General features: G+C 58.1%; 87 protein-coding genes and 2 tRNA genes (2 of these 89 cut by a window edge). 37 read left to right on the top strand and 52 right to left on the bottom strand.

Translation table 11 applies throughout. The features are described 5' to 3' along the window. The 4 genes from RQ593_RS04355 to RQ593_RS04340 all read left to right on the top strand — a co-directional run. Nucleotides 1-265: the 3' portion of an acyl-CoA carboxylase subunit epsilon gene (locus RQ593_RS04355; protein WP_239663445.1), read on the top strand. Its footprint begins 131 nt before the window's first position; 265 of the gene's 396 nt are visible here — the last part of the coding sequence; its start codon lies off the left edge, out of view; its stop codon occupies nt 263-265. 297 nt (nt 266-562) lie between these two features. Next, nucleotides 563-1,654, top strand: coding sequence for a restriction endonuclease (locus RQ593_RS04350; RefSeq protein WP_311449897.1), 1,092 nt, complete (start codon nt 563-565; stop codon nt 1,652-1,654). 464 nt (nt 1,655-2,118) lie between these two features. Continuing rightward, entirely contained in the window at nt 2,119-4,563 is a 2,445-nt protein-coding gene (locus tag RQ593_RS04345) for a restriction endonuclease (protein ID WP_049355055.1), read from the top strand. A 232-nt stretch (nt 4,564-4,795) separates the two neighbouring features. Continuing rightward, nucleotides 4,796-6,553, top strand: a complete 1,758-nt coding sequence (locus RQ593_RS04340) for a DUF885 domain-containing protein (RefSeq protein WP_304191407.1) — start codon at nt 4,796-4,798, stop codon at nt 6,551-6,553. 115 nt (nt 6,554-6,668) lie between these two features. Here the strand turns inward: RQ593_RS04340 and RQ593_RS04335 are convergent, their stop codons facing one another. Beyond that, entirely contained in the window at nt 6,669-7,961 is a 1,293-nt protein-coding gene (locus RQ593_RS04335; RefSeq protein ID WP_311449896.1) for a glutathionylspermidine synthase family protein, read from the bottom strand. Nucleotides 7,962-8,061: 100 nt separating this feature from the next. Then, nucleotides 8,062-9,012 (bottom strand): hypothetical protein, encoded by a 951-nt coding sequence (locus tag RQ593_RS04330; protein WP_311449895.1) that lies wholly within the window; start codon nt 9,010-9,012, stop codon nt 8,062-8,064. Between the two features lie 456 nt (nt 9,013-9,468). Between RQ593_RS04330 and RQ593_RS04325 the strand changes: the two genes are divergently transcribed. The 4 genes from RQ593_RS04325 (at nt 9,469) to RQ593_RS04310 (ending at nt 15,770) form a co-directional block, all read left to right on the top strand. After that, nucleotides 9,469-10,878, top strand: coding sequence for a dicarboxylate/amino acid:cation symporter (locus RQ593_RS04325; RefSeq protein WP_311449894.1), 1,410 nt, complete (start codon nt 9,469-9,471; stop codon nt 10,876-10,878). A gap of 431 nt (nt 10,879-11,309) precedes the next feature. Next, on the top strand, nt 11,310-12,023 hold the full coding sequence (locus RQ593_RS04320) for a nucleoside triphosphate pyrophosphatase (protein WP_303983552.1): 714 nt from the start codon (nt 11,310-11,312) through the stop codon (nt 12,021-12,023). 151 nt (nt 12,024-12,174) lie between these two features. Continuing rightward, entirely contained in the window at nt 12,175-13,995 is a 1,821-nt protein-coding gene (locus RQ593_RS04315; protein ID WP_297605924.1) for a biotin carboxylase N-terminal domain-containing protein, read from the top strand. A gap of 374 nt (nt 13,996-14,369) precedes the next feature. Next, nucleotides 14,370-15,770, top strand: a complete 1,401-nt coding sequence (locus tag RQ593_RS04310; RefSeq protein ID WP_297605922.1) for an MFS transporter — start codon at nt 14,370-14,372, stop codon at nt 15,768-15,770. Nucleotides 15,771-15,913: 143 nt separating this feature from the next. On the opposite strand, the gene RQ593_RS04305 is transcribed toward RQ593_RS04310, so the two are convergent. Next, nucleotides 15,914-17,332 (bottom strand): NAD(P)H-quinone dehydrogenase, encoded by a 1,419-nt coding sequence (locus RQ593_RS04305; RefSeq protein ID WP_049355047.1) that lies wholly within the window; start codon nt 17,330-17,332, stop codon nt 15,914-15,916. A 140-nt stretch (nt 17,333-17,472) separates the two neighbouring features. Continuing rightward, nucleotides 17,473-21,222, bottom strand: a complete 3,750-nt coding sequence (gene mfd, locus RQ593_RS04300; RefSeq protein WP_311449893.1) for a transcription-repair coupling factor — start codon at nt 21,220-21,222, stop codon at nt 17,473-17,475. Nucleotides 21,223-21,789: 567 nt separating this feature from the next. Between mfd and RQ593_RS04295 the strand changes: the two genes are divergently transcribed. The 12 genes from RQ593_RS04295 (at nt 21,790) to RQ593_RS04240 (ending at nt 41,266) form a co-directional block, all read left to right on the top strand. Further along, a complete protein-coding gene (locus RQ593_RS04295) occupies nt 21,790-24,156 on the top strand; it encodes a fibrinogen-like YCDxxxxGGGW domain-containing protein (RefSeq protein ID WP_311449892.1) in 2,367 nt (788 codons plus the stop codon). 530 nt (nt 24,157-24,686) lie between these two features. Then, nucleotides 24,687-27,152, top strand: a complete 2,466-nt coding sequence (locus RQ593_RS04290) for a fibrinogen-like YCDxxxxGGGW domain-containing protein (RefSeq protein WP_294642749.1) — start codon at nt 24,687-24,689, stop codon at nt 27,150-27,152. Nucleotides 27,153-27,498: 346 nt separating this feature from the next. Beyond that, nucleotides 27,499-28,359: a hypothetical protein gene (locus tag RQ593_RS04285; protein ID WP_049355043.1), complete on the top strand. Its 861-nt coding sequence runs from the start codon at nt 27,499-27,501 to the stop codon at nt 28,357-28,359. Between the two features lie 213 nt (nt 28,360-28,572). After that, nucleotides 28,573-32,007, top strand: a complete 3,435-nt coding sequence (locus RQ593_RS04280; RefSeq protein WP_311449890.1) for a fibrinogen-like YCDxxxxGGGW domain-containing protein — start codon at nt 28,573-28,575, stop codon at nt 32,005-32,007. Nucleotides 32,008-32,484: 477 nt separating this feature from the next. After that, on the top strand, nt 32,485-33,273 hold the full coding sequence (locus tag RQ593_RS04275) for a CDP-alcohol phosphatidyltransferase family protein (protein ID WP_049355041.1): 789 nt from the start codon (nt 32,485-32,487) through the stop codon (nt 33,271-33,273). Between the two features lie 11 nt (nt 33,274-33,284). Then, nucleotides 33,285-34,235, top strand: coding sequence for a glycosyltransferase (locus RQ593_RS04270; protein ID WP_049355040.1), 951 nt, complete (start codon nt 33,285-33,287; stop codon nt 34,233-34,235). 17 nt (nt 34,236-34,252) lie between these two features. Then, nucleotides 34,253-35,608 carry an O-antigen ligase gene (locus tag RQ593_RS04265; RefSeq protein ID WP_297605906.1) on the top strand — a complete coding sequence of 452 codons (1,356 nt, stop codon included), beginning with the start codon at nt 34,253-34,255 and terminating at the stop codon, nt 35,606-35,608. Next, a complete protein-coding gene (locus RQ593_RS04260) occupies nt 35,605-37,548 on the top strand; it encodes an oligosaccharide flippase family protein (RefSeq protein WP_311449888.1) in 1,944 nt (647 codons plus the stop codon). Before RQ593_RS04265 ends, RQ593_RS04260 begins: the two co-directional genes overlap by 4 nt. A gap of 66 nt (nt 37,549-37,614) precedes the next feature. Further along, a complete protein-coding gene (locus RQ593_RS04255) occupies nt 37,615-38,847 on the top strand; it encodes a Wzz/FepE/Etk N-terminal domain-containing protein (RefSeq protein WP_049355037.1) in 1,233 nt (410 codons plus the stop codon). Nucleotides 38,848-39,048: 201 nt separating this feature from the next. Beyond that, entirely contained in the window at nt 39,049-39,531 is a 483-nt protein-coding gene (gene pssD / locus RQ593_RS04250; protein ID WP_049327955.1) for a PssD/Cps14F family polysaccharide biosynthesis glycosyltransferase, read from the top strand. Nucleotides 39,532-39,807: 276 nt separating this feature from the next. Next, the gene (locus tag RQ593_RS04245; RefSeq protein ID WP_294645427.1) at nt 39,808-40,518 is read left to right on the top strand and encodes a glycosyltransferase; all 711 of its coding nucleotides are present in this window, start codon (nt 39,808-39,810) and stop codon (nt 40,516-40,518) included. Nucleotides 40,519-40,768: 250 nt separating this feature from the next. After that, nucleotides 40,769-41,266, top strand: coding sequence for a DUF2505 domain-containing protein (locus tag RQ593_RS04240; protein WP_070819056.1), 498 nt, complete (start codon nt 40,769-40,771; stop codon nt 41,264-41,266). Nucleotides 41,267-41,418: 152 nt separating this feature from the next. On the opposite strand, the gene RQ593_RS04235 is transcribed toward RQ593_RS04240, so the two are convergent. The 7 genes from RQ593_RS04235 to rfbB form a co-directional block, all read right to left on the bottom strand. Next, complete coding sequence (locus tag RQ593_RS04235; protein WP_005508886.1) at nt 41,419-41,916, bottom strand: adenylyltransferase/cytidyltransferase family protein; 498 nt, start codon at nt 41,914-41,916, stop codon at nt 41,419-41,421. 529 nt (nt 41,917-42,445) lie between these two features. Further along, complete coding sequence (sufU, locus tag RQ593_RS04230) at nt 42,446-42,916, bottom strand: Fe-S cluster assembly sulfur transfer protein SufU (RefSeq protein ID WP_049355035.1); 471 nt, start codon at nt 42,914-42,916, stop codon at nt 42,446-42,448. 67 nt (nt 42,917-42,983) lie between these two features. Then, complete coding sequence (locus RQ593_RS04225; RefSeq protein ID WP_049355034.1) at nt 42,984-44,282, bottom strand: aminotransferase class V-fold PLP-dependent enzyme; 1,299 nt, start codon at nt 44,280-44,282, stop codon at nt 42,984-42,986. A gap of 186 nt (nt 44,283-44,468) precedes the next feature. Then, nucleotides 44,469-45,056: an aminoacyl-tRNA hydrolase gene (gene pth / locus RQ593_RS04220; protein ID WP_049355033.1), complete on the bottom strand. Its 588-nt coding sequence runs from the start codon at nt 45,054-45,056 to the stop codon at nt 44,469-44,471. Between the two features lie 187 nt (nt 45,057-45,243). After that, nucleotides 45,244-45,864, bottom strand: a complete 621-nt coding sequence (locus tag RQ593_RS04215) for a 50S ribosomal protein L25/general stress protein Ctc (RefSeq protein ID WP_005506952.1) — start codon at nt 45,862-45,864, stop codon at nt 45,244-45,246. 243 nt (nt 45,865-46,107) lie between these two features. Next, a complete protein-coding gene (gene rfbD / locus RQ593_RS04210; RefSeq protein ID WP_049355032.1) occupies nt 46,108-47,535 on the bottom strand; it encodes a dTDP-4-dehydrorhamnose reductase in 1,428 nt (475 codons plus the stop codon). After that, the gene (rfbB, locus tag RQ593_RS04205) at nt 47,535-48,533 is read right to left on the bottom strand and encodes a dTDP-glucose 4,6-dehydratase (protein WP_044142793.1); all 999 of its coding nucleotides are present in this window, start codon (nt 48,531-48,533) and stop codon (nt 47,535-47,537) included. Before rfbB ends, rfbD begins: the two co-directional genes overlap by 1 nt. A gap of 74 nt (nt 48,534-48,607) precedes the next feature. Between rfbB and rfbA the strand changes: the two genes are divergently transcribed. From rfbA to RQ593_RS04185, 4 genes are all read left to right on the top strand, one after another. Beyond that, complete coding sequence (gene rfbA / locus RQ593_RS04200) at nt 48,608-49,468, top strand: glucose-1-phosphate thymidylyltransferase RfbA (protein WP_049346725.1); 861 nt, start codon at nt 48,608-48,610, stop codon at nt 49,466-49,468. Between the two features lie 96 nt (nt 49,469-49,564). Continuing rightward, on the top strand, nt 49,565-51,037 hold the full coding sequence (locus RQ593_RS04195; RefSeq protein WP_049346727.1) for a polysaccharide biosynthesis tyrosine autokinase: 1,473 nt from the start codon (nt 49,565-49,567) through the stop codon (nt 51,035-51,037). Between the two features lie 111 nt (nt 51,038-51,148). Continuing rightward, on the top strand, nt 51,149-52,006 hold the full coding sequence (locus tag RQ593_RS04190) for a nucleotidyltransferase family protein (protein WP_049355186.1): 858 nt from the start codon (nt 51,149-51,151) through the stop codon (nt 52,004-52,006). Then, nucleotides 52,003-52,311: a PqqD family protein gene (locus tag RQ593_RS04185; protein WP_049346731.1), complete on the top strand. Its 309-nt coding sequence runs from the start codon at nt 52,003-52,005 to the stop codon at nt 52,309-52,311. Before RQ593_RS04190 ends, RQ593_RS04185 begins: the two co-directional genes overlap by 4 nt. Nucleotides 52,312-52,399: 88 nt before the next feature. Here the strand turns inward: RQ593_RS04185 and RQ593_RS04180 are convergent, their stop codons facing one another. The 11 genes from RQ593_RS04180 to RQ593_RS04130 form a co-directional block, all read right to left on the bottom strand. After that, nucleotides 52,400-53,647, bottom strand: coding sequence for a glycosyltransferase (locus RQ593_RS04180; RefSeq protein WP_049355031.1), 1,248 nt, complete (start codon nt 53,645-53,647; stop codon nt 52,400-52,402). A 12-nt stretch (nt 53,648-53,659) separates the two neighbouring features. Beyond that, complete coding sequence (locus tag RQ593_RS04175) at nt 53,660-54,607, bottom strand: glycosyltransferase family 2 protein (protein WP_049352040.1); 948 nt, start codon at nt 54,605-54,607, stop codon at nt 53,660-53,662. Nucleotides 54,608-54,672: 65 nt separating this feature from the next. Continuing rightward, the gene (locus tag RQ593_RS04170; protein WP_049346739.1) at nt 54,673-55,713 is read right to left on the bottom strand and encodes a glycosyltransferase family 4 protein; all 1,041 of its coding nucleotides are present in this window, start codon (nt 55,711-55,713) and stop codon (nt 54,673-54,675) included. A gap of 2 nt (nt 55,714-55,715) precedes the next feature. Further along, the gene (locus RQ593_RS04165) at nt 55,716-57,110 is read right to left on the bottom strand and encodes an O-antigen ligase (protein WP_070634157.1); all 1,395 of its coding nucleotides are present in this window, start codon (nt 57,108-57,110) and stop codon (nt 55,716-55,718) included. Further along, nucleotides 57,107-58,222: a glycosyltransferase gene (locus RQ593_RS04160; RefSeq protein ID WP_311449887.1), complete on the bottom strand. Its 1,116-nt coding sequence runs from the start codon at nt 58,220-58,222 to the stop codon at nt 57,107-57,109. Before RQ593_RS04160 ends, RQ593_RS04165 begins: the two co-directional genes overlap by 4 nt. After that, complete coding sequence (locus tag RQ593_RS04155; RefSeq protein ID WP_049355028.1) at nt 58,219-59,304, bottom strand: acyltransferase; 1,086 nt, start codon at nt 59,302-59,304, stop codon at nt 58,219-58,221. The genes RQ593_RS04160 and RQ593_RS04155 overlap by 4 nt, the downstream gene beginning before the upstream one ends. A gap of 11 nt (nt 59,305-59,315) precedes the next feature. Beyond that, nucleotides 59,316-61,559 carry an N-acetylneuraminate synthase family protein gene (locus tag RQ593_RS04150; protein ID WP_005506934.1) on the bottom strand — a complete coding sequence of 748 codons (2,244 nt, stop codon included), beginning with the start codon at nt 61,557-61,559 and terminating at the stop codon, nt 59,316-59,318. A gap of 90 nt (nt 61,560-61,649) precedes the next feature. Continuing rightward, a complete protein-coding gene (locus tag RQ593_RS04145) occupies nt 61,650-62,378 on the bottom strand; it encodes an acylneuraminate cytidylyltransferase family protein (protein ID WP_311449886.1) in 729 nt (242 codons plus the stop codon). Then, complete coding sequence (locus RQ593_RS04140) at nt 62,378-63,478, bottom strand: RNA-binding protein (RefSeq protein WP_311449885.1); 1,101 nt, start codon at nt 63,476-63,478, stop codon at nt 62,378-62,380. Before RQ593_RS04140 ends, RQ593_RS04145 begins: the two co-directional genes overlap by 1 nt. Next, nucleotides 63,469-64,467 carry a glycosyltransferase gene (locus tag RQ593_RS04135; protein WP_049355024.1) on the bottom strand — a complete coding sequence of 333 codons (999 nt, stop codon included), beginning with the start codon at nt 64,465-64,467 and terminating at the stop codon, nt 63,469-63,471. Before RQ593_RS04135 ends, RQ593_RS04140 begins: the two co-directional genes overlap by 10 nt. A 258-nt stretch (nt 64,468-64,725) precedes the next feature. Further along, nucleotides 64,726-65,646 carry a glycosyltransferase family 2 protein gene (locus tag RQ593_RS04130; RefSeq protein ID WP_311449884.1) on the bottom strand — a complete coding sequence of 307 codons (921 nt, stop codon included), beginning with the start codon at nt 65,644-65,646 and terminating at the stop codon, nt 64,726-64,728. Between the two features lie 181 nt (nt 65,647-65,827). Here RQ593_RS04130 and RQ593_RS04125 point away from each other — a divergent pair, with 181 nt between their 5' ends. Further along, nucleotides 65,828-66,790: an alpha-1,2-fucosyltransferase gene (locus tag RQ593_RS04125; protein ID WP_049355022.1), complete on the top strand. Its 963-nt coding sequence runs from the start codon at nt 65,828-65,830 to the stop codon at nt 66,788-66,790. After that, nucleotides 66,787-67,755 (top strand): glycosyltransferase family 2 protein, encoded by a 969-nt coding sequence (locus tag RQ593_RS04120; protein ID WP_053089017.1) that lies wholly within the window; start codon nt 66,787-66,789, stop codon nt 67,753-67,755. The genes RQ593_RS04125 and RQ593_RS04120 overlap by 4 nt, the downstream gene beginning before the upstream one ends. Before the next feature lie 100 nt (nt 67,756-67,855). Here the strand turns inward: RQ593_RS04120 and RQ593_RS04115 are convergent, their stop codons facing one another. Genes RQ593_RS04115 through RQ593_RS04105 form a run of 3 tightly spaced genes read right to left on the bottom strand, consistent with a single transcriptional unit; the run spans nt 67,856 to nt 71,765 of the window. Continuing rightward, a complete protein-coding gene (locus RQ593_RS04115) occupies nt 67,856-69,673 on the bottom strand; it encodes an ABC transporter ATP-binding protein (protein WP_049355021.1) in 1,818 nt (605 codons plus the stop codon). A gap of 8 nt (nt 69,674-69,681) precedes the next feature. After that, on the bottom strand, nt 69,682-70,758 hold the full coding sequence (locus RQ593_RS04110; RefSeq protein ID WP_049346759.1) for an acyltransferase: 1,077 nt from the start codon (nt 70,756-70,758) through the stop codon (nt 69,682-69,684). A 32-nt stretch (nt 70,759-70,790) separates the two neighbouring features. Next, nucleotides 70,791-71,765, bottom strand: a complete 975-nt coding sequence (locus tag RQ593_RS04105) for a glycosyltransferase family 2 protein (RefSeq protein WP_070832861.1) — start codon at nt 71,763-71,765, stop codon at nt 70,791-70,793. A gap of 317 nt (nt 71,766-72,082) precedes the next feature. Here RQ593_RS04105 and RQ593_RS04100 point away from each other — a divergent pair, with 317 nt between their 5' ends. Continuing rightward, the gene (locus tag RQ593_RS04100; protein WP_070847267.1) at nt 72,083-73,204 is read left to right on the top strand and encodes a phosphotyrosine protein phosphatase; all 1,122 of its coding nucleotides are present in this window, start codon (nt 72,083-72,085) and stop codon (nt 73,202-73,204) included. Nucleotides 73,205-73,351: 147 nt separating this feature from the next. Here the strand turns inward: RQ593_RS04100 and RQ593_RS04095 are convergent, their stop codons facing one another. The 3 genes from RQ593_RS04095 to RQ593_RS04085 form a co-directional block, all read right to left on the bottom strand. Then, the gene (locus RQ593_RS04095; protein WP_070847269.1) at nt 73,352-74,332 is read right to left on the bottom strand and encodes a ribose-phosphate diphosphokinase; all 981 of its coding nucleotides are present in this window, start codon (nt 74,330-74,332) and stop codon (nt 73,352-73,354) included. A gap of 20 nt (nt 74,333-74,352) precedes the next feature. Next, nucleotides 74,353-75,807: a bifunctional UDP-N-acetylglucosamine diphosphorylase/glucosamine-1-phosphate N-acetyltransferase GlmU gene (gene glmU / locus RQ593_RS04090; protein ID WP_294645286.1), complete on the bottom strand. Its 1,455-nt coding sequence runs from the start codon at nt 75,805-75,807 to the stop codon at nt 74,353-74,355. Nucleotides 75,808-75,894: 87 nt separating this feature from the next. Then, nucleotides 75,895-75,965, bottom strand: a tRNA-Gln gene (locus tag RQ593_RS04085). Nucleotides 75,966-76,197: 232 nt separating this feature from the next. Between RQ593_RS04085 and RQ593_RS04080 the strand changes: the two genes are divergently transcribed. Continuing rightward, entirely contained in the window at nt 76,198-78,027 is a 1,830-nt protein-coding gene (locus RQ593_RS04080) for an ABC-F family ATP-binding cassette domain-containing protein (RefSeq protein WP_311449883.1), read from the top strand. 159 nt (nt 78,028-78,186) lie between these two features. Here RQ593_RS04080 and RQ593_RS04075 read toward each other — a convergent pair whose 3' ends face one another. From RQ593_RS04075 to rsmI, 6 genes are all read right to left on the bottom strand, one after another. Then, nucleotides 78,187-79,188, bottom strand: coding sequence for a 4-diphosphocytidyl-2C-methyl-D-erythritol kinase (locus RQ593_RS04075; RefSeq protein ID WP_070644120.1), 1,002 nt, complete (start codon nt 79,186-79,188; stop codon nt 78,187-78,189). A 67-nt stretch (nt 79,189-79,255) separates the two neighbouring features. Next, nucleotides 79,256-80,128 (bottom strand): 16S rRNA (adenine(1518)-N(6)/adenine(1519)-N(6))-dimethyltransferase RsmA, encoded by an 873-nt coding sequence (gene rsmA / locus RQ593_RS04070; protein ID WP_049341563.1) that lies wholly within the window; start codon nt 80,126-80,128, stop codon nt 79,256-79,258. 45 nt (nt 80,129-80,173) lie between these two features. Beyond that, nucleotides 80,174-80,995, bottom strand: coding sequence for a glycosyltransferase family 25 protein (locus RQ593_RS04065; protein ID WP_049355013.1), 822 nt, complete (start codon nt 80,993-80,995; stop codon nt 80,174-80,176). 385 nt (nt 80,996-81,380) lie between these two features. Further along, on the bottom strand, nt 81,381-82,202 hold the full coding sequence (locus RQ593_RS04060) for a glycosyltransferase family 25 protein (protein ID WP_049355916.1): 822 nt from the start codon (nt 82,200-82,202) through the stop codon (nt 81,381-81,383). Nucleotides 82,203-82,710: 508 nt separating this feature from the next. After that, nucleotides 82,711-83,784 carry a TatD family hydrolase gene (locus RQ593_RS04055; RefSeq protein ID WP_070634165.1) on the bottom strand — a complete coding sequence of 358 codons (1,074 nt, stop codon included), beginning with the start codon at nt 83,782-83,784 and terminating at the stop codon, nt 82,711-82,713. Between the two features lie 66 nt (nt 83,785-83,850). Next, on the bottom strand, nt 83,851-84,789 hold the full coding sequence (gene rsmI, locus RQ593_RS04050; protein ID WP_049355911.1) for a 16S rRNA (cytidine(1402)-2'-O)-methyltransferase: 939 nt from the start codon (nt 84,787-84,789) through the stop codon (nt 83,851-83,853). Nucleotides 84,790-84,959: 170 nt separating this feature from the next. Here rsmI and RQ593_RS04045 point away from each other — a divergent pair, with 170 nt between their 5' ends. Further along, nucleotides 84,960-86,606, top strand: a complete 1,647-nt coding sequence (locus tag RQ593_RS04045; RefSeq protein WP_296548010.1) for a dolichyl-phosphate-mannose--protein mannosyltransferase — start codon at nt 84,960-84,962, stop codon at nt 86,604-86,606. A gap of 186 nt (nt 86,607-86,792) precedes the next feature. Here RQ593_RS04045 and RQ593_RS04040 read toward each other — a convergent pair whose 3' ends face one another. The 3 genes from RQ593_RS04040 to RQ593_RS04030 all read right to left on the bottom strand — a co-directional run bounded on the left by RQ593_RS04040 (nt 86,793) and on the right by RQ593_RS04030 (nt 88,938). Then, nucleotides 86,793-88,127, bottom strand: a complete 1,335-nt coding sequence (locus RQ593_RS04040) for a TIGR01906 family membrane protein (RefSeq protein ID WP_311449882.1) — start codon at nt 88,125-88,127, stop codon at nt 86,793-86,795. Nucleotides 88,128-88,273: 146 nt separating this feature from the next. After that, nucleotides 88,274-88,501, bottom strand: coding sequence for a DUF3499 family protein (locus RQ593_RS04035; protein WP_070634168.1), 228 nt, complete (start codon nt 88,499-88,501; stop codon nt 88,274-88,276). 20 nt (nt 88,502-88,521) lie between these two features. Beyond that, nucleotides 88,522-88,938, bottom strand: coding sequence for a WhiB family transcriptional regulator (locus tag RQ593_RS04030; RefSeq protein WP_005506882.1), 417 nt, complete (start codon nt 88,936-88,938; stop codon nt 88,522-88,524). 651 nt (nt 88,939-89,589) lie between these two features. Here RQ593_RS04030 and RQ593_RS04025 point away from each other — a divergent pair. Continuing rightward, the gene (locus RQ593_RS04025) at nt 89,590-90,390 is read left to right on the top strand and encodes a TIGR03089 family protein (RefSeq protein WP_070604210.1); all 801 of its coding nucleotides are present in this window, start codon (nt 89,590-89,592) and stop codon (nt 90,388-90,390) included. A gap of 124 nt (nt 90,391-90,514) precedes the next feature. Here RQ593_RS04025 and RQ593_RS04020 read toward each other — a convergent pair whose 3' ends face one another. Continuing rightward, nucleotides 90,515-91,132, bottom strand: coding sequence for a GtrA family protein (locus tag RQ593_RS04020; RefSeq protein WP_296548014.1), 618 nt, complete (start codon nt 91,130-91,132; stop codon nt 90,515-90,517). 429 nt (nt 91,133-91,561) lie between these two features. Here RQ593_RS04020 and RQ593_RS04015 point away from each other — a divergent pair, with 429 nt between their 5' ends. From RQ593_RS04015 to RQ593_RS04005, 3 genes are all read left to right on the top strand, one after another. Continuing rightward, nucleotides 91,562-92,692 carry a 5-(carboxyamino)imidazole ribonucleotide synthase gene (locus RQ593_RS04015; RefSeq protein WP_397545896.1) on the top strand — a complete coding sequence of 377 codons (1,131 nt, stop codon included), beginning with the start codon at nt 91,562-91,564 and terminating at the stop codon, nt 92,690-92,692. 99 nt (nt 92,693-92,791) lie between these two features. Further along, nucleotides 92,792-93,436 (top strand): 5-(carboxyamino)imidazole ribonucleotide mutase, encoded by a 645-nt coding sequence (gene purE / locus RQ593_RS04010; protein ID WP_311449881.1) that lies wholly within the window; start codon nt 92,792-92,794, stop codon nt 93,434-93,436. A gap of 19 nt (nt 93,437-93,455) precedes the next feature. Next, nucleotides 93,456-94,457: a peptidoglycan bridge formation glycyltransferase FemA/FemB family protein gene (locus RQ593_RS04005; RefSeq protein ID WP_311449880.1), complete on the top strand. Its 1,002-nt coding sequence runs from the start codon at nt 93,456-93,458 to the stop codon at nt 94,455-94,457. 150 nt (nt 94,458-94,607) lie between these two features. Here the strand turns inward: RQ593_RS04005 and glpX are convergent, their stop codons facing one another. Then, the gene (gene glpX / locus RQ593_RS04000) at nt 94,608-95,615 is read right to left on the bottom strand and encodes a class II fructose-bisphosphatase (RefSeq protein ID WP_049355000.1); all 1,008 of its coding nucleotides are present in this window, start codon (nt 95,613-95,615) and stop codon (nt 94,608-94,610) included. 412 nt (nt 95,616-96,027) lie between these two features. Here glpX and RQ593_RS03995 point away from each other — a divergent pair, with 412 nt between their 5' ends. Further along, nucleotides 96,028-96,747, top strand: a complete 720-nt coding sequence (locus RQ593_RS03995) for a carbonic anhydrase (protein WP_311448600.1) — start codon at nt 96,028-96,030, stop codon at nt 96,745-96,747. Between the two features lie 224 nt (nt 96,748-96,971). Next, nucleotides 96,972-98,378, top strand: coding sequence for a class II fumarate hydratase (locus RQ593_RS03990; protein ID WP_060823847.1), 1,407 nt, complete (start codon nt 96,972-96,974; stop codon nt 98,376-98,378). A 132-nt stretch (nt 98,379-98,510) separates the two neighbouring features. Here RQ593_RS03990 and RQ593_RS03985 read toward each other — a convergent pair whose 3' ends face one another. The 5 genes from RQ593_RS03985 to mca all read right to left on the bottom strand — a co-directional run bounded on the left by RQ593_RS03985 (nt 98,511) and on the right by mca (nt 103,543). After that, nucleotides 98,511-99,782: an MFS transporter gene (locus RQ593_RS03985; protein ID WP_246824612.1), complete on the bottom strand. Its 1,272-nt coding sequence runs from the start codon at nt 99,780-99,782 to the stop codon at nt 98,511-98,513. 417 nt (nt 99,783-100,199) lie between these two features. Next, the gene (locus tag RQ593_RS03980; protein WP_070691471.1) at nt 100,200-100,706 is read right to left on the bottom strand and encodes an NUDIX domain-containing protein; all 507 of its coding nucleotides are present in this window, start codon (nt 100,704-100,706) and stop codon (nt 100,200-100,202) included. Nucleotides 100,707-100,832: 126 nt separating this feature from the next. After that, a complete protein-coding gene (locus tag RQ593_RS03975; protein ID WP_049346792.1) occupies nt 100,833-101,360 on the bottom strand; it encodes a prepilin peptidase in 528 nt (175 codons plus the stop codon). Between the two features lie 122 nt (nt 101,361-101,482). Beyond that, nucleotides 101,483-102,292 carry a polyprenyl diphosphate synthase gene (gene uppS, locus RQ593_RS03970; protein WP_005508943.1) on the bottom strand — a complete coding sequence of 270 codons (810 nt, stop codon included), beginning with the start codon at nt 102,290-102,292 and terminating at the stop codon, nt 101,483-101,485. Between the two features lie 279 nt (nt 102,293-102,571). Next, nucleotides 102,572-103,543, bottom strand: coding sequence for a mycothiol conjugate amidase Mca (mca, locus tag RQ593_RS03965; RefSeq protein WP_311449879.1), 972 nt, complete (start codon nt 103,541-103,543; stop codon nt 102,572-102,574). A gap of 454 nt (nt 103,544-103,997) precedes the next feature. Between mca and greA the strand changes: the two genes are divergently transcribed. Beyond that, entirely contained in the window at nt 103,998-104,495 is a 498-nt protein-coding gene (gene greA, locus RQ593_RS03960; RefSeq protein ID WP_049327910.1) for a transcription elongation factor GreA, read from the top strand. Between the two features lie 146 nt (nt 104,496-104,641). After that, complete coding sequence (locus tag RQ593_RS03955; protein WP_070687432.1) at nt 104,642-104,977, top strand: hypothetical protein; 336 nt, start codon at nt 104,642-104,644, stop codon at nt 104,975-104,977. Between the two features lie 104 nt (nt 104,978-105,081). Here RQ593_RS03955 and ilvA read toward each other — a convergent pair whose 3' ends face one another. The 8 genes from ilvA to RQ593_RS03915 form a co-directional block, all read right to left on the bottom strand. After that, nucleotides 105,082-106,335 carry a threonine ammonia-lyase gene (gene ilvA / locus RQ593_RS03950; RefSeq protein WP_311449878.1) on the bottom strand — a complete coding sequence of 418 codons (1,254 nt, stop codon included), beginning with the start codon at nt 106,333-106,335 and terminating at the stop codon, nt 105,082-105,084. A gap of 233 nt (nt 106,336-106,568) precedes the next feature. Then, the gene (locus RQ593_RS03945) at nt 106,569-107,846 is read right to left on the bottom strand and encodes an AI-2E family transporter (RefSeq protein ID WP_304192032.1); all 1,278 of its coding nucleotides are present in this window, start codon (nt 107,844-107,846) and stop codon (nt 106,569-106,571) included. Nucleotides 107,847-108,016: 170 nt separating this feature from the next. Continuing rightward, the gene (locus tag RQ593_RS03940) at nt 108,017-109,054 is read right to left on the bottom strand and encodes a Bax inhibitor-1/YccA family protein (RefSeq protein WP_311449911.1); all 1,038 of its coding nucleotides are present in this window, start codon (nt 109,052-109,054) and stop codon (nt 108,017-108,019) included. A 199-nt stretch (nt 109,055-109,253) separates the two neighbouring features. Beyond that, entirely contained in the window at nt 109,254-110,138 is an 885-nt protein-coding gene (locus RQ593_RS03935) for a Cof-type HAD-IIB family hydrolase (RefSeq protein WP_070688359.1), read from the bottom strand. Nucleotides 110,139-110,761: 623 nt separating this feature from the next. Beyond that, nucleotides 110,762-110,835: transfer RNA gene (locus RQ593_RS03930), tRNA-Leu, on the bottom strand. A gap of 261 nt (nt 110,836-111,096) precedes the next feature. Further along, the gene (locus RQ593_RS03925; protein ID WP_049350042.1) at nt 111,097-112,482 is read right to left on the bottom strand and encodes an NAD(P)/FAD-dependent oxidoreductase; all 1,386 of its coding nucleotides are present in this window, start codon (nt 112,480-112,482) and stop codon (nt 111,097-111,099) included. Nucleotides 112,483-112,952: 470 nt separating this feature from the next. Further along, nucleotides 112,953-114,605 (bottom strand): S8 family serine peptidase, encoded by a 1,653-nt coding sequence (locus RQ593_RS03920; protein WP_311449877.1) that lies wholly within the window; start codon nt 114,603-114,605, stop codon nt 112,953-112,955. 63 nt (nt 114,606-114,668) lie between these two features. Continuing rightward, nucleotides 114,669-115,343, bottom strand: partial view of an exopolyphosphatase gene (locus tag RQ593_RS03915; protein ID WP_311449876.1) — the 3' portion only. 279 nt of this gene lie beyond the right edge of the window; 675 of the gene's 954 nt are visible here — the last part of the coding sequence; the start codon falls outside the window, past its right edge; it ends in the stop codon at nt 114,669-114,671.

The raw sequence follows: 115,343 nt of genomic DNA, 5'->3' as shown, positions 1-115,343 counted from the left end.
GTCCAGCGCAACGAAGGAACCCGTTCAGTCTTCGGTAGATACTGACGCTGAACAAGAGCCGTTGCTGAAGGTGGTCAAGGGCTCCCCCACCCCGGAGGAGATTGCCGCGCTGACCGCCGTGGTGGCGATGATGCAGGCAAGCTCCGCGAAGCAGGAGCCGAAGTCGCTGGTGGGTGCGGCATCGCGTCTGCTGAACCGTCGCCAGCGTCTGGGTGCGTCCTTGCGTCCGGGCCCCGGTTCGTGGAGGCGCGCTCGCCCCATGTAGTGTGGGCGGCTCATCTGAATAGTAGATTCCCGTTGCACCGGCTGGTGCGGCGGGAATTTATTATTTTGCCTCAAATTCAAGATTTATATTGCGCTATTGAACATCTAATGCGCTGATTCTTTCGGTTTTGTCATATTAGAAACGATAAAGTCATGATGATACGTACTGATGCTACGATGTATATACCATCACATTAGTGTTAATAAATTGGCAGGGACCATGGCAAAGATGCTGAATAAAAACCATAGGCCCCCACCGGATGTCTATATCGCGCTTCTGTTGCCGACGCTACGGCGCTTGTCGAAGACTGTACCTCGCACCGCAGCCTATGTTAGTGAGCAGTTGCGGCAGCAGACTAAGGCGTTGGGGTCGAATAAGAACCTTCCTGATCTTGAGTCCACCGATTTTGCGGTGGCTGTACGTACCACCTTGAAAATCTTGGTGGCGCTTCGTTATGCCCAGTTGATGCCTCGTCTGACCCCGTGGGAGAAGAGGAAGTATCTGCTCACTCCCCTGGGCGCCGAGCTGACCTGCACCCCGCACCTGCACGGTTCGGTGCCGCCGCGCGTGGTGAAGCAGGTGCAGGCTCTGTGTGCTCAGAGTCTGACGGCGAGGACCACGAAGAAGCTGAAGAAGCAGGCGAATGCCCTGCTGGAGACTGCGGAGGCGGAGCATCGCCTCATTTTTGGTGCGTCTGATAGTGACGCGGGCACAGGCATGGAACCGTTCCTCCCCGATACCGGGGATTCTGCCCCCGCCCATAAAGCACCCGGTGCAGAGCACCTTGTAAACGCGTTGAATTCTGCGGGCACTGCGGAGGCTGCGGGGTCCTGGCCCGCCGGTCAGTCTCCCCTGGATATTATTTTGCGCGCCAGCGATTCGCCGGTCATTCACGCTCAGGCTGAGTTTGCGGAGCATTTTACGCAGGATTTGATTCAACATATTCACGCGGTGACGCCGGAGTACTTTGAGCAGATTGTTGCCGATATTTTTACGGCTCTCGGTTTTACGACCGAGGTAACCGGCGGCGCCGACGATAAGGGCGTGGATGTTATTGCCCGCTATTCTGACGGTCTGGATTTTGCGCCGATTTATATTCAGGTGAAGCATTATTGCGGAACCATGAAGGTCACCCCGAACGAGATTCAGAAGCTTGCCGGTGCAGTGCTTTTGCACGGCGGCCTGCAGGGTGTTTTGGTGACCTGCGGTGCTTTTGCGCAGCCGGTTCCCGAGTATTTGCAAGGTTTGCCGGGCGCTCGCAATATTGCGCTGGTTGATCGGCACCAGCTGGTGGAGCTGATGATTCGTCACCGTGTGGGTGTTCTTGATGGTGAGGGCGAGTGCGGTTACCGCATTGACGAGGAGTATTTTGCCCGTGGCATGGAGTAGCCGGGGGTGTTTCTGGGGCGAGTATTTCTCTCCGAATATCTCTGATCTTCGCGCATTTCCCGCGTCATTTCACTTAATGTATTTTCACTTTTCCTTGAGGATATTTTTCACATATCGGCTGGTTTTAGAAATCTAGGTTATTTCTCGAACCAGCCGATACAATGAGAAGGTAGTGCGTTATATATTCTTCGCATTATTTCACGAAGTGTATATACCCGTGACGGTCTAGACACTTCACCCCAATTTATAGCGTTCTTTCTGAGTGCGCGTCATAGAAGACGGTGCGTAAGCGGGACGGGTTGAGAAAAAACTACCTACCTTGCTTCTCTTCACAGCGGGATTTCAAAGTGCCGGCCCAAAAATAAAGATGGTGCCGCTCACTTTCGTGATTATTTTCCCGCTCAAATGACTGCACTTCATGAAGAACGCCTGCACGATAAATAACACTAGATAAGGAGCCCGGCGTGGCTTTTGTGAATAAAACAATGCTCCATATCGATCATTCCGAATTGCACTCTTTGCAGCAGGAAACCTCGTGGGAGGCTCTACCCGAGGAAGCACGCACTCTCAGCGTTGCGGCGGCTTTCTCTCTGCTCCGCCATTTTGAGCGCGCGCAGGATCGTGGCGAGAAGGTTTTCTTCCCCGATATGTACACCCCGGTTGGCGTAGACCTGGGTTTCAATATGACTCAGCGTTTCATCGCTGTGGGTGACAATGTCCTCTTCCGTGAGGCGCTTAATAAGCTGATTGCGGCGCTGGTCAACGCTGATTATCTTGAGGTGTCCCTCAGCCAGCTGCATCCGGGCAATCTGCACTACACTCTGAGCGAGGCTGGCCGCGAGCTGTTGGGTACCCCGAAGGAGCAACAGGCTCAGGCTCTCTTGCCGGTTCTGCCCCTCCTCAGCGGCGTGTACCTCTACTACTTGAAGCAGTTCTACCCGGTTCTGCTCTCGCACATTACGGTGCGTGAGCTTCTGCCCATCGTCCTGAGCGTTACCCCGTCCTACCCCGCGGCGGCTCCCGTGAAGATTCGTGAGCTGGTGCTGCGCGAGTGCGGTTTCGTGCAGGGTTGGTACGGTCTGTCGTACCTGGAGCAGCGCATTGTTGAGCCGGTGATTGCTCAGGCATTGAGCCTGCTGACCCGTGAGGGCTACCTGCGCACCAAGACCATTCACGAGCACACGGATTCGCCGCTGACTCTGTACTCGCTGTCCCCGTCTGCGAAGGAGCTGGTGGCTCGTCATGAGGAGACCGGCGTGCCGGCGAGCGAGCTGAGCTCCGTGCTGGCGTTGGTGAAGGATGAGGGCACCTCGATTACCGCTGAGGATATTGCCGCAACCGACGCTCTGCTGACCCACATGGGCGTGCTTCTGCTCGATACTCTCAACGACCACGGCGCCGATGTGGAGCTGAGCCTTCCGAGCCTGGAGCAGGTCTTTGACCGCGACGAGCGTATTCAGCAGGCGTCCTCGAACCCCTATTTTGTGCAGATTGACGCGCAGGATTACATCTACGATGTGCTGACCGCGCACCACTACCTGTCCGAGCGTGAGACCGTCTACTCGCTGGGTTCCGCGTTTGCGCCCACCCTGGCGCAGATGGCTGAGCCGAGCGTTCAGAAGCTGGTGGCTTCGGCTCTGCTGGATCCTGCCGCTGTGGATGCTCTGCCGTACCCGCATCAGCTGCTGTACCCGATTCTGAAGCTCGTGGAGGAGAACCCGCGCATCTCCTACTACGACATTTACGATGAGCTGAAGATCGCCCTGGACATCCCGTACCTGCAGGGTGAGGTCGCGCCGCACCGCTACAAGCTGACCCCGCGTCTACGTAACCGCTATTCGGTGGCGATGCACGTGCTGAAGGGCGAGCGCTACCTGAACGCTCTGCGTGAGGGTACCGGTCGTACTTCCCGCAAGAACCCGGAGCGTTACGAGCTGAGCGAGGCGGGTAAGGAACTGCTCAAGCGTTTCCCGGAGGGCGCTCCGGAGGCGGTGACCGCCCGCATGGCGCCGCTGCCGCCCCAATCGCTCAAGCACAAGCTGCCTCAGGATATTGCCGCTGAACTGCAGGCTCGTGAGGAGGCTCTTCAGGCTGCCAAGGAGGCGCGTGCCGCGGAGCGTCAGGCTCGTCTGGCGGCCCGTGAGGGTCGTGAGCCGTTGGCTCCGGTACCGGGTGCTTCTCCGGCGCTGTTGGCGCGTCCGGCTGGTTCGCCGGTGGCGGCTGCTACGCAGGCTCCCGCTGAGGTTCCGGCGGCTGCGCCGGTTGTTTCCGCGGCTCCGGTTGTTGAGCCGGCTGCGCCCGCTGTTTCTGCACCCGTTGTGGCTCCCGTTCAGCCGGTTGTTTCCGCTCCTGCTGTTTCTGCTGCTGAGCCCTCGACCGCGCTGCAGGTTGCTGCCGCTCAGGTGCGTGAGGCTCTGAAGCGTTACCGTCAGGTCTTCCGCCGCGAGGCTCTGGCACCCGCCCTGGCGCAGGTGTCTGAAGAGCGTTTCCGCAGCATTGGTTTCGACCTGTTCCTGATGCGCGGCTACACCGTGGAGGCTCTGGAGGCTCGGGGTGTGGACGGCGTGGCTACCCCCGCCACCGGCGAAAAAGAGCGAGCGTTCTACGTTCGTACTCTGCGTCCGGCATCTAACGGCGTACTGTCCGCCGGCGTTCAGCCGCAGGACATTACCGCGTTCTTCCTGGCGATTCACGCCCGCGGCGGCCAGCTCGGCACCTTCATTACGAACGCCCCGTTCAGCGATGAGGCGTACGACGAGTTCATCCGCTGCTCGACCAAGTACCCGAACATTCTGGTGGACTTGGTGTCAGGTGATGAGCTGCAGGACCGCCTCATTGCGCACCGCCTCGGCGTGGTCGAGGGTGCGAACGGTCTGCTGGAGCTGAACGGCGAATACTTCGCCGGCTAGCCTCCCCTGCTAGTAGCTTGTAGCCCATCTTGGGCACGCCCCGGTTTTCTCTTTCCTGCACGTTCGGAGGGAGAAAGCCGGGGCGTTTTCGCGCATCCGCCCCTGGGAGTTGTCCACAGGTGTGCCCTTTTTGTCGCGTTCGGTGCCTCTCAGCCCGTAATATTGCCGGTTTATGCGACCCAAATCACCGAAAATCGGGGTTGAAGGCACACCCCTGCGTTAGGATATGAACATGAGCACTTACCAGGAACTTCCCAGCATCTACCGATTGAAGCGCTCGCTGACCGACGTCGATCAGATTGCTAACGAATACTTTGAAAAGGTCCTCGACCTGAACCCCGTCCATGCAACCGAGCTTGGTCGCAAAGGCGTAGAGACCCTGTACCCCGACTACTCGCCCGCAGGCGAGAAGGCTTATGCGCGCCTTGCGAAGAAGACTTTGAAGAAGGTCGATAACGTCCTGCCTATTGATGACGTTGACCTGGTCACCCTGGATGCTCTGCAGGAGCGCCTGAGCCTGTACCGCAAGCAGTACAAGGCTGGCTTTGGTGGCTGGCAGCTGAACAATATTGCCTCCGTCCCGCAGGAGGTGCGCTCGGTCTTTGACCTGATGAAGCGCAACACCCAGCAGGACTGGGAGCACATTATTGGTCGTATGCACCGCGTGACCGAGGCGCTGGAAGGCTACATCCAGACCCTTGAGGCAGCTCGTGAAGAGGGCAAGGTTGCCCCGCGCCGCCAGGTGGATATTGTCATTGAGCAGACCGCCGCATACTACGCTCCCGGTGGTTTCTTTGACGAGCTTGCCGCCGAGGTTGCTGAGGCTGTCCCGTCTCTGAAGGATGAGGCTGCCGCCGGTGCTGAGGCCGCCAAGGAAGGCTACCGCCGCCTCAATAGCTACCTGGTGGAAAAGCTGCAGCCGGTCGCTCCCTCCCGCGACGCTGTGGGCCGTAAGGCGTACAGCCTGCACTCCCGTTCGTTCCTGGGTACCACCATTGACCTGGACGAAACCTACGCCTGGGGCGTGAAGGAGCTGGAGAGCATTATTGCTCGTCAGCGTGAGGTTGCCGAGGAGATTGAGCCGGGCGCAAGCATTGAGCGTGCGAAGCAGCTGCTCGATGAGGATCCGGCACGTCAGCTGCACGGCACCGATGAGCTGAAGGCGTGGATGCAGAAGCTCGCCGACGCCGCGGTGGAGAACCTGGCGGGTAGCCACTTCGAGATTGGCGGCCCCATGCGCCGCATTGAGTGTTGCATTGCGCCCACGAACGAGGGCGGTATTTACTACACCGGCCCCTCCCCCGATTTCTCGCGTCCGGGCCGCATGTGGTGGTCGGTTCCCGAAGGTGAGGACACGTTCACTACCTGGCGTGAAACCTCCACCGTGTACCACGAGGGCGTTCCGGGCCACCACCTGCAGATCGCTATCGCTACGGCTCTGCAGGGCACCATGAACTCCTGGCGCACGAACATGCTGTGGGTTTCCGGTCACGGTGAGGGCTGGGCACTGTATGCCGAGCGCCTCATGGAGGAACTGGGCTACCTGAAGGATCCGGGTGACCGCATGGGCATGCTGAACGCTCAGCGTATGCGCGCCGCCCGCGTGGTCTTCGATATTGGTGTTCACTGCGAGATGCCGATTCCCGATGAATGGGCTGAGCAGCTGGGCGTTGAGCCGGGCACCATCTGGACCTCTGAGCTGGGTTACGAGTTCTTGAAGCTGAACCTGGACGAGTCCGAGGGTCACCTGCGTTTCGAGTTCCTGCGTTACCTGGGTTGGCCGGGTCAGGCGCCGAGCTACAAGATTGGCGAGCGCCTCTGGCTGGAGCTGCGCGATCAGGCTCTGCGCCGCGGCGATGACATGCGTGCATTCCACACGCGTGCGCTTCTGCTCGGTTCGGTGGGTCTGGACACTCTGCGCCGCGCCCTGACCGATGAGATGATGCTTCCTCTGGATACTGAGGATGACGATGATGAGGACGACGAGTAGCCTCTGAACTGGGTCCTCTGAGCTAGGGCCTCTGCATAGGAACTCTATAGACGAAGCCCCCGCTTCAGCTTTGGCTGAGGCGGGGGCTTCGTCGTCTTTTCGTGTCTTCTGAGCACTATCCGAAGTTTGCGGTGCCGGGGTCGGTGGTGCCGAATCCCATGCCGGTGGAGTCGTTCAGATCCACCAGGTGCGGGGCGAAGCGGCACCAGTAGTCGGTGAGCGCGCCGTTCGATTCGCGGATGCCCACGCCTACGGTGCGTCCGTCGACCACCCACACGCCGAGGATGGGGTGGCTGACCGGGTTGATAATGCCTTCGTAGCGCGGTGCCGGGATGTACTCCTGGTAGACGAATTCGCTTTCGGGGGCGTTGGCGAAGAAGTCGTCGTCTTCGGGTTTGATGAAGACGTCGTAGTCGGGGGCGTAGATTTCTACGCCGTCGCCTTCACGCCCGAAGATGGGCTTGCGAACCCAGTTGCGCATGCCGCCGCGGTGGCCCGCGTAGGTGGGCACGAGGTTCGGGTGGCCGGGGTACTTATCCCAGAGCGCGGCGAGCAGCAGCTTATTGGAGAGGAACATCTTCCACGCCGGCTCGATCCAGCGGTCCATGGCGCCGTGGTAGGCGAAGAGGAGCTTGTCGTAGCCTGCTTCGCTGTCGGTGACCAGGTCTTCCCAGGGGTAGAGCTTGAAGAGGTTGGCGATGGCGCGTCCGTGGGCGTCTTCCCAGCTCTTGGTTTCCTCATTGAAGATGACTTCGTCAATGGGAATCATGTGGGTTTTGATGCCCGCCTGCTGTGCCGCGTAGGCGATGAGCCAGAGGTTGTTGTAATCCTCGTTGTTCTCGTCAATCTCGGGGCTCACGTGCGCCAGGTGCAGTACGGGCTGCACGCCGGCGGTGATTTCGGGGGCAAAGATGTGGCGCCAACGGTTGGTGAAGGCTTCACCGATTTCGCCCCAGTGGGCGTAGCCGCGGGTGTCGAGGCGCTGGTCTTTCGCCCAGGTTTTCTGGCTGACTGCCGCCTCCACAATGCCGGTAGGGGTGTCTGCATTGTATTCGAGCAGCTTCATGGGGTCACCGGGCACACCCGAATAGGTGAAATCGAAGCGTCCGTAGAAGTCGGCGTCGCGGCGGTTCCAGGATTCCACGGCGAGGTTGAACGCCGCCTGGGGCAGACCGAGGGTGCCGAACGCGCCGGAGGCAATGTACTCGACGGTTTCTAAGCACATGCGGTGCATTTCTTCCGCTTGGGCGCGCACAGAGTCCATTTCTTGCGGGCTGAAAATGTAGGCGGCGTATTCGTTCCAGTAGTGGTCGGTGTCGTGGGGGCCGTCCACACTGTAGGTGAGGCCTTCCTCAACGATGACGTTCTCCCAGTCGGGTCGGCCGACGGGAAATTCTTCACGGCGCATGAGGGGCTAGGCTCCTTCGAAGTAGTAAATGGAAAATGGTGAGGAAAATGCGGGCGGGACCGTTCAGTCCCTGCCCGCATTCAGCGTGATGGCTGATGGCTTAGCCGCCGGAGCGGCCGCCACCGGACTTCGAGCCGCCACCGAAACCGCCCTTGCTGCCGGACTTCGAGGAAGAACCAGACTTGGACGAGGAACCCGACTTGGACGAAGAACCGGATTTCGAGGACGAACCGGACTTGGAGGTGTTCGACTTACTGTAGGAGCCGGTGCTACCGCTATTGCTGGTGCCCTGCTTACCGCTGGAGACCGAGCCGGTGGTCTTATTACGCACCGAGGAGGTCTTACCGGAGTTGTTGGTGCTGGTCACCTTGCCGGAGGAAACGGTGGAGGACTTCTTCGCGGTGCGGTAGGAATCCTCGAAGCCGCCACCCTTGGAGGACACGCCACTGTAGACGGTGCCGTTGCTGGGGCGGGTGGTGCTACCTCCGGAAAGCTTGGACCCTACAGGAGGAATGTAGTGGGATCCGGAAGAATTAGCGGCACTTTGGCGACCCAGGTAGTACCAGAGGAACGCATTCGAATTATTGTGGGTGGTGGTCGAACCAGAAGTGCCCGAAGACCCAGAAGAGCCCGAGGAGCTGGAGGAACCGGAAGAACCATAAGAGCTTGAGGACTCCGTGGAAGAGGCCGAGGGCGAGTCGGTCGGTTCCTGAACGCCTGCCTTCTCACATTCGCTATCTTCCACGCGCAGGCCAGTCTTCGCGTCCTGGCAGACGCGGGCGTACTCTTCGCCCTGCGACAAGAACGCGTTCTCTTCCTGGTGCATGGAGTTGTAGGCGAAGATGCCACCGCCAACCAGCAGCACGCCAGCGCCAGCTACGGCAATCATCTTAGCGATGCCGGGGCGAGTCGCGCCCAGGTTCAGGGTCTGCTGGGCAGAGGTCTGTGCGGCGCGGGCAGCGAAGTTGGCGACTGCTTCCATGCGGTTGCCGGGCTTCTTCGGGCCGTTGGGGGTGGTGGTTCCGCCGGGGTATTGGGGAGCAGAACTCATGCATCTCTCCTTGAAAGGTGGTGCGTGGCGTAACGCTCAACGCGTACATGAAGCTGAGTGGGTACAGCATCATCCGGCGACTTTCGCCGGATTATCGGTGTGGTTCCAGCATATCAAGCCCTGGCTTTCGGATTATTAGCTGACGGCAAAATCTCAGCAAGCTTCGCCGCATGTTGCGCCGTTGTTTCCCTTCTGTTTGCTTTTGCGGTGACTGCCGGTTAACTATCAGCCGGTCTAACCGCTATTGGGAAGCAGCTACGGCGCTGGTGGATGCGCTGACAGATGCACTGTTGGCTGCGCTGTTGGTTGTACTGCCGAAAGGTACCGCCGGAAGGTGCTACTAAAGGTACCGCCAGAAGGTCACGATTCGTCACACATCCCCTACACTGCACCGGGTTGAAACACTTCTTCACACAAACTCGCGCCGGAGTGCGCAAAAGTTTTAGAGTATGCCACATGTCTACACCGCATGCATCATCTCGTTCACGTCTGCCCAAGTGGGCTACTTCTTTCGGCAACCAAATCATTGCCTCCCTCATTCTGGGTATTGTTCTCGGCGCGCTCGCCCTCTCACTGGGCGGGGACGCGAAGAGCAACCCCAACTGGCTCATGGTGACCTTAGATACCATCGGCTCCTCCTACGTCACCCTGCTGAAGGCGGCTGTTGTTCCGCTGATTTTCACCGCCGTGGTCGCCTCCATCTCTAACCTGTCGCAGGTGACGAACGCGGCACGCCTGGCGGTTAACACGCTCATCTGGTTTGCGATTACCGCGTTCTTCGCGGTGCTCATTGGTATTGCGATGGGCCTGATCGTTCAGCCGGGCGTGGGCGCGCAGGTGCAGGGTAAGGCATACACCGGCTCGACCGGTTCGTGGACCGCGTTCCTGACCGGTCTGATTCCGGTGAACTTCCTGGGTCTGGGCGTCAGCGCTAAGTCCGGTGATTCCGGCATCACCGCCTCGGCGTCCTTTAACGTACTGCAGATTCTGGTCATTTCCGGTGCGGTCGGCATTGCCGCGCTGAAGGTCGGCGAGGCTGCTAAGCCGTTCATTGACGTGGTCAAGAGTGCTCTGGCAATTATTCAGAAGATTCTGTGGTGGATTATCCGTCTGGCACCGCTGGGCACCGTGGGTCTGATCGCTAAGGCGGTGTTCGCGTACGGTTGGGCGTCGATGGGTTCGCTGGTCGCGTTCGTTATCGCCCTCTACATTGGCCTGTTGCTGGTCTTCCTCGTGGTCTACCCGATTATTGTTCGCGCGAACGGTCTGTCGGTCCGCCAGTACTTCTCGGGCGTGTGGCCGGCGCTCCAGCTGGGCTTCGTGTCCCGCTCCTCGATGGGTTCGATGCCGATGACCCAGACCGTTGCCGAACGCAACCTGGGTGTTCCCCGCGCCTACGCATCCTTCGCCGTTCCGCTGGGTGCGACCACCAAGATGGACGGTTGCGCTTCGGTTTACCCGGCTCTTGCCGCGATTTTCGTGGCTCAGTTCTACGGTATTCAGCTGGACTTCACCCAGTACCTGCTGATTGTGATGGTGTCCGTGCTCGGTTCGGCTGCGACTGCCGGTACGACCGGCGCTATCGTGATGCTGACCCTGACCCTTTCCACTCTGGGTCTGCCGCTGGACGGTGTGGGTCTGCTCCTGGCGATTGACCCGATCGTTGACATGGGCCGCACCGCCCTGAACGTTGCCGGTCAGGCGCTGGTTCCCGCGATTGTGGCTCGCCGCGAGGGCATTCTGGACGAGGCGCTCTACAACGCTCCCCGTTCGGAGGGCGGCTTCGTGGCTCAGGAATTCTACGATGAGCGCATCGCCGGTGAGGCGCAGCGACTTCACGAGGTGGAGGAGACGGCACTCCGCTAATCTGGCGAGCTAATCAAGCAAAGGCTCACGCGCACGGCGCTAGGCGGTACCGCTTAGCGCCGTGTAGCTTCTCCGCCGCCCACGCCTCCCCAGCATGGGCGCACAGCACGGACAAAATACATTTATCAAACGTCATAAAAATGTCATTATTGATTCTTCTTTTCTTTAACGTTTGAGAAGAGTTATGATTTTGAACGGCGTGTTCCATCTCCTACGTGGTTGAGGGGGATGGGACACGCTCTTTTTATGCCCGCCGGTTTTATGCCCCTCATTGTTTCCCTCGGCTCGGCACTCCAACCCTCCCGCAGATCCCCCCAGATTATGCGAATGCCCCGTGTTCAACGCTGACGCACCGGCAGAGGGTTCCACCCAGTGACCCTCAACCTGCACCCGAGAGTAAAGCTCCCCAACAACGCTCTAAAATAGAACCCATGACTACCAGCGCTTCATCAACCCGACTGATTCTTGCCTCTGCCTCCCCGGCGCGCCGCAAGCTCCTGGAAGACTCCCGCATCGCGTTCACGGTGCGCGTCTCTTCCGTAGATGAGGACGCCGCACTCGCTACCGCCAACGAACAGGCGCGAGCACAGGGACGTGCGGGACTCACCCCGGCTGAAACCGCATCCCTGCTGGCGCAGCTGAAGGCACAGGCAGTTGCCGCTGAACTCGCCGCCGAGGGTGTGCGCGATGCGCTGGTTCTGGGTTGCGATTCGGTCTTCGAGTTTGAGGGTGTTGCCTACGGCAAGCCGCACACGGCGGAGGCGGCACGCGAGCGCATCAGCGCAATGAGCGGCAACCACGGCGTGCTGCACACCGGTCACGCTCTAGTGGATTTGCGCGGTATTGAGCCGGGCACTGAACCGCCTGCAACTTCTGAGTTGCCCACCGTTTCTGAACTACGTAGCGCCACCGTCCACTTTGATGAGCTCAGCCCCGAGGAAATCGAGGCGTACATTGCTACCGGCGAGCCGCTCTGGGTAGCCGGTTCCTTCACCCTGGACGGTTACGGTTCGGCGTTTATTCGCGGTATTGAGGGTGAGTTCCACACGGTGGTGGGCCTGTCCATCCACGCGCTACGCGATATGCTGCGCCGCCGCGAGGTCGCGGTAACCGAGCTGTGGCTGGCGCCCCAAAATGAAGATTAGATCCAGCGCAATCGTATAAATCTGTCTCAAAGCGCGCCCTGAAATACACATTATTGAACACCAATCGATAAGATAGAACAGTATGATGCGCGTTATATTCGCCAATCCTGCCGATGTATCCTTGGAGCAGGAGATTAAAGGAGAGCTTTAAGTGACTCAGCACCAGGCAGAAGCCGCCAAGAAATTTACTGCAGTCCCCGGCCGTCACACCGGCCCGGTCAGCAAGATTCTGATCGCTAACCGCGGTGAAATTGCTGTCCGCGTGATTCGTGCAGCCCGCGATGAGGGTCTGCAGACCGTCGCCGTCTACGCTGACCCGGACCGCGACGCCCAGCATGTGAAGCTTGCCGATGAAGCCTACGCTCTCGGCGGTGCCACCGCGGCGCAGTCCTACCTGGTGATGGACAAGCTCATTGAGATTGCTATCCGCTCCGGCGCTGACGCTGTACACCCCGGCTACGGCTTCCTTTCCGAGAACGCGCAGTTCGCTCAGAAGTGCATCGACGCGGGTCTGACCTGGATTGGCCCCTCCCCCGAGTCCATTACCCAGCTGGGCGATAAGGTGGCGGCACGCCACATCGCGCAGAAGGTGGGTGCTCCCCTGGTGCCCGGCACCAAGGATCCCGTTAAGTCCGCCGATGAGGTTGTCGCGTTCGCTGATGAGCACGGCCTGCCCATCGCAGTGAAGGCTGCTTTCGGTGGCGGTGGCCGCGGCATTAAGGTTGCCCGCGACCGCGAGAGCATTGTTGAGATGTACGAGTCCGCTGTTCGTGAGGCTACCGCGGCATTCGGTCGCGGCGAGTGCTTCATCGAGCGTTTCTTAGATTCGCCCCGTCACGTTGAGACTCAGTGCCTGGCGGATGCGCACGGCAACGTTGTGGTGGTTTCTACCCGTGACTGCTCCCTGCAGCGCCGCAACCAGAAGCTCGTTGAGGAGGCGCCCGCCCCCTACCTGACCGATGAGCAGAACGAGCGCCTGTACGAGGCGTCCCGCGCGATTCTGCGCGAGGCCGGCTACCAGGGTGCCGGCACCTGTGAGTTCCTGGTCGGCACCGACGGCACCATCTCCTTCCTTGAGGTGAACACCCGTCTGCAGGTGGAGCACCCGGTTTCCGAGGAGATTTCCGGTCTGGACCTGGTTCGTGAGCAGTTCCGTATTGCTCGCGGCGAGAAAATTGAGGAGAAGGACCCGGTTCTGCGAGGTCACTCCTTCGAGTTCCGTATTAACGGTGAGGATGCGGGCCGTTCCTTCATGCCCGCACCCGGCACCATCGAGAAGATGACCGTGCCCACCGGCCCCGGTGTTCGCTGGGATTCCGGCTTCGTTGCTGGTGACGTTATCGGCGGTAACTTTGACTCCATGCTGGCTAAGCTCATTGTCACCGGCGCGGACCGTAAGCAGGCTCTGCAGCGTGCCCGCCGTGCCCTGGCTGAGCTGAGCATTGAGGGTATGCCCACCGTCATCCCGTTCCACCGCGTCGTGCTGGATGACCCCGCCTTCGCACCGGCTGAGGGCGGCGAGTTCAAGGTGCACACCCGTTGGATTGAGACCGAGTTCAACAACACCATCCCCATGTACTCCGGTGCTCCCGGTAGCGTGGATTCGGATGAGGATGAGCGCACCACCGTGGTCGTTGAGGTCAACGGCAAGCGTCTGGAGGTGTCCCTGCCTGATCTGGGTGGCGGCACCAAGCCTGCCGCTAAGCCCGCCGCCAAGACCCGCAAGTCCCGTTCGGCACGCGGCGCGGCGAAGGGTGGCGGCGACGAGCTGACCAGCCCCATGCAGGGCACCATCGTGAAGGTTGCCGCTTCTGACGGCGACACCGTTGCTGAGGGCGACCTGATTCTGGTGCTGGAGGCGATGAAGATGGAGCAGCCCATTACCGCGCACAAGGCGGGTAAGGTTTCTGGTCTGTCGGCTAAGCCGGGCGATACCGTCACCTCCGGTGCGGTGCTGGCGACCATCAAGTAACTCTCGCTAGCGTAGTCTCGCCCCTGCGAGCGCTATAGGTTTTACGAATCCCCCGGGTAGATACGAGGTAAAATCTCGTACCGCCCGGGGGATTTTCTGTATGCACTCTTGTCTGTTTCTGTGGGGTTTGAGCGAGTACCTATTGCGATTACGTCCAGATAGTGACCGTATTTGTTGGGTCTTTTCTGAACAGAGTTATAATGTTGCACTTTAGAGGAGCCTTTCAGATTCCGGCACCCACCCACCTCACCCGGTGCGGTCACGGCACCCGGTACGCGCCCACGGCACACCCGCCTCCCGCGCCGACCGGTCATGGAACACCCACCTCAGGCTCCTCGTGTACACACAAATTCACCATCTCGGGAGTTTTCCTCATGAGCGCCTCTGCACCCGACACGAAAGCGTCTGCTGCATCGGTGAAGAATACGACTCCTCGCAGTCGAGTTATTCTCGCCTCGCTCGTTGGTACCACCATCGAGTTCTACGATTTCTACATTTACGCCACCGCGGCAGTGGCTGTTTTCCCCGTGCTGTTCTTCCCCTCGAAGGACGCAACCACCGAGCTTCTGGCGTCCTTCGCCACCTTCGGCGTCGCCTTCATCGCACGCCCCCTCGGTTCCGTAATCTTCGGCCACTTCGGCGACAAGATTGGCCGTAAGGCAACCCTTGTCGGTGCACTGCTCACCATGGGTCTGGCAACCTTCATCATCGGTCTGCTGCCCACCTACCACCAGATTGGTCTGTGGGCACCGACCATGCTGACCATTATGCGTTTCTGCCAGGGCCTGGGCCTGGGCGGCGAATGGTCCGGTGCGGCACTGCTCGCCAGCGAATATGCTGAGGATGGCAAGCGCGCCCGCGCCGCTATGTGGCCTCAGCTGGGTGCACCCATCGGCTTCGTGCTTGCGAATGGCTTCATGCTGCTGCTGACCAGCTGGATTACCTTCAACTCCGCAACCGACGGCAAGAACCTTGATCACCCCTTCCTCATCTGGGGTTGGCGTATTCCGTTCCTGCTGTCCATCGTGATGGTTGCTGTCGGCCTGTACGTGCGTTTCAAGCTGGAGGAGACCCCCGTCTTCGCCAAGGCTGCCGCTAACAACGAGAAGGTTAAGACCCCGCTCGTTGAGGCATTCAAGGTCGCTTGGTGGCCCATGATTCAGGGTACCTTCATCATGGTTGCATGCTACGTGCTGTTCTACCTGATGACCGCGTGGGTCCTCTCCTACGGTATCGGCAAGGCTGACAAGGGCGGCCTGGCTATCCCCTACCGCGAGTTCCTGATCATTCAGCTGATCTCCATCATTGGCTTCGCGATCTTCATCCCGATCTCGGGTTGGCTGGCTGACAAGTACGGCCGCCGCACCCAGCAGCTGTGGACCACCATCGCTATGGCTGTCTTCGGTCTGTCCTTCGGCCTGTTCATCTCCCCCTCCGTCGTCGGTACCGGTGCAAACGCAAACGCCGCAGTGGTCACCCTCTTCATCTTCATCGGCATGTGCCTGATGGGTCTGTCCTTCGGTTCCATGTCCGCATACCTGCCGGAGCTGTACCCCACCAACGTGCGTTACACCGCCAGCGGTATCGCCTACAACGTGGCGTCCATCCTCGGTGCGGCTCTGACCCCGTTCGTGGCAGTGTGGCTGAACACCTCCTACGGTGTGGCTGCAGTGGGTGGCTACCTGGCATTCGCCTCGATTCTGAGCGTTGTCTTCATCCTGCTCACTCACGAAACCCGTGACGTGGACATGAACGCAGTCAGCACCACGAAGTAAAGCTTCGCGCAAGCTAACGCGTCTCTACGGCAAAGCGGTGGGGGTCGCCTCCTGATTCTTAGGAATTCAGGAGGCGACCCCCGCCGCTTTTGTGCATTTCAGAGATACCGGCTCTCTACAAGCCCAGGGTACCTATGCGCGGGTTACAGGCCGCGAGTGTGTAGCTTGCGTGCCGCCTCAGCAATAGAGCCGGAGAGCGAGGGGTAGACCGTGAAGGTATCCGCCAGGTCGTCCACCGCGAGCTTCTTCTCCACCGCCAGAGCAATGGGGTAAATCAGCTCGGAAGCACGCTGACCAACCACCACACCGCCAATGACAGTGCCGGAGTGGCGGCGAGCAAAAATCTTCACGAAGCCATCACGCATCGCCATCATCTTCGCACGCGGGTTAGTGCTCAGCTGCAGGGTCACCGCGTCACCACGGTAAGCACCCTCGGCAAGGTCCTTCTCACTCACGCCCACGGTCGCAATCTCCGGGGAGGTGAAGATGTTCGCGGCAACCTTATCGGTGCGCAACGGACGTACCGCATCACCCAGGATGTGCGCCATAGCGATACGACCCTGCATCGCAGCCACGGAAGCCAGCGGGTACACGCCCGTGCAGTCGCCAGCGGCGTAAATGCTGTTCACGCTCGTGCGGGACACACCGTCCACCTTAATATGACCGCTCGGGGTCTGCTCCACACCGGCTGCTTCCAGGCCCAAATCTTCAGTGTTCGGAATCGAACCAATAGCCACCAGGCAGTGAGTGCCGGACACCTTACGACCATCCGACAGGGTCACGATGACGCCGGAACCGTCCTCGGTGCGCTCAACAGCCGAAGCACGCGAGCGCGGCATCACTCGCACGCCGCGACGCTCGAAGACGTCCTCCAGCACGCGGGCTGCGTCCTCGTCCTCACCGGGAAGCACACGGTCACGCGAAGACACCAGAGTCACCTTCGAACCCAGACCGTTATACGCCGACGCGAACTCCGCACCGGTCACACCCGAACCAATCACAATCAGTTCCTCGGGAACCTCGCAGAGGTTGTACAGCTGGGTCCAGGTCAGGATGCGCTCACCGTCAGGCATGCCGGTCGCCATTTCACGCGGATGCGTACCCACAGACAGCAACACAAAGTCCGCCTGCAGGGGGTAAACCAGACCCGCCTCGTCAGTTACCTGGACGGTGTGGCGGTCCAGAAGCTTGCCGGTACCGTGAATAATCTTCACGCCCGCAGAAGCCAGGGCGCGCTTAATATCGGCAGACTGCTGCTGAGCCAGGTCGCGGACTCGGCGGTTCACGCGGTCCATATCAACTCGAAGCTGCGGCGCCTTACCCTTCGTGTTTTCGATGCCCAGGCTACCTGCCTCGGAGAAGCGGGTCATCATATCGGCGGTAGCGATCAGGGTCTTAGAGGGCACAACGTCAGTCAGAACGGCGGAGCCACCAATGGCATTACGCTCGATCAGAGTCACGTCCGCGTTGGATGCGGCAGCCACCATCGCTGCCTCGTAGCCACCGGGGCCGCCACCAATAATTACAATTCGCTGAGATGCATAGTTCACCGTTGAAGTCATGCCTTAATTGTGAGCTATGCCGCCTGCGTGGGGCAAACGCACTCGCCGTGCAGATGTGCCATATTGTGGCAATCTGCACGGCGAGCATTTTCTGACGCGGTAGCCCGGTATGACCGGGCGCTCCCCTATTCTTCTAGTCTCTAGTCCTCGAGTGCCTGGGGCTTCTCCGAATAAATCGAGTTAATAAACTTCTCAGCCCACTGCAGCATCGCGCCGTCCACCAGGTCCTTACCGCCCACCGGCATGGTCTTCGGGCGCGGCACCAGCGTCAGCCAGGTATCCATGCCCTTCGGCTGAGCGTGGGTGGACCCCGGGTACACGCGCTTCAGACGCATCTGACGGGACTCCGGCAACGGCGTAGCGGTCACCACGCGAACCTTCGGACCCAGAACCACCAGCTCATGGATACCGGCAGCACGGGCGTGCATACGCACCGTCGCCACGGCAAGCAGGTTCTCTACCGCCTCCGGCAGCTCGCCGTAACGGTCGACCAGTTCTTCGCGAGCCTCCGCAATCTTCTCTTCGGTATCGGCGGCAGCAATCTGGCGGTACGCTTGCAAACGCAGACGCTCCGAATCAATGTAGGTGTGCGGAATATGCGCGTTGACCGGCAGGTCAATCTTCGTCTCGACCTCGCGTTCTTCCTTCTCACCGCGGTAGTTCGCCACCGCCTCACCCACCAGGCGCAGGTACAGGTCAAAACCAACACCTGCAATATGACCGGACTGTTCGCCGCCGAGCAGGTTACCCGCGCCGCGAATCTCCAGGTCCTTCATGGCCAGCTGCAGACCCGCGCCGAGCTCGTTGTGGGTCGCCACGGCCTTCAGACGTTCGTGGGCAATCTCGCCGAGAGTCTTGTCCACCGGGTACAGGAAGTACGCGTAGGCGCGCTCGCGGCCACGACCCACGCGTCCGCGCAGCTGGTGCAGCTGGCTCAGGCCGTAGTTCTGGGCGTGGTCCACAATGAGCGTGTTCGCGTTCGAAATATCCAGGCCGGTCTCCACGATGGTCGTGCACACCAGCACGTCAAAGCGGCGCTCCCAGAAGTCCACGATAATCTGCTCCAGGCGCGACTCACTCATGCGGCCGTGCGCGGTGGCGATGCGCGCCTCCGGCACGAGCTTGCCGATTTCGGCGGCAACATCGTCAATGTCAGCCACGCGGTTGTGCACGAAGAACACCTGTCCCTCACGCATGAGCTCGCGACGAATCGCGGCCGTAATTTGGCTGTCGGTGCGCGGGCCCACGAAGGTCAGCACGGGGTGGCGTTCCTCGGGGGCGGTCGCCAGGGTGGAGGTCTCACGAATACCGGTTAGCGACATTTCCAGGGTGCGCGGAATCGGGGTTGCACTCATGGCGAGCACGTCCACGTTGGTGCGCATCTGCTTGAGCTTCTCCTTGTGCTCCACGCCAAAGCGCTGCTCCTCGTCAATAATGACCAGGCCCAGGTCCTTGAACACTACGCTGTCGGAGAGAATGCGGTGGGTACCGATCACCACGTCCACCGCGCCGGAGGCGATTTCTTCGGTAATCTGGCGGGTTTCCTTCGCCTTCTGGAAGCGGGAGAGCACGCGAATCTTCACGGGGAAGCCAGAGAAGCGCTCGCTGAACGTCTCGTAGTGCTGCTGGGCGAGCAGGGTCGTGGGCACGAGCACCGCGACCTGCTTGCCGTCCTGTACCGCCTTAAACGCGGCACGTACGGCGACCTCGGTTTTGCCGAAGCCCACGTCGCCGGAGATGAGACGGTCCATGGGGATTTCTTTCTCCATGTCCTCCTTTACCTCGTGGATGGCGGTGAGCTGGTCGGGAGTCTCGTTGTAGGGGAAGGACTCTTCCAGCTCTCGCTGCCAGGGGGTGTCTGCGGCGAAGGCGTGACCACGCGAGGCCTGGCGTGCCGAGTAGAGTTTCACCAGGTCGGCGGCGATTTCCTTGACTGCCTTGCGAGCGCGGGACTTGGTCTTAGCCCAGTCGCTGCCGCCCATCTTGGACAGGCTCGGGTTCTCGCCCCCCACGTAGTTGGAGATCAAATCCAGCTGGTCGGAGGGTACGAAGAGGCGGTCGGGCGCACCACCGCGCTTGGCGGGGGCGTACTCGATGACAAGGTATTCCTTCATGGGCTGCACGCCGTTGACCGGGGATGCACCAGCAACCGGGCGGGAGGTCATCTCGACGAACCTGCCGATGCCATGGCGTTCGTGCACCACGTAGTCACCGGGATTCAGCGCGAGCGGGTCGACGGCGTTGCGGCGGCGGCGCGTCTTGAATTTCTGTCCTGCGGCGCCTCGGGGTGCGTAGGTTCCGCGGCGGCCGAGTAGTTCGGCTTCGGTGAAGACGGCGAGCTTAGCCTCCTCGATAAGGAAACCTGCGGAGGCGGGTGCCTCGCAGACCTCGACGATGCCGTGTTCGAGGTCGCCGGCGGGGTCGGCTTCGAGGCTGGTTCGGCGGGCTGCGGGTACGGCGGGTGCCCCTTCGCCGGAGTGGAAGAGGTCGATGAGTCGGTCGGTGGAGCCGCGGCCGTTGGTGAGGGCGAGGACGGTCCACTGTTGCTGGATGAGGTCGCCGACCTGGCTGAGCATGCGTTCGACGGAGCCGTTGAATGCGGTTGCGGGGGTGGCGTTGACGGTGTAGGTGTCGATTCCGTCTTCGATGGCGTCGGCGATGCTCTGGTTTTCGAGTGCGCCTGCGGCGGCGTCTTCGAGCAGGTCTGCGTCGGTGACGAGTTCGGTGATTTCCCACCAGCTGAGTTTGTCTTCGAGTGCCTGTGTGGTGGTTTGGTCGATGGTGCGGAATCCGCTGTCGCTCATGCGGAGCTGTCCGAGGTCGATGGGTGCTACTGCGTCGGCTTCTGCGGAGGTGTCCCAGGCGGCGGCGAGGAATTCTTCGTTGGTGGCGACGAGGTCTTCGGCGCGGGCACGCACACGCTCGGGTTCGACGTTGATAATCATGGACCCAGCCGGCAGTAGCTCGGTGAGGGTGTTCATGGATTCGATGAGTAGCGGGGTGAGTGATTCCATGCCTTCGACGTAGATTCCGCCGGCAATCTTTTCGAACATAGTTGCGGCTGCCGGGTAGTCGGCTTTCAGGCGTGCGGCGCGGCTCATGACCTCGGGGGTGATGAGCAGTTCGCGGCAGGGCAGCAGGGTGAGTTCGGTGAGCTCCTCTCCCCCGCTGAGGGTGCGCTGGTCGGCGACGGAGAAGTGGCGCATTTCGTCGAGTTCGTCGCCAAAGAATTCGAGGCGCACGGGGGTAGTTGCGGTGGGCGGGAAGACGTCGATGATGCCGCCGCGTACGGCGTATTCGCCGCGCTTGGCAACCAGGTCTACGCGGGAGTATGCGGCGTCGTTGAGGCCGCGCACCACATCCTTGAAGGGGTATTCTTCGCCACGAACCAGGTGCACGGGTTCGAGCTTTTCGATGCCGGTGACGATGGGCTGGATGACGGCACGCACGGGCGCGATGACGACCTGCGGGCGGTTAGCCGCATCCCCGGTCATGGCGCGCAGTACCTGCAGGCGGCGGCCTACGGTGTCGGAACGCGGTGAGAGGCGTTCGTGGGGCAGGGTTTCCCAGGCGGGGAAGAGCGCGATGTCGGCGGCAGGCAGGTAGGAGCGCAGCGCTGCGGCGAGGTCTTCTGCCTGGCGGTCGGTGGGGGCGATGATGAGGCTGAGCGCTTCACCGGTGGCACCGCGTACTGCGGTGGAGATGTCTGCGATGAGTGCGGCGTGGGTTCCAGCAACTGCGCCGATGAGGGTGCGTGCACTGCGTTCGCTGGGCTGTGCGGAGGCGGCGGTGCGGATCGCCGCCCAGTTACTGAGTTGGTTGAGGGTGTTCAGGAGGGGCTGCAGGGGCGCCTCGAGGGGCTGTGCGGTAGATTTTCGGGTGGTGCTCACGGGTTCTCCTGAATCTGCGGTCCTCGGGGTTGGCGGGTTTGCCGGTTTTGGCGAGTATGCCAGTAATGTGTGCCGTGTTGGGTACGTACCTGCGTGAGGTTGGGTACCCGAGTGGTTTTGCCTTTATTTCACGGTGCTTTTGTGTGTTTTGGGGTGTTTTTTGCGGCTTTTCCATTGTAGGACTTGTCTGCTTTTTCTGGCATTTTTCTCTTGTACTCTTCTGTGACGGAATATATTCCTTTTTGCACTCGATTGTCGCTTTCGTGGGTGATATTTGAGTATGGTTTTCTTCCGTGTCTGTTCCTGTGCCACAACGTTCATCGCATGGGGCGCAAATCACACACTCACGGGCATCTTTGCACTTTGTGCACCATTATTTTCACAGCTTAATCCTGTACCCTAATCATTAACGCTTACAGAAAAACCAGACAGTATATCCCCTTCCGGATTCTGTTTACCTCTTCCAACCAACCTCAGGTTTTCAGTATTTACTGCGGTTTTTCTAGTGCGCTAAATTCACCGTATCTTTCGATGTTTCTTCCGGAACGTCGCATCAGAAAGACGCATATGACAACCACATACACGAACAAACCCGCTGAAAAGCGCCATGCCCATTCATGGTCTGCTAAGAAGTGGGGTGCTTTCGCACTCGCTTTTGGTACTGCTTTTACTGCGGCACCTCTTACTCCTACTACTCCCGCCTCGGCTGCGACCGGAACCCATGACGGTTCCAGCAGCGATAAGGCGGCTGCTTCCTGTTACGAGGTCAAGCAGGTTAATCCTTCCGCCTCCTCTGGCACTTACTGGCTGTACACCCCGCAGATGAGCGGTCCGGCGCAGTTCTACTGCGATCAGGAAACTGATGGCGGCGGCTGGGTCATGATTGGTCGCGGTCGTGAGGGTTGGACCGAGTCTTACAACGGCACCGGCGACCCGAACCAGCTGCATCAGAACCCCACGGGCCCTTCTGCTTTTACCCCGGTCCAGCTTCCCGCAAACACTGTCGATGCGCTGCTGAACGGTATTAAGCCTCAGGACCTTCCCGACGGCATGCGCCTGCACCGTGCCCACAATGCAAGGGGCACCCAGTGGCAGAACGTTTATGTTCAGCGTCCTCAGACTGAGCAGTGGACCTGGGCAATGAGCTACGGTCAGCGCTGGGGCACCGTGAAGTTCACCGGTGCCGGTATTAACCGCACCGCTCATATGGGTCGTCATGCTTCGGAGATGGCTCCGGGTATTACCACCAGTTCTGTTCGTTTCTTCGCGAACCCGAACCAGGGCTACCAGATTGGTTTTGCGTACGGTGCGCTGGTGAACTTCGGTAATGAGAATCCGGATTCATACATTTACCAGAAGCGTGGTTCCGCTGGTTACTCCATCCCCTTTACTCAGGTGTTCCTGCGTCCGAAGCTGACTCAGCGTGACTTGAACTTCTCGCAGATTGGTTCTGGCTCTGCCGCCAGCAACCGTCGTGCTCTGCCGAATAGCTACACGATGCCCGTTCGTTGGCGCACCAGTGAGCAGACTGGCACCGGCAAGAAGAACGAGATGAACACCTACGTTCAGGCTATTACTCAGGTGGGCGACACCGTCTTCACCGGTGGCGACTTCAAGTATGTGGAGTCGGCTGGTGGCGAGCGCGTGGACCAGTCGTACCTGGCGGGCTATAACGTGGATTCGGGCGAACTGGTTCGCTCTTTCCGTCCGACTTTCAACGGTCAGATTAAGGCTCTTGAGGCTCTGCCGAATAACCGTCTGGCGGTTGGTGGCGAGTTCACCGAGGTTAATGGCGAGAAGGTCAACCACTTCGTCATTCTGGATGCAACCACCGGCCAGATCGACCGCACGTGGGATCTTCAGGTTCAGCGCCGTAATGGCGATGCAGTTCAGGTGAAGACCCTGCTGGTTCAGGATGGTTACCTCTACATTGGCGGTAACTTCACCCACGTGAAGGGCAACACTTCTAAGGCGTACGCTTACTCTCGTGGTGCCGCTCGTATTAATCTTTCGAACGGTGCGGTGGATTGGAACTGGCGCCCGAACTTCAACGGTACGGTCAACGGTATTACCGCTGCATCCGATAACTCGACTGTTCACGCTGCGGGTTACTTCACTGAGCTGAATAACCAGCGTGCCTTCCGCCTGGCTGCGCTGAATGGTTCTAACGCTTCGAACATTAAGTGGGAGTGGGAGCCGTCGCTGAAGCTGAACATTACTGACCGCATTGTGTACGCGTTCCAGTTCGATGTTCAGGATGCCGGCTCGACCGTGTGGACTGCTGGTGCTGACCACCTGATTGCGAACTACTCGAAGAACGGTTACGGCCGTATCTCCACCGCGATTTCTAAGTACGGTGGCGACTGGCAGGATCTGCACCTGAGCGGTAACACCATTTACGGTGCGTGCCACTGCGGTGACGTTCTCTTTGAGGGTTCTACCGGCTACCACACCTACTGGAAGGAGTCGAAGGCGGTTCACCGTATGCGCCTGGTCGCAGCGTTCGATAAGGACAGCGGCGAGGTTGTTGGCGAGTTCAGCCCGGTTCTGAAGGGTGCTAGCGGCTACGGAGTGTGGGAGTCCTTCGTGGATTCTCGCGGCAACCTGTGGGTTGGTGGCGACATCAACCGTTCGCTGGGTGCTAATGGTGAGCAGCGCACTGTCGGTTTTGCTCGCTTTGCGGCTCGCGACATCACTCCCCCGTCGACTCCGTCGAACCTGTCGGTTCAGCGTGATGGCTCGACCGATAAGCTGTCCTGGTCTGGCGTTCGCGAGGTGGGCACCCGTTACCAGGTGCTGCGTGATGACCGTGTGATTGCTACGGTCTCGGGCACCAGCTACGAGGTTGAGCACACCGATGGCGCTCGCTACTACGTGCGTTCCATCGATGCGTCTGAGAATTTCTCGGCTTCTACGGGAGCTGCTCAGGCTTAGGTCAGGTTGCTGATCTAGTTTCTTTGAGCCGCCGCCTGATTCGGGCTCTGCAGGGTTTGCGGGGTCCGGATCAGGCGGTGGTGCACCCGGGGTGTATGCCCCCCCTATAGTTTTGGTTTGGTCCGGATTTCCCAGTTTGCTATCTCTTCGCCCCTGTGGCGGCTATGATGGGTTGGGATTCATTGCGTCGGATGGGTTGCTTCCGTCCTTTTCGATGATGGGCTGAATCTTTGTCTGTGGTGTTTCTTCGCTGTTGGTACGGCAGGGGAGGCTTCACAGATTTTTAGCGTTCCGCTTCGTACGGGTGCGTTGCCATTGTTGGCTTCGTGCCTGATGTTGTGGGGCGTATTCATTCAATTTCCGATAACTACACTCACTGATTCCGGCAGCAGACTCGCTGTTAGTGCAGTTCATACCGCTTCTTCTTTCCCCGATGCGTGGTCACTATGCTGTGCCTTGTGTTGGGTGGGTGTTGCTGTGTGAATTGCATTTTTCTGCTATGTGCCGGTTGAGGTCTCTAGGAGAGACAAATGAATTTTCTTCCGTTCACGCGTGGAGGGCGTTCGCAGGGCGTTGCTTCCTCCGCTTTTGAGGGCTCTCGCGTAGCTTCTCGTTCTGGTTCCCGCGCTTTGGGTGCGGCGGCGGCTTCTTTTGCGATGGTTGCGGCTTCTTTGGGCCCAATTGCTTCGGGCGCTCAGGCTGCTGATGCGCGCTACTACGATGGTTCGTCGAGCGAGCGAGCCGCAGCCAGCTGTTGGGAGGTTAAGCAGAATAATCCGCAGGCTAAGAGCGGCGCTTATTGGCTGTACACTCCTGCGATGAGTGCTCCTGAGCAGTTCTATTGCGATCAGGAAACTGAAGGTGGCGGCTGGGTCATGATTGGCCGCGGTCGTGAGAGCTGGACCGAGAACTACTACGGTCGTGGTAACGCTGACCAGCTGTATAAGAACCCTACCGGTTTTGATGCGGTGCAGCTTCCCTCGAATAAGGTGGATGCTCTATTGAACGGTAGTCGCCCGCAGGATTTGGCGGATGGCGTGCGTTTCCACCGTTCGTTGAATGTTGAAGGAACTAAGTGGCAGGATTTCACCGCTAAGCGTGTGGCAAGCCCCCAGTGGTCTTGGTCTTTGCGTGCGAGGATGTACTGGTCTGATATTACGATCAAGAACCCTTACCCCTACACTCGTTATAACTATTCTTCCCGCGAGTCGCAGATGGGTCGTATTTTCTCCCATGATGCGTACGACTTCCGCGGCTTGTACTTTGTGGAGCAAGCCTCTCAGGGATATAAGCAGGGTTTCTCGTATGGTGTGCATGCCCAGATTGGTAACTGGCTGACTGCGTACAAGATGAACAACCAGTCCTCGTACATTTACCGCCCGGCGAATGATACAAACCCTCCCCTGGTATTCACTCAGATGTTCTTGCGCCCGAAGGTGACTCAGAACGATTTGGCGGCTAAGGGTCTGCACGCTTACGGTCAGCAGGGTGCTCCGGCAAGTAATCGCCGCGCACTACCCAATAGCTACTCTGAGAAGTGGAAGTGGCGCACCAGCGCTGACACCGGCACCGGCAAGAAGGGTGAGATGAACACCCAGGTTGAGGCTATCACCGAGGTTGGTGGCGCTGTCTTTACCGGTGGCGATTTCGCGTACGTTGAGTCGGCAAGCGGCGAGAAGGTTGAGCAGGCGTTCCTGGCGGGTTACGAGGTGGGTACCGGCGAGCTGCGCCGTTCCTTCCGCCCGAAGATTAACGGTCAGGTGAAGTCCGTTGAGGCCCTGCCGAACGGTCTGCTTGCTGTGGGCGGTTCCTTCACCCAGGTGAACGGTGAGTACTACAATGGCTTCGTGATTCTGGATCCGCAGACCGGTCAGATCGCTAAGGACTGGGATATCCGCCCGGTGAGCCGCATTGCTTCTGTCCCGGTGCAGATTAAGACTCTGCATGTGCGTGATGGTTACCTGTATATTGGTGGCTCCTTCACTCACCTGAAGGGTCAGACCTCCCCCACTTATGCGTACGCTAGGAACCTGGCTCGCATTAAGTTGAGCAATGGCGAGGTGGACTGGAACTGGCGTCCGGTCTTTAACGGTACGGTCAACGGCGTGAGCGCTTCTGAGGGCAACACCGATGTGTACGTCGCTGGTTACTTCACTCAGCTCAATGGTGCTGAGGCTTTCCGTATTGCACACATGAAGTCGGGCTCTCAGAAGGGCAGCAATTGGAACCACCAGCCTTCGTATATTCCTGAAGGTGCCCGTCTGAATGATCTGAAGAATGAGCGTCTGATGTGGGGCTTCCAGTTCGACGTTCAGGATGCTGGTTCTTCGGTGTGGCTTGGCGGTACTGAGCACATGATTAGCCGTTACGATAAGGCAACCATGCGCCGCACGTATAGCGCGATTACTCGTGAGGGTGGCGATTTCCAGGATCTGCACCTGAACGGCAACACTATTTACGGTGCGTGCCACTGTGGTGATTACATCTACCAGAACTCAACTACTTGGGAGAAAGCGTGGGAGAGTGCACAGGATGCTCAGACTATTCGCCTGGTAGCTGCCTTCGATAAGGACAGCGGCAAGATGCTGCCGGAGTTCGCACCGATTATGAGCGGCGCGTATGGCTACGGTGTGTGGGAGTCCTTCGTGGATTCTACTGGCACTCTGTGGGTTGGCGGCGATATCCGTAAGTCACTGGGTGCTAATGGTGTGCAGCCGACTATTGGCTTCGCTCGTTACGCACCTCGCGATGTGGCTCCTCCGGTTACCCCGAGCAACCTGAAGGTGACGAAGAACGGCTCGAAGGATCAGCTGACTTGGTCGGGTATTTCCGAACGTAATGTGAAGTACCAGGTTCTGCGCGATGATCGTCCGATTGCAACGGTGACTGGTACGAGCTATTCGGTGGACCACCGCGACGGCGCCCGATACTATGTGCGTGCGGTAGATACTGCGGATAACTATTCGGCAAGTACCGAGGCAGTTCAGGCGGCATAACCCCTCATCAGGACGATATGCACTTTTATGACAAAGAATTTTAGTGACGTTCGTCCTATAGTCCCGGGCTGGTTTTATAACCAGCCCGGGACTTTTTTGCACATAGTGAATCTATTTCATTCATTTACATGAAGGTTTTTTCAGCCAGAGATATACATTTACCTTCTAAATAGGGCATATTAGGTCATTATCTAGGTTCTATTCTCATCATTTATAAAAACGTTATTTTTATGGGTTCAAGTATTCTCCCAGCTTTACGTGTTAGCCTTTAGGTGCCTCGTGACTGCGCGGGGTATTATCTTCCGGAATATAGTCATTCTCACTCCAACCACTAAAGAGGCTTCCTATGTCAGCATTCTTCAAGCAGCCCTCCCGGTCCCGCGTTCTGGGCACTCTGGGCACCCTTGCAGTATCTGCTCTGGTTCTGAGCGCTTGCGCTACTGAAAACCCGAGCACCGACAGCTCCTCCTCCGCTTCTGCTTCCGCAAGCGTTTCCGCTTCTGCACACGCTTCGTCAAAGCAGTCGTCGAGCACCTCTCCCCAGGTCTCTGAGCAGGGCACCGCTTCTGCATCCGCCGCGGCTTCGGGCGAGGCGTCCCCCAAGGCGGACGCTGAGGCTACTTCTTCTGACGGTCAGAAGCTTGAAGAGATTTACACCGGCTCGGAGGAAATGAAGAACGCTTCTTCCGTGCCCGTTGATACTGAAGAAGTGAAGAAGACTACCGAGCTGGTCAATTCTTTTGAGAACATTCTGACTAAGGTTAAGGCAGCTCCTTCCGCTGCTCCCTCTCCCGAACGCACCGCTGACCCGAGCAGCGATGAAGAGGCTGAGCAGCAGAACGTTGAGCAGGCTCGTGCCGTTCTCGATGACGAGACGATTCGCTCCATCGAGGCTGTAGCCGTGGATTCCGCTGCCGCTGAGTTTGCCGTGCAGGCTTCCGAATACGCACTGGCAGGCTGGCACTATGAAGGTTCTTCCACTGTTGTGGGCACTCCCCGTATGACTGCAACTCAGTACAAGGGTCAGCCCGCGCGCATGCTGGAAGTATGCATGGATTCTTCCTCTGTGAAGATCTATGACGAGAATAATCAGCCCGTAAAGGATGACAATTCTCCGAAGCGTTCACTCAATATTTACACCCTCGTTCAGGTCGATGGTCAGTGGAAGATTGCGACCCATGATTTCCCGAACAATCCTGATTGTTAGGGTCTAACTAAAGATGCCGGTTTCCAGCTATGATTCGCTGGAAACCGCGCATTATCGTCCATAGCGCATTAATGTTGATGCGCGTTCAATAACATTTCTTGGCATTCATTTGGAGATATTATGAAAGCCCACCTTGGCATGACGGGCTCAGGCTTTTCTCGTTCTGCTATAACCCGCTCAACTCTTTGCTTGAGCATTGCTACGGCCTTGGCTTTGCCCGTAGCTATCCCCGCTATTACGCCGAGTACCGCTGTCGAACAGACTGCGGATAAAAGGGACTCTGCTTTCTACAATGGCACGACCTCCGAGCGTGCTGCCGCCAGCTGTTGGGAAGCCAAGCAGGCTAACCCCGAGGCAAAGAGCGGCGCCTACTGGTTGTACACTCCCGCGATGAGCCAGCCGACTCAGTTCTACTGCGATCAGGAGACTGATGGCGGCGGCTGGGTCAAGATTGGTGAGGGCCGTGACGGCTGGACCGAAAACTATGAGGGCCAGGGTGACACCTCCCAGCTCTACAGCGATGCCGCCCCCGCATCGTCCGGTTTGACTCTCGAGCAGGGCAAGCCTCTGAGCTCCCTGCCCGCCGCAAAGACCCCGATTCAGCTTTCGGGTACCACTATTTCTCAGCTGCTCAACGGCACCCGCCCCGATCAGCTGTCCGATGGTTACCGTTTCCGTCGCGCTGTAAACACTTCTGGCACTAAGTGGCAGGAGGCGACGGTGGAGCGCCGTCAGACCTCCGAGTGGACCTGGGCTCTGCGTTCGAACGCTGTCTGGTCTAACGCGGTCGTCACGAACCCTAGCGAGTTCTCTTCCTACGACGAGAATGGCCGCAGGGACTGGCTTAACGGCGAGTGGCAGGACCATATGCTGGGCGGCCAGAACTACGGCTTCAGGACGATGCTCTTTGAGGAAATGGCCTCGCAGGATTACCGTATGGGCTTCCGTTACGGTGCGAACGCTCCCATTTCCCAGGATGGTTCTGAGCCGGCGATCACCGATGCGCAGAACTCCTACATTTACGGTAAGGAAAGCAACGGTGAAACCTCTTTCGGTTACACCCAGATGTTCCTGCGCCCGAAGCTGACCCAGAACGATTTGCATCTGGGTGCTATCCCGGATTCCGGTACTCAGGCGAGCGCTCGTCGTGCCCTGCCCAGTAGCCGTTCGGCGGATTGGCGCTGGCGCACCAGTTCTAAGACCGCCTCCGGTAAAACCGGCGAGATGAACACCTATGTTGAGGCCATCACCGAGGTCGATCACGGCAACGGCACCTCCAGCGTGTTTATTGGCGGCGACTTCGAGTACCTTGAGTCCTCTACCGGTGAGCATGTTGCGCAATCTAATATTGCTGCTTTTGACCCGGAAACCGGCGAGTTGCGCCGCGACTTCAAGCTGACTGTTAATGGTCAGGTGAAGGCTGTTGAGGCTCTGCCGAATAACCGTCTGGCGGTTGGCGGCACCTTTACCCTGGTTAACGGTAAGAAGCATGAGAGCTTCGTTGTTGTTGACGCTACGACCGGTGAAGTTGCCCCTGAATGGGCCCAGGTTAAAGTCGAAGATCGCATTCGTACCGAGGTCATGACGGTGAAGACCATTCACCGTCAGGGTGACTACGTGTATATTGGCGGCACCTTTACCCACATTTATGAAAGTGAAAAGGCGGGTGAGGCGTATTCGCGCAATATTGCCCGTTTTAAGTTGGGCGAGCCTTCTAACGGTGTGCCCGGTATTGTGAGTATAGACCGTAACTGGCGCCAGGTGTTCAACGGTACTGTCAACGGTATTAGCGCCTCCGCTGATAACTCTCATGTTTACGTAGCCGGTTACTTCACCTGGCTCAACGGCGGCCTTGCCTACCGCGTGGCTGATATTACTCAGCATATGCAGAAGGGCAGCCCGTGGGCGTACCAGCATTCTGAGATTCCTGCCGGCGCTAATGTCTCTGACCTGCGTAATGAAACCAAAATTTGGGGTTTCCAGTTCGACGTCCAGGATGCCGGTACCGGCGTCTGGGTGGGCGGTACTGAGCACCTCATCTCTCGTTACGATAAGGCCTCTCTGACCCCCACCTACACCGCGATTACCCGCGAAGGTGGCGACTTCCAGGATCTGCACCTGCACGGTAACACCATCTATGGCGCCTGCCACTGCGGTGATTTCCTCTACCAGGATTCGCGTAACAAGCGGACCCCCGTGGGCGGTTCGAGCGTGATTCACTCGGTCAAGCTGGTTGCCGCGTTTGATAAGGACAGCGGTAAGATGCTGCCGGAGTTCTCCCCCGCGATTAAGGGTGACCACGGTTTCGGTATCTGGGAGTCTTTCGTGGATTCGAAGGGCACCCTGTGGGTTGGTGGCGATATTCACCGTTCGCTGGGTGTTCACGGCACTCAGGACACCGTCGGTTTTGCGCGCTTTGAGGCCCGCGATGTGACTCCTCCGGCTACCCCGCAGAACCTGCAGGTTGAGCTGAAGGACGATAAGGACGTTCTGACCTGGGATGCTGTACAGGATACCGGTAGTGTCCGCTACCAGATTCTGCGTGATGACCGCGTCATTGCTAGCACTTCGGGTACGAAGTTCGAGATTGACCACACCGATAACGCACGTTACTTTGTGCGCGCTGTGGACAGCTCGGACAACTACTCTGCGTCCACTCCGGTTCAGGTAGCTCCGGTTCGCCCGACTCCTACCCCCACGGAGACCGCGACCGAGACTCCTAGCGCTGATCCGACGGCAAGTGCTGACCCGACCGCGAGCGCTGACCCCAGTGCTTCGGCAAGCGCTACCCCGAGTGCAGAAGCAACTACTGAGGCACCGAAGGAAGAGAATCCGAAGCCTGAGGAGCCTAAGCCTGCTGATCCTAAGCCCGAGGACCCGAAGGAAGAAACTCCTAAGGACGATCAGAAGGATGAGGCCGCTAAGGACCAGATTGTTCTGCCCTACGCGTCCGAGTGGAAGTACATGGTCTCCAGCAAGGCTCCTAACCGTAAGTACGGTTGGAAGTACAACTTCCACTTCACTTTGGAAGATATCGCGCAGGAAGCATGGCAGACCGGCAAGACCCCGATTGGTGTCGGCTCCGGTAACCTTAACACCTCCGTTAATGTTCCGCTTGTGCGTACCCGCCCCAATATCTACGCCTACACCACCATCCAGCTCACTCGTGAGCAGGCGAGCCGCGATCTGGTGCTGACCACCTACGCGGATGACGCTATTGCGGTGGGTGTTAACGGCGAAGAGGTTGGTCGTTCCAACTTTGACACTCGTGGAAAGCTGTGGAATAGCGCGATTGCATCGAGCTCGATTGATACCGCTACGGCTCAGAAGACTCCGGTGACCTTCACCGTTCCGGCTTCTCAGCTGAAGGCTGGTGAGAACCTCATCGCTGTTGAGGTTCACCCGGGCATTAGCCGACGTAACGTTCGCCCGAATGTGAGCTTCGATCTGCAGGCTACTTCCAAGGCACCGGTTGCTGAGCAGCCCGCCGAGAAGGAAGCCGACAAGGAGGCGGAGGCTCCCGCCGCAAACGAGGCTGAGCAGCCCGTGGTCGATAACGCGAACAACGCAGCAGCCGACCAGGGCGAGCGACGCGTCGCCAATAACGGAGTCGGAACCCGCGTTCCGATGCAGTCCCGAAGGAACTAATACCTTCTAGACAATCTCAGCTAAATGGGGTTTGATTTTCTGAACGATTCAGGAAATCAAACCCCATTTGCGTATGCTCCCCACTTTTCTGTGTTTTTTGCATCATTTATTCCCATTATTTGTGATTCTGTTATGTGTGTCTCTGCACAATGTTCAGAAATATTTTCTAAAGCCAGAATTCACAGGAACAAAGCGCCGATAACCCCGCCTAACAGCACGCCGAACCCACCTAATGAATCCCGCAAATCTGCACTAAAGCGCATTGTCAGGGGCTTTTTGCGACACAATTATTGACCCTGACCACACCCACCCTGTCGCACTTTATCTCGTTGTAAAATATCTATATAGTGGTGTATGTGAAAAAGGGACCAACCACCTCTTTTTTCGCGTGCGGGACTTCCGGACTTTCTCGCAACCACCCCGAAAGGGAGTAATTCACTCTCCTTCACTCCTCTCACCGATTAAAAAGGAATGTGCATGTCCACCTCTGAGGCACCTCACGCCCCGAACTCCGCACCCGCTTCGGGATTTTCTGCGAAGTTCTCCCACACCCTGCGCTCCCTTGAGGCAGCGCAGAAGCCCGGCATTGGCGTTCCCGCCTACACCCGCTGGGTCAACCGCCGAGTAGCACGCTACTTCGCTGCGGCTGCTGTCGCACTGGGCATCACCCCCAACGGCGTCACCGCAATTTCCGCTGCATGTTCTGCAGCTGGCCTCATCGTTCTGATTACCTGCCCGCCTAGCGTTGGCGTGGGTATCTGCGTTGCATTGCTTTTCGCTCTCGGTTACGGTCTGGATTCCGCTGACGGCCAGGTTGCTCGCGTGACCGGTGCGTCTTCTCCCGCCGGTGAGTGGCTCGACCACGTGGTCGACTCCATCCGTGTGCCCTCCGTGCACATGGCGACTCTACTCTCCTTCCTGCTGTACCCGGCACACTACTCTTTCACCGGTTCCAGCGCATTCAACGGCTGGATTATTGCTATGCCGATGATTTTCACCGCGCTGACCGCCGGTCACTTCATGAGCCAGATTCTGGCTGAGCAGCTGCGCAACAACCGCAAGACCGCGGCTCCTCCGACCGGTGGCCCCCTGCGTTCCTTCATCAACCTGCACATGGACGCTGGCACCCTCTGCTGGATCTACATTTTCGTTGGTTTCGGCCCCGTATTCGTCATCGTCTACGCGCTGCTTCTGCTGGCTAACGCCGCAACCGTTCTGCTGTCCATGCGTCGCAAGTACGTTAGCCTCGCGACCCCCGCTGAGTAAGGAGAAACCCAATGATGCACTTCACCTCTCGCACCCCCGCTGTTTCCGCCGTAATCGCAACCAACGGCAAGCGCCCCGAACTGCTGCGCGTGGCGGTCCGCTCCATCCTTGAGCAGAGCTACCGCGGTTTCGTTGAAGTTGTTGTCGTCTTTGATCGTGTTGAGCCCGACCGCCTCGAAGATATTGAGGTTAGCGAAAACCGTGCCCTGAAGATCGTCTCCAACACCCGCTCCGGCGGTCTGGCTGGCGGCCGCAACAGCGGCATTATTGCCTCCAGCGGCGAGATGATTGGCTTCTGCGATGACGACGACTACTGGATGCCGTCCAAGCTCACCCAGCAGGTCGCTCTCTGGCGTGAAAACCCCGAAGCAGCCGCTATCTCTTCGGGTATTACCGTCCGTTCCGGCGGTCAGGACATCGTGCGCCTGGCGCCCGAGCGCGCAACCTTCGCGGACTTCCTGCGTTCGCGCATTACCGAAATTCACCCCTCCGCCATGCTGTACTCCCGCGAGGACCTGCTCGGTGTTGACGGTGAGCCCGCTCGCATCGGCCTGGTCGATGAGGAGCTGCCCGCTGCCTACGGTGAAGACTACGACCTGCTGCTACGTGCAACCCGCCACGGCGATGTACTGAGCGTGCCCGAGCCGCTGATTCTGGTGCTCTGGGACCGCCCCTCCTTCTTCTCCGGCAAGTGGCAGTCCATGGTTGACGGCCTGAGCTACATTCTGCGTAAGTTCCCCGAATTTGAGCAGGATCCCAAGGGCCTGGCACGTATTGCCGGTCAGATTGCCTACGCTCAGGCTTCTCTGGGCAACAACAAGGAGGCGCGTGCTTACGCTCGTGCCGCTCTGCGCCGTGACCCCAAGCAGCTTCGTGCATGGGCGGCATATGTTGTGTCCACCGGTGTTATTAAGCCCGCTACTCTTCTTGATCTCGTCCAGAAGACCGGTCGAGGTCTCTAACCAGGTATCGCACAGACATGGTTTCTTCTTCCGTTCTTTCTCATCCGGGTGCTTCGCCCGTGGCGCTAAAGGATTCCGCGGGGTCGGCTAGTACGCCGCCCAGCGGTATTCTGCGTGCCCGCGCGCGCATCCGCCCGATGTCGACAGCGCAGAAGAAGCTCCCCGCCTGGCCCCTGCTGGCGTTGCTGTACGGCTTCCCGGCGCTGTGGGCTATGGGGTTGCTTCAGATTGCGCCGCTGGTACTGGCTGCGATCATGCTTTTTTACCTCATCATTCGAGGTAATGTGCGTGTGCCCGGTTCCCTGTGGGTGTGGGGCGCATTCTGCGTGTGGGTTGTTGTTGCGGCACTTGCTCTGACCCGTTCCACCGACATGATCGGTTGGGGTCTGCGCTTTGTGAACATTCTCAGTGCAGGCATTTACGCCCTGTACTACTACAACGCGCGTTCCTCTATTAGCCTCAACAGGTTGTTGGGTGGTCTGGCGACCCTGTGGGTGACTCTCATCGTTCTGGGTTACGGCGGTGTTCTCTTCCCCGAATTCCGTCTGCGTACCCCGATGAGCTTCATCATGCCTTCTGGCTTTATGCAGAACCCGCTGGTGCGCGACTACATGCTTCCGCCGCTGGCGGAGGTTCAGCGTCCGTGGGGCGCTCCCGAGGCGTATATTCGTCCCTCCGCACCGTTCCCCTACGCGAATAGTTGGGGTTTGGCGTACACCCTGCTCACCCCGGTGATGCTGGCGTGCCTGCTGCGTCTGCGTTCCATCTGGCTACGTATTGCTCTGCTGATTGGCATGGCGCTTTCTACCGTGCCGGCGATTGCAACCAGTAACCGCGGCATGTTCATTGGTCTGGGTATCAGCGCGGCGTACGTTTTGTTGCGTCAGTTCCTGGCGGCTAATTGGCGTGCTGTAGGTATGGGTATTGCGGCGATTGCGGCTGTGGTTGTGGCGCTCTTCGCTTCGGGCACCGTGGACAATATTCTGGGTCGTCAGGACTACTCGGACTCCACCGGTGGTCGTGCGGCGCTCTACCGTGCCACCTGGAAGGCGACTTTAGAGTCCCCGATTATCGGTTACGGCACTCCGCGTATGGAACCGAGCATTGGTGTGTCGATGGGTACCCAGGGCTACCTGTGGACTCTGATGTTCTGCTTCGGTTTCGTGGGCCTGGCTCTGTTCGCAATCTTCATGGTGTGCACGGTGGCAAGCGGTGCACGGGTGAAGACCGCGTCCGGGTACTGGTTGCATAGTGTTCCGGTGGCGTGCTGCGTTGTCTTTATTTTCTACAGCTTCGATATCGCTCAGCTGACCATTCTGATGCTCGCGTCAATGGCGTGTATTCGTTCCATTCGGGATGGTGAGGGGCTATGACGAAGAATCAGTCCCCTCGTGGTTTAGATACTTCTGCGGTTTCATCTTTCGATGATGCATATTCGACGGGTGGTCATCCTAGCCGCCGTGCGCGTCTGCGTGAGAGCGGCGAGTACGTCGAGCCGGTAGTGGAAGAGGCTGAGTCTTCTGCTGATGAGTTCGCTCCGACGGTGGATGACATCCGCTCGGGTCGTTTTCCGGCGACCACGGCGCTGTCGATTGTGCCTCCGGCTCAGGGCTTCGCCCCTAAGGAGTCGCTCCCTGAGTCTTTGGTAGCGGATTCTGAAGCTACAGATTCTGCAGATGCGAGCGCCACTGCTGCGGCGGGTGCTCATCTGCCCGGTTCCCGACGGATAGCCTTGGCTACTGCTGAGTCTGCCGATTCCAAGGCTCAGGCTGATAGCGGCTCCGTGAAGGATGCGCCGGTCAGTACGCCGGCCAAGAAGGCTCCCGCTAAGGGTAAGCAGCCTAGCTTGGCGAAGAGCGGCTCTCTTGCTTCTCTGTGCGTGATGTACGGTGCGGGTATCGCATTCGTGACCACGATGGTGGTGTCGAATGGTATTGGTGCCGAGGGTTCGGGCGAGTTTTTCCGTCTGATGGCGCTTTTCGCGATTGCGATTTCGCTGGTGACCTTCGGTGCGGATACTGGCTTGGTTCGTACGATGAGTGCTCAGCGTGCGCTGGGTCGGTACGGTGTGCTTCCGCAGCTGATTCGGTACGGTCTGGTTCCATCATTGGTCACTTCGGTGTTGCTGGTGGCGGGTGTGTACATCTACACCGAGATTGTGCCTATGGCTCCCGAGTATCAGGCGGCGATGCGCGTCAGCTCGGCTTTCGTGCTGGTGGCGGCGCTGATGACGGTATTTTTCGGTGCTCTGCGTGGTCTGCACCGTGTGGTGACCTTTACGCTTCTGCAGAATGTTCTGCTTCCTACTCTGCGTTTTGCGGCTGTGGGTTTGGTGGTTCTGTTCTCGGGTCAGCTCATGGATCTGGTGTACGCCTGGACTGTTCCGGTGGCGATTACTGCGGTGGTTGCCCTGTGGCTTTTGGAGCGGGCGTTCCCCTCCGAGGAGCATGTGGAGGTTCTTCCTTCTGAGGATTCTCCGGCCGAGACGTTCCGTTCGTTCTGGGGTTTCAGTTCTGCACGCGGTGTCGCTACCGTTGTGGAGACTATCCTGGAGTGGATTGACGTGCTGGTCGTGACGGCGTTCTTGGGTGCCGCTGCCGGTGGTATCTATGGTGCTGTGAATCGTTGTGTTCGTGTGGGCACCATGATTGAGCACACCGGACGTGTGGTGACCGGACCGTCGATTAGTGCGGCGTTGGCGACTCGTCAGCTAGATCGTGCTCGAGAGATTTTCTTGTCGACCACTCGCGTGTTGACTGCTCTGTCGTGGCCGTTCTACCTCTCTCTGGCGTTCTTTGGTCCGGTGCTGTTGCATTTCTTCGGTAAGGGCTTTGAGGCTGGCGCCGGTATTCTCTGGGTGATTTGCCCTGCGGCGATGCTGTCGATGAGTGCCGGTGGCGTGCAGTCTGTTCTGCTGATGAGCGGTAAGAGTCGCTGGCAGCTGTTGAACAAGCTCTCCTCGCTGGTGGTGGCTGTGACTTTGAACTTCACCTTGGTTCCGGTCTGGGGCCTGTACGGTGCGGTGACGGCGTGGGCATCGGCTCTGCTGATTGATACCTTCCTGGCGAGCTACCAGGTGTTCCGTTTGGTGGGTATTCGCGCTTCGGTCCGTGAGATGGCTCCTTCGCTCTTCTTGGGTGCGGCTGTTCCGACGGCGTGTGCTCTGGTGTCTTTGACTTTCTTGGGTCAGAGCGTATTGGGCGTCATCGTGTACGTGGTGCTACTGGTGCCGGTGTACGGTGCGGTACTGTACCGATTCCGTAAGGCTCTCGGTATTGAGCGTTTCCTTTCCGCCCGCCGCGCGAAGTCTTAGCCTTCCGCTTCTTCTACGTTTTTCTCCGATATATAGTGTCCGTTTCTCTTCCTCTAGGATGTCCTCATGGATAACACCTCTCATTCCTCCTCGGTTACCCTTGGCAGCCAGGTACGTCGCATTTTCCGACACCCTCTGCTAATTCTGCTGTCAGTCGTGGTTTTCGCTGTGGCGGGTGCCGTCTACGGCTACATGACCAATAGCAAGTACACTTCTAAGGCTTCGCTGGTTGTTTACCCGCTGGTGGTTGATCCCGCCGGTACCGGTAGCGCTAACTCCGCGAAGGTGGATATTGCGACCGAGTCTCGTGTTGCTTCCTCTCGCGAGGTTGCACAGAACGCGGCAAAGTCTCTGATTGCTAATGGCGATACCCTCTCTGAGGCTCAGCTGACCAGCCGCCTCATGAACTCCGTCAAGGTGACCGGTACCTCCCAGACTGCTGTTCTGGATATTGAGGTGACCCGCCCCAACGGCACGGATGCGGCACGTTACGCTAACGCTATGGCGAACGCGTACCTGCAGGTTCGTTCCGAGTCGCTGAAGAGCAGTGTTGATTCTGCTCTGCACCAGATTGATGAGCAGATTTCTGCCCTCGAGGGTGACAATAACCGTGCGGGTCTGCTCTCTCAGTTGCAGGACCGTCGCGCTCAGATTCAGCTGACTTCCACTACCGGTGGTCGCGTGATGAGCGAGGCTCAGGTTCCTTCTTCTTCCTCAGCTCTCGGCCCGGTGAAGATGGGTATTGTTGGTGCTGTTGCCGGTCTGCTGATTGGTGCTGTGCTGGCGTACGGTCGTGACCGCACCATGCGTCACGTTGGTTACGCTGATCGCCTGGAGGATGCTGGTATCCCCGTTCACGAGCTGGGTTCCACCTCTGAGGCGAATGACGCGTTCATGCTGCTGCGCACCATCGGTGCTCCTGACGGCGATGTGAAGAGCGCGGGGGCTTCCGGCATTGTGATTCTGCCCGGCACCGACCGCGGTGTTGAGCACCTGTACCAGATGCTGCAGCGTGTTCTGCCCACTGAGTACGCACGTTTCACCGATTACGCTTCGGTTCGTGACGCTCTGACCCGCCACACTCCCGAGTCGCTGGTTGAGAAGAGCGAGACTCCTCTGGTGATTAGCCTGAGCACCGCTACTCCCCTGTCGACCCAGCTGCGTTTCGTTCAAGCTGGCGGCGTGGCTCTGATTCCGGTGACTGCGGCTACTTCTCTGCAGCAGGTTCGTGAGCTCTTCGCTCAGCTGGATCAGCTTGAGGGCGTGAACGCTCTGGCTGTGTTCCTGGACCGCGAGTAATTGCGGGTAATCGGGTTTCTGTTGATGGATGCCTCGCTTCTGTGCGGGTTAGTCCTTCGTCCTTGAGCGTGGGGTGAGGTAACGCCTGTTGAGGCGGATCTGTTGCGGCAGGTCTGTTGATACAGGTGTTGCCGGACCCGGCAGCTCACCCTTATCTTCTCTTCTTATTTTTCTCTTGTATTGGGGCTTTAGGAGAACACTATGACTGAGGCAACTTCCTCTCAGGCACCGAAGAAGAAGCTTCTGCTGGTTTCTAGCAGTGGCGGACACTTGAAGCATCTGACGGCTACTTCTGCTGCGTGGCAGGATTATGACCGTGTGTGGGTTAGCTTTAAGCAGCCCGATGTTGAATCTTCTCTTGCTGATGAGAAGACCTATTGGGCGTATTACCCGACCACTCGAAATATTAAGAACGCTATTCGTAATTTGTTCTTGGCATTTCGTATTTTCCCGAAGGAACGCCCGGATGCGGTTGTTTCTGCGGGTGCGGGTGTTGCTGTTCCTTTCTTTGTTGCGGCTAAACTTTTTGGCGTAAAGACTCTTTATATTGAGTGTTTTGACCGCCCGACTCTGCCGACGATGACCGGCAAGATGCTGTACACCTTTGCTGATCGAATTATTGTTCAGAGTGAGGAGCAGCAGGAGAATTTCCCTGATTCTCGTGTGATTCATCCCATTTTCTAAGAGTGATGAATTTATCCTGGAAATGGCGTCCCCGTGTGTGCTGGGGGCGTTATTTTCAGGGTATAGTATTTATTAAACATACAGATACGCATAAGTCGTGCGCTCCACTGTGGACTCACCATCCAAGCGAACTAACCACTCGCCAGAGAAGCGTATGCGGAGATTACTCACCATTTTCTCCGGCACGACGCCGCCGCGTATACCCATGATGCCCTCCGGATTTTTGCGTCAGGTATACGGGGTTACTACCGATAAATACATAGAGAGGAATAGGCGATGTCTATTCAGAACTTCCCCCACGTCAGTGTTGATACTTCCAAGTTCGACCTGCCCGTATTTACCCCTGCCGTCGCGCCCGTTCGTATTCCTACCAAGACTTACGATTTGGTGGTGTCCCTCGGCACCGACGTTCACACTTTTGATCGTCTTCTGCGCTGGGTTGAGGCTTACCTTGAGGCTCACCCGCAGGTCACCTGCCTCGTGCAGCACGGCCACACTGCGCCCATTAAGCACGCAGACAACCTTAAGCTTCTTCCCGCCTCCGAACTGCTGGACTACTACGCAACCGCACGCGTAGTGCTGGTTCAGGGCGGCCCCGGTTCCATCCAGGATGCACGCCGCACCGGCGCTCTGCCCCTGGCTGTTCCGCGCCGCGCAGAGTTCGATGAGGTTGTTGACAACCACCAGGTCCCCTTCACCACTCTGATGGAGAAGCGCGGCCACGCTGTTGTCGTTGAGAGCCGTGAAGACCTCTTCGCTAAGCTCGATCTTGCTCTGGCGAACCCCTCCCTGTTCCGTACCGCTGAGCCGTACGTCTCCACTCCGGAGATTTCCGCAGCTCAGCTGGGCGAGGAACTGCAGGATCTGCTCGCTGGCAAGACCCACCGCAAGGATTCCTTCTGGGGTCGTCTGAAGCAGGCTGCTCGCGCGCACCGTGCGGGCAAGGCTGAGATGGCTCGCATCGACGCGATGGCTCCCAGCGCCTAAGGTTTTCTTGCTTTCTAAGCTCAGCATCCCCGTGATGCGGTGTGGGAGGTGCCCTGCCGGGTGCTTCCCACATTTTTAGACCGGCATGCGAATCCTCCAACCACCCTGTGAGAGGCTGTGGATGTTTTCCCTTGTTCACGGCATATTCTCAGGTGGATTCGCGTCGTTACATTGGTTGCGAAACCCCGCGCACCGTATCCTTAGTAAGGGATAATGCGCGGGGTTTTCGCGCACTACGAAAGGAACAATTATGGCAGTTCAGGAATCGACCGTTATCAACGCAAGCGTTGAGCAGGTTATCGAGGCGTTCTCCAGCGAGGACTTCGCACGCTTCGTCTGCTCCGAGGTTGGCGTCGAGTTCGGTAGCTTCTCCGTTTCCGGTGACACCTCCGCTGAGTTCACCGCAACCACCGAGCGTACCGTGCCCGCTGATCGCGTGCCGGACATCGCTCGTAAGTTCGTTGGTAGCGGCGTCTCCATGACCCAGGTGGACACCGTGAGCGCACCGGCCGCTGACGGCTCCCGCACCGTCTCCACCGAGGTGAAGGTTAACGGCGTTCCCGTGTCCGCTCAGGCTACCCAGCACCTGATTCCCGAGGGTGACAAGACCCGCCTGGACGTCAACGGTGAGGTTTCCTGCTCCATCCCGCTGGTGGGCAAGAAGATTGCAGCCGCTGCTGAGCCCCAGGTTGGCCGCGTGCTGAAGGTTCTGGGCACCTCCGCTGAGAAGTGGCTGGCACAGCGCTAAAGCTTATGAGACGCTCACCTTTGAGGTGTAGCTGATATACGGCTAGATACGCCAATATACAGAGGATCCCCGTCGTAAGTAATTACGGCGGGGATCCTCTGTTCTTTATGTGTCTCTATGAGCTCTAGCGCCCTGATAAGGGCCTATGCACGTTAGGAAGCGACAATCGCCTCGGAGTACTCGCGCTCACCGAGCAGCTCGGCGAAGCGGCGCATCTCTACGCGCAGGTCGTGCTCTGCTTCGAGCAGGTCAACGACCTTGCGGAGCTTGGTGCTGGAGGTGTGCTCGGTGTAGGGGAAGTAGTGTACTTCCACGCCGACCTCTGCGAAGCGTGCTTCGAGGGCGTTGCCCTTGTCGGTGCCCTTCCAGTCATCGCCCTTGAAGAAGACGTTGAAGGGCTTCTGCTTCCAGGTTTCGAGTTTGTCGGGGGTGGTTTCGACGTGCACTTCGTCCACGTAGTCGATGTGGCTGACGATAGCGGCACGCTCTTCGATGGGGATGACGGGACGGCGGCCCTTGGTCACTTCCAGGACGTCATCGTGCACAACGCCTGCAATGAGGTAGTCGCAGTTTTCCTTGGCCTTGCGGAGAATCTCGAGGTGGCCGTAGTGGAAAAGGTCGTAGGCGCCTGCGGCGTAGCCAATAATCATGGGGCTTCCTTGTGGTTGGTAGCGGCGATGGGTATTCCGGTGTGGTTGAGGTACCGGAGGGTGAGAAACATATCCGCAGTCTGGGGTGAGAGCCTAAGAATAAGTGAAGAATGTGCAATATTGAGAAAATATTTTCTTATTATTGCCCTATTTCTTCTCTCTGTCGTCCCAGAGTATGCGGGTCCGAAAAGAGTTTCTCGAGGGTGCTGGTTGGGCGCCCTTCGTCCTTTTATTTTACCAGTCACCTTTTTGGAGGAAAAAGGGAAAGATATAAATATGAGGCGGATACAGTGTAGTATCCGCCTCATATTTTCTATACGTCGCTTGAAATCAAAGAAAGCTTATATAGATAAACAATTAACCGCTAGATTTTAGCGAAGAGTTTTAGCCAGTATTTTCTGCAGGCTTTGACCGCACATGCTTACGTTCTCGTGCAATATTTTAGGTTGAGTAGCCATTCGGTATTTTCGATTGGCGTTCAAATACTAGCTACTCCCCCGCCGTTTCCGCCTACATTCTCAGCGAAGAGTTAGTTCTTGGCTGCTGCTTCCTTGGTAGCTTCTTCAACAGCAACCCACGAGAGCATTGCGCACTTCACGCGCGCCATGAACTTCGAAACGCCAGAGAATGCCGCCATGTCGCCGTACTCCTCTTCGTCCAGAGTCACCTTGCCACGCGAGCGTAGCATCTCACGGAACGCATCCACGTGGCTCTGCAGCTCGGAGATAGTCATACCGGGAGCCATCTCAGAAAGCACAGAAGCGGCAGCCATCGAAATGGAGCAACCGTCGCCTTCCCAAGAGATTGACTCGATGGTCTTCTCGCCATCCTTCAGCTCGTCAGAGAGCACCACGCGCAGGTTGATTTCGTCACCGCAGGTGGGGTTGTACTGGTGGTTATCGGCGCTTGCGTGACCGGCGGGTACCTCTACGAGGTGCTCGCCGCTACGCTGCTTGGAATGCTCCAGAATAATTTCCTGGTACAGGGATTCAAGAGACACGGTGTTCTTCTTCCGTCAGTTGGTCTGTCTGAAAAATTTGGGGCGCTAGCGTCTAACGCATCTACGTTTAGAAGCCGAAGTAGGGGCGCACCTCAGCAAGCGCCTTCAGGAAAGCGTCCACGTCTTCGGTGGTGTTGTAGATGTAGGTGGATGCACGGGTCGAGGCAGTCACGCCGGCACAGCGGTGCAACGGCTGGGCGCAGTGGTGGCCCACGCGCACGGCGATGCCCCGAGTATCGAGCAGCTGCCCCACATCGTGCGGGTGCACGCCGTCGATTGCGAGGGCTACCAAGCCAGCACGCTTGGAGGGGTCGGCGGGGCCGAGCAGACGCACGCCTTCAATCTTCTGAACACCCTCAACCAGGCGAGCGCCCAGTTCGTGCTCCCAGGCCTCAACATTCTCCATACCCAGGTGCTGCAGGTAGCGCACAGCGGCGGCGAAAGCTACCGCCTGGGAGACGCGCTGGGTACCCGCCTCAAACTTAATGGGGGCGGGCATGTACTCGGCGTCCTGCAGACCCACGCGGGTAATCATGGAGCCACCGGTCAGGAAGGGTGGCAGAGCCTCAAGCAGTTCCGCACGGCCGTAGAGGGCACCGATACCGGTGGGTGCCAGCATCTTGTGGCCGGAGAACGCCGCAAAGTCGACGTCCAGGGCGTGGAAGTCTACGGGCATGTGCGGCACGGACTGGCAGGCATCCAGCACAACGAGAGCGCCGTGCTTACGAGCCATGGCGACCATGCGGGGCACGTCGGTAATCGCGCCGGTCACGTTCGAAACGTGGGTGAACGCCACGATGCGGGTCTTCTCGTTGATGATGCCCTCGGCAGCTTCGTAGTCGAGCTGACCGTCCTCGGTGGAGGGAATGTGGCGCAGGGTTGCGCCGGTACGCTGGGCAAGAATCTGCCAGGGAATGAGGTTCGCGTGGTGCTCAATCTCGGTGGTGACGATTTCATCGCCGGGGCCCAGCGCGAAACGCTCAGCGGCGGGACCGCCAATACCCTGCGAGGCGTTACCAATGGAGTAGGCAACCAAGTTCAGTGCCTCGGTTGCGTTGGAGGTCCACACGATCTCTTCGTCAGTGGCACCAACAAAGTTCGCGACGGTAATGCGCGCATCCTCAAACAGGTCGGTTGCTTCGACCGCGAGGGTGTGGGCACCGCGGTGTACTGCGGAGTTAGCGTGCAGGTAGAAGTCGCGTTCTGCGTCGAGCACCTGAAGGGGTTTCTGGCTGGTCGCCCCCGAATCCAGGTAAACCAAGGGATGCCCGTTGACCTCGGTGTTGAGGATCAGGAAATCCTGGCGAAGCTGGCGTACGATGTCGTCGCTCAGCGGGGTGTTGGCGGGGGTGGAGTATTCAGCCACGGGTACCTTCTTCTCTCGCTCATACGCTCCACGGGTCGGGTATTTTCCCGTCGTGGAGCGTATAACGTCATTCTTTTCTAGCTTATTCCCTCACCGGGCTCTTGCATAGTTAGGTAGAGCCTAGTTCACACCTCGACCCGAATCATGCGTTGCCCCGGTTCAGTGCTTGCCCGGTGCGGTCACGCGCTAGGAGCCTGCGCCGTGGTAGCGCTGCTGGGTTGCCAGCAGGCCTTCCTTCACGAGCATCATGGTGGCATCAGCGGCGTTCGAGATGAGGAAGGGCAGGTCTTTCGATTCGGTGCTGCTGAAGGGCTTGAGCACGAAGTCTGCGGTGTCCATGCGTCCGGGAGGTCGACCGATGCCGGTGCGCACACGGTAGTAGTCCTTGGTGCCCAGTGCCTTGGTGATATCGCGCAGACCGTTATGACCGCCCTCTCCCCCACCAATCTTGAGCTTAATGGTGTCGAAGGGGATATCGAGTTCATCGTGCACAACAATGATATGGTCGGGGTCGATACCGTAGAACTTGGCGACGGCGCTGACCGGGCCGCCGGAGGTGTTCATGTAGCCGAGAGACTTCATGAGGATGACCTTGGGGCCACCAAAACCGAGGCGCCCCTCCACCACAACCGCGGAGGCCTTGGAATGCTTCTTGAAGCTGCCGCCAACTTCCTTGGCGAGCTCGTCCAGAACCATCTGACCAATATTGTGGCGGGTTTTCTCGTACTCCGGGCCCGGGTTCCCCAGACCAACAATGAGCCACGCATCAGACATATCTTCGCCCTTTCCACGGCGCTGTAAAAGGTTTTTTAGAAAATTCATGGACTACACCATTCTATGAGTATGGCCCGCTACCACCTCAGAAGAGAGGTAGCGGCGGGCCATCCACAGATCGCTGTTGCGCTAGGCGCAGGGCGCGGTCTTAGTGCTTTGAGTTATCTGAGTCGTGAGCTTCGCCAGCCTAATCTGATTCCTCGGAAGCTTCAACGATGTCACCCTCGGGTGCGTTTTCGCCTTCTTCACCGGGCTCGGGAACGTCGAGTTCCTCGGGCTCAGAAACGTTAACGATCAGCAGTTCAGCGTCTGCAACCAGGGTTACGCCTGAGGGCAGTTCAACATCTGATGCCAGAACGTGAGCGCCAGCTTCGCGGCCTTCGATGCTCACGGTCAAAGCTTCGGGTGCCTTCAGTGCGTCAGCTTCAACCAGAAGAACGGTTTCTTCCTGGTTAGCAACGGCGCCAACAGCGGGCTCGCCTTCAACGTGTACAGGAACCTCGATCTCAACGCGCTCGCCGCGCTTAACGGTCAGCAGGTCGATGTGCTGCAGTTCGGGGCGGATTGCGTGACGCTGGATGTCCTTGATCATTGCGAGGTGTGATTCACCTTCGATGTCGAGGTCGAGGATAGCGTTGGGGACGCGGGCAGCCAGGGTGGTTGCGTGGCCGGGGAGTACTACGTGCTTGGGCTCTTCGCCGTGGCCGTAGATGACGGCGGGGATGTCGCCTGCCATGCGGATGCGGCGCGCGTAGCCCTTGCCGAAGTCGCTACGTACGGTAGCTGAAATTTTGATGGTATCTGACATGAGTCGTCCATCCTTTCTTGGTTAGAAGTGATGCGCCAAGTGGAATAGGGACTGGCGCCAGAAATCTCTTTCCAACCAGCCACCGTCAGTTACGGACCTACACGTTTCGTGTATTCCACCGCCTTGGCCAAGACAATATTGTACAGGTTCCCGGCTCTTCTTCAAGGGCCGGGAACCTGTGATATGGCGCTTTTCACGCCTTTTATGCTGTTATCAGCAGATATAGGACCAAATCCTAGAGGATTAGGAACCCATTTCTGCAAGGTAGGCGGCGAGCGCCTCGCGGTGATCGCGCGGGGTGAAGCCTGCAGCAATCAGCTTGGACAGGTCCATTGCCGAGTTCGTCGGACGGTGAGCGAAGAGCTCAGCGTTGGCGAAGTATTCCTCGGTGGTGGTGTCGCTGACTCGTGCCGGGTCATGGCCGGTACCTTCGTACACTGCACGAGCAAACTGTGCCCAGTTGATGACTTCACCGGTGTTCGACACGTTGTAAGTGCCGTACTCTGCGCCGGAGAAGAGCAGGTGCAGGGCAGCAGCTGCCAGGTCCTGGGTGAAGGTCGGGCGGCCCCACTGATCGGCGACCACGGACGGGTCAATGCCGCGCTCAGCCAGGGATGCCATGGTACCCACAAAGTTCTTGCCGGCGCCAACAACCCAGCTGGTGCGCAGGGTGTAGTGCTTACGCCATGCGGCGGCGGCAACCTCACCGGCAGCCTTGGATGCGCCGTAGACGCTCAGCGGTGCCAGGGGGTAATCCTCCGGGTATTCCTCCTCGCCCAGGGGCAGGGAACCGTCAAAGACATAGTCGGTGGATACGTGTACCAGCGGCAGGTTAGCTTCTTCACAGATGGAGGCAAGAGCGCTCACGCCCAGAGCGTTAGCTGCCCAGGCGTCGCGGCGACCCTCGGGGGTTTCTGCCTGATCCACTGCGGTGTACGCTGCAGCGTTGATGACCGCGCGGAAGGAGCGCCAGCGGAATGCGTCACACCACTGCTCGGGCTTGCCCAGGTCGAGGCGGTCGCGATCCACAGCCAGGAAGGGTACGTTCTGCTCGGTGAGCTGGCGAACCAGCTCGGTACCGAGCTGACCGCCAGCGCCAATAATCAGGATCGGGTCGGCTTCCAGGGGCTTGATCTCGTTCAGACGCGGGTGGTTACGGTCCTTCTCGGAGAGCTCAGCCTTCGCCAGATCGATGGGCCAGTCGATTGCGACGGTCTCATCGGCAAGGTTCAGGAAGCTGTAGCCGGATACTGCGTCCGCCGACCAGTGGTCGTTCACCAGGTAGGTGTAGGCGGTGTTCTCTTCCAGGGTCTGGAAGGAGTTACCCACGCCGCGGGGCACGAAGATTGCGGTGTCCGGGCCCAGCTCCACGGTGACGACCTTGCCGAAGGACTCGCCGGCACGCAAATCAACCCACGCACCGAAGATACGACCGGTCGCAACAGAAACGTACTTATCCCACGGCTCGGCGTGGATACCGCGGGTGGTACCTACCGAAGCGTTGAACGAAATGTTGTTCTGCACCGGGTTGAAGTCGGGCAGACCGGCTGCGACCATCTTCTCGCGCTGCCAATTTTCCTTGAACCAGCCGCGGTTATCGCCGTGAACCGGCAGGTCAATGATGAGCAGGCCGGGAATCTCGGTTTCAGTAACCTTCAATTCCTTGGTCATTACTGGCCAGCCTTTGCGTACTTCGCCTCAACCTCAGCCTTCAGGGGCTCCCACCAGCCGCGGTTGTCGGTGTACCACTTAATGGTGTCGGCAAGACCGGATTCGAAGTCGGTGAACTTCGGCTCCCAGCCGAGCTCTGCACGCAGGCGGCTACCGTCGATTGCGTAGCGCAGGTCGTGGCCGGGGCGGTCAACCACGTGCTCGAAGTCGTTCTCGTCCTTGCCCATCAGTCGCAGGATGGTGCGCAGAACGGTGATGTTGTTCTCTTCACCGTCTGCACCGATGAGGTAGGTTTCACCAATCTTGCCCTGCTCCAGGATGCGCAGCACAGCAGAAGAGTGGTCGGATGCATGAATCCAGTCACGAACATTCAGGCCCTCGCCGTACAGCTTCGGGGTCAGACCCGAGAGGATGTTAGTGATCTGGCGGGGAATGAACTTCTCGATGTGCTGGTAGGGGCCGTAGTTGTTGGAGCAGTTAGAGATGGTTGCTTCAATACCGAAGGAGCGGACCCATGCGCGCACGAGCAGGTCGGAGCCTGCCTTAGTGGAGGAGTAAGGGGAAGAGGGGTTGTAGGGAGTGGTTTCGGTGAACTTTGCCGGATCGTCCAGCTCGAGGTCGCCGAAGACCTCGTCGGTGGAGATGTGGTGGTAGCGAGTGCCGTGCTTACGGACTGCTTCCAGGAGGCTGAAAGTACCGATGAGGTTAGTGTGGATGAACGGTTCGGGGTTGGACAGAGAGTTGTCGTTGTGCGATTCCGCAGCGTAGTGGACAACAGCGTCTGCCTTGCCGACCAGTTCGTCAGCCAACTCGCGGTCGGCAATGTCGCCTACGACAAGCTTGAAGCGGGATTCAGGAAGACCCTCCAAAGACGCAGCATTTGCGGCGTAGGTCATCTTATCCAGCACAGTAATAGTGTGATCAGTGTTATCGATGAGGTGGTGAACAAAGTTCGAACCAATAAAACCGGCACCGCCGGTAACAAGAATGTGAGCCATACGGTATATTTTACCCACTTAAATAGCGATTTTTATGCCTCAACAACGAGATAAACATGACACAATAAGAAGTTATGAAGGGAATTATTCTTGCCGGCGGCACCGGAAGCCGTTTGCACCCTATCACTCAGGGTATTAGCAAGCAGCTCACTCCGGTCTATGACAAGCCGATGATTTACTACCCGCTGTCCACTCTCATGCTGGCGGGTATCCGCGATGTTTTGATTATTACCACTCCTGCCGATCAGGAGCAGTTCCAGCGACTGCTCGGTGACGGTTCCCGTTTCGGTATTAATCTCGAATACAAGGTGCAGCCTTCCCCTGATGGCCTGGCACAGGCATTTATCCTGGGCGCCGATTTTATTGGTAATGACCCCGTAGCACTCGTGCTCGGTGACAATATCTTCTACGGCCCCGGTCTGGGTACTCAGCTTGCCACCTACGAGCAGAAGGACGGCGCAACCGTCTTCGCTTACCGGGTTGCTGATCCTCGCGCCTACGGCGTGGTGGAGTTCGACGAGAACTTCAACGCGCTGTCCATTGAGGAGAAGCCCGAGAACCCCAAGAGCGACTACGCTATTCCGGGTCTGTACTTCTACGACTCGAAGGTTGTAGAGTATGCACGTCAGATTAAGCCTTCTCCGCGCGGTGAGCTGGAAATCACTGACCTTAACCGCGTCTACCTGGAACAGGGTAAACTGAAGGTTGAGGTTCTGCCTCGCGGTACCGCGTGGCTCGATACCGGAACCTTTGATTCACTCGCTGATGCCACTAACTTCATCCGCACTGTTCAGAGCCGTCAGGGTCTGTCAGTTGGTTGCCCGGAGGAAATTGCGTGGCGCCATGGTTGGCTCTCCGATGAGCAGTTGCGCGACATCGCTACCCCGCTTGTTAAGAGCGGTTACGGTAGCTACCTGCTCGGATTGCTCCGCTAATAAACACCAGGGGATTTTCGTATCCCTTCACCGCCTGCAACAACACTCCACGTTGCAGGTACACTAACTCAAACTTTCTGGAGTATTCTCACTACCATGACCATTTTGGAATTTTTCCGCACCACGAGGGCTAACCTCTGGCTGCTGATTATTGGCATCGTTGTCGGTGCCGCAGCGGGCTTCGGCTATGCATCACTGCAGCCGAAGGTCTACGCCGCGTCCTCCTCGGGCTACGTGACCGTGGGCGAATCCGGTACGGTGGATGTTCTCTCTGGCTCTACAGCCGCTAAGGAGCGCGCTCGCTCCTATGCAGCTATCGTCTCCTCTGAGGCCGTGGCACAGAAGATTAAGCAGAACAACCCCGAATTATCGATGACCACCGGTCAAATTCGCGGTAGCCTCACCGCAACTGCAGGTGAAAACGCTGCACTGATTACCGTGAGCGCTAAGGCTTCTTCCCCGAAGAATGCACAGTTGCTTGCTAACGGTGCATTGCAGGCTACTGCCGACTACATCAAGGAAATTGAGCAGAACCCCGGTAACGCTCAGGCTCTGGTGAACGGCGAAAACACCGGCGCAACCCCGACCGGTGGCAACACCGTTCGCGTGATTCCGCTGAATAACGCGAGCGTGAACCCGCCGCTGGTAGCTCCGAACTACCAGCAGAACGTGCTCATCGGTGCTGGCACCGGTTTGGTTCTGGTCTACGCGGCAATCTTCCTGCGCCGTGCACTGGATCAGCGCATCCGTACCCGTGACGACGCTACCAAGGCAACCGGCGCAAGCGTCCTCGGTGTTCTGCCCGTCAGTGACGACCTGAACGAAGACAACATCGTTAAGGGCGACACCGACGACCACATCGCTCAGGAATCCATTCGTCAGTTGCGCACCAACCTGCGCTTCGTGAACGTTGACACTCCCCCGCGTTCGTTCATCGTTACCTCCGCGGTGCCCGGTGAAGGTAAGTCGACCGTGTCGCTGTCGCTGGCTCGCGCAATGGCTGATGCGGGTTCACCCGTCATCCTCATTGACGCCGACCTCCGCCGCCCGACTGTGGCTAAGAAGCTGAAGCTGGACGCTAAGGTTGGCCTGACCCAGGTTCTGGCTGGCCAGGTTGAGATTGCTAACGCTGTGCACCAGCTTGGTGAGTCGAACCTCTTCGTCCTGCCTGCAGGCCGTATCCCCCCGAACCCCTCCGAACTTCTGGGCTCGGATAAGATGCGCCAGCTGATTAACGAACTCTCCGAAGAGTTCATCGTGGTCGTCGACGTTCCGCCGCTGCTGCCCGTGACCGACGCTTCGTTGCTCTCCCACTCCGTGGATGGCGTGATCCTCGTTGGCTCTATCGGACGAAGCCACCGTGAGCAGATGACTGAAGCTTCCAACATCCTGAAGAAGGTCAACGCGAACCTCCTCGGTATGGTGCTGAACCGTGCACCCCGTAAGGGCCTGGGTAACTCCTACTACGGCTTCGGTTACGCAAGTGCCTACGTTGGCTATGCAACCTACTACGGTTACGGCAAGGAAGGCGACAAGAAGTCGTCAAAGAAGTCCTCGACCAAGAAGTAATAACGTAATAAGCGCCCTAAAACATAGGGAGCGACTTAGGGCGGGATGGGCAGTTTTTCTGCCCGTCCCGCCTTATACTTATCTGGTATACATGTGCACCGAAAGGCTATTGTGACCACTCACTCACCCAATACGCCGGAGCCGCAGACCACTCCTCTTGCGGCACGGATTCGGCTTGCGCACGCCTACTTCCAGCGAATTGCCGACATGCACTCCATCGATATTATGCATGTCAAAGGCTACGCTTTCTCCCAGGAAATTTACCGCAAAGGCAGGTACAGTTCCGATGCCGACCTGCTGGTCCGTCCCTCTCACGTGGACCGCTTTGTAGAGATCCTTTTGGCAGATGGATGGCGTATCCAAGCCCATTTCGAGACAGGCTCCGTGTTCGAACACGCGATGACGCTCTACCACGCTTCATGGGGTCTGACTGATATTCATCGTTTCTTCCCCGGTCTTGGACGCCACGGCGATTATGAGAAGGCTTTTGAACGCGTCTGGGCGGCACGCAAGACCCGTATGATTGCTCACCGTCCCTGCGTTGTCCCCAGTGATTTGGACGCGCGTCTTCTCGTGGTGCTTCACCGCGCCCGCGCAGCATCACGCTACAGCGCAGATATTAACTATCTGGTCTCTCTGCTCTCGTACAGCGATTGGCAGCGCCTGCGAGCCCGCGCGGAGGAGCTTGACTCATCCCTGGCGTATAGCGCGGCTATGGGCGGCTTGGAGCAGTACCGTGACGACCGCGACTACCTGCTGTGGCTGTCTGTCTCTCAGGACGTCCCCCACTATATTCAGTGGGTTGGGCGCCTGCAGGCGGCGACCACCCTGCACGATAAGCTACGCACCCTCAAAAATATTTTCTTCGTGAATAAGGACCACTTGGCGATGCAGCTGGGACGTACCCCCACCAAGGCTGAAATTCGTGCCAAGTTCTTTGAACGTTTCGGAATCAAGGTGAAAAAATGAGCAACCCGGTAGATTCCCGCCAGACCGTCTACGGTATCCCCGAGAACATCGCGTACGTTCATTCTGAAGAGTTCGCTAAGTACTCCCCCACAGCAACGTATCTTGCAAATCTTGCCAATGGTGAGCTGTCTGTTCTTCAGGATTCTGCCTCCATTATTTGGAGTATCTTTGAGGACCCAATGTCTCTACAGGAAGCTATCGATTTGCTCTGCGAAATGTATGAACAGCCCGTAGAGACCATGGGACCGCAGATCGAGGGGTTTATCCCCGAGCTGCTAGCCAAGGGGCTCCTAGAAGCCCGCTAGGCCTCCCAGAAGACACAAAGAAGGCGGGGCGGTAGAAACTTTATAGTTTCTACCGCCCCGCCTTCTTCTATGAGCAGCCTAGCTCTTTTTAGTCTTCGGGCAGAGCCTGCACGTACGTCTTTAGACGGCTAATGAAACGAGCCTCCGAGAAACCGTCAACGTGCTCGCGGATATAGTCAGCGTCCCAGTCAGTCGGGTTGAAAGCCTTGAGAGCTTCCACCAGCTGCTCCACGGTCGGCTGGTTGATGAACATGCCGGTCTTGCCCTCCTGGATGGTGTCCAGGAAGCCGCCCGCACGGTACGCAATCACAGCCTTACCGCTGGCGCCAGCCTCCAACGGAGTAATACCGAAGTCTTCATAGGAGATAGCCAGCAGAGCCAGACAGTGCCGGTACGCGTAACGCAGCTGGGCGTCCGAAATGCCAGAAACGATACGAACAGTGGGGCCTGCAAGCGCTTCAAGGCGTTCCTTTTCCGGGCCGCGACCAACCACCAGCAGCTTCTTACCCAACTCATTGCAGGCTTCAACAGCCTTATCAACATTCTTGTAGGGCAGCAGGCGAGAAACGATCAGGAAATAATCGTCCGATTCGGTGAACTCTTCCAGGCCCGGGATAGGCTCAACCGGTGCGGTGGTGTCTACCGAGTGCGGCGGGAAGAAAATCGGAACGTCCTTCTTACCGTAGACATTCTCAATACGCTTCTTAATGACGCTCGCATTCGCCACATACACAGCCGAGCGGTGAGCAGCCCAGTGATCCCACAGCATCAGTGCAGGACGCAAGGTCTTCAGCAACAGCGGCACGGGACCGGTGCTCTTCTCGCCCAGGTACTGATCGCTCAAGTACAGCCATCGCGCCGGCGAATGGCAGTAAATGAACTTGCGGCCGGCGAAGTTGAAGCCGTGCGCCCAACCGGTCGTCGATACCACAGCGCGCTCAGCCGGTACCTTCAGGAAAGAAGAAGCAATCGGCAGAATTGGCAGAGCCATGCGGTGGTTACGACGTAGGTAACCAATCTTGTTCAGCGGGCTGGTGATGATTTTCGCATCTTTGAACTCCGGGAAGGTGCCCTCCGGATCGTACAAAGTCGTGTAAATCGGCGCGTCAGGGAATGCACGATGCATTGCCAGCACAACACGCTCCGCACCGCCACGCTGAGTCAGGTAGTCGTGGGCAATTGCTATCTCTTCAGTAGCCTCAGGCTTGACCAGCGGCACGTAACGGCGCGCCAGATGGGCAAGCTTCTTGAGGCTCTTCGGGATATCCGCGAGCACCGCGTCAGGGTTCTTCGGCCCGGTAAACGGAGCGGAGGTCAAGAGCTGAGTGAGTGACATTTTCTTTTCCTCCTAAAAGACTTTCTGAGCACGCTCAGGGTAGTGAATACCGGCGTAAGATGCAGCCTCAACCTGCAGTGCCACAAGCTTCTCAGCGGCCTTAGCGGGCAGCTTCAGCAGAATCTTATCGCTCGCATCGCCCAGAGCCTTAATGGTCTTCTCCGTGGTGAAACGAGCGAGGGTCTTGACCAGCAAACCCCACGGACCCGTCGGATTCGGGGCGGGGTGTGCTTCTTCACCATGCTTACGCACGAAGATAGTGCGGGCAGAACCCGAGTGCAGGGCACGCAGGGCACGCACAGCAGTGGTGGTAGCCTCGGCGTAGTGCTTGACCTCAACCTCATCAGAGATGATGATGCGGCCACCAGCGTCATGAACCATCTTGCCCATGTCTACGTCTTCCCAGCCGTAGAGACGGTACGCGGGGTCGTAGCCGCCAGTACGCTCAAAGTACTCCGCAGAGATAGAAGAGTTACCGTTCCAGTACAGCCAACGGCCTTCTTCAGCTACACTGAGGGCGCCCTCTTTGAATCGAGCATCGCGGAAGTTACCGTACACACGAGAGTAGGGAGTGTCCGGGTACACGTTCTTCAAGGTACCAATCACACCGTCATAATCACGGTGCAGGCGGATCTGCGCCTCGACGTAGTCGGATGCCGGCTCAAGATCGTCATCGCAACGGATGAGGACATCCGCATCAGCCGCACGGTGGCCAGCGTTCAGCGCAGCCACGCGGCCACGGTTCTCCTCGAAAACGATCTTGGTCAGGTTCAGCTTGCCTTCGGCAATGTAGCGGTCAAGCACAGCTTCACTGTTATCGATATCGCCGTCGAGGACCACGATAACTTGGAAGTCCTTCTCGGTCTGGGCGGCAAGCGCATCCAGCGGGTAGTGCAGAATATCTGCACCACCGCGAGACGGAATGATAACCGCAGCCTTGTAGCGGTGAGTAGTCGTCATAATTTTCCTTCGGGGTTTGAGTGAGAGGATATCCGTTGGGAATGGCCTATACGTTTAGAGGCACCTTAGCGGATAAAACGCTCCAGAATCTCACCAACACGGACCTTGCCTGCTTCAGGCGAGTAATTCTCCTGCCAACGCCAGAACAGCTCGGAGGTTCGCTCCGCCAGGGCATCCGTATCTTCTCGAAGCTCAGTACCCAGGCTCTTAATGGCCTGCGCAAGAGCTACCGGCTGATCAGCAGGCACAACGTACGGGTACGACGCGCCGCCCAGCACCTCCGACAGAGCACCAGCATCACTGACCACCACAGGGACGCGCGCGCTCATCGCTTCAGCGACCACCAAGCCAAAGGACTCAGGGGCAATCGAAGGTACAACAAGCATGTCAATGTCACCGAAAAGACGGTCTGGGGTAGTCCAGCCCAAACGCGTGCTGAACGTAGCAACACGGGCTAGGGCGTCCTCAACCTCAGCACGTTCTTCATCAGATGCGAAGACAGGCTCGCCACCAATCACCAGGTCGTATTCAATACCGTTAGAGTTCAAGGAACTCATCGCCTGGCACAGGGTCGCGATGCCCTTAGACGGAGTCAAACGCCCCAGGTAACCGACGCGAAGTCGGCGCTCCCCCACACGGTGATCCAGCTCGGTGGATACGCCACTGACCCAGTTCGCGAACAGCTCGCTACCGGGGCAGGCACGAGCCACATAGCGGCTAGGCACCAGGGTGACAGACGCCTTATGGCGGGCAAAGGGTACGAGCTTCGCGTTCACACCGGTAGGCAGCTGGTGCAGGTGCACGATGCGGTTCTTACGGCCGCCCGTTGCCGCTGCGGGAACCAGACCATTGCACCACAACAGAACGTCCTTATGGCGAGCGTGCCAGCTACGCAGAGCCACCATGTACTGTGCGCGGTTCTTAGCCGGCAAGACAATGCGGGGGAACCCCTCATCCGCAGCAGCTTCTACAAGCTGCTTCGGCTCGGAAGGACCCACAATAGTGACCTTGTAGCCAAGGCTACGGGCTGCGCGGGCAATGTTCAGGAGCATGACCTCGCCGCCGCCCATGTCACCGTTATTGGTGGCGATGTAGAGTTCTTTCATCGTTATACTTTCCTCGCCTGCTGACGGATAGAACTGACGTCAAACGATTTAGAAGTAGTCAACTTCTTAGGCGTTTCTTGATGGGTTACAGAGGCAGGAGCTTCATTCTCGATGAGCTCGCCGTTCTGCAGCGCAGGTTTTTCATCGCTACTCTGCACCTTCTGCATAGCACCTGGTTCCTGCTGTCCGCTATCTGAAGCATCCAGATCCTTATCCGGGTTCAGGTACAGCAATGCAAGACCCACCACGATAGCCCACGGCACAGTCAGAATCACCTCTCCAAGACGCTGAGAGGTAATAATGATAATCACCATTGCGGCTTCGGCAATAACAATGCGCTGAGTACGCTGCTGCTTCCAGATGAATGCGGCAGAAATCATCAAGGATACAACCACAATCATATAGACCCATCCGGCCTCCTGGACCAGCGTCATATATGAGTTGTGGAAGTAAAAGTATCGGTCTTGTAGCGGAACCTGTGCAGTACCCAAACCGCCGCCGTACCACGGAACCACATCAATCATGCGGTACATTCCTTCGTCAATTCGCTGACGCAATAGGTCACTACCGAGGCGATCCGAGAAAGCACCAGCACGAGCAAAGTTATCTTCCAGGTAGTTCACGCCTAGATAGAACAGATACGCCAGAACAGCTTTGCCGAAGAGATTCAGACGGTAGGAGAAGTACAACCACAGGACGGCGAATGCGTACGCCGCCAATGAAGTGCGAGAACCAGTCAGCCACAACATGCCCGCGCTAACAGCAATAGCAGCAATACGGTGGCTTGTCTTTCTGACCATAGCGACAAAGAGGAAACCGAAAAGCGCATAGTACAGACCCGATTGGTTCTTATCATTGAGCCAACCGGTCAACGTACCACCATAGTTATCAGGTGCGATACCCGCGTAGAAGCCAATGACGTTGATCAAGAGGCCAAAGGCCACACCAAACAGTAGAGAACGGATATCAATCTTCTTCTGCGCAATCTGCAGAGCAAGCAGTACCACAACCGCCATACGCACAGCACGACGAATCGCATATTCAACAGGGAAGCTGTTGAACGTCAAAGTCTCAAATAGTGCCCAGCCAATGGCCAACAGAAGAATCGTAAAGAACAAGCCGTTGTAGGTGTTCTCGATTTTGGCAGGCTTAGTCAAGTTGTAGAGTACAAGCACCATCACCACAACAGTTCCAACTGGCATGGCGAAGAACGCTGTTGTAATACCAATAAAAATCAGGCCGAACCCCGCCCAGAAATCGAGCATCGATAGCTTGGACACACTACCAGCAAGGTACTTTGCTTCAGCCTTCGCAGCCTGCCCAAAGCGAGTGGCATTGCTCGATGCGGCACCTGGATACTGGGTTCCAGATGCAGGTTGAGAGTGAGCTACAGTCATTTCTTCTCCAAAATACGAGCGTATATCTCGGCGGTCTGAGCAGCCATCTGCGCGTTTGAGATCCAGGTAAAAGGCACCGATTCCCCCTTCTGCAGTTGCGCGCGCATAGCCTGCAGAACATCCTGAGTCAGAGTTGCACTCTGGCGGTCCACCAGCTCATCGGCGCCCAGAATCTCCGGGTTACCACCCACCGCGGTAGCGACCGTCTTCAAGCCGGCTGCCTTAGCATCCAGCAGAGTGTAGGAGCAGTTCTCCCACACCGACAGCTGAACAATCATGTCGCTGCGGCCCATCGCCTCAATCGGGTTAACGAAACCGCTAAAGGTCACCGAATCACCCAGCTTCAGGCGCTGAGCCTGAGCCTGCAACTCGGAAGCCAAATCGCCAGAGCCCGCAATCTCAAGATGAGCCTGCGGGTAATCAGCACGAAGCTGCGCAAAAGCGTCCAGCAGCACGTCAATACCCTTCTCAGGGGACAGGCGAGACAGCGAAAGAATACGCGGACCGCCATCAGCAGGCACACACTGCTGCTCAACAGCTGCATGTACCTCGGGGATATCCACACCGTTATACACCAGCTCCACGCCACGAGCGCCCCACTTGGCGCGCATCTGATCAGCGGTAGAACGAGAAACAGCAATCGCCTGGTCGGTACCCCACAGGCGCACACGGTGCACGGTCTCCATGAGCTTAGAACGCCAGGAGCTGCCGTGATACACCGAATCGTTACCGGCAATACCGTGCTCAGTGGTCAGGAGCTTCGGCACGCAGGTACCACGCTTGATTACACTACGGACGCGCAGAGCATTCACCACAGCGGTTGCGACGACGTCCGCATACGCCAGGTGGCTGTGCACGATATCCGGGCGGACCTGCTCAATAGCCTTCTGTAGAGAAGCAAAGGAAGTCTTAAAACCGTAGTCGGGGCCGAAGTCAGCTTTGATGACGGTGACGCCCAGTTCCTCAAGGCGGTTCATGAGCTTACCCTCGGGTGCGAGAACCACCAGGTTAAAGCCGGGGAGCCCGGCACGTGCCATATCGACAACGTGCCGAGCTACCCCGCCAAAATCGGGAACCGGAACGACCCATAGAGCCGTTGGTGTAGAGGTCATGCCTTAGTCAACTTTCGAGTGAGGAAAGAACGGAAGGATGCAGAAACCTTAGTTTCAATGGAAATATGCACCAGGTAGGCGAAGCAAACCACCAAAACCAATGCAATAATACGTGCCCCCCAGGGACCAGCCACCGGGTAGAACAGATCCACCAGCATATAGCCGACCATAGCGTGGCCCAAGTACAGGGGGTAGGAAATACGTCCCAAGAAATTCAGCGGACCCTTTGCAAGTACCGGAACGTTCTTCAGGTATACAACGATGAAGAACACCAGGCTAATCAGCGCCACACCGATTCCATGAGCAAGATCATGCATCAGCGCTGCGTTGAGGGAAGCCAGAATTGCAAAGTACGGAATGTGCCAGGTGAACTTTCGATCATGACTGTACATGAAGAACATCATGCCCAGACTAAAGAGCGAAGAATGTTCCGCAACCGCAGCCCACACAATCATCTTCGGTGCTCCACCGAGAGAAGCCTCAGGGTGGAAAAGCAGACACAGAGCCGTACCGATAACCGACCAGGTAAGCAGAATCGTAGTCAGCTCCCCACGGTAAATCTTTCCCTTCCTGATAATCAGGTACAGGGCGACCATCACGTAGAACTGCAGTTCAACTGCCAGCGTCCAGTACACCTGATCCACGTTATCCACACGCAGGAAGCGTTGCAACATCGTTGTGTTGATTAGGGTCTGCGGAATCGTAATATGGCGTCCGGGGTTTCCATAGATGAAATACACCAGCGCTGATACAGCCAGCGCAAACCAGTATGTCGGGTAAATACGAGAAAAACGCGAAACCGCGAACTTCAGTGCCGACCCGCTCTTGATAGCGCTGAGCAGGATTACAAAGCCAGAAATAATGAAGAAGAGCTGAACACCCAGCTCGCCCAGAGGAATATCGTAAGGCGAGGGGGCGGTTCGCGGGTAATTTTGAGTAGCCGGAACACCCAGGTGATAAATCACCACGGTAATAGCAGCCAGGCCACGGAACCCGTCTAGCTCCCGGAAACGCCCGGGAGTAATGAAATTCTGATCCAGAATTTCACCCTCCCGAGCTTTTACGGTCTGAGACTTGGCCATAGACGCTAATCCTACAGCCACTTTTCGAGGCGGTCCAGTGCGGTGAAGAAGCCTTCACCGTTGTTGATGTGGCCCTGCCAGATTTCGGGAATGAAGGATGCCTTCGGCGCCAGCTCACGCAGCTGCTTACCCAGGGATGCCCAGTCGACATCGCCTTCGCCAACCTGAACGCCCTCACCGTCAACGCCGGTGCCGTCCACCAGGTGCAGGTGAATGGACAGCGGTGCCAGCTGCTCAACAGCCTCCGACAGCGGAATGTTCAGGAAGTTGCAAGCAAGCATGGTGTGGGAGATATCCAGGCAGAGTGCGGTATCGAATGCACGCGAGAACTCTGCGGTGTCCTTCGGATCCAGGAACAGGTTGTGGTACTGCTGACCACCCATCAGCCAGGGGTACGGGGGCAGAGTCTGAGCGGCCAGGCGAACGCCGGATGCGTCCAGACGCTTCAGCGCCTCACCGATACGCTCGTACTTCTCAGCACGTGCGGATGCGGGGATGTGCTTGTCCTTGGTGAAGCCACCCATGGTCACGACCATGACCGGGTCCTCGTCTACGGTGAAGTAGCGGGTCAGGTCACGGGTAATGTCGATGGTGCGCTGAACCTCAGCGATGGAGCGCTCCCACACCTCGGGGTCCTTCGACGCGAGGTCCACCAGGAAGTCGCCTGCGAACAGGTCGGGCAGGTGGGTGGTGAAGCCCATGTCCAGCTTGGAGTCAAAGACATCGTCGATGTTAATCTCGAGGTCCTTGTAGGAGAAGTGGAACTCCAGGAAGTCCGGCTTCGCCTCTTCAATCAGCGGCTTGTAGTCGTGGTAACGAACCGGCAGACCCCAGGGACGGTCGAACTTGAAGTCGCGGCGGGTCACCAGGTCGTCCTTCAGGTCGCCCTCGAAGAAGAACGAGCCTTCTTCAACGTCGCGCTGCATGGTGCGGCCCAGCAGCTGCGGTAGGTAGTTCGGCTGCAGACCGCGGCCGGGGGACTTCACAGCAACGTCAGCCTCGGTCACGACCTCACCCTTAGCGATGTGGCGGGTAGCAACCAGGGACTTCGCCAGGTTCACGCGGTTCATCAGCTCACCGGTGGACACCTCACGAGGAGCAGCGGAACCAATAGCGGTCTCAACCTCACGGATCTGCTGAACCATTGCCTTGAATTCCTCAGGCAGCAGGGAGACGGTGTGGTCGTTACCCTCGAGGGTCTTGTCGGTGGTGAAGTGCTTCTCGATGATCTTCGCGCCGCGAGCAACAGCAGCAATCGGCACGTGGTAGCCACGCTCGTGGCCGGAGTAGCCGACCAGGCACTGACCAATCTCAGCCAGGCGGTCCATGTACGCCAGGTTGACGTCCTTGAAGGGTGCCGGGTATGCGGACTGGCACTGCAACAGAGCGTAGGATGCGCCAGCGTTACGTAGCAGAGCCACGGACTCGCGGATTTCCTCTTCACGGCTCATACCGGTGGAAACCAGCATGGGCAGGCCTCGGGAAGCCACGTCGCGCAGCAGCTCGTGGTTGGTCAGGTCGGCAGAAGCAATCTTCATACCCTGGATGCCGTAGTCAACCAGCGCCTGAACGGAGGGCGCGTCCCAGGGGGTGCACATGATGTCCATGTCGTGCTGCTTGACGTGGTCGAAGACCTCGTACATCTGGTCAACGGTCAGGGAGAAGCGGGACAGCAAGTCCAGGGTGTACTGAACGCCCAGGTCCTCACCTGCGGTTGCCGCACCGCGCTGGCGGTACAGAGCGTCCATGTCGCGCAGCTGGAACTTCACAGCGTCCGCGCCGGACTCAACAGCCAGATCCACCAGTTCCTTAGCGAAGTCAACGCTACCCTGGTGGTTGTTACCAATCTCAGCAATGATGAAGGAGGGGGAATCCTCGCTGATGGTGTGCTTACCGATGCGCAGAACGTCCTGCTCATCCATTGCCAGTGCCACGAGGTGACCGCGCTCGTCGGTCAGCGGCACGTGGTTGATACCCTTCGCGAAGTATGCGCGCAGGGTCTCGGGATCAGCGTCAGCCGGTGCGGTCTGCGGGTTGGTATTTGCAGCGTCCAGGGCGCTGGTCTCCAGGGATGCAGTGGGGTTAGCAATCAGCCAACGACGGAAGTCGCCGTCAGAGAGCGAACCGCGCAGGATACCGGACTCGTTCACCAGGAAGATGATGCGCTGGCCGTTAGCAGAAATCTTCTGCAGAGCGTTGAGAATCGGGTCTTCAGCGAAGACCACGTAGGGTGCAATATTGCGTTCAATAATCACGATTTTGACCTTTTCGTTTGAGTGTTTAGTTGAATGCCTGAGTGCCGGTCAAGCCGGGAGTAGCAGACGAGGTACCGCCGCTGGTGAAGGTTACTTGCCTTCGGCCAGGATCTGAGTGAGCTGATGCTCTGCCACGGAGAAGTCAATCGGTGCGTCGATGTCGACGCCCTCGACCTCATCCAGCATGAACAAGTCAATAGTACCGCCGGGGTAGCCCGCCAGGCGGTTGTGGTGGTCCATGTACACGTGGGTCTTGGTAATGTACATCGAACCGTTCTCGCGGTAGCGGAAGGTTTCCTTGGTCAGCTCCTGGCGGCGCGGGCGAGCCATAATCTCGAACGCCGCGGTGGGCTCACCGTCAGCGTGCCAGGTCCAGATAAACGGACCAATCGGAATCACACCGACCATGGAGTCCTTACCGTTCTCCGCGAACTGGCGGACCGCACGAGCCAGAGTGCCGGGCAGACGCACGGGGCTGGTTGCCTGTAGCAGCATGACTGCATCGGGTGCCCAACCGTTTTCGGTGTAAAACTCGATAGCGTGCTCGATGACCGGCTCGGTTGCGGTGGTGTCTTCAGCCAGGTGTGCCGGGCGCATGAACGGCACCTCCGCACCATACTCGCGGGCGATATCAGCCAGCTCAGCATCATCGGTGGAGACGACAACACGCAGCTCGTGCTCACCGGCTACTTCTTCCTTAGCAGCCAGTGCCTGCTCGATGGTCCATGCAACCAGCGGCTTACCCGCGATGGGGCGCAGGTTCTTACGCGGAATGCCCTTCGAGCCACCGCGCACGGGGATGACGCAGAGAATACGCATTATGCCTCCAAAGTTTCAATCATTAGTTCAGCGATACGCTGTGCCGGTTCCTTCTTCGGCTGAACCGGTGCCGGGGTCGGCTCCTGACCCCACTGGTTCATGCCGTAGCGGTCCCAGAATTCCACCAGCCATGCCGGCGGTGCCGGGTGGTAAACCCACGCCGGGATTCCGCGGATTGCAGCCTCCAGAACACCGGTAGAGAAGATGGACACCACCGGGTTCGGCACCTCGTTCAGCGGGGTACCGGAGCGGTCAATGCGGATGCCTTCCTTCTCCCACAGCTTGTGGGTCAGCACCGACAGCTTGTCCTTCTCGCTCGGGTGCGGGCGGTAACTTCCGCCGAACTTCTTCAAGAAAGAGTGGGAAGCGTACGCGAAGGATGCGCGCGGCAGTTCCGCACCGTGCATCTGTCCCAGAAAGATCGGTTCGAGGTCGTTCTGCTTCTGCGCCTCAGCACCAGCGGCCTTCTGCGCTGCGAGGTAGAGCAGCTGCGAACCCACCGCGTGAGTGGTGACATCGCGGCGACCCGATGCCCAGAATTCCGCATCAGCTTCGCTGAAAGCCAGCAGGGTGCATCCAACCGGTAGCGGCGGTGCCTGAGGCACCAGCAGGCCGTGCTGAACCACCCAGTACTCAGCGCCAATCGCGCGAGAGAACTCATAGGCTGCCGCACCGCGTGCCAGGTAATGACCAAGGGAAAGAACCACGCGCACACCGGGCAGGAGCTCCTGCAACTGGTCTCCTGTCGCTTCCTGCTCGCTCCAGGCATCGCGGTCGTAACGCTCGGTGGCGTACTGGCCGTTGAGGTACTCCGAAGCGTCCTCAGGGACCCACAGGGCCACACCCACGTTTTCGAGGTACTTGAGCGGCTCCAACAGGGAGTTACGGCTCGTCGGGGAGAACGAATCGAGCACAATGAGCACGCGCGGTACCGCGCCGCGGGTGTAGAGTACACCGCCGACAGGTGCCTCTTGTTCCGCAGCGCCCCCGCGCAGACGGTTCACGAGCTGACGTGCCTCCGTCTTAGCCCAGCGCAGGGTGTTCTGACGCTTCTGCCAGGCAGCCCATGCATCAATATCGATGGGATAGGTTAGGCCCATAGCTGCTCCAAAATCTTTACACGCTGATCAAAGGTGTGCTCAGCCAGAGTACGCTTCTGACCGGCTTCACGAATCTGACGAGCCCACTTCGGCTCACGGAAAATACGGGTACAAATCTCGATGAGCTCATCAATGCTCTGGTAGACCAGGACCTCTTCACCGGGAATGTAGTAGCGATCCACATCGGCACGGTCAATCACCTGCAGAGCACCCACGCCGGGAGCCTCAAAGGTACGCATGGTGAAACCATCCTGATTATTGTGGATGTTCAGCGTTGCCGGGGAGGATGCCATAATGCCGTACGCCTCAGAGCGGTCAATATCGCGACCTGCAGGAACACCGGAATCCTTGAACTGCTTAGTGCGCAGAATATCGTAAAAATGACGTGACCAGGCACGACCGTAAGCACGCACCGGTAGACCGGCTGCAACCAGCGCCTGCAGGGTCTCCTCACGGTTGGGGTACTTAGCGCCCACGAAGTTGATGGAGTCCTCGCGCATGGGGACAACCGGGCAGTGGGTGTCGTAGGCGTTAGGCATGTCGAGTACCTCGAAACCCTGCTCACGCAGGTGCTGCGCATCCAGCGGGCTGTAGCTTGCCAGCGCGCCCAGGTGGTGCAGGTCCTCTTCGGTGTAGCTCATGCGGCGCATTTCGTCGTAGAGCCAGGTGCCGTAGCGAACACCGGAAGTCTCCAGCAGGTCCCACCATTCGCGGGAGAGCATATCGCCCTTAATGACCAGCACAATATCGGGGCGGAACTCGTTGAAAGCGTCAATAGCCTTACGGGTTGCCTGCGCTGCGAAGCTTTCGGGGCGGTACTTCTCGGGCAGCTCGTGGGCAAGCTTGTTGAGGATGCGCTCGGGCAGAGTACCCGGGGCATCGTAGATGTGGGTGCGCACTTCGTATCCGTGCACTTCCAGGGATGCTTGAATTGCCTTCCAGTACCCGTGGAATGCGGGTGAGAGCAGTAGAAGTTTGGGCTGAGTCATATGAGGATTGAATCCTGTCGGCGTTTGCTATAAGAACCCGCAGGGCAGAACCGTGCGGTGCTATGTGTTGGAGTGAAGAGGATCGGAAAGTTTCACCTCTAATTTGAGGTAAAACATACCTATTGAAATTTTACAACGAAAGCAGGAGACGACACACTCGAGTGCACTGTGTCGCCTCCTACGTTCTATATGCGCCTTCTTACGAAGAGAGCTAGAAATCCTGCGGAATTACTCTTGCAGACTCCGCACGTTTCGTGCCTAGTTCTCGCGGCGCTCTGCCTTGGAGATACGCTCCAGCTCGGTGGCGAGGAAGCCACGAGCATCCACGTCCTTATTGCGCAGGCCGCGTACCGAGTTCACCAGGAAGTTTGCGTAGCTGGTAGCACGCAGAGCAACAGCAAGCTTCTTCTCCCAGCCCCACTTATCCGCATAAATGAAACGAGCAGTGGTCAGCCACTGTACACGACGCTCAGAAGGCGAAGATCCGCCACCCTCGTGGGTTACGGTCACCGAAGGAATCAGGTAACGGTCCACACCAGCGTTCGAGAGGCGGTACTGGAAGTCCACCTCTTCGCTGTTCATGTAGAAACGCTCGTCCATGCCGCCAATGCGGTTGAAGGTCGCGCGAGGAACAACCATGCACGCACCCATAACCCAGTCGACCTTCGCATCGGAGGTGCCGGTGCATGCCTCAACATCGTGGCCAACACCGCGGTGCCACCAGTTGGTCGGCTTGAAACGAGCCAGCGGGGTGAACCATTCCCACGCCACATGCGCTGCGGTGGGGAACTTGCGAGCCACCCACTGTTGCTTGCCGTCGTGGCCAATAATCTGCGGGCTAGCCAGCACCTCGCCGTGACGTTCCACGGCTGCGAGCATGCGCGAGACGAAGGTGCTATCCAGCTCCAGGTCGCTGTTGAGGATGAAGACCCACTCACCGGTAGCGGCAGCAACACCGGAGTTCACAGCCTTACCGAAACCACCGTTGACGGGACGGCGAACAACAGTCACGCCCTCAACCTCGGGGAAGGGGGTGGGAGAAACATCATCAGAGACAATAATCTCGATATCGGCGGGGTCAATGCCCTGCTGAGTACGCAGAGTGTCAATAATGGCAAGAACCGGTTCCGGCTCGCCGTAGAAAGGAATAACCGCAGAAACGCGGGGAAGGAAGGTCATGTATTACAATCTTTCTTGAGTGAGAGGGATAATAGAAACCACCGTAGCGGTGGGTGCTATCGTCTCTAGGATTATACAACTTCACTACTTTTTCAGCTGCACTTTTCGATTACCTATACAGGTAACAAATACTCACCCACTATCAACTCGCCATCTTACACATTCGAAAGGGGACTTTCTCGTGGATTCTGATATCCAACCCATCAATGAATCAGAAAGGGTCGCCGTATACACTGTTCAGCAACCCGCTTTCAAACGTGCTGTCACTGCAGCTTACAGCTCTATTCGCCATAAGTATTTGGGGAAATATATTAACCTTCTACGTCGCGGTGAAAAATTTATTCTCCTTTCCTACCCTATCTCCCGGGGAGGCAATTGGCTGTATCTATGGGCCCGCGCTGCGACTCTGCGCCATCACGGTACCGATAAAGCATCTTTGCTCTACGGTCCCGGTATGGAGGCATGGACCGAGGAATTCCCGAAACTTGCCTCTATTACGGCTCCTTTGTCAGAGTACACGTTCTTCACCCGCCGTAGCGGCTACTTCCCGACGGATATTGAGAAAGATATCAGCGAAGAAGATTTGCACTTTTTTATTCGCGAATATCTTCTTTCTTCAGAGGCCTTTAGTGAGCGCCTTGCAAGAATGCAGAATGTAGTGGATGAAAATTCTCTCGTCATTAATGTTCGCCGAGGCGATTACTATTCCGTGCCTCAAATTAGTGAGGTTTTCGGAATTGATACGGTGACCTATGTGGAGGAAGCACTGAAGAAGCTTCAGGATACCGTTACTCCTTCAAAAATTATTTTTGTATCAGATGATCTTCAGTGGTGCGAGGAAAATCTCTCACATCTGAGCTCAGTTGCGCCCTGCATTTTCGAAAAGCAGGGATCTGGCATGTTCGATGACCTGGCCCTTGTGGCTAGCGCGCCTTACCTGATTCTAACCAATACGACCTTCGGCTATTGGGGGGCTTACATCGGTGAGTTGTTAGCTCAGAAGGTTGTCCTTTCCCCTGATATTCATCAAGTTATTCCTGTAGACGATCGTGCCTATCAGAGCCGCCCAAAGATGCACCGCACTCATTGGGTTGCTGTGCATCATCCCGAAGGTAAAAACTGGATTACGGGTGAACTGCTGTGATTAACGCTCTTAAATCCCTCAAGCATCAGCTTTTCCTGCTAAAAATTAATCGTGATAAAAAACGCGAAGCGATTGAGCTCCGTGAGAGTGCTGAGTTTAAAGAGCGTTACGCTTCACTCAACAAAACATTTACCCACGCGGATCTCCCCTCTGGTCCCTTCATCTGGGGCATAACCATGGTGAAAAACGAAGCAGATATCGTCGAGCAGACGATCCGACATCTACTCAATCAAGGTGTGGACCATATCTTAGCAGCCGATAATGGCTCTTCTGATGGGACCTATGAGCTGCTGCTCGAACTCAGCAAGAATCTACCGGTGCACGTTATTCAGGACCGTGAGCTAGCCTACTACCAGTCAGAGAAAATGACTTGGCTTGCTGACCGGGTGATGGAAGCGGGCGCTGAATGGATTATCCCTTTCGACGCTGATGAATTTTGGTATGGTGTTTCTGCTCCGCTATCGGAAGTCCTACGCTCGCAAAAGGGTCATACTGTCGAGCTGACGAAGCTGTACAACGTTTTTCCCAGTATTGAAGGACCTACTCTCAGGATTGATCCAACTCCCCACTGGGATCTGAAAGTGTGTTTCTCACGCTGGGAGAATGCAGTTATCAAAATGGGCAACCATGAGGTCATTGCACCGGGTAAGCAGAAGCTTAATGAAGTTGCTATCATCCACTACCCCTGGCGTTCAAAAGAACAATTTACGCGCAAGCTACGTCAAGGGGCTAAGGCGTTGGAAGCCACCAATCTGCCTGAAGAGATGGGATACCATTGGAGACGTAATGGTGATATAACCGTTGAAAGTGCTACCCCCCTATGGGAAGCACTTTTGCGCGGCGAAGTTAACCATGAAACCGTCACTTGGCATCCAACTGGCCCTCTTACATCTATTGGCTCTTTACCTCAAGAGTTTAAAGAAATCGTTCATTTGCTCAAAGAAAAGACGGCTACAGGTATTTAACACGGATATTTCCAGACGGTAAAAAATACAACATAAACAAAAGAAGGGGCTCTCGTTCATGACGAGAGCCCCTTCTGCTTTAGATATGCAACCTATGAGACTAATCCGGCAACTGGCCCAGCTTCACCAGGTTAGCGAATTCAGCGTTGGCCTGCTGCACCTCCACAAAGGTACCTTGATTAGCAATCTGTCCCTTGGAGAGATAAACCAGCTGGTCAACATTACGAACCGTCGACAATCGGTGAGCCACGATAATAACCGTAATGTCCTTAGAAATACGCTCGATGGTCTTCGTGATCTTGTGCTCGGTCTCGTTGTCCAATGCGCTGGTTGCTTCATCCAGAATCAACACACTCGGGTTACGGTACAGTGCACGGGCGATACCCAGGCGCTGCTTCTGACCACCCGACAAACGGGTGGCGTTGTAGCCAATCTTAGTTTCCAGGCCATTCTCCAGAGAGTCGATAACCTCGGTCAGAGCAGCCACTTCGAGGCAGTACTTGACACGTTCCACGTCAATTTCCTCAGGCTTTAGTCCGAATGCTACAGCCTCCAGCACAGTGGAATCTGCGATAAAGACATCCTGGGGAACGTAGCCGATATGTTGGTGCCAGGAACGCAGGTCCTTCAGAATCGACTCACCATTCTGCAGCACCTGACCACGGGTCGGTGCAAAGAGACCCAGAATAAGGTCAATCAGAGTAGTCTTACCCGAACCAGAACCACCCACAAAAGCAATTGAGGAGCCCATCGGGATATCAAGAGTGATGTCCTTCAGCACAGGCTTATCACCGTCAGGGTACTGGAAGGTCAGATTATCAATCTGAATATTAACAGGCTCAATGCTCTTGTTGATGTAGTCGTGATCCTTCGGGACGACCGGTGCGGAGGGCATCTTGAACATACGCTCTTCAGGGGTAAGGTGTTCAAGCTCTTCCAGCAGTGTATCACTCGCATGTTCACCTGCACGGATGCTACCAAGAGAGGCAACCATACGGGTGTAGTTAGGCAAAATACGAATGCAGGCACCAGCAAAGAGAAGCAAATAGCCAGTGCTATCAGCACCTTGCGTAGCGCTCATAAAGGCCAAGAGAGCAGCAATACCAACAATGAAGATGATTTCCAAGGTGTACTTCGGGAAATCGGAGAGGAAAGCACTACGCATTGACGCATTAACAGAGTCAATTCGCTTTTCCTGGTAGCGGTAGGTGTAGCGTTCAGTCACACCGTACATGCGGATTTCACGGAAGCCCACTACAGCTTCGATAGCCGCGTCCAGCGCGCCCTTAGTCGCATTCAGTACGATGACGCCCTGTTCGCGGTTCTTGCGCTTGAGCACAGCCTGTAGCACGAACGAAGCCAGACCGAAGTAGATAAAGGCGAGAAGAGCAGGCACCGGCATAATGACTAGTAGCATTACCATCAACACAATAATTGACAGTAAGTCACCGATAAAGCCAAGCACACCGTTGACAAAGGTACCGTAGGCCTGACCCACCACATCATTTACGGAGTTCAGCACCGGGGCGGTACCACGCTTACGGTGGTCCAGGTAGGGCTCGCGCATGTAGCGGTTTAGCAGAGTCACTGAAACAGCGCTCTGCTGGGTGGCGATGAAGCCGAGGCTCCAGCGACGAATAATTAGGGAGAAGACACCCTTGAAAACAAATGCTGCGACGAGAGCCACGCCGAAGATAACAATTAGGGTGGGGGTATCCGGATCGCCGAAGAAGTTAGAAACTTTCAGGATGAAGCCTTCACGTGGGGTTCCCATAGCGAGGTTCACCAGAGGAAGCACGAGAGCCACACCAAGCATCTCAAAAAGCGATACCGCAAAGAGACCCAAAATGTTTAGTACCAAGAGCCTAAACTTTTTACCCGGGAAAAAAACCCGAATTTTAGAGTAAACACTCTTCACAATAAAACCTATACCTTCTGTGAATATTTTTTCACAATGAAACGATGAGCTGGACGCTCAATATAATAATGAGCCAGCAGCGCGAGAATACTCGCGATGATAAGAGAAACTACGACGTACACCAGACCCGTTATACCGCCGTGAGCGGATGCAGCCGAAGGTACCGATCGCACGTAAGCCAGCACCAGCTCATGCACCAGGTAGAATGCGAAACTTGCTTCACCAGCAACGACCCCAATCTTCCAGAACACGTTCTTTTCGCGAGGCTGAGCGGAACGTTGGATATCCCAGAGCCCCAATACAAGAATCAATACCGCCCAGACCGGTGCCAGTAGCAGGCCATGAGCCGTCTGTAGCAGGTAGAACTTCGAGCTGACGTACATGGCGCCGAGAGCTATAGCAATCATGGCCAAGCAGTGGTAACCGTGAATCACGGGAACGCGGTAACCATCACGCACCTTGAGAGCAAAGAGGCCCAGAGCCAGGCCGAGTGCGAACTCGCCCGAGCGCAGAAGTGGGTTAGCGTACACCACCACGTCCATAAAGTTCGACTGGGCGGCCAGAATATAGGAGACCGTTGCCATCAGTAGGAACCAGCCACCCAGTAGAGCAGCCTTCACACGGTAGCGCATACCATCCAGGCGGTTCAGTACGAACGGGGTCATGAGGTAGAAGAATGCCTCGCAGGAGAGTGACCAGCTCACCGCATTATTTGAGAAAATAACTTCCCAGGACGGTACCCATGCCTGCAACAGAACCAGATTCAGCAATGCACTCAGCGGGTTGAGGTCTCCAGCAGAGTTAGACACTCCGAACAGTAGAAGACCCAGCAACGCCACGCAATAGAAGAAGAGATGCAGAGGGTATACCCTCGCAAAGCGGCGAAGATAGAAGTTCTTCGCCCCAGCGTTCTTGTTATACGACCATGCCAACACGAATCCAGAAAGAATAAAGAAGAGCGAAACACCCACATAACCGAGGCGCGCACCCGGAAGCCAGTTAGCCCATTGAGTCCCGTGGATAACGTGGTACCCGAACACAAGAAGTGCCGCCGGACCGCGCACAGCAGTCAGAGAATCCAACATAATCCTGGATGCTGGGCGTACGGGCGCTGTCATTAAGCATCTCCCTTAGCAATCGAACCGTCTTCATTCCAGTAACGCCACTGTAGGAATTTGCCCCACACCATCGGCCCCTTAGCTACGAATTTAATACGCTCATCGGGACGGCCATGCGAAATGTTCTCCCATACCTCAGCAATTTCAGCATCGCTGAGCTTGCTACCCGCTTCCCAGTGAGGCGCGAAGTAGCTCAAATCCTCACCAGTACGACGGGAGGTCTCGGTTCCCACGCGTACCTTACGGGCAATCTGAGCAATGCCTCGGTACTGCAGGTGAACAATCTCAAGTCGCTGCTCAATATTGCCAAGACGGCACACATCGTGATTACCTGGGATGACCACAGCGAAGGGGTGAGAGCGGAAAGCACACTTGCCAGGGAAAGGATAGGACGTATCCATCACCAACTCGGTGTCCACGATATTCTCTGGTGAGTCCACAGTGGGTACAGTGTGGTGGAATCCTGCGTAGTAGACACCCATGTTATCGGGTGCATTGCGCAGGAAATCACCGAGCTTCTCATCCTCCGCATACCAAAATTCGTCTCCGTCGAAAGGAATAATCCAGCGAGCGCCGCTCCGCCATGCCAGATGTGAAAGATATGTCATCTTCTCAGACTGAATGTGTCGGTCGCAGTTATCTTCAGCAAAGATAAGTCGCGGATCCTCGTTTGCTCGCTGGCTCAAGTACTCACGAGTGCCATCAGTCGAGAGGTTGTCAGCAACAATAATCCGATCAATTCCCTGGGCAAAAAAATGGTCGAGAACAGAGGGCAAAATATCGAGCTCGTTCTTAACGACAGAAACAGCCCACACTTCCTGACGAGGACCTTTAAGATGCGGTGCAGGAAGGTTATGGACTTTAAGAAAACGAATGGCTTCAACCTGATCTCGCCAGAGTTTAGGAGTATTTCGCCGTTTAAAGGAGTAACTGAGCTGGCCCAATTCTGAACGGATTTTTGAGAGAAGGTTCATGATGCCTTTCTCGACCCGCCATAAATTGCAGACGGGCCCATGTATTTGAGGAGTGATGAGTAGAGTCTAGGCATAATTCTAACATGCAGGCTTTCTTTAGCTTCGGAGACCTTTCTGTACTTTAGGTCATTTTTAAACGGATGTTCCTACGGATACTGTTGCTCTTCTACGCACTTGTAGGGTATTCGCCACACACAGGAAAAGGACCCGTTGAAGGTGCAAGTAACTCGGTATGATAGATACTATTCATTCAGCAAACCCGACACTTCCGGCTTCTCTGTTCACTGTTGGGTACGTCAATTAGAAAAGGCTTTTTGATGGGCATCTTCAACATCAAGTCCCTCAAGGACAAGTACGCGTGGGGTTCCTCCGAGGACAAAACCAACTCAGCAGAAACTGCCGAGGCGCAGCAGGCAACCGCCGCCTCTCCCTCCGCAAATATTGCTGATGGAGTCCGCTCCCTCATTAAGAGCAACCCCGAGCTGGCAGGCAAGAACCGCCACGGGGTAGCCGGTCGCACCATTTCCCCTGACGGTTCCCTCCTCGAAGCAGTAGACGACTACGAGGCATACACCGCTACGCAAACCCATCAGCAGGAAGTCACCCCGGAAGAAGAACTGAGCGCCGACGGCACCGCAACCGTCTCGCAGCCTCTCACCCATACCGATATCGAGGCAGCCCCCGGTGACATCCTCGATGTAGACGGTAAGCCCACCGGCCCCAGCATTATCCGTGTGAGCCAGCACAACGCGCCCATCGTTGATGCCGAAGAGCTCGCCAACCCCGAAGAAGCCAACAGCCAGAACGCACAGGCTTCCCGCCCGGCTACCACGCCCCGCGGCGAACGCCCCTCCCTCTTTAAGTTCTCCCCCAAGACTCTCAACCGTACCGACAGCGCCCGCAAGGACGGCCCCTTCGAAGCGCTCTTCGTGTGCACCGGCAATATTGCCCGCAGCGCATCCGGTGAGGTAATCTCCAAGCACCTCGCCGCAGAGTACGGTCTGGAAGACAAGTGGATTTTCTCCAGCGCGGGCACCGGCGCTCTCGTCGGCCACGGCGTCTACGAACACGTAGCCAACGAACTCATCGAACGAGGATACAACCCCGAAGGTTTCGCCTCCCGCCAGCTCAACGAGCAGATTATTGAAAACGCCACCATCATTCTGGTGGCCGAGAAGGTACACGCCGACTGGATCGTGCGCGAATGGCCCCAACACCACTCCAAGATTAAGCTTCTCAAGCAGGTTGCACGTATCCGTGAGGATGCACGCCGCGCCGAGCCGCTCTCTTACCTCTACTCCTACGGTGCCCGTCCGCTCGATAGCGACAAGTTGGAAGACCCCTACCGCCGCGGCCCCGCAGCAGCGAAGGTTGCCGTGGACGAGGTGGAGCAGTCCCTCCGCGTGATTCTGCCTTGGCTCGCACAGGCGCATCGCTAACCATACGAGGCTAAATACAGCGCTAACCCGGCTGGAACAGATATCTGTTCCAGCCGGGTTAGCTTTAGCCTCTACAACTTAGCCTCAAGAGTAGAAAGTCCCCCGCCGACAGTAGTCAGCGGGGGACTTTCGTTAGGCTTTAGAAGCTTAGTGATCGAAAATCTCGGTCACAGAACCCTCGTCGAAGACCTCGCGGATAGCGCGAGCAATCAACGGAGCAATGGAGAGAATAGTCAGGTTATCGAACTGCTTCTCTTCCGGCACAGGCAGGGTGTTGGTCACGACGACCTCCACAGCACCGCACTGAGACAGACGCTCAGCAGCCGGGTCAGACAGAACCGGGTGAGTTGCTGCGATGATAACTTCCTTCGCGCCCTTGTCCATGAGGACCTTCACAGCGCCAGCAATGGTGCCGCCGGTGTCAATCATGTCGTCAATCAGCACGCAGGTGCGACCCTCAATGTCACCTACAACAGTCTTAGAAACAGCCTGGTTGGGGACATTAATGTCGCGAGTCTTGTGCACGAATGCCAGAGGTGCGCCATCCAGCAGGTCAGCCCAGTGCTCAGCCACACGCACACGACCGGTATCCGGGGACACGACGGTCACGTTCGACAGGTCCTCAACGCGCTCACGGATATGCTTAGCCAGCACCGGGATTGCGAACAGGTGATCCAGCGGGCCGTCGAAGAAACCCTGAATCTGCGAGGTGTGCAGGTCCACGCACATCAGGCGGTCAGCACCAGCAGTCTTGTACAGGTCAGAAATCAGGCGTGCCGAGATAGGCTCACGGCCCTTGTGCTTCTTGTCCTGACGAGCGTAGGGGTAGAAAGGAGACACCACGGTAATAGAGCGAGCGGATGCGCGCTTGAGCGCATCAATCATGATGAGCTGCTCCATGAGCCACTCGTTGATGGGTGCCGGGTGCGACTGAATCACGAAAGCGTCCGCACCGCGCACCGACTCCTCAAAGCGAACGTAGGTCTCGCCGTTGGCGAAGGTGTATGCGGAGGTGGGCAGCAGGTCGTGATCAAGTGCCTGTGCAATCTCCTCGGCAAGCTTGGGGTGTGCTCGACCGGAGACCACTACAAGCTTGCGCTCACCGGGGTTGGTAATCTCGCTACTCATGGTGTTGTTCTTTCCTCGAATTAGGATTCTGCCGGTTCCTGCGCGCCAGCAGCCTTAGCGGCCTCGGCGGGTTCGGTACCAGCACGGTTCTTCAGGACCCAGCCATCGATGGTGCGCTGGGAAGTCTCAGAGTAGGCGAGGGCGCCCGCAGGAACATCCTTACGGATCAGCGCGCCCGCGCCGGAGTAGGCACCGTCACCGACGGTAACAGGTGCAACGTAAATACCCGCAGCACCCATACGGGCGTGCGCGCCAATAACGGAGCGGCTCTTCACCAGACCGTTGTAGTTCGCGAAGATAGAACCTGCACCAATGTTTGCGCCCTCACCGATGGTGGCGTCACCAACGTAGGACAGGTGCGGAATCTTTGCGCCATCGCCAATCTGCGAGTTCTTAGCCTCGCAGAAGGTGCCGAGCTTAGCGTCCTTGCCCAGGGTGGTACCGGGGCGCAGGTATGCGAAGGGGCCAACAGTTGCGCCCTCACCAATGACCGCGCCGTGACCGTGAGCGCGGATAACGGTAGCGTCAGCCTCAACGGTCATGTCAGTCAGGGTGGTGTCCGGGCCAATGGTTGCGCCGGTAGCAACGGTGGTGGAGCCGTGCAGCTGCACGCCGGGCAGCAGGGTCACGTCGTTCTCAATGGTGACGGTAACGTCAATCCAGGTGTTCTGCGGATCAACGATAGTCACGCCGTTACGCATGTGCGCCTCAAGGATGCGGTTGTTGAGCATACGACCCAGCTGAGCCAGCTGCACGCGGTCGTTAGCGCCCTCAACTTCCCAGCGGTCCTCAATAGCCAGAGCGGAGGTGCGGTGGCCCTTCGAACGAGCGATGGACAGAACGTCAGTAATGTACTTCTCGCCCTGTGCGTTGTTGGTGGTCACCTCAAGCAGTGCCTCACGCAGGACAGCAGCATCAAAAGCGTAAATACCGGAGTTAATCTCGGTGATTTCGAGCTCTTCGGGGGAAGCGTCCTTCGCCTCGACAATGGCGGTGACTTCGCCAGCCTGGTTACGAACAATACGGCCGTACGCGCCGGGCTCATCCACGTGGGTGGTCAGCACGGTGACAGCGTTCTTATCTTCCTCGTGGAAAGCAATCAGTTCACGCAGGGTCTCGGGGCGCAGCAGGGGGACGTCGCCGTAGGTCACCAGAACGGTACCGGAAACGGTTTCCTGAGCATCCAGAGCGTTCAGACCGACCTCAACAGCGCGGCCGGTACCGGGAATCTCATCCTGGTCAACGATGGTTACTTCAGAATCGAAAGCCAAAACGTGCTCAGCAACCTTATCGCGCTGGTGGCGCACCACAACAGCAAGACGCTCAGGATTCAAATCGCGGGCAGCGGCGACAGCGTGCTCCACCATGGAACGACCACCAATACCGTGCATAACCTTGGGGGTAGCGGACTTCATGCGCGTACCAGCGCCTGCAGCCAGAACAATCACTGCAGAGGGTGCCAGTTCAGTGTTCACTGGGAAGACTCCTTAGACGAGGTTGTAAGAGTGAGGAGTGAGCGCGGACCGCCAACTCTCTATCAACGGTGCCGTTGAGTGCTTACGCTCCGCCACTAGGACTCGAACCTAGACAAACGGCTCCAAAGGCCGCTGTGCTGCCATTACACCATGGCGGATTATCCATACATCACCGATGAGTCCCCCGAAGGTCATCACCGTCGTTAGCCGCCATTTTGGGCACAGAACAGCGCAATGCAGGAAATGCTTTCCTCAGTTTATCAAATATCTGCCCTCAACCTCGCCGCGCACCCAGGCAAAACCCCGCGGCATTTCTCAACACTGATGTAGCCCCTCATCAAAGCTTCGGGCGCTACTTGAACCGAAGACTCACCCTGTACCCTAGAAGGCGTGGCACATCTACTTGGCGGCGAATCGCTGCACCTCGAATTCCCTACCCGAACCATCTTTGAAGGCATCACGGTCGGTCTGAACGAAGGCGACCGCATCGGCATTGTCGGCCGCAACGGCGACGGCAAATCCACCCTCATGAAGATCCTTGCCGGCCGGCTCGAACCGGACTCCGGCCGCGTCACCGTGCGCGGCGGAACCCGCATCGGCTACCTGGATCAGTCCGATGTTCTCGACGACGACCACACGGTCGGCTACGCGATTGTGGGAGACACCCCCGAATACGAGTGGGCATCCCAGGCGCGCATCCGCGACGTTATCTCCGGTCTGGTCTCCGATCTGCCCTGGGACGCACCGGTTTCCTCTCTTTCCGGCGGTCAGCGTCGACGCGTAGCGCTCGCCTCCCTACTCGCGCAGGAGTGGGACGTGCTCATGCTCGACGAGCCCACCAACCACCTGGATGTTGAAGCCATCACCTGGCTCGCTAACCACCTGAAGTCCCGCTGGTCCAAGAATGCTGGCGGACTCATGGTCGTCACCCACGACCGCTGGTTCCTCGACGAAATCTGTACCGACACCTGGGAAGTGCACGACCGCATCGTCGAACCCTTCGAGGGCGGCTACGCGGCGTATATTCTGCAGCGTGTGGAGCGTGACCGCCAGGCAGCCGTAGCGGAGGCGAAGCGTCAGAACCTGATGCGCAAGGAGCTCGCCTGGCTGCGCCGCGGTGCGCCCGCGCGTACCTCTAAGCCGAAGTTCCGCATTGATGCCGCCAACGCCCTCATTGCGGATGTCCCGCCGGTGCGTGACACCGTGGAGCTGAAGAAGATGGCAGTCTCCCGCCTCGGCAAGGACGTGGTCGACCTCGAAAACGTTTCCGTCGTCTACGACGACCCCTCGATGCCCGGAGGCAAGCGTCCCGTGCTGAAGAAGGTCACCTGGCGTATTGCCCCCGGCGAGCGCACCGGAATCCTGGGCGTGAACGGCGCGGGTAAGTCCACTCTGCTCTCCCTGGTGACCGGCGATTTGAAGCCGACCGAAGGCCGTGTCAAGCACGGTAAGACTGTGAAGATTGCGACCCTGACCCAGCAGCTCGATGAACTCAACGAGGTTGCTAACGACCGCGTCTCGGATGTGATTGGCCGCAAGAAGCGTAGCTACATTGCCGATGGTAAGGAGCTGTCTCCTTCGCAGATGCTGGAGCGTCTGGGCTTTACGAGCGCGCAGCTGTCTACCCCGGTCAAGGACCTTTCGGGTGGTCAGAAGCGTCGCCTTCAGCTCATGCTGATTCTGCTGGATGAGCCGAACGTGCTAATTCTCGACGAGCCGTCCAACGACCTGGACACCGATATGCTCGCCGCAATGGAGGACCTGCTGGACACCTGGCCGGGTACCCTGCTGGTGGTCAGCCACGACCGTTACCTCATGGAACGCGTCACCGATCAGCAGTACGCCGTGATTGACGGTTCGTTCCGTCACCTGCCCGGCGGTGTGGACGAGTACTTGGCGCTCTCTGCAGCCGGTGCTGGCGGTTCTGCCGCCGGTAGCGCACAGGCACGTGCCGCCTCCTCGGCGCAGGCTTCTGCTGAGCCGGATACCCCGAAGGTCTCCGGTGCCGAGCTACGTGCGGCACAGAAGGAATCTGGTGCGATTGAGCGCCGCCTCACCAAGCTCACTGCAGAGCAGGAGAAGCTCTCCGAGCAGATGAGCGCACACGATGCCTCGGACTACGCCGGTTTGGCGGCACTCGGCGAGCAGCAGCAGACCCTTCAGGATGAGATTGACGAGCTAGAAATGCGCTGGCTCGAGCTCTCCGAACTGCTGGGCTAAGGTCTATAGACATAGAAAAATGCCGGTTCTAGATTCAATCTAGAACCGGCATTTGTGTATATATTCACCCCTCCGCAACAGCGGTAGCTATCGGCTTGAGCGTACTTCGCCATGTAATCTGCCGTCTTCGCCGTGGATGTCAAAACAACAGTGTCTTTACTAATGATGCAGAACCGCACTGACCGCACTCACAGCGTGGTTGCCCGTAGCGCGAAGAGCGGACGCAAGAGCCTCCGCCCGAGCCTGCGAAGAAACCAGCAGCAGCACCGTCGGACCGGAACCGGACACCAGGGACGCATACACGCCCTCGCTATCGCGCAGGTTCAGGGTCTGTTCAAGCTGCGGGGCGCAGGACAGCGCTGGAGCCTGCAGGTCGTTACGGAGCAGCGGCGCCAAGGAGGCGAACGCCGCCTCCGAACCGTCATAGGAGCTCAGTGCGGACAGAAGCTCTGCAGGTTCCACCAGCTCACCGGAGGCAGGGTACAGCCCCGAGGCACGGCCCGCATCCAGCTGCTTGAATACGCTGGGGGTTGAGAGGCCAAACTGCGCGGCAACGATTACCAGGTGCAGAGGTTCCCGAGGCGCCGCAACGTTCTGCAGCTCGGTACCGGTCCCCTGCCCCAGGGCGAGGGTCTGCCCGAGCGCGGCGCGCACGCTAAAGGGAATATCGGCGCCCAGCTGCGCGGCGAGACGCTCATAATCCATCTGGGTCAGGAGCGCATCGGTGCGGCCGGTTGTGTGCAGGTAGCGGTCCGTAGCAATGAGGGCGGCAGCCGCGTCCGCTGAGCCGCCAGCCATGCCGCCTGCCACGGGCACAGCCTTCGCAATATGCAGGTGCAGCGCCGGGGCAGATTCAATACCGTGTTCCGCAAGGATTAGCTCGGCGGCACGGTACACAAGATTCCGCTCATCCATCGGCACAGCGGCAGGGTCGAACTGCCCCGCCTGCATCTGCTGATCCACCAGGGAGCCGGGCACAATATCCATGCTCAGGCTCAGCCCCGGTGTCTGCCCCTCAGAGACCGTGATGGTCTCCGTTAGAGAGACCGCCGCAAAAAGCGTAGTCAACGGGTGGTAGCCGTCCGGGCGGACATCCCCCACGGCGAGGTACAGATTGACCTTACCGGGAGCATCAACCGAAATAGCGACCTGGGTACTCATCAGCGCATACACCTTTCGCGCGGGAACTCGCGTGAGAACGTCAGTGAAAATTCAGAGCGGGAAGAAGCTACTCCGCTACGGGCTCAGCCGGAATAGTCAGCGAAGCCTCCGCAATGCGGATAAAGCCGTGAATATCCAGCTTCTCACCGCGTTCCGTCGGAGCGATACCGGCAGCCACCAGAATCTGCTCCGCACGCGCACCCGAACCCGCCCAGGAGCTCAGCGCAGCGCGCAGAGTCTTACGGCGCTGAGCGAAAGCGGCATCCACAATCGTGAACACCAGGTCACGGTCAACGGTAGAAAGAGGCTCCTCGCGCATGCGGAAACCCACCAGGCCCGAGTTAATCTTCGGCGCAGGCCAGAACACGTTCTTGCCAATCACGCCCGCCTTATACACCTCGGCATACCAATTGGCCTTCACCGAGGGCACACCGTAAATCTTCGAACCCGGGGTTGCGGACAGGCGATCGGCGACCTCATCCTGAACCATCACCAGGGCGTGACGAATGCTCGGGAACTGCGCAAACAGGTGCAACAGCACCGGAACCGCCACGTTATAGGGCAGGTTCGCTACCAGAGCATCCGGAGTGCGCGGCAGCTCGGTGACCTTCAGAGCATCCATGAGCACCACGTCAATATCGTCCGCCTTCTCGGGGCGGAACTTCTCAATCGTGTGCGGAAGCTGCTGAGCCAGCGGCGGGTCAATCTCCACCGCCACCATGTCCTTCGCAGCGTCCAGGATACCGAGAGTCAGCGAACCCAGGCCCGGGCCGACCTCCAGCACCGTCTCCTCCGGTGAAATCTCTGCCGCGTTGACAATACGACGAATCGTATTGGGGTCAATCACAAAGTTCTGCCCAAGAGTCTTCGTAGGACGAATACCGAGCATCTCGGCAAGCTCGCGAATCTCAGCAGGGCCGAGCAGGGGCAGATCGTTCACAGCGTTCCTTCACATAGGTGGATGGTGGGGAGGTTACAGTTTAGGTTACCGCGAGAAACGCTGCTTTACCTCATCAAGAGTGGCTTCCAGGGCGTTCTTAGCATTTGTAATACGCTTCTTCGGCGCCAAAGCAATACGCACTCGATCCAGGGGACCAGTACCGTGCTGGAGACTATTCACCTTATCCAGATGACGCTTACCGGATTCCAGGATGACGCTACTGCCCTCCCAGCCGCACAGGCCAGGCTGCACAAAACGCACATCCACGCCCCACTGTTGGTACAGCTTATAGTCATCAGCCACAGTACCCGGCGCCTTACCCTCGAACTGCTTGAGCAGCTGCTCAGCGCCCGAACGGGAAATCAGGTACAGACCGGTGCAAATCAGGGGCCAAGTACCGTACGGCTTACCCATACGGTACTTACCGTGCACAAAAGGAGACAGCAGAGACAGGCGGATGTATTCGACCTGCGGATTCAGCTTGCCGGCATCATTCGCAAAAGAATCGCAGAGGTTCACCAGCTGCACCTGCGGGTACTTCGTGATGATTGAGTTCACCACCGCCTCAGCATCCGGAGAAAGAAGGATGTCGTCTTCAGCAATCAGTGCCCAGTCGGCGTCGCTCGCAACAAAGTCACGCCACATCTTCACGTGGCTGAGCATGCAGCCCTTCTCCGCGGGGCTGGGGTCGCGATGCCAGCGGCTACGGAAAAACTCAACGTCAAATTCTTCATCAGTGACGTGATTATCACGGTTATCCACCGCAGAATAACGGACAAAATCCTGCACAGGTGCGCCCACCGAATAGAACGATTCAAAACGGTTCGCGCCGTCCAGGCCCAGAACATACTTCAGAATCTTTGCCATGTTTTTCCCTTCAATAACTCATCCAGAAGACCTAAGCAGTAGAAGATCGCGTCGGTTAATGATGAGTTTTCAGAACTTCAGACCACCTGCACAACAGAGGGGTTCATCAATCTTAAAAATCAGTGCGTAAACGGCAGGGAGTCTGAAATATTGAGCGTGTGATAAATACGCACACCGCAGTGCAACGTAAAAAGAATTCTATCATTCACCATGCGCCAATCTCAGGTCTCCGCAGGTTAAAACGCGATATGGCACGCGTCGTACTGGTGCACAGCAAAAATCCCCTCCCTACCGCAGATACACGATGGGGAGGGGATACTAGACAGGCAGAAGACCCACATATTTACATTTTTATGTGATGACAGTAGCCCAATCCGTCTCTGGGTTAACGTCCCAGGCGCTGCTTCACATCATCAATGGTGGCTTCCAGAATGTTCTTCGCGTTCGCAATACGCTTCTTCGGCGCCAGAGCGATGCGCAACCGGTCGATAAAACCGGTGCCATGCTGCGTGCTCTTGAGACTTTCCAAGTGACGAACGCCAGAAGTTTGAATGAGGCTGGTACCTTCCCAACCGCACAGGCCGGGCTGCACCAAATATACGTCCACTCCCCATTCTCGGTAGAGGGAATAATCATCAGCAACAACGCCGGGAACCGTCTCGCCATAACATTCTACGAGTCGTTCAGCCCCAGAACGCGAAAGAAGATACAAGGCAGCACCATACAGAGGCTTTGAACCATAGGCACTACCCATACGGTACTTGCCGTACACAAAAGGAGAAAGCAACGAAAGACGGGGGTAATCAACCTGCGGGTTGAGCTTGCCAGCTTCAGAAGCGTAGATATCACCCAGGTTAACCATCTGCACGTGAGGATACTTTTCGATAATCCTCTCCACTACAGGCTGCAGGTCAGGGGAAATGAGGACATCGTCCTCTGCCAGCAAAGCCCAGTCGGCATCTGAAGCGAGGAAGTCCTTCCACATGTGGTAGTGGCTCAAAGCGCAACCCTTTTCGGCAGGCCTCGGCTCTTTACCGTAACGAGTCAAGAACAGCTTGCTATCGAATTGTGCATCAGTGACGTGATTATCACGGTTATCCACCGCAGAATAACGCTGAAAACCTTGAGCGGGTGCCCCCACCGAGAAGAAAGAATCAAACCGGTTAGCGCCGTCCAGTCCCAGAACGTATTTCAGAATTTTTGCCATGAATTTCCCTTTGCTTGGCGCACCCATACGGTCCTGATCTGAAACGACAGAAGCCATGCATGAGTGCCGAGTATTGACTTGGCACCGACAAACACAAAGCACGCCGAAAATATGCGCGCACGATAACAAAATGCCTAGTCAGTGAGTGATGAATTGTATGTATAAAAATACCCTATCACTCATGTGAAGATAGTACCCAACAATTGGCGTGCAGCCCCCTGTTATGTCTCGCACGTTACACGATACCTCACGCGCTAAAGCTGAAAATAACTACAAAAAAGCCCCTCCCTGCCATACATATATGACAAAGAAAGGCTTTCTCAAAGATGCTTACTTATTTCGCCTTGCCCAGACGTTGCTTCACCTCATCAATGGTGGCGTCCAGGGCGTTCTTTGCATTCGCCACCGCCTCAGCATCCGGAGAAATAAGGATGTCGTTCTCAGTAATCAGAGCCCAGTCAGCATCCGAGGCGACTCAGAGTAGCTCTCCGCTACAGGCTGTACGCACCTACCACTGACCGTAAACCCGCTCCGAATTCTCACGAATACGACGGCAGAGCGCCTCCAGCTCCTCACCGCGATGAGCCGCCATAAAACGCACCGTGTAGTTCGTCATGTAGGACGCATTCGGGCGGCCACGGAACGGATGCGGGGTCAAGAACGGTGCATCCGTCTCAGCCAGAATCAGCTCCGGGCGAGCCATCGCCAACGACTCCTGAATACCCTTCGAGTTCTTGAAAGTCACGGTACCAGCAAAGCTCATGTACCAGCCGCGCTCATTGCAGATCGCCGCAAGCTCCGGGCCACCCGAATAGCAGTGGAACACGGTACGTTCCGGCGCACCCTCTTCATCTAGAATCCGCACAACGTCCTCGTGCGCGTCGCGGTCATGAATCTGCAACGCAAGGTTGTGCTTCTTCGCAATGCGAATATGCTCACGGAAGCTGTAGTGCTGCGCCTCCATGCCTTCCTCGCCGGTGCGGAAATAATCCAGGCCAGTCTCACCAATAGCGCGCACGCGGTCAGCGGTGGCGAGCTCGTCGAGGGTGGCGAGCGCCGCCTCCAACTGACCGGCTGCAGCCAGCTCGGGAGCGGTGTTGGGGTGAATCGCAATGGCGGCGAGGACGCGCTCATCAGCCTGCGCGGCGGCGACCGCGTACAGGGAGGAGGGAATATCGCATCCGACCTGCACGATAGCGGCGATGCCGAGCTTTTCGCCGGCGTCGAGTGCGTCGCGGGCGCTGATTTCTACTTCGCCGTCGAGCAGGTCCATGTGGGTGTGGTTATCCACGATGGGGTACGGCAGCGGCTCGGGGGCGGGCGGGAAGACCAGATTGCGGCTGCGGCCGTTCTCGCCGGTGGTGGAGCGGCGGCGGGTTCCTTCTCCGCCTTCGGCGTCACTGATGCCGGTGTAGAGTTCCGCCTTATAGGGCGCAGGTACTTCACCGGGGACAGGCACCCAGCCGTTAGGCAGAGCGGTTGCCTGGAGCGCCGCGGGGGTGGGCAGGGTGTAGTTCGCCAGGGCGGCGAGGGAGTTCAGGTACTCCTGGGTGATTTCAGGACCGGGATGGCTCTGACACATTGATAAATCCTCGGGATAAAACTGCAGGGTAAAGCTGGGGGGGTAAAGCTGCGCGGTGATTCTGAGTTATTCGGAGCGGGCAGCCAGTGCCGCCTCGTACAGGTCACGCTTGGAGGTGCCGGTCTCAGCGGCGACAGCGGCGCAGGCGCTCTTGAGGCGCTCGCCGCCCGCTACACGCTCGAGGACCAGTTGCACTACGTCCTGTGCTTCGGGGGTTTCGGGGGCTTGTGCGCCCTCGACAATAATGACGATTTCGCCGCGGACGCGTTCAGACTCAGCCCATTCGGCAAGCTCTGCCAGGGTACCGCGTCGAACCTCTTCGTGGAGCTTGGTTAGCTCACGGCTGACAGTTCCGCGGCGGTCGGCGCCGAAGGTCTGCACGAAGTCAGCCAGGGTTGCGGCGGTGCGATGCGGGGATTCGTAGAAGATCATGGTGCGCTCCTCCCCCGCCAGCGATGCGAGGCGGCGGGTGCGCTCGGAGCCCTTGCGGGCGAGGAAGCCTTCGAAGGTGAATCGTCCGGTGGGCAGACCGGAGAGCGCGAGCGCGGTCAACGCCGCGGAGGGTCCGGGCACCACGGTGACGGGCAGGTCGGCTTCTGCGACGGCTGCGGCGGCAACGTAGCCGGGGTCAGAGATGGTGGGCATGCCCGCATCCGAGAGCAGCAGCACACGTTGACCGTCCTGTACCGCCTGCACGATGGTTTCGCTGCGTTCGGCTTCATTGTGGTCGTGGTTGACGATGATGCGGCCGCGGGTGCGCACGCCAAGCCCGGAGGCGAGGGTTCGTAGCTTGCGGGTGTCTTCAACGGCGATGAGGTCTGCGGTGGCGAGGGCTGAGCGCAGTCGGTCGGAGGCGTCGGCAAGGTTGCCGATGGGGGTGCCGCCGAGGATGAGCACGCCGCCTTCTTCGGAGGTGACGGCGGTGTTAGCAGTGTCAGTCTGGGGTGCCTCGACCGTTTCTGAGGGGTCGGTGGTTTCTTCGGTGTATTCTGCGGGTGCGGTCATGGCAGGCCTCGTGTTTGTGTCTGGTCTTCGTGTACCCACTAAGTGTAACGCCCGCGCTCAATCCAGTACCGGGTGGGACTCCGCGTCAGGCACAGGTGCCAGTGCGTCATATAAGCCGTTCACGGGCTGAAATGGTGCATCGTGCGTTCTGACCCTTTAGGATTGATGGGGTGAAGATACCTAAGCTACTTTCTCCCGCGTCTGCCGCCACGGCTGGTTCGGCTGGTTCTGCCCGTTCTTCGTCTGAACGTGGTCGTTACAGCCTCGATTCTCTGCTGGATGCGCTCGCTGTTGCCTATATTCGTGCCCCGCGTTGGGGCTGGCTGGCGCCCGCACTGATTGTGCTGGTTGCCGGTATTCTGCGTTTTTATAATTTGGCGCATCCGAATGCCATTGTTTTTGATGAGACGTACTACGCCAAGGACGCCTACTCGTATGTGCATTACGGCTATGAGTTGAGCTGGTCGAAGGACGCTAATGCTTCCTTTGCGGCGGGTCACCCGTCGGGTCTGTTGACGGATTCGCCGGAGTATGTGGTGCATCCGCCGTTGGGTAAGTGGATGATTGCCGCGGGCATGGCAATTTTTGGTGATAATAATCCCTTTGGTTGGCGTGTTTCTGCTGCGGTGATTGGCACCCTGTCGGTGGCGTTGATTGCGTATGCTGGCTGGTTGCTGTTCCGTTCGATGACGGTGGCGACTATTGCGGCTCTGCTGGCTGCGGTGGATGGTCTGATGCTGGTGGAGTCTCGCCTGGCTCTGCTGGATATTTTCCAGATGTTCTGGATTCTGGCGACTTTTGTGTGCCTGGTGCTTGACCGTATTCAGGCGCGGCGCGTGTTGGCGCGCAATATTGCGGAGGCGGCACGCCAGAATAGCGGTGTGCTTCCGCCGATGCCGTGGGGCCCGAGTATGGGTCTGCGCCTGTGGCGTTTTGCTGCCGGTGTGTGCGCCGGTGCCGCGGTGGGTGTGAAGTGGAATTCGCTGTTCTTTATTGCGGCGATGGGTCTGCTGACGGTGTTCTGGGATATTAATGCTCGCCGTATTGTGGGCCTGGATAAGTGGGGTTTGACGGCGCTGGTGCGTGACGGCATCCCCGCGTTCTTCCAGATGATTGGTGTGGGTCTGCTGGTGTACCTGAGCACTTGGGCGGGCTGGTTCCAGTCGTCGAATGCATATTTCCGCCGCTGGGCTGTTGAGAACCCCGGCAAGGGCGTCATGTGGCTTCCTGAGGATCTGCGTTCTCTGTGGGAGTACCATGTGTCGGCGTTTAAGTTCCATTCTGGTTTGAGCAGCCCGCACACGTATTCTTCGCAGGCGTGGCAGTGGCTGGTTTTGGGCCGCCCGACCTCGTACTACTATGAGTCGCCGAAGCTGGGTTCTTCTGGCTGTACCGTGAAGTCCTGTTCCGAGGCTATTTTGAATATCGGTAACCCGGCGATTTGGTGGGCGTTTATTCCGGCGATTATTGTGGCGCTTCTGGTTCTGTTGCTGAAGCGGGATTGGCGTTTTGGTGCGCTGCTGGTTGTGTTCGGTGCGGGCTATTTCCCGTGGTTTATGTACCCGACCCGCACGATGTTCTACTTCTACGCGCTGTCCTTTGAACCGTTCCTGATTCTACTGTTGGCAGGTACTTTAGGTCTGGCGCTGTCGGGTGCTCGCGGTTCGGTGTTGCGTGCGCGTTTGGGTGTGACGCTGGTAGCGATTTACCTGGTGGGCGTGCTCATGTTGAGTGCGTACTTTATGCCGCTGTGGACTGCTCAGGTGATTCCGTATGAGCAGTGGTATTCGCACATGTGGTTTAAGTCCTGGATTTAGGCTCGGAATCTAGCCTCGGGTTTTAGAGCCGGGTTTTAGGCTCGGGTTTTAGGCTCGGGTTTAGACGCGAGCGATGCAAGCTTGGGTATAGCGAAGGGGGCTGGGTTCTACCGTATGGGTAGATGCCCAGCCCCCTTTGTTGTGCCCTCTGCGCTCTAACGCGGGGAGCGAGAAGGCTTATGGAATTTAGTTCTCGCCGACTCGTGCGGAGGCGAGCTTGACGCGCAGCTCCTGGCGTTCCTGGCGGCGGCGTTCCGCCTTGAGCTTGCGGTATTTGGTGGGCCAGGTGGTCACGAGCAGGAGGGTAATCTGCGCTGCCACGAGGACCGCTACGGCGATTGCCGCATCAATCCAGAACTGCGGCGGGTAGAGGCGGATTAGGGAGCTTCGCACCGAGAACTCCCAGTTGCCCTGCGGGAAGAACACCTGGTGGAAGGTGGTGAACAGCCATTCCCAACCGAAGGCGCCCACGACGCCGAGCACCACGATAAGGCCCAGGGTAATCCACGCGCCCGAGAAAAGGCTGCGGCGGATGGTTCCGGGGGCACGCTCGCGCAGGGAGATGCTGCTGAAGAGCGTCACGAGGAAGAGCACGGCAACGGCTACGGTAGCGATGAGCAGCACCCATTTCACGTCGTGCATGTGGTTTACTTCTGCTTCGGTGAAGGCGAGGGTATTGTCGGCACCGGTGGTGACGCGGGCGAGGTATTCTCGCGGCGCGAAGTTGTTGATGTAGTCCACGCCGTAAGAGCCCAGGCGCATCCTCTCGATGAGGTAGTAGCCGTAGCTGTCTTCGGGGAATCCGGGTCGGTGGTATTCAAGCCAGAGGAAGGGCGCGGAAGCGACGGCACGGATCGCGATCATGAGTACGGTCAGCGGTACGGTGAGCGCGATGAGGGTTGCGCGGAGCTTGAGGAGGCGCGGGGTGTCTTCCACGGCGTCTTCGCGTGCCGCGGCGCGTTCAGCGGCCTCGGGTGAGGCTGCCAGGGAGGACAGAGGCGCGTTGGGGTCTGCGACCGCGTGGGTGTGGCCGGTGCGGGTGGTTTCGGTGCGGTACTTGCGTCCGGCGGTGGAGGCGCTTGCCGCCTCCGCGGTAGCGACGGTTTCTGCTTCAGCGGCTTTTTCGGCTTCTGCTGCTGCCGCGGCTTCTGCTTCGGCGGCCTTCTGCATGGTTTCGCGGTTGAGGTCGCTGAGCGTCGGGTTTTTGGGGGTGCTCTGCGAGTCGCGGACGAGGGGCACGAAGCCGGTGGAGACGTTGGTGCGGGTGCGTACGCGGGTGCCGACGCCCTGTTCGCGTAGCTTGCTGCGTGCGGGGACGACGGGTACGTTCCCGGTGGGCAGGTCGGGTTCTTCGGCGACGGTGGGTACGTCTGCTGCGATGCGTCCGAAGGCGCCGGTGTGCGGTGCCGGTTCGCTGGTTTTAGTTTCGGTGCGTCGGGCGTGGAGTAGTTCTTCGGCGTTGGTGCGGCGGATGGCCGGGCGCAGTGCGCCCCACATTCCTCGGTGTGTTTCTTTGCTCATGGATCTCGCGTTCTTTTCGAGTGAATGGTGTTTGAGTGAGTTGCGGGTGTCTGTACTATCTGCCAGTTTCTCATACGCAAAGAACCTTCCGTGTGAATTCACGGAAGGTTCTTTGCATTCGGGTGTTTAAATCTTGGGTCCGAATTCTAGGATTCGATGGTGTCCGCACCCTGGACGGGTACCTTGTAGACCACTCGCCAGCCCTGAGGTGCCGTCAGTCGTGCGGCGTGATCGTCGCAGAGGTCGTAGGCGTGGGGTTCGCGGAATTCAGAGAGTGCATCAATGAGTGCCGTGGAATCTGCGTAGGAGTAGTGGAGAGTAACAGTCGCCTCTCGCTGGCAGGTCTGGCGGGAGCACAGTCGTGCGGTCTGCATGTAGATGGTACCTTCCTGGCTTAGCTCGCCTGCTTGCGCAGTCGGCGGCGTTCACGTTCTGACAGCCCGCCCCAGATTCCGAAGCGCTCGTCATTGTCCATTGCATATTGTAGACATTCTTCGCGCACGGGGCATACACCGCATACCCTTTTGGCGTCTCGGGTGGAGCCGCCCTTCTCGGGGAAGAAGGCTTCGGGGTCGGTCTGGGCGCAGAGTGCTTCAGCTTGCCAGGCGAGTTCTCCGTCTTCGCCTTCGGTTCCGTAGAGTCCTGCCGCTGCGGTCCATACGTCGGTGCAGGCAGGCATGTTTCGTTCTGCGTCTGCGAGAAAGGCGTCGGTGGCTTTTTCGAGAGATTGAGTGGGATTCATGCTACGGTGCTGAGCGCCTGATGCGCGCGCGGCCGCGATGGAGCGGTCCGATGCAATGTAGGAGCCCATGTGTTTTCCTTCCGTGTTCTCATTGTGAGCTTAATGAGTCTGCGGATCCGTCGTCGACGGAATCTTAGTGTGTATGGTGTGGCATGGTTCGCTTTGGCCTCTACGGTCCCTCCAAGGCAAACACGCTTATATATCTATTAGACGTGCGACACGCCGTTTCGTCAAACTAGACTTAAACAATATTTAGATGTATGTGTTAGGGGCGTCATATTTAATGTAAATTTGACCTTTATATATTTTCCCACGCACCACTTACCCTCGCTCACACCTAAGGGACACCCAGGTTTTCCCTTCTCCAGGAGTGGTTTCCATCGCCCGCAAATTCCGCATCCCGACTGCAAATATAAGGGTTCATGACGACCATCCCACACGCCCCATCTCGAGTATAGGGAAAGATTCTAATAATTAGATAAGAAAAACTTATCTTTTTCACCATGCGGTTTCTGAATATTTTTCGAGGCATTGCGAACCATTTACATTTCCAATTTATATTTATGCCACATTCCAAAATGAGACATTAGGGCTGTCAAACATTTTGAGCCATTAGATTTTTTAAGGCATCCTTAGGCGTTTTTACTTTACCCCTGTATCTTTTACTCCCGCGTCGGCTTCTCCACGCGCCCCACCACACGGTGCGGTAGAGTAAAACCCATGGTTACTCTCTCCCCCACCGGCGCCTCCGTGCCCACAACTCTGAACCGCTTCTTTGAGAAGCTCAGCAGCCAGCAGACTCCCGCCCTCATCTGGTATTCGGTAAATGGCGAGCGCATCGAGCTCTCCGGCAGGGTCCTCATGAATTGGGTTGATAAGAGCGCAAACCTGCTGGTTGAAGAATGCGAACTGGAGCCTGGTGAGGACTTTGACCTTCAGGCTCCCCTGCACTGGCGCACTATTGTTCTGGGCTTGGCGGCGCTGCGTGTGGGCGCTCTGCTGAACCAGGATGAGCCGTTGGTTGCCGCAGTCTGCACCGAGCAGGAGGCTGGCTACACGAACGACCCCGCGTACCTTCTGGCGGTTGATCGTGCCCCGCTGGCGCTTTCTTACACCGGTGACCTGCAGGCGCTGTCCTCCTATGCCGATGAGGTGCTCGATTATTGCGCGCTGGTGCGTAGCTTTGGCGACCAGTACTCCGGTATGCTTCCGGATGACTCGGCAGAGGTGCTTGAGGGCTTCACATACGCAGAGGCGTACGAGCAGGCGCTTGCACAGGCGCAGATTTATCGCACGGCGGGTTATGCGCTGCCTTCGGGTCAGCGTGCGCTCGCGCTGGAGTTGAGCCCCGATTACGCTTTTGATGCGTCGGAGGCGACCATGAGCGCCCTGTTGGAGGTTCTGGCGATTTTGCTCTCCGGTCATGCGGTGTTTGTGGCTGACCCGAGCGTGGACTGGCAGGATGAGCAGCTGGCGTCTCTGATGGATTCCGAGCGTGCAGTGGAGATTCCCCGCAGCTAGTTTCCCGCGCCTAGTGAGTCTTCCAAAGTTTCTAGATTTTTAAAAAACTTATCCCCCGATACAGCGTGTATCGGGGGATAAGTTTTTGGAACAAGTCTTAGCTGATGGTCGGCCTTAGGCGGGTCTAGGAGTTCTGCGAACCGGGCTTCGACTGCGCCTCGGATGCAGCCGCTTCAGAGGTTGCCTTACGTGCTGCGGGCTCTTCGCCGTCGAGAATGGCGGCAGCTTCGTCAAACATGCGGCCGAGCTCCTCGTGGTCGGTACCTTCGCCCTCTTCGACTTTCTGGCGGTGCGAACCGTACACCCAGAAGCGGTAGAGGAAGTAGCGAAGGATGGTGCCCAGGATGGTACCGATGATCGTACCGGAGATGAAGGACGCCTCGGGGGTGCGCAGGTTCAGCACGTAGGTACTGAATGCCACACAGCCGGCCTCAACGAGGATGCCGAGCAGATTGACCAAGCCGAATTCGATAGCTTCGCGCTTCCAGTTCTCGGAGCGGGAGTCGCGGAAGGTCCACAGGCGGTTCATGAGCCAGGAGAAGATGGTTGCGACAACACTTGCAACGACCTTCGCCTTAGTGTGGGACTCCGACATGATGGTCATCATCAGCATCCACACCGTCACAGAGTTCACGATGAAGGCGGCGCCGCCCACGGTACCGAATTTGAGCACCTCAATACCGTAGCTGTCCCAGAGGGATTTCAAGCGTTCGGTGAGGGTCGGTTTCGTCTGTGCGCTCATACGGGGCCTATCTAGCGGAGTTTTATCGGGAAAAAGGGGCGATATGCGACGGTGGGCGCTAGTTACGCGGCGACGGTCGAATGCTTCAGCCTCTTTTACAAGCTCTTATATGTTAATACAGTCCTGCTGTCTTCTCTGTACCTCTGAGAGTTTTTCCATGGACCTCCCAGCTATCGGGACGCCTCCGTTCACCTCGCCCCTGATGATGCCAAAGAGGCAAGCTTGAGGGCTTTACCCGCGTATCCGCCGCGTTACATCAACGGCGCAAGAATCTATGCGCTGGATTGTTTCACCTCCCTGGCACTCATTCTGTGACCTTAATGTGGTCTTGCTCCCATAAGCACTCTGAAACCGGTACACTTAGGTGCTGTGACTTACCCTGTGACTGGACCCGTAATTGGCGTCATCGGCGGAGGCCAGCTGGCCCGCATGATGGCACCCGCAGCAACTAACCTTGGCCTCGACCTGCAGATTCTTGCGGAGGCGCCCACCGTCGGCGCCGTGGCAGCGGTACGTACCGCGCCCGTCGGGGATTACAAAGACTTGGACACCCTCCGCGAGTTTGCTCGCGGCAAGGATGTCATCACTTTCGACCATGAGCACGTGCCCACCGAATTTCTGCGCACCCTCATGGCAGAGGGCGTGAACGTTCAGCCCCGCCCCGAAGCTCTCCAGTACGCCCAGGACAAGCTCCTGATGCGCCAGGCCGTTGAGCGCCTGGGTCTGCCGAACCCGCGTTGGGCTCAGGTTTCTACCCTGGACGAGCTGCTCGCCTTCGGTGATGAGATCGGCTGGCCCGTGGTGTTGAAGACCCCGCGCGGCGGCTACGACGGCAAGGGCGTTCTCGTTCTGGATTCCCCCGCCGATGCTCGCGAGCGCAGCGCCGAGTGGTTCGAGCAGCTGCCTTCCCGCACTGATTTCTCCGCCCTGCTCGCTGAGGAGAAGGTGCCCTTCACCCGTGAGCTCTCCGCGCTGGTTGCTCGCCGTGAAAGCGGCGAGGTGCGCCCCTGGCCGGTCGTTGAGACCATCCAGGTGAACTCCATCTGTGACGAGGTCATTGCCCCCGCGCAGAATCTGGACCCCGAGATTGCTGAGGCTGCCGCTTCCGCCGCCGTGACTATTGCTTCCGAGCTGGGTGTCACCGGTGTGATGGCTGCTGAGCTTTTTGAGGTGCCCGGCTCCCCCGCAGGCTTCTACATCAACGAACTGGCGATGCGCCCGCACAACACCGGCCACTGGACTCAGGACGGTTCGGTGACCAGCCAGTTTGAGCAGCACCTGCGTGCGGTGCTTGATCTGCCGCTGGGCGATACCTCCGTGCTGGAGGGCGTTGCAGTGATGAAGAACTACCTGGGCGGCGAGAACGAGGATATCTTCGGCGTCTACCCGCTGGCGCTTTCGGCTGAGCCGCGCGCAAAGATTCACTTCTACGGCAAGGAAACCCGTCCGGGACGCAAGATTGGTCACGTGAACATTACTGGCACGGTGGCTGAGCTTGACGAGTTGCGCCACAGCGCCGCGAATGCCGCCTCCATTTTGCGTGACGGCCGCCCCCTGTAGCCCCTGTTTTAGCCGGTGCGCGGGGTGAGTGCATCCTGCATATCCGGTACCCCCTAGTGATGGTGGTTCGCCACCGCATCCTGAAAGGATATGAGGATTATGTCTCAGTCTCCCTATGATTCCTCCCAGCCCATCGTTGGCATTGTGATGGGTTCGGATTCGGACTGGTCGGTCATGGAGGCCGCAGCCGAGGTTCTGGACGAGTTCGGCATCCCCTACGAGGCTGACGTCGTCTCGGCTCACCGCATGCCCGAGGACATGATTGAGTACGGCAAGAAGGCTCACAGCCGCGGTATCCGCGTGATTATTGCCGGTGCCGGCGGTGCCGCTCACCTGCCGGGCATGCTCGCCTCCGTCACCGCTCTGCCGGTGATTGGTGTTCCGGTGCGCCTGAAGAACCTCGAAGGCATGGACTCGCTGCTGTCGATTGTCCAGATGCCCGCCGGCGTCCCGGTGGCAACCGTGTCCATTAACGGTGCGCGCAACGCAGGTCTGTTGGCTCTGCGTATCCTGGGTTCGGGTACTGATTCTTTCGCCCGCCAGGTGCATGACGACCTGCGTCAGTTCTCTCAGGATCTGCGTCAGAGCGCTATGGACAAGGGCGCCGCCCTGCGCACCCGCGTAGCCGAGGCGAAGGCGAAGGCGAAGGCTGCTGCCGAGCATGAGGCTGAGGAGAGCACCTCCTCGACTCGCCCGGCACCTGCCCCCGAGGCTTCCTCGGAGCCGCAGGCTTACGTTCCCTAAGCTCGGATACACTAGAAGTATGAGCAATATTCTTCAGTCCGATATTTGGGCACGTTTTCAGGAATCTAATGGTCACACCGTAATTCGTAAGAGCGGTAACGGCTGGTCGTACCTTGCGACCGTTGAGGGCGGTGCTACCGGCCGCTACTTGTACAGCCCGTACGGACCGGTTGCTTCGAGCGCTGTGGCCTTCGACGAGGCTCTTGCCTCGTTGAAGGAAGAGGCCGCGAAGCTTCGTTGTCTGTTTGTGCGTATTGAGCCTACTGAGTCCGCCATCTGGGGCGATCAGGATGCTGCGGCGTTCCTGGCTCGTCGCGGTGCGGTTCTGGCTCCTCGCCAGGTGCAGCCTTCGCACACGCAGATTATTGACCTCTCGGGCACCGAGGATGAGATCATCAAGGGAATGATTTCCGGTTATCGTACTCGTCATCGTAATATCCACAAGAAGGGCGTGACCGTTGAGGTGTCGACCAATCCCTCGGATATGTCGATTCTCTTCGGCTTCCTCGAGGAGACCGCGGAGCGTAACGGCTTCAACCGTCAGCACGACGACTACCTGATGCAGGCGGCTCGCGTGCTGATGCCCGCCGGTGCGGCGTCGCTCTACATTGCGAAGCTGGCGGGCGAGAACGGCGAGAGCACCCCGATTGCGGCGGCGTTCGTGTACGATTCGGACGATACCCGCACCTACGCGCACGCGGCGGCATCCTTCGAGCACCGCACCCTTAGTGCCGGTGTTGTGGTGATGACGAACTTAATCCTGGACGCTAAGCGTAAGGGTCTGAAGTACGTTGACCTCTTCGGCATCGCGCCGGAGGATCAGCCGGATCACGAGTGGGCCGGTTTCACGAAGTTCAAGAAGTCCTTCGGCGGCGAGTCCGTGGAGTACCCGGGTACCTGGGATGTTCCGGTGTCCTCGCTGGGTTACCGCGCCTACACCCTGGCGTACAAGGCTCGTCCTGCGGTTTGCGATGCAGTGGCAAAGGCGAAGGCAAAGGTTCAGTCCTTCCGCTCTCGCTAACGACTTCAGGCGCCCCAATCTGGGTAGGTTCTGAGAGCTAAAAGCTAAATATACGAGCCAATATATGGGCTTAAATATACAAGGGAGCCGCCCCCAACCGAGTGATTCGGTTGGGGGCGGCTCCGTATGTTTGGGGGCTACCTCAAAGGCTTAGGCTTCGCCGGGGCTCTTGGTGTGCGAGAGAATCTCGCGCAGACGGGAGAGGCGGTGCTCAGCCTCAACGGTACGCACGGTGCCCGAGGAGGAACGCATGACCAGCGACTGGGTGGTCACAACGTTCTTGCTGTAGCGCACGCCGCGCAGCAGCTTGCCGTCGGTGATGCCGGTTGCGGCGAAGAAGCAGTTGTCGCTGGTGACCAGGTCGTTGGTGGTCAGCACGCGGTCCAGGTCGTGGCCGGCTTCCAGTGCCTTCTCGCGCTCTGCCTCGTCGGTCGGTGCCAGACGGCCCTGAATCACGCCACCGGTTGCCTTGATAGCGCACGCTGCGACAACGCCTTCGGGGGTGCCGCCGGTGCCGAGCATGAGGTCCACGCCGGTGTTCTCGCGGCAGGCTGCGATAGCGCCGGCGACGTCACCGTCGAGGATGATGCGGGTACGGGCGCCTGCCTCGCGAATCTCCTGGATCAGCTTGGCGTGGCGGGGGCGGTCCAGCACGCATACGGTCAGCTCGCTGACCTTCTTGCCCTTAGCCTTAGCGACCAGGTGCAGGTTCTGCTTGACGGGCAGGCGCAGGTCCACGAACTCTGCGGCTTCGGGGCCGGTGACCAGCTTCTCCATGTAGAACACTGCGGAGGGGTCGAACATGGTGCCGCCGTCTGCCACAGCAATCACGGAGAGGGCGTTGTCCATGCCGAGTGCGGTCAGGCGGGTACCGTCGATGGGGTCAACTGCCACGTCGAGGGAGGGGCCGGAGCCATCGCCGACGTTCTCGCCGTTGTACAGCATGGGAGCCTTGTCCTTCTCGCCTTCACCGATGACGACGGTGCCGTTGAAGTTGACGGTGGAGAGGCGGTAGCGCATTGCGTCTACGGCTGCACCATCTGCGAGGTTCTTTTCGCCTGCGCCAACCCAGGGGCCTGCAGCAATTGCTGCTGCTTCAGTCGCGCGGACCAGTTCCATTGCGAGGTTGCGATCGCCGTGATTGTTGTTCGTAGTCATAGACTCACCTTCGAGATTTCTGAATACACTGTCGGCTGGCTGGTTCTTTCCAGCACGAAGTCGCCGACGCAGTAGTGCTCCTTTCAGGATAGCGCGCTCAGGCTTCGTTTTTCTTGTTCTGAACGAGTTTGCGTGCGTGTTGACTTTAAGGTGAGCAGATGCGGCAAATCGGTGAGGGCTTCATCTCTCTTCGGCACTTCATACGCTCTGAGGCGCTGATTTTGGGTGCTGTGAAGGCGTGCCAAACTAGCTATTTTTCGCATATTTAAGGCATATTTGAGGTAGGTTCTTTGCCGGATTCCGGTGAGGAGCTGCACTTCAGCGCGAGCGCTTGAAGCCCCACATACCCGATTCGCAGATTCGTTTGCTCTGGCGCAGGCGTTTTCTGTACTTGTCCGCTAAGGAGCATCACATGGCTGGTATTCAACCGACCCCCGCAGAGGCGTGGAAGCGTCTGAAGGACGGTAACCGCCGTTTCGTTGAGGGTAGCAATGAGCACCCCAACCAGGACACGATTCGCCGTACCGACCTTGCATCAGGTCAGTTCCCGTTCGCCTCGATTTTTGGTTGCGGTGACTCGCGTCTGGCGGCGGAGATTATTTTTGACCTGGGTCTGGGTGATGCGTTCGTGGTGCGTACCGCCGGCCACGTGCTGGAGAACGCTGCGCTCGGCTCGTTGGAGTACGCGGTTGAGGAGTTTGAGACCCCCATCGTGATGGTTCTCGGTCACGACTCCTGCGGTGCTGTGACCGCAGCCAGCAAGTCCCTGGAATCCGGTGAGATGCCGCACGGCTTCATCCGTAACCTGGTGCAGCACATCCTGCCTTCGGTGATGTCCCCGAAGCTGCCGGAGAACCCGGTCGTCAACGATATGGTGCGTGAGCACACCCGCCAGACCGCTATCCGCATTATTGAGCAGTCCCACATTATTTCGGATGCGGTGGTTGAGGGTAAGGTCGCCGTGATTGGTGTCTTCTACCACCTGAAGGAGGGTAAGGCGGAGCTGGTGTTCAGTTCGCAGGACCTGGCCCTGCCGGAGGAGAAGAACAGCGCGCAGAACCCGCCGACTCAGGCGCTTCCGGTGGTCGTGAAGACTCCCCCGCGCGTTGTGGTTGCCGAGAACCTGGACTAGATTTCCTCTTCTCCGCTCGTTGCGAGCCTTAGTGCGAGAACCCACACGCTCGCACTTAACAACAGATTTTTCTATGGGATATCCCCGCCACGGTAGCGTGTTCGCACATCTACCGGGGCGGGGTTTTTCTGCGCCTTCTCACGCCGCAAAATTTATGAGCGTTTTTCCTCTTTTGACACCTTTTCGAGGCGACGTAAGCCACTTTGAACGCCTATCCTAGAGGTATGGCTGAAAACATTGAATACCGCATTGAACATGACACCATGGGCGAAGTTCGCGTTCCGGCTGATGCACTCTACCGTGCACAGACCCAGCGCGCAGTCGAGAACTTCCCGATTTCGGGTCAGACCCTCGAATCCGCCCATATTCGTGCGCTTGCCCTCGTGAAGAAGGCAGCCGCGACCGCCAATGAGGAACTCAAGGTGCTCGACGCTGAGCGCGCCCAGGCTATCCGCGACGCAGCGGATCTGGTAGCAACCGGTAAGTACGACGCCCACTTCCCCATTGACGTCTTCCAGACCGGTTCCGGTACCTCCTCGAACATGAACGCGAACGAGGTCCTGGCAACCCTGGCAACCCGTTCCCTGGAGTCCAAGGGCATTGAGGTTCACCCCAATGACCACGTGAACGCTTCCCAGTCCTCCAACGATGTCTTCCCCACCTCCGTGCACGTTGCAGTGACCGAGGCTCTGGTGAAGGACCTGATTCCCGCTCTCGAGGTGCTCGCTGAGTCCCTGGAGCGCAAGTCCGTTGAGTTCAAGGACGTTGTGAAGTCCGGTCGTACCCACCTGATGGACGCAACCCCCATCACCCTGGGCCAGGAGTTCTCCGGCTACGCCGCAACCGTGCGTTACGGCATTGAGCGTGTGAACGCTTCCCTGCCCCGCGTGGCTGAGGTTCCCCTGGGCGGTACCGCTGTGGGTACCGGCATCAACACCCCCGACGGCTTCTCCGCTCGCGTGATTGAGCTGCTGGCTGAGGAGACCGGTCTGCCCCTGACCGAGGCTCGTAACCACTTTGAGGCTCAGGCTAACCGTGACGGCCTGATTGAGGTTTCCGGTCAGCTGCGCACCCTGGCGTACGGCCTGATGAAGATCAGCAACGACATCCGCTGGATGGGTTCGGGCCCGAACACCGGCCTGGGCGAGCTGCACATCCCCGACCTGCAGCCCGGTTCCTCGATTATGCCCGGTAAGGTCAACCCCGTGATTTGTGAGGCTACCATCATGGTTGCCGCTCAGGTTATCGGTAACGACGCAACCATCGCTCTGTCTTCCACTAACGGCGCGTTTGAGCTGAACGTGGGTATCCCGGTGATGGCCGCTAACCTGCTGCAGTCGATCCGCCTGCTCGCTAACGTCTCCCGCGTTTCGGCTGAGAAGATGATTGACGGTCTGACCGCTAACGTTGACCGTTGCCGCTTCCTGGCTGAGGCTTCGCCGTCGACCGTGACCCCGCTGAACAAGCTGATTGGTTACGAGGCTGCTGCGAAGATCGCTAAGTACTCGGTGGCTCACAAGGTGACTGTCCGTGAGGCAGTTGTGGCACTGGGCTACGTGGAGCGCGGCGAAGTGACTGAGGAGCAGCTGGATGCGGCTCTGGACGTCACCAAGATGCTGGGCAACTTCTAATCTCACCCGCCTGAACCTCGCCTGAGGTTCGCGGCTTAACCATAGAGGGAGGGGCGACTCGCCATGACGGCGGGTCGCCCCTCCTTCTGTGTGTGTTCTCTGCCCCGTCATTGAGTTGGCAGCAGGTCCTCACTATTGTTCAACAATATTGAACACTTTGAACTGTTTATAGTGGACCAGCGTGTAGATGAGGCAGAGTACAGCCGGGATACTGACGACAAGCGCAGCGTTGAAGGAGCCGAGATGGTCAAGCATCAGTGCTACCGCACCCATGGAGTACAGCGTTCCTAACCCAAACACGGCACCGTCAAGGGAGCTGGCACGCCCCAGTAGCTCATTCGGTGTAATGCAGTCACGCAGATTGTTGGAGAAGATGAAAGCTGATGCCCATCCTACGTCCAGGATGAAGAGCAGGGCGCCGAGCACTACGGGGTTATTGCTGACGGTGACGAGCGGTATTCCAAGCAGGGATACGACGTTGGCAACCAGTAGCATTCCTCGTGTGTTCTCGAAAGAGAGGAAACGATCGATGATGAGCGCCGCGACGATACCACCGATACCGCTGCAGGCCATAATCATGCCTACCACTGAGGCTTCAAAAGTGAGTTCCTCATACAGGCGGTAAATAATGATGAGTGAATACGATGCCGTAGCTGCCGCCAAGAAGAACGTGTAGACAAGGATAAGTCTCTGCGGGGCGCCGGAGAACATGTATTGGATACCGTCAAACATGCGGTGAATAAACCCATGTTGTGCGGTTTCGCGTTGCTCAGTTTTAGTTTCCATCTCTACGGATGGCAACGTTGCGTATGAAATAGTTGCCGCTCCGAAAAGGAGCACCGGGACGATAAGACCGACCGTTGCACCCGCGACAAGAACAATAAATCCTGCTGTAGGGGGTGCAATGATTGCGGATATTCCCTCGCAAATTTCACGACGTGCATTGTACGAAAGAAGGTTTTCTCGTCCGAGAAGCTGCGGAATATATCCTGCTTCTGAGGCAGCAGCCAGTTCGGAGAAGACACCGCTCACAAATCCTAGTGCGGCGATGGTGAACCATGACAGCATATGCTGCTCAATCATCAACGCCAAGGTAAGGATGCTGAGGATGTTTACTGCCCCGGCAATCACAATCATAGGTTTTCGAGGCAGACTATCAGATAGGGTTGCTAGTGGATATGCCAAGGCGATATTGGGGATTTGCATGGCTACCGCCATTACGCCAGCCAACCCAATTTCGCCTGTACTAGCGAGAATCGCGATGGGTAGGGCGAAGGAATATATTCCTGTACCTACCAGAGAGCCAATAAGGGCTACGTAGATTCTCCAGGGTATTTTATGTGTTGTCATGCTTTGCTCCTTCCAGGACGCATCAAAATAGCGCCCAAGAATTGCGATGAACACAATGAGCCTAGTTCACAGAAAAATGGCATGCCTTAAAGATTTATAGGCAGAGTAAAAGGAAAGCGACTACGCTCACCAGAACATCACGTGAACGAATCTTTCTCGGGTTACTGACTAATACGGGGCCGTCACTCCCAATGTAACCCGTGTCATATATAAAGCATCTCATGTACACCACTCATAACTCGATACACAGACGCAACTTAAGGTAAAGAAGACAAAAACAAAATAAAACCACGGCAACCTTTAGGCTTCCAGTCCCCCACTCCCACAGAAAAACAGGAAGAACCACCCAATAACATGTAACAAACTGTCATAAAAATGCTGGGAGGGGCGACTCGCCATGACGGCGGGTCGCCCCTCCTTCTGTATGTACAGGTTTAGTTCGGCAGCTTTTACTCAGTCCCAGTAACCGGTCTAGAGCTCTTCCGGCGGCACCGACTCCAAACCAAAACGGCAGTGGCCGTTATAGTTCAGCGCCGCATCAATACGGTCCAGCATCCGATCCGAAAGCAACGCACGCTCCGCCGGGTCAGACACATCCACCCAACGCACCTGCGAAGACTCCTCGTCGTTCACCTTCGCCTCACCAGAAACCCAGCGGCACAAGAACGTATGATCCAAGAACTGGCAGCGGTCACCATTACCGAACTGCATCGGCGGGTCAGCCTTCACCTGCGCCAGCTCCAGCACCTCAATCTGCACGTTCGCCTCCTCCTGCGCCTCACGCAGGCAGGTCAGTGCGGGGCTCTCCCCCGGGTCCACAATGCCCGTAATCGGGGTCCACGCCCCGTTATCGCTACGGCGCACCAGTAGCACCTTAGAATCCTGCTCACGGTACACCACAGCCGTCGCACCGGACAGCCACAGGTAATCCGATCCAATCTGCTCACGCAGCTTACGGATATAGGGAGGAGTAGGCATAACATCAACCTTTCAAAAGCCCCGGCAAGTCTATCGGGAATAGGTGCTAGAGAGCAGAGCAAACAGCCGCGGGCCATACACAGAACGAGCCCGCCACTTAGCCGGACGGTCACCCTACTTCGGAATCTACCACAGAGAATACGCCGGAGCAGCCAACGCCACCAGCGCACCCAGAAGCATAAACGGGCCGAACGCAATGCGGGTGCTACCGCGTGCCTTCGTGAACAGAACCAGAGCCAAAGACACCAGACCACCGGCAAGGAACGTCACCAGCGACGCCCAGCCCAGATTCGCCCAGGACAGGTACCCGAGCACGCCGCCCAGAATACCCGCAAGCTTCACATCTCCGCGGCCCAGCGCGCCAAAAGACAGGATACGCAGAAGCAGGTAGCAGAACCACAGCACCAGACCGGCACCAATCACACGCCAAATATCGGCGGGGCGACCGGCAAAAAGCAAAGACACCGGCAGCGCCGTATAGGTGGCAATAGCCAAAGGAATCAGGATGCGGTGCGGCAGACGGTGCTCCCGCACATCAATACGCCACAGCCGCAGGGCGCACCACAGAAAATACAGCAGGTAGCTGCCGAGCACCAGAGCGGCAATTGTGGAGGCGCCTCCAGCGTTGTAGAGGCGGGAAAGCTCAGCGAGCATAGAACGTCCATTCTGTATTGCTGGAGGCTGTACTACCGGAGGCTGCTAGCCAGGAACCAACTAGTCAGGAACCAGCCAGCCGGCCGAGAAACATGCACCGATGGCGCTAGGGCATCCAAGTTCTAGGAACCGAAGCGGCGGGAACGGTTCGCGTAATCCCGCAGGGCACGCAGAAAATCAACGCGTGTGAAATCCGGCCACAGGGCGCGGCAGAAGTAAAACTCAGAATACGCACTCTGCCAGGTCATGAAACCGGACAGGCGCTGCTCGCCCGAAGTGCGAATCAGCAGGTCCGGGTCGGGCATATCGGCGGTGTACAGGTGCGAAGAAATATCCTCCACGCTCAGCTGTTCGGCAAGCGAGTCCAAGGATGCCCCCTCAGCGGCAGCCTCGCGCAGAACCGAGCGGACCGCGTCCACAATCTCCTGGCGGCCGCCGTAACCGACCGCAATGTTCACGCGAACACCGGGCAGGTGCGCAGTCTGCTCAATCGCCCAGTCCAGGCGCTCGTGCAGCTGGCGAGGAATCAGGTCAATATTGCCGATAGCGCGCACCGGACCGCAGGCGGACTCCACCAGACGCACCAAGAACGCATCAATCACAGCGACCAGACCGGTCAGTTCCTTCTCGGGGCGTTTCAGGTTCTCGGTGGAGAGCATGTACAGGCTCACCTGCGGAATCGACAGCTCAGTGCACCAGGCAAGAAAATCAATAATTCGCTCCGCACCGGCGGCGTGGCCCTCACGGGTGCTCAAGCCGCGCTGAGCCGCCCAGCGACGGTTACCGTCCACCAGCACTCCGATATGTGCCGGCAGGGATTCGGGGCTCAGCGAGCGCGCCAGAGCCTGCTCATAGACGGTAGGCTCAGTGACAGTACCGGGGTTGCTGGCGTGGCCGTGCACAGTAATCACGGGCAGGGCGTTGGCGCTCATAGCTCATACCTCATTCGGCTGTCGTGGCAGATGATTCAGAGGGCTCCTAACGAAAGAGCCCAAGCTCTTATTCTACGCCGCCGCGCCGTGCCTTCGCGGCAATCGGCATCACGGTTGGGCTGAGAATCGGCTCAAAATTTGTGGCGGCAGGTAAGGGCGTATGGGGCGCGCGAAGGGGCGGCACACCTCGCGCGCATAAGAAAAGCTGATGCCCTTCACCCACGATTCATATCGCCGGTAAAGGGCATCATTCGCTAACGTGGGGCGATACACCCCACCCTAGATAACGTAGTAGTCGCTCAGGCCCTCATCCAGGCTAGATTCGGGCAGCTGAACCTCAGCGTGCGAGGCAGCCAGCGTGTAGTCCTCCCAGGGCCAAATATCCTTCAGCTGCTCACTGGGAACGGCGAAGAACACTCCGTTCGGGTCCACCTGCGAGGCGTGCGCACGCAAAGCCTGATCGCGCTGCTCAAAGTGATCGGTCACCAGGATGCGGGTCGTAGTCTCGTGGCGAGGCGCTTCACCCGAAGCGGCGCGGTGCGCGATGTTCTCAATCCATCCGCTCAGCAGGCTCTCACCGTGCGTATCGAGCAGGTGCTCGTGCAGGGCGAGGGTGCGTTCGGGGTTGAATGCGCGGTCGTAGTAGAGCTTCTGCGGGGTCCAGGGCTCACCCTCCCCCACATATGCCTCGGGGTCGCCCGCCTTCTCGAATGCCTCCACGGCAACCTTGTGGGTCATGATGTGGTCGGGGTGCGGGTAACCACCGATTTCGTCATAGGTAATGATGATGTGCGGGCGGTACTCACGCACCAGGCGCACCAGCGGCGCGGCGGCACGGTCCAGGGGCATAGTACCGAAGCTACCGAAAGGAAGCGGCGGCATCGGGTCGCCCTCGGGCAGACCCGAGTCGAAGAAGCCAATCCAGCGGTGCTCAATGCCCATAATCTCGCGGGCAGCCGCCATCTCGGAGCGGCGCAGACCCGGCAGATCACGGTGCGCGCGCGGGCTGTTAGCAATCTCCTCGTTCAGGATGTCGCCGCGCTCGCCGCCAGTCATCGTCGCCACCATGAAGCGGGCACCGCGGGCAATATACGCGGAAGCGGTGCCGGCGCCCTTAGAGGACTCATCATCCGGGTGAGCGTGCACGGCAAGGATGCGCAGGCCAGTGTAGTCCTCCTCCAGCGGTTTAATAGAGTCCACGGGAGGGTGAGTCGGCAGGTTTGCCTTCAGCTGTTCGATGGCTTCGCTCACGGTGGTCTCCTTTAGGTGATGCGCCTTTAGTTGATGCGCCAAATCGGGTGGGTGCGGGGTGCGGCTGATGTGTCTGTGGTTCGCGAATGCGAGCGCCACACTGCGGAAATTTTACGTGTGTAGCTTCTCGTATGATACCCAAGGACAGCACCGGTACACTAGCGCAGATGACGCCGTGTGACATCGTGAAACGTACCGTCATATCCGCGCAACCACTTGGTAACCAGCCGGCAGAAACCGCCACCAGGTTCAGCTACCGGCATGCACACCGGCAAGGATGCGCTCAGAGGTGAAGATACGACCGGCATAACAGCCGAAAATCCTCCGGTGCTCTAGAATAGGTCTGTTGATTCATTCCGTTACCGGCATCGCCGCCCCCTTTCTGAACGCGGCACGCGGTAGCGGGTTTATTCGTTTCGCACCGGCAAAGCCGGCGCATAAGCAAAGGACACGCATGGCTGAAAACACCGGTGCATGGCTCACTCAGGACGCCTTCGACCGCCTCACCCAGGAGCTGGAGCACCTCTCCGGCCCGTACCGTCAGGAAATCGTTGACCGCATCGCGCAGGCTCGCGACGAGGGCGACCTCCGTGAGAACGGCGGCTACCACGCTGCACGCGACGAGCAGGCTAAGAACGAGGCGCGCATCAAGCAGCTCAAGCACCTGCTCGAAACCGCACAGATTGGTGAGGCACCCGTTGATGACGGCGTGGTCAGCCACGGTATGGTCATCGAGGCTGAGGTTGCAGGCCGCACCCTGAAGTTCCTGCTCGGCTCCCGCGAAATTGAGGACACCCTCCCCGCGGGCACCGACCTGAAGGTCTTCTCCGAGAAGTCTCCGCTGGGTGCCGCAATCATGGGCGCTAAGCAGGGCGACGAGGTTTCCTACACCGCTCCGAACGGCAAGGAACTGAGCGCCAAGATTGTCTCCGTGACCCCTTACCAGGGCTAAGCTCTGGGCGCAAAAGGTTTCAGGTGAAAACTCGGGCTACTCGTATAGTCCGGGTTTTTATGTAACCGTTATAGCCCACCTTCAAGTGCCCGCTCCCCTGGCCGTTTCGGGCGTATCCCTTGCAATATCCCCTCTTAAGGAAAACTATGGAACCTGTAGATTTTGACGATATTCCCCTCGAGATTTTTCTGGAGGATATTATGGACCTCACCCGGCTGTTTCCGGAGGATTTTCCTGCGGAATTCGCTAAAATGGCCGCACGTATCGGGGTGGAGAAACAGCACCTGTTCATTACAGACTTCATCGAAGACACCCGGGAACATGTGGTAGAGCACTATCTGGGGTATGTCTTTGATGCGCTCAACCGCAGAATGTACCAGTACGAGATTCGGGGCGGGAACAAGCTCTATCTTAAGGAAGTCCCGGTGGAGGACCTCACTGTACGCGATACGTACAGTGTGAAGGTTCTTGACCTGCTCTAGTACGGCGGCACCCGGGCAGGATGCAAGCCCCGCCCCGTTGCAGCACCGACAGGGTCACAACGGTACCGGTTGGTATAGTGCGGGGGCTGCCCACGTTCGGGTCTTTAGTAGACGATAATCGGGCGGAAGCCCTCATCCTCCAGGGCAGAAATAACCTGGCGGCAGTGCTCCACACCCTTGGTCTCCATGTCAATCGTAATCGACACGTCGCCCATGGAGAGCGAACCACCCACGCGGGTGTGGTCCACACCGGTCACATTCGCGTCGTTCTCAGAGATGATGCGGGAAATGGTTGCCAGCTCACCCGGACGGTCAGAAAGCATCATCTTCACAGTCATGTAGCGGCCAGCCGCAGACAGACCGCGCTGAATCACCTTCAGCATCAGCATCGGGTCAATATTGCCACCGGAGAGCACACACACGACCGTACCCAGATCGCCGTACTCCTCCTTCAGCTTGCCGTTCATCAGCGCCGCCACGGGCACCGAACCGGCAGGCTCCACCACAAGCTTGTTACGTTCCATCAGGAAAATCAGGGCGCGAGCGATATCGTCTTCGCTCACGGTCGCCACATCGTCCACCAGCTCCTTGATGATGGAGAAAGGCATCTGGCCGGGGCGACCCACCGCAATACCGTCAGCGATGGTAGAAACCTTCTTCAGCGGCACCAGAGCATCCGCGGCAAGGGACAGCGGGTACGCCGCCGCGTGCTCCGCCTGAACACCAATAATCTTGATCTTCTTGCCGAGCTTCTGCTCCTTCGCGCGGATAGCAGCGGACAGACCCGCCAGCAGACCGCCGCCGCCAACACCCACGATCACGGTGTCAACGTCCGGAACCTGCTCCAGAATCTCCAAGCCGATAGTGCCCTGACCGGCAATAATGTCTTCATTGTCGAAGGGGTGCACAAACACAGCGCCGGTCTCTTCGGCGTAGCGCTTTGCCTCCGCCAGAGCCTCGTCCACGGTCACGCCGTGCAGCTCAACCTCAGCGCCGTGATCACGGGTCGCAGTAATCTTCGGCAGCGCCGCACCCAGCGGCATGTAAATACGAGCCTTAATGCCCAGACGGTCAGCCGCCAGCGCCACACCCTGAGCGTGGTTACCCGCGCTCGCCGCCACGACGCCGCGCTTCTTCTCCTCCTCGGAAAGCTTCGCCATACGCACGTACGCACCGCGCACCTTGAAAGAACCGGCACGCTGCAGGTTCTCACACTTGAAGAAAACCTCGGACCCGAGGCGCTGGCTCAGCGCACGCGAATGAGCGACGGGGGTGCGTTCAATAACGCCTTCGAGCAGCTCTGCGGCACGTTCAATATCGGTGATGGTCACGGGCAGGGAGTCGAGATTTACGCTCACGAGGTTTCCATTCTGATGGTGCGTTGCCCCGCGGGCGCGGGGCGGTGATGTATTGCTCATCCCATTTTAGAGGATGGGTACAGTGAAGGGGGCTACTCGGTCGCGAGTAGCCCCCTAGCGAGACACCGCCGTAGACGGCATCGCGGCCGGCGGTATCGCCGGGACGAGTTAGCGGTGCGTTATCGAGGATGGCGGGGTGCCCTACGCCAAAACCTCCCGCTCGATGCGGGCCCCTAGTCTTCGGAGGAGTCCGAAACCTCGGGATCCCGATTCTCAGGCTCCTCAGCCTTCTGATGGCGCGGCACTCGGGAGGCCAGCTTCTTGACGCTCTCCTGCCGTTCCAGGGCCTTCTCCTCAGCCTGCTCGCGGCGAGCCACCTCGTGCGGGAAGAGGAACTCCTCATCGCGCAAGCCGGGATCGTGTTCCCAACCGCGATCCGCCAGGTAACGCACCACCGCGTTGACCACAGCCAGAGTCGGCACAGCGAACAGAGCACCCACCGCACCAAAAATCATGGATCCACCAGCCACCGAGAAAATAACCGCCAGCGGGTGCAGGGAGACAGCCTTACCCATAATGAGCGGCTGCAGAATGTGGGATTCGAGCTGCTGAACCAGCAGAACAATACCGAGCATAATCAGCGCCTGCACCGGGCCCAGAGCAACCAGCGCCAGCAGCACAGCCACAGCACCGGAAATGAGAGCACCAATCACCGGAACGAAGGAGCCGAGGAAGACTAGCACACCCAGCGGGATAGCCAGCGGAACACCCAGGATTGCGGCACCAATACCGATGCCGACAGCGTCAATAGCCGCCACCAGAATCTGAACGCGCACGTACGCACCCAGGGACTTCCAGCCCGCACGACCCGCACCGTTGACGGCGGCACGCGCATCCTTCGGGAAGAGGCGGGTGACGAACAGCCAGATACGCTCGCCCTCCATCAGGAAGAAGACCAGGGTAAACAGGGTCAGCAGGGTACCGGTCGCAACCTCAGCCGCAGTAGAACCCACCTGAGACACACCGTGCAGCACAGAGCTGGGGTTATTGGTTGCAGCACTCTCCATCTGATCCAGCAGCTGGTTCAGCTGGTCGGCACCGAACTCGTAGCCGAGATCCTTCAGCCAACCAATCAGCTGCTGGTAGCCCTGCATCGCCTTATCCGCCATGGACACAAAACCACGCACAATCTGCTGACCGGTCAACGAAATAATACCGGCGAGCACCAGAATCATACCGATTTCGGCAATAGCCGCCGCCCCACCGGCACGAACGCCCTTCTTACGCAGAAGCATCACGGCGGGGCTCAACAGAGCCGCCAGCAGCAGAGCCACCAGAAGAGAAATAACCAGCAGGGAGACGTGCCCCAGACCCTTCCAAAGGATCCAACCGGCACCGGCAATCATAATGATGCGCCACGCCCAAGCACCGGCAACTTCCATAGCAAAAGGCACCCGGTAGCCGCGCTCCTCCTCGGCTACATGTTCTTCTGCAACAGGTGTAATTTTCACGGTGTCTCCAAATCGTTATCGGTGTTGCCCCGCGCGGGGCAGCTCGGCTACCCCAGCGGAGGCGATATGTGGTGATATTGTCGTGCCCCTCCCCTGCGCCTCGATACATCGGGGAAGTAAAGCGGCAAAGGCGGCGGCACCATCACGGTACCGCCGCCTCATCATGAGCTTTAGTCGTTGCTAAAGATGCTTGCCAGGTACATGAGAACACGCAGGATCTCAACGTACAGCCAGACCAGAGAAGCGGTCAGGCCGAATGCAAGGCGCCAGGACTCACGCTCGGGCAGGCCAGCCTCCACAGCTTCGGAGGTGGTGGTGAAGTCCAGCAGCAGCGAGTAGGTTGCCAGCGCAACAGCGAACAGACCAACAACCAGGCCCAGCGGGATACCACCGATCGAGAAGCTGTTCAGCGAGGAACCGAAGATACCCGCACCCAGGATCGAGATGAAACCGTACGCCAGGTAGCCAATAGCGCCGATCATGAAGATCTTGTTGAGCTTGGGGGTTGCACGCAACTTACCGTTCGCGAACAGAGCCAGGGTAGTACCTGCAACCGCGAGGGTTGCCAGAACAGCCTGAATTGCCACGCCGGGGTAGCGCATGTCCACAACAGCGGACAGGCCACCGAGCAGCAGACCTTCCATGAGCGCGTAGGTCATGACCAGGACCGGGGAAACCTTCTTCTTGAAGGAGTTCACCAGACCCAGGACCAGACCGCCCACCATGCCCAGGAACAGCAGCACCGGCATGTACCATGCAACAGCGGCACCGACAGCGACCAGGCCCAGGTTGATGCCGGTCTTAACCATGACATCGTTCATGGTCAGACGCTCACCGGCGGGGATGGGCTCCGAGTAGGTGGGGGCTGCTACGCCGTAGTCAGCCTCACCGTACGGCTGGCCGTACTGTGCCTGCTGACCGTACTGGGGCTGGCCATACTGCTGACCGTAGGGCTGCTGGCCGTACTGTGCCTGCTGACCATACTGGGGCTGGCCGTAGGTGTTCTGTCCGTAGCCCTGCTGGTCATACTGCTGACCGTACGACTGCTGACCATACTGGCCATAGGTCTGCTGCTGACCGTACTGTGCCTGCTGACCATACTGTGCCTGCTGGCTGGTCTGCTGCGGCTGCGCACCAAAGCGACCGAAACGAGAGTCACCCTGAGTGACATTCTTCGTCATTGAATTCAGAAGCGGGTTTCCCGCCATCATGCTCTCCTTCATACGGGGACAAAACTAATTCTTGTTAATTCTATCGGATAGATTCTGCGCTCACGGGCGCTGTTCGTTACCAGCAAGCGCATCTGGCGACCTTGCCAGAATATTTCAGGGCGGTGTTTACCTGAGGTTCATCCAAGTCCACACCGCCCCGCATGCAGACCCTCCGGCGCACCTCTTTGTGAAGCGTCTAGTGCGAAGCTTCCAAACGATCCAGGAGTTGCTCCAGATAATCCAGAACTGCTTGCTCCTCGTTCGAGCCGATCACCTCGTCAGCAGCATTCCGCACAACCTCCGGGGCGTTAGACATGGCGACACCCCAGCCCGCATAGCGGAGCATCTCCATGTCATTCTCGCCGTCACCGAAGGCAAGAATGCCCGCAGGGTCAGCATCCAGACGCTCGCACAGGTCCTTCAGACCGGTCGCCTTGTTGACACCGGTGCGCACCAGGTCAATGGCACCGAAGCCGCTGACCATCGGGGTAACGGTCTGCGGAAGAACCTCACGCAAGTAGACGCTCAGTTGCTGCGTCTGCTTAGGCGGAGTCAGCAGCGGGAACTTAATGGGTGCACCCTCAAAATCTTCAATAGAGTCAACCATGACCGAGCCGGGGAAGAAGAACGCCGCAAAGTCCTCCAGGGTGAGGGTTTCGGGAAGCTCCTGACCGGTGTCTTCAAAATAGCCGCGAATCATGTGCACAATCTGATCGCAACGATCCTTGGGCAGGTAAATACCCTCGGTGGTGCACACCAGCAGACCGATCTGGTCCAGCCCCTGCACTACCTCAATAATGCGCGGGATATCCTCTTCCTCAAAGGGATGCACGGCAAGCTGACCGCTGTCATCGGCGAGGTACGCGCCGTTCTCAGCAATGTAGGTGAGGCCCTGGTCCTCGAAACCGCGCATATAGTCCTGTAGCTTGGCATGGGTATTTCCGCTCGCCACGACGAAGTGGATTCCATGCGCCTGCAGGCGGGGCAGGATGCGCGCGAACCGTTCGGTGTCGAAGGTTTTGGAGTCGGTGAGGAAGGTGCCGTCCATATCGACGGCAATGATGGAGGGTTTAGTCTGCATGCTGTGCCTTTCTGACTCTGCTCCCCCGTTCAGGCAGGGGTGCGTCTGTGGCTGTGTCTCTTTATAGGGTCTCACGTTTTTTGAGCTCCGGAAGACGGTTCGCGGGTGTTTTAGGGCGTGGAGCCCCGTCACAAAACGTCATCTAAACCCCCTGTTTTGCACTCTTTTTCTCCACAAACTAGACTTACTTGAAGTGTAAAACTTTACTTGTCAAGCTTGAAGGCATGAACAACACCACGAAATACAGCGGCGCAGGCAAGTTCTCCATCGACGCGCTCGTGACCGCGCGCCGCAAGTAAGCTTTGAACCGCCTCCTGCCTCCACACATGACCGAGGCAGGCAATCACCTGCAGGTTCACCAGACTTCACCGCCAGCCGTCCTGATTCCGGCAGAGGACGAGCTCTTCTATCCGCGGTGAAGAGAGTGCGCGGAATGCCATAGCCCGCACCGCCACTCCACGATGCCCCCGATAGTATGGGTCGGGGGCATCGCCTTTTAACTTCCAAACAGCAAACCCCAAACCTGTAAACCTTCAGACACGCAAGCGGCGGCCCCTCCCCCACGGGAAGAGCCGCCGCTCACTTATATATGCCTATCGGCTCTATATTGCCTCTCAACGCAGTGCCCCCACTGGGACTCGAACCCAGAACACAAGGATTTTAAGTCCTCTGTCTCTGCCAATTGGACTATGGGGGCGCACCCCGCATAGTTCGGGGCACAAACACCTATTATTCCACGAAAACGCACCCGAACCTAAGCAGAAACACATTTCAAACAGTTCCCCGCACCCCGCCGTAGCAAGCATCATGCAAAAGCACTGGTGGGCGGCTAAGCTAGACAGCTCGCAAGCACTCAGGCACACAATGGGCGGTGCGAAAGACTAAAGTCTTCCACACCGCCCATTGCTTTATCTCAAGTGCGCTATCTCAGGGAGATAGACCCCTAAGTCAGGCTATTTTAGAGCTTTGCCTTCTGGCGTGCCGGTGCAGTACCGGTTGCTTCCTGGAATGCCAGGCGCGGGGAGCGCTGGTGGCGAATCGAGGAGGTATCGCGACCGAAGATCTGGTTCAGAGCCCAGGTGGTCATAACGCGAACGGTACGCTCGGTGGTGGGGATTGCAGAGCCGTGGTAGCCGCGGTGCATGATCCATGCCAGCGGGCCGCCAATGGTCTTGCCCTTGAAGTTTGCAACGCCCTTCCACAGGCCCAGACCTGCCACAACACCGATGGTCTCGTGGTAGTAGTCGGTCAGGGGCTCGCCGCGGCGAGCAGCCAGCAGGTTCTTAGCCAGAACAACAGCCTGGCGGGAAGCGTGCTGAGCGTTGGGAACGCAGAAGCCGCCCACGCCGCCACCGGAGAGATCCGGAACAGCCGCATTGTCGCCTGCAGCCCAAGCACCCTCAACCACGCCGTCGTCGCCGGTGACGCGCAGGTCTGCGCCCACGCGAACGCGGCCACGCTCGTCAATCGGGAAGTCGGTGTTCTTCAGCATCGGGGATGCTGCCACACCTGCGGTCCAGATCAGAGTGTCGGTCTTAATCTCGCCTGCGGGGGACTTGTCAGCCATGTTGATCAGCTGCAGGTTGCCGTCGGTTGCGTCGGAGAGGGAGGTGTTCAGCAGGATCTCGATGCCGCGTGCACGCAGCTCTGCAACAACCTTCTCTGCACGGTCTGCGGGGACCTCAGGCATGATGCGCGGTGCAGCCTCAACCATGACGAAGTGCAGGTCGGAAACGGAGAGACGCTCGTTGCGCTCGACAGCAACGCGTGCCATGTCCTCGAGCTCGGAGATGGTCTCAACACCAGCGAAGCCACCACCCACGATGACGAAGGTCAGGGCGCGGCGGCGTGCCTCAGCGTCGGACAGCATGGATGCAACCTCAATGCGGTCCAGAACCCAGTTACGAACGGAGACTGCCTCTTCAATGGTCTTCAGACCGATAGCAACCTCTGCCAGGCCCGGAATCGGGAACGCACGGGTCACAGCGCCTGCGCCGAGAACGATTTCGTCGTACTTCAGCTCGAAGGGCTCACCGTTGTCGGTGGGCTCAACAACAGCGGTGCGGTTTGCGTGATCGATGGAGACAACGCGACCGGGGATCAGCTCGGTGTCGCGCAGGTGCTGGCGCAGCGGCACAGTTGCGTTACGGCCTTCCATGGAACCTGCTGCAACCTCGGGGAGGAAGGGCTGGTAAGTCATGTAGGGGTTCGGCTCAACGATGGTGACGACGCCACCGGTCTCCTTGATAGCCTTCTGGATCTTCTTAGCAACGGTGAAGCCGACGTAGCCGCCACCGACGATCAGGACGCGAGGACGGTCCTGTGCCACCTTAGTGAATGCCATTTTGTTACTTCCTAGTCTTTAGGTACCGAGGTTCGGTAGCCCCGGTAGGTTGGTATGTGCAACTTTCGGCTCGTTCCGAAAGCTCCCCTGACGAACAAAGCGGCTCGCTCTGGAAGTCCTTGCGCAACGCGAAGTGGCTAGCAGCACGAGCCTGTCTATCACATACCTGTTGTCTTCTATTTTACGCCTTTGTTTAGGTAATTTCGCACTTATGCTCCCTTTGAGCTGACCCTAAGTTAAAAGTTTTGAAGATATGAACAGAGTTCATCTCGTGATGCGGGTTACGGTCAAAATTACCCTTTCCGTTTTTTGCGCGGCATGTTCGATATTTTCGTTTATTGATGCGTGCCGTCTTCCGAAACTTAGGTTCCAACAACAAAGCCCGGGGCCAACTCAAAAGTCAGCCCCGGGCGAACAGAAGAAGCTCCCATAGAGAAGAAAAACACCGGCAACCCAGACTCACGAGAGCCCTAACGAGTCCCCTTCCGGGCGCCCTGCTGCGACCCCTTTGAAACACGACTCTTTCCGTGATGAGCACCCGGATGATGCGCCATCTCACGAGCCATACGGGCAGCCTGCCCCGCACTCACATGCATCCTATGCAGACGATGCACCGAACCAGCCGTAATAATCGTCAACCACAACGTCAGCGCCGCCAAAATCACCGGCGGCAACCAGCCACGATCCTCCGGAGGACGACGCGCATCCGGCGCAGCCGCCTTCACAATGCTCTCACCCTCCTCATGCACCGGAGCAGCATCACTCGGAGTCGGCTCACTCACCTGCTGCTTACGATGCACCGCGATCCACTCAGAAATCGAACCCAGCGGATTCGCCGTCACCTTAGGCGCAGGCAAAGCCATCGCATCCTGCGGGTTAAACACGCCGTAACCGTACAAAGGGTCACGGCCCGTCGCACCAGCGTCATCAGCCGAAGCAATCAAACGCTGAGCCAGCTGAGCCGCAGACTCCTTCGGATACTTCTGCTTCAACAACGCCGCAACACCCGTCACCAGAGGGGCAGCCGCCGAAGAACCCGACCACAGCATGTACCCGTTACCGGGAGCCGCCGCAATCATGTCCGTACTCGGAGCAACCACAGCAATCGAAATGCCCTGAGTCGACGAGCCCTCAGAAACCTGCTTATTCCGGTCAATACCGCCCACCGTCAACACGCCAGGAATCGTCGCCGGAGCACCAACCTGCGTCAAACCGCTACCGCGGTTACCCGCAGCCGCAACAATCAGCACGCCCTTCTGCTCAGCGTAGGCAAACGCCTCATCCCAGCTCTGCGGCCAGCTCGTCTTATTCGAACCAATCGACATATTGATAATCTGAGCCCCGTGGTCGACCGCATAACGCACCGCTGCCGGAATCTGCTCATCAATGCTCTTGCCACCGGTCGTACCCATATTCAGCGAAATCGGCAGAATCTTCGCCTCGGGAGCCACACCAATCATGCCGGTCGGTTTACCCGGCTGCCCGGCAATCGCAGAGTAACCCTGCGTATCGTGGCCGTGACCTGCAATCAGAGAAGCAACCTCCGTGCCGTGCATCGGCTCAGCACCCAGGCCCTTCCAGCCGTCCTCGCTACCCACACCCGAGACATCGGTACCACGCAACACATTGCCCTCAAGATCCGGGTGGGTACCATCCACGCCCGTATCAATCACGGCAACCGTCACGCCCTTACCCGTAGCCTGCGACCACAGCGACGTAATACCATACTCGCGCAACCAATACTCGCGGTGACGTACGTCGTCGCCATTTGCCGTATCCGCGCCCTGACTTGGAGTTGCCGAAGTCTTTGGCACCGCAGTACCCGACGGCGAAGGAGTAGCCGTCACCTCCCTCTTCGGGCTCGGGGACGCAGAAGCTGAAGGCGTCGGGTCCGTCGCCCAGGCGGCAGGCGCCAGCGGGGTCCACAACGGCAGAAGAGTCAACGCGGCACTAGCGCCCAAAGCAGCAACCTTGCGGGCACGGCGAGAAGCGCCTCGATCAGAAACAACCGAGGCGCGCGAGGCGGATGCACGAGACGCAGAAGCAAAAGACGGCACAAAAGACCAGCCAGTCAGGGGCGTACCTCGCCGATGTTCAGAACGAAGATGCTCAGAACGAACCATTAAAACTCCTCAAGCTGAGCCGCGCCGCGAACCACCATCGGTTCACGGCGCGAGCACTCTAGCCTACAGCTGGGACAGAGCGATACCGTCCAGAATGTCGTGCTCGCTGACGGTCACCGAATCAACGGCGCCGTCAGTCATCTCGTTCAGACGGGTCAGGATGCGGGCGTAAATCGTTGCGCCGGCACCAATCACATCCACCCGGCCGGGGTGCATGTAGCCGAGTTCCTCGCGTTCCTGGCGGTTCAGCGAAGCCAACCAGCGGGCGGTCTTCTGAACGGTCTCCACGGAGAAGCTCTGAGCGTTAATAGCCTCAGAATCGTAGCGGTCCAGACCCAGCGCGGCGGCAGCCACAGTGGTTGCGGTACCAGCCACAGCCACCACGCGGCGTGCATCCTGCAGGGGAACCGTCTTACGCGCTACCTCGAGAGCCTCGTCAGTATCAGCCTCAACACGGGCAATCTGCGAGTCAGTCGACGGGGCGCTCATCATGTGACGCTCAGTCAGGCGCACACAACCAATATTGACGCTGCGGGAAGCCTTCACACCCGACTCGTCGCCGAGCACGAACTCAGTCGAACCGCCACCCAGGTCGAACACCAGGGTATCGCCATCACCGTAGCCGACAGCGCGCACCGCACCCGCGAAGGACAGCGCTGCTTCTTCGTCCCCGCTAATGACCTCGGGCTCAATACCCAAAATCTCGCGGATACCGTCCACAAACACCTGACGGTTACC

Source organism: uncultured Rothia sp. (assembly GCF_963507905.1).
Lineage (GTDB): Bacteria > Actinomycetota > Actinomycetes > Actinomycetales > Micrococcaceae > Rothia.
The sequence above is the reverse complement of the archived record's forward strand: the minus strand, read 5'-3'. Positions and strand labels throughout refer to the sequence as shown.

Coding starts and splice junctions, on each gene's coding strand:
- RQ593_RS04340 (WP_304191407.1), top strand. CDS start 4,796: ATGAGCACTTACCAGGAACTTCCCAGCATCTACCGATTGAAGCGCTCG.
- RQ593_RS04335 (WP_311449896.1), bottom strand. CDS start 7,961: ATGCGCCGTGAAGAATTTCCCGTCGGCCGACCCGACTGGGAGAACGTC.
- RQ593_RS04330 (WP_311449895.1), bottom strand. CDS start 9,012: ATGAGTTCTGCTCCCCAATACCCCGGCGGAACCACCACCCCCAACGGC.
- RQ593_RS04325 (WP_311449894.1), top strand. CDS start 9,469: ATGTCTACACCGCATGCATCATCTCGTTCACGTCTGCCCAAGTGGGCT.
- RQ593_RS04320 (WP_303983552.1), top strand. CDS start 11,310: ATGACTACCAGCGCTTCATCAACCCGACTGATTCTTGCCTCTGCCTCC.
- RQ593_RS04310 (WP_297605922.1), top strand. CDS start 14,370: ATGAGCGCCTCTGCACCCGACACGAAAGCGTCTGCTGCATCGGTGAAG.
- RQ593_RS04305 (WP_049355047.1), bottom strand. CDS start 17,332: ATGACTTCAACGGTGAACTATGCATCTCAGCGAATTGTAATTATTGGT.
- RQ593_RS04295 (WP_311449892.1), top strand. CDS start 21,790: ATGACAACCACATACACGAACAAACCCGCTGAAAAGCGCCATGCCCAT.
- RQ593_RS04290 (WP_294642749.1), top strand. CDS start 24,687: ATGAATTTTCTTCCGTTCACGCGTGGAGGGCGTTCGCAGGGCGTTGCT.
- RQ593_RS04285 (WP_049355043.1), top strand. CDS start 27,499: ATGTCAGCATTCTTCAAGCAGCCCTCCCGGTCCCGCGTTCTGGGCACT.
- RQ593_RS04275 (WP_049355041.1), top strand. CDS start 32,485: ATGTCCACCTCTGAGGCACCTCACGCCCCGAACTCCGCACCCGCTTCG.
- RQ593_RS04270 (WP_049355040.1), top strand. CDS start 33,285: ATGATGCACTTCACCTCTCGCACCCCCGCTGTTTCCGCCGTAATCGCA.
- RQ593_RS04265 (WP_297605906.1), top strand. CDS start 34,253: ATGGTTTCTTCTTCCGTTCTTTCTCATCCGGGTGCTTCGCCCGTGGCG.
- RQ593_RS04260 (WP_311449888.1), top strand. CDS start 35,605: ATGACGAAGAATCAGTCCCCTCGTGGTTTAGATACTTCTGCGGTTTCA.
- RQ593_RS04255 (WP_049355037.1), top strand. CDS start 37,615: ATGGATAACACCTCTCATTCCTCCTCGGTTACCCTTGGCAGCCAGGTA.
- pssD (WP_049327955.1), top strand. CDS start 39,049: ATGACTGAGGCAACTTCCTCTCAGGCACCGAAGAAGAAGCTTCTGCTG.
- RQ593_RS04245 (WP_294645427.1), top strand. CDS start 39,808: ATGTCTATTCAGAACTTCCCCCACGTCAGTGTTGATACTTCCAAGTTC.
- RQ593_RS04240 (WP_070819056.1), top strand. CDS start 40,769: ATGGCAGTTCAGGAATCGACCGTTATCAACGCAAGCGTTGAGCAGGTT.
- RQ593_RS04235 (WP_005508886.1), bottom strand. CDS start 41,916: ATGATTATTGGCTACGCCGCAGGCGCCTACGACCTTTTCCACTACGGC.
- pth (WP_049355033.1), bottom strand. CDS start 45,056: ATGTCTGATGCGTGGCTCATTGTTGGTCTGGGGAACCCGGGCCCGGAG.
- RQ593_RS04215 (WP_005506952.1), bottom strand. CDS start 45,864: ATGTCAGATACCATCAAAATTTCAGCTACCGTACGTAGCGACTTCGGC.
- rfbD (WP_049355032.1), bottom strand. CDS start 47,535: ATGACCAAGGAATTGAAGGTTACTGAAACCGAGATTCCCGGCCTGCTC.
- rfbB (WP_044142793.1), bottom strand. CDS start 48,533: ATGGCTCACATTCTTGTTACCGGCGGTGCCGGTTTTATTGGTTCGAAC.
- rfbA (WP_049346725.1), top strand. CDS start 48,608: ATGAAGGGAATTATTCTTGCCGGCGGCACCGGAAGCCGTTTGCACCCT.
- RQ593_RS04195 (WP_049346727.1), top strand. CDS start 49,565: ATGACCATTTTGGAATTTTTCCGCACCACGAGGGCTAACCTCTGGCTG.
- RQ593_RS04185 (WP_049346731.1), top strand. CDS start 52,003: ATGAGCAACCCGGTAGATTCCCGCCAGACCGTCTACGGTATCCCCGAG.
- RQ593_RS04180 (WP_049355031.1), bottom strand. CDS start 53,647: ATGTCACTCACTCAGCTCTTGACCTCCGCTCCGTTTACCGGGCCGAAG.
- RQ593_RS04175 (WP_049352040.1), bottom strand. CDS start 54,607: ATGACGACTACTCACCGCTACAAGGCTGCGGTTATCATTCCGTCTCGC.
- RQ593_RS04170 (WP_049346739.1), bottom strand. CDS start 55,713: ATGAAAGAACTCTACATCGCCACCAATAACGGTGACATGGGCGGCGGC.
- RQ593_RS04165 (WP_070634157.1), bottom strand. CDS start 57,110: ATGACTGTAGCTCACTCTCAACCTGCATCTGGAACCCAGTATCCAGGT.
- RQ593_RS04160 (WP_311449887.1), bottom strand. CDS start 58,222: ATGACCTCTACACCAACGGCTCTATGGGTCGTTCCGGTTCCCGATTTT.
- RQ593_RS04155 (WP_049355028.1), bottom strand. CDS start 59,304: ATGGCCAAGTCTCAGACCGTAAAAGCTCGGGAGGGTGAAATTCTGGAT.
- RQ593_RS04145 (WP_311449886.1), bottom strand. CDS start 62,378: ATGCGTATTCTCTGCGTCATCCCCGTGCGCGGTGGCTCGAAGGGCATT.
- RQ593_RS04140 (WP_311449885.1), bottom strand. CDS start 63,478: ATGGGCCTAACCTATCCCATCGATATTGATGCATGGGCTGCCTGGCAG.
- RQ593_RS04135 (WP_049355024.1), bottom strand. CDS start 64,467: ATGACTCAGCCCAAACTTCTACTGCTCTCACCCGCATTCCACGGGTAC.
- RQ593_RS04130 (WP_311449884.1), bottom strand. CDS start 65,646: ATGACCTTCCTTCCCCGCGTTTCTGCGGTTATTCCTTTCTACGGCGAG.
- RQ593_RS04110 (WP_049346759.1), bottom strand. CDS start 70,758: ATGTTGGATTCTCTGACTGCTGTGCGCGGTCCGGCGGCACTTCTTGTG.
- RQ593_RS04105 (WP_070832861.1), bottom strand. CDS start 71,765: ATGAACCTTCTCTCAAAAATCCGTTCAGAATTGGGCCAGCTCAGTTAC.
- RQ593_RS04100 (WP_070847267.1), top strand. CDS start 72,083: ATGGGCATCTTCAACATCAAGTCCCTCAAGGACAAGTACGCGTGGGGT.
- RQ593_RS04095 (WP_070847269.1), bottom strand. CDS start 74,332: ATGAGTAGCGAGATTACCAACCCCGGTGAGCGCAAGCTTGTAGTGGTC.
- RQ593_RS04075 (WP_070644120.1), bottom strand. CDS start 79,188: ATGAGTACCCAGGTCGCTATTTCGGTTGATGCTCCCGGTAAGGTCAAT.
- RQ593_RS04065 (WP_049355013.1), bottom strand. CDS start 80,995: ATGGCAAAGATTCTGAAGTATGTTCTGGGCCTGGACGGCGCGAACCGT.
- RQ593_RS04060 (WP_049355916.1), bottom strand. CDS start 82,202: ATGGCAAAAATTCTGAAATACGTTCTGGGACTGGACGGCGCTAACCGG.
- RQ593_RS04055 (WP_070634165.1), bottom strand. CDS start 83,784: ATGTGTCAGAGCCATCCCGGTCCTGAAATCACCCAGGAGTACCTGAAC.
- rsmI (WP_049355911.1), bottom strand. CDS start 84,789: ATGACCGCACCCGCAGAATACACCGAAGAAACCACCGACCCCTCAGAA.
- RQ593_RS04040 (WP_311449882.1), bottom strand. CDS start 88,127: ATGAGCAAAGAAACACACCGAGGAATGTGGGGCGCACTGCGCCCGGCC.
- RQ593_RS04035 (WP_070634168.1), bottom strand. CDS start 88,501: ATGCAGACCGCACGACTGTGCTCCCGCCAGACCTGCCAGCGAGAGGCG.
- RQ593_RS04030 (WP_005506882.1), bottom strand. CDS start 88,938: ATGGGCTCCTACATTGCATCGGACCGCTCCATCGCGGCCGCGCGCGCA.
- RQ593_RS04025 (WP_070604210.1), top strand. CDS start 89,590: ATGGTTACTCTCTCCCCCACCGGCGCCTCCGTGCCCACAACTCTGAAC.
- RQ593_RS04020 (WP_296548014.1), bottom strand. CDS start 91,132: ATGAGCGCACAGACGAAACCGACCCTCACCGAACGCTTGAAATCCCTC.
- RQ593_RS04015 (WP_397545896.1), top strand. CDS start 91,562: ATGATGGCACCCGCAGCAACTAACCTTGGCCTCGACCTGCAGATTCTT.
- purE (WP_311449881.1), top strand. CDS start 92,792: ATGTCTCAGTCTCCCTATGATTCCTCCCAGCCCATCGTTGGCATTGTG.
- RQ593_RS04005 (WP_311449880.1), top strand. CDS start 93,456: ATGAGCAATATTCTTCAGTCCGATATTTGGGCACGTTTTCAGGAATCT.
- glpX (WP_049355000.1), bottom strand. CDS start 95,615: ATGACTACGAACAACAATCACGGCGATCGCAACCTCGCAATGGAACTG.
- RQ593_RS03995 (WP_311448600.1), top strand. CDS start 96,028: ATGGCTGGTATTCAACCGACCCCCGCAGAGGCGTGGAAGCGTCTGAAG.
- RQ593_RS03990 (WP_060823847.1), top strand. CDS start 96,972: ATGGCTGAAAACATTGAATACCGCATTGAACATGACACCATGGGCGAA.
- RQ593_RS03980 (WP_070691471.1), bottom strand. CDS start 100,706: ATGCCTACTCCTCCCTATATCCGTAAGCTGCGTGAGCAGATTGGATCG.
- RQ593_RS03975 (WP_049346792.1), bottom strand. CDS start 101,360: ATGCTCGCTGAGCTTTCCCGCCTCTACAACGCTGGAGGCGCCTCCACA.
- uppS (WP_005508943.1), bottom strand. CDS start 102,292: ATGAGCGCCAACGCCCTGCCCGTGATTACTGTGCACGGCCACGCCAGC.
- greA (WP_049327910.1), top strand. CDS start 103,998: ATGGCTGAAAACACCGGTGCATGGCTCACTCAGGACGCCTTCGACCGC.
- RQ593_RS03955 (WP_070687432.1), top strand. CDS start 104,642: ATGGAACCTGTAGATTTTGACGATATTCCCCTCGAGATTTTTCTGGAG.
- RQ593_RS03940 (WP_311449911.1), bottom strand. CDS start 109,054: ATGGCGGGAAACCCGCTTCTGAATTCAATGACGAAGAATGTCACTCAG.
- RQ593_RS03935 (WP_070688359.1), bottom strand. CDS start 110,138: ATGCAGACTAAACCCTCCATCATTGCCGTCGATATGGACGGCACCTTC.
- RQ593_RS03925 (WP_049350042.1), bottom strand. CDS start 112,482: ATGGCATTCACTAAGGTGGCACAGGACCGTCCTCGCGTCCTGATCGTC.
- RQ593_RS03920 (WP_311449877.1), bottom strand. CDS start 114,605: ATGGTTCGTTCTGAGCATCTTCGTTCTGAACATCGGCGAGGTACGCCC.